The following is a 105,850-nucleotide window of genomic DNA, read 5'->3' as shown; positions in this document are numbered from 1 at the left end:
TATGGATAACTTTTTTACGCTTCGCTTAAAGTTACCCACATTTCTAAACCAAATCAACAACAACGACAACATTTTTTTTACACACTTTTTAAGACCCAACCGCTGTATTGGGTAAGTGTTTCGTGACCCGGTTCTTTCCAGGACATCACATACCAATAAGTTCCAGTGTTTACTGCTCTTCCGGCAAACTTTCCGTTCCAGGAAAAACGGTTGTTTTTGTCACCACTAAATATGGTTTGTCCAGAACGGTTGTAAATCTGTAGCGAAGGTTCATTTTTTTTCAGTAAACCGGAATAATTTAAAACATCATTAATTCCGTCATCGTTTGGAGTAATAGCGTTGTAGAGTTGTATAACATTGATATCTACTGAAACCGGAGTGCAATTGTCGGCTGATATGACAGAAATCGTATGATCGCCGCCACGAACATTCAAAAAAACATTGGAAGACTGATAATTAAGGTGGTCTATGGCGTATTGATAGGGAGGATTTCCGCCGGTAACATTCACCGTTACGGTAGAGCCCTGAATGTCGATGCGTGTAATTTGTGGAAGAGCGATTGCAGTTATAGAAACATTTTGTCTGTAAATACAACCATTGGAATACAGATCTACCCAATAATCATTAATGGGAACATTTTGTATTACTTGAGTTTTTTCGCCAGTGCTCCAAAGATATCCGTCAAATCCTGAACCGGCATCAAGACTTGTTTTGGCATCAGGACAGATTTTTTTATCCTTTAACACCGTGGATTTTTGCGGTTGTCTTAAATTTAGATTTAAAGTTCCGATGGCATCACAAAATCCTTGTTTTTTTAAGCGGTAATAGAAAATTTTGTTGCCTTTAATAATTTGGTTTACATTAATGTTTTCCCCAGCGAAATTGTTTTGTGCTTTGGTAAGGTCATCAAAATATGTTGCCGCAACAGTAGAATCGGTACTGAACAGCGCAATATAGGAGGCCAGATTAATATTGGCTTCATTATCTAAATCATTATCACAGGCAAAATCTGAGACTGCATTATTAATATTTAGTTTGGTTCCAATATTTAAAACAATCTTCTTGACTGTAGGAGGGCAATCACCTGATGTATCGACTCTGATCCATACTTCATGATACGCTGTAGAAAAAACATAAACTCCTGTAATATTATCACTGCCGCCAGTTATTGCTTTCATTTCATTTTCATAATAGCGAATGGTAAGACCTGTATTGTTCTGGATGACTACAGGTGTTATTGAATTTACATTAACACTGTATTTTCCGTCGATGATCCCATCTAAATCTTCATCACAGTGATTTTTGGTGTAAAGGTTTTCATTAATAACAGGAGGGGAATCTATTGCCAGTGTTATCGTGGCAACAGCATCACAACCGAAACTGTTTTTGATATAAACATAAATAAAATCACCCTCTGTACCGGGATAATTTGCAAGTTGATTATTAGGGATTAAATTGTGCAAACCGGCATCGCTGTAATAGGTTTTCTGAGCCGTTGCATCCGGTGTTACAACGGCATCGTTCAAATTAAAAACCGCACTGTTGAAACTGCTGCATTTTTTTAAAATCACATTGCTGGTAGCGACTTGATTGAGATTAATGGTTGCCTGCAAGATTTCACAATCGGGAATGTCGCCATTTCCGCAGAATGAGAATTTAAAAGTGTCTGTTCCTGTCGCATTTGGGTTTGCGGTGTAAGTAATGGTTCCATCTGCATTGATGACAGCGGTTCCTTTCGTAGGTGGCGTATTTATGGTAAGAGTAGGCGTATTTATGGTTTGGGAACTTAAAGCAAAAATCGGCGTGATATCCTGTGACGTACAGGTGGTGAAATCATAATTCGTAAAGGTGGTACAGTTGTAAAATTTAAAATCGCGCGTTTGTATTTCATCGCAGGAACCTTGTTTCACTTTCACGGCGTATATACCCGCTTGTGTAGGAATATATACAAAGGTGTTGTTTACCCCCGGAGCAGGAACATAAATGGTTCCAACTTTTTGGAGCCATTCATATCGGTCAAACCCCTCTGTTACTTCTAATTTTACATCAGGAAGACAGTCGCCCTCCGTTTTTGTAATCAGTGGAATGGATGAGAATCCCGCGAAATAACCGCCGTAACCCACGGCATCATTTCCGGCAGAGATACCTGCCGTAACGGCTTTGGAAGAATATATGGCAATGTTCCCTGTGATATTAGGAATGGAATAGGTAACCCAGGTGTTGTTCCCGGAAACATCGAACGGGCCATTGCTTGCATTCAGAATTAAAGAAACTCCGTTGCTCTTTACATCCAAAGAAGCTCCTGTTTCGGTGATGATGTTGAGTTTTGTAGGGACTGTTAAGCTATAATTTACATTATTTGAGGAGTATTCATTTTCATTGATTTTACCAATCTCATCAATCTTTTTGGGAAGATAACAGTTCAAAGGTGGGATGTAATTAAACCCACCGGTTGCTTCGGAAGCTGTTCTTGCACCAGCCAATAACTGATAAATGTAAACATTTTTAGTGGCTTTAATGTACATGTTGAAATGACCATAAGCTTGCTCAATGTACGCATTGTTATCGGTTGTATAATATTGTCCAGCATTTAATGTTACAACAGGTGCCGCTCCATTATTAATATAAATTTCGGTATTGTTTTCAGTGGCTAATATGATCGCTTTCTCCATATTGGAACTGGTCTCTCCATTTCCTTTCATTAGTACAAATTCCTGACCCAGTTTATCTACAGGAACACCTTGGTCCATCAATATATCCGAAGAGTTGGAGAGGTCGCCGGCATATTGCCCATTGAAATTTCCATTAGCAATAACAATTGGTTTGTCAGACACTATTTTTGCGCCGATATAACCAGTATAGTTGTCTTCATAAGCCCCTGTCCCATCGATGATATATGATTGGCCTTTGTTTAAGGTAAATGTAATTTGAGAACGATTGATACCATCTGAAAACTTAACGCTCGATTCAAAATCAGTGATTGTTACTTTGGTATTATCCTCCGTCGCCATGATGCTGTTCATGAAATTCAGAATGGCATTTTTTACAGTGATTGGGGCCATGACGGCGCGGAATTCGGTCCCTAAACCAGCGGTTCCTTTTGAGGTTTGTATTTCACCATGATTTGTGACCGAGAATCGTAAAGTGGCAAAAAAGGGCTTGTCGCCTTTCAAATAAAGACCCATTGCTACAGGTGTAAACAAATCGGATTGGTTTGTGGTGATAATCCTGTTTCTTTGTGCATTAGGAATGCTATATTTTACAGGATTATTTTTGCTAATGTTGACTGAAGCTACTACAATATTGTTGTGGTAAATATCAACTTTGAAAGGAGTTGTTTCATTTGTTGAGAGATATATCGACTGATATTGTGATGTATTTCTAACCCGGTCGACCATCGGGGCAAACCAATGTTCCCGGTCGAGTTGTGCAAAAGAAATAAAGAAAATAAAGGAAAATAAAAAGAGTAATAATTTTTTCATTTTAAATAAATAGTTCCCTGCAAATGTAATATTTTAAAACAAAATTAATAGGCATTAGCAGATTCGTAATTCATTATGTGGGGTTTCATAATACCTAATAAATTTTTTCTGAAATGATTTTAAATTTTACTTTTTGAATAATTCATGTATTTGTTTTTAAAGGCTAACTTTGTGTTTATTCTGATTATTATGAAAAAATTCCTCTTTTCCTTCCTTTTGATTTTAAGTTTTATTGGTGGTTTTTCGCAAACCGATACCGCTCAGGTGGTCAGTTTAAACCGGAAAAATTCGGTCGAAGCGCTCACACAACCCTATGTAATATTGATATCAAGTGATGGTTTCCGATATGATTATGCTGAAAAATATAAAGCGGACCATCTTTTAAAGTTGGCAAAAACCGGTGTTTCGGCAGCGATGTTGCCCAGTTTTCCGTCGATAACTTTTCCTAATCACTGGAGTTTGATTACCGGTTTGTATCCTGCTCATCATGGTTTGATCGATAATTTTTTCTACGATTATCAAAAGAAAGAGTTCTACAAAATGAGCAGCAAAGAAAATGCAGAAGACGGAAGCTGGTACGGAGGAACGCCGCTTTGGAGTTTGGCGGAAAAACAGGGAATGTTATCTGCATCGATGATGTGGGTCGGTTCGGCAAGCGATGCCGGTGGTGCGCGGCCAACTTATTATTATCATTATCACGAGAAATTCAGTCCCATTGAAAAAGTAGATAAAGTCATCGATTGGTTAAAATTGCCGGCTGACCGGCGTCCTCACTTTATTACGTTGTATTTTCCTGAAGTTGACGGTGCCGGTCATCATTTTGGGCCAGACAGTAAAGAGGCGGTAAACGCAGTTCATCTGATTGATTCAGCCGTCGGAACATTGGTCGAAAAAGTAAATCAGTTGGGACTTAAAAATGTAAATTTCATTTTTGTCGCCGATCATGGAATGATAAAAGTTGATCTTGAAAAACCAATTGCCATTCCTGAAATCCTTTTCGACAAAAGCCGTTTTGACTTTTACAATGCAAATACTTTATTAAGAGTAGTGGTGAAAAATCCGGCAGAAGTAAATGCGGTTTATCGGGAATTAAAGAAAAGCAAAACCGCCGACTATGACGTTTTTCTCGACAAAAAATTTCCGAAAAAATTGAACTTCTCACCGAAAGATGATCGGTATAACCGAATTGGTCAAATTCTACTGGTGCCAAAAGCGCCCAAAGTATTTTTAGAAAAAGGCAAAAAAACATCGTTAGGAAAACACGGCTACAGTCCGTATGAAGTTCCTGAAATGAAGGCTGCTTTTATTGCTTTTGGCCCAGCTTTTAAACAAAATAAAAAAATAAGAGAATTTCAAAACGTAAATATTTACCCGATTGTTACTGATATTTTAAATTTAAAAATTACGGAGCCGATTGATGGAACGCAAAAAACAGCGAAAGAAATCCTCAAAAAATAACAAAAAAATCCGGCTGAGTTCTCAACCGGATTTTTAATTATATAAGGATTCTTAATTTTTCAAAGACTGCATATCAATGACAAAACGGTACCTCACGTCGCTCTTTAACATTCTTTCGTAAGCCTTGTTGATGTATTGTATATTGATCATTTCAATTTCCGGTAAAATATTGTGTTCGCCGCAGAAATCAAGCATTTCCTGAGTTTCTTTAATTCCACCAATGACAGAACCGGCAACGGATCTTCTGCCTAAAATCATCGGTGGCGTCGATAGCGCATCTTCCAGTTTTCCGATAAATCCTACTAAAACCAAAGTTCCATTGATGTTCAATGTTGCCAGATAGGGATTGATATCGTGATCGTAAGGAACAGTGTCGATGATCAAATCGAATTTTCCGGCTGCCGCTTTCATTTCATTTTCGTAGGTCGAAATGACCACGGCGTGTGCTCCTAAATCCAACGCATCCTGAATTTTATCAGGGCTTCTGGAGATTAAAGTTACTTCGGCGTCCAGTGCTCTTGCCAGTTTGATCGCCATGTGGCCCAATCCTCCCAAACCAACGACCGCGACTTTGCTGCCTTCTTTTACGTTCCAGTGTTTCAATGGTGACCAGGTGGTGATTCCCGCACAAAGTAACGGTGCAACCGCTTTTAAGTCTAAGTTTTCTGGAATGTGTAAAACAAAATCTTCGTCAACTATTATCTTTTCGGAATATCCTCCAAAGGTTTGTTGGTTTAAGTATTTATCTTTTCCGTTGTAGGTTCCGGTGGATCCGTTGAGGCAATATTGTTCCAGATCGTGTCTGCAGCTTTCGCATTCTCTGCAGGAATCCACCAGACAGCCAATACCAGCTAAATCGCCGACTTTAAATTTGGTCACTTCATCGCCCACTTTGGTTATTCTTCCGATAATTTCGTGTCCGGGAACGGCGGGATATTTTGTGCCGCCCCAATCGTTTCTGGCCGTATGCAAATCACTGTGGCAAACGCCGCAATATAGAATATCAATTTCGATATCTTTCGGCTGCACCTCTCGCCGGTCGATGGTCATTTCTTTTAAATCATCATCTTTCGAGGGGGTTCCAAATGCTTTTATATGAAGGTTGTTGCTCATGCTTTAAAATTTTAATTCAACAAAGATAGTGGGTTAAGGAAAGATAGACTGTTAATAAAGTCCTAAATAAGTGTTGACGGAATCTTAAATTTTAAATTAAAATCAGTTTGGAAGTCCTTATTTAAACTGTTTTTTAAAAGACCAGCCGCATCAGTTTAAAATCTGAAAATTTAAATAGTGAAATTTTGGTCGGAAAATTTTGCATTCGTTCCTTTGTGTTTAAACGAAATATTTAATACTGTAATTTGTGAATCTATTAATCTACTTTGTGTTTAATTCTCCGGAACCCAAACCGAAACATTTCCCGCCGGAACAGGAAAGTTTGCCCAGCCGTTTTCATCGATGGTAATTTTATCCGCAAACCAACCCAGAAAATCATAGAAAGTCTGTCCGGCATATCGCGTCCCTATTTCCATAGGTTTGCTGTAGGCGTCTTTATTGCTGAGAACTACTGCGCAACCATTATGTTCGGCATCGCCTTCACGAACCCAGCCGAGACAGTTGGCGTCTTCGAAATAATCACGCTGATCTCCGTAAGCAAATAATTTTCTGGCTTTTAACAGTTCCTCAATCTTCTCGACTTTATCAAGAACTATATCCTGATCATTTCCTTCTTTGTCTTTATCCGTATATTGTGCCGCGAATAAATCGGGATAAAAAACGCAGGGATAACCGTCTTTTCTCAATAAAATTAAAGCATACGCCAACGGCTTAAACCATTTTTCAACCGGCGCTTCCAATTCCTGCAAAGGCTGCGTGTCGTGATTATCTACCAGCGTTACCGATAAAAGCGGATTGACCAGCGTTAAAGTTTCATCGAAGATTTTTCTTAAATCATATTCCGCACCGGCCAGAGAAGCATCATGAAAGTTCTGCTGCAATGAAGCATCGAATAAACTCATCGAACCTTCCGTAGCTTCAATATATTCTTCCAAAAGGTTTACTTCTCCAGGCGCCCAATATTCGCCGACCGCGAAAATGTTCTTTCCTGTATTGGCTCTCAAAGTGTACAGCCATTCTTTGTAAAAGTCGGGGGATTGATGTTTTACGGCATCCAAACGGACACCGTCAAAATGAACCTGGTCGTGATACCATTTTCCCCAATTATTTAATTCTTCGCGTACAAAAGGGTTTCTTTGGTCGATGTCGTTGAACATTAAATAATCGTAATTTCCTTTTTCATCAGAAATCATTTCTTCCCAACCTTCGCCGTGGTCATTGATGATTTGGTAAATTCCTTCTTCCTGACCTTCGGCAAAATCAACGCCGGAAAAGCATTGGAAATCCCACTTAAAATTCGAATATTTCTCGCCTCTTCCTGGAAAAGTAAATTGAGTGTAGGATTCTATTTCGAAAGGTTCAGACAGGTTTTCCTGGCGGTTTTCGGGATTCACTTTTACCGCATGGAATTTTTCTTTTTCATCGCCACCCGCTTTGTGGTCGAGGACGACATCCACAATTACTGAAATCCCGTTTTTCTGTAAAGTTTTGCAGCTATTAAGGTATTGCGCTTTGGTTCCATATTTTGTGGGAACCGTTCCTTTCTGGTCAAATTCTCCCAAATCGTACAAGTCATAAGGATCATAACCTACCGAATAACCACCACCAGCACCTTTGTAAGCAGGTGGGAACCAAACTGCAGATATACCTAATTCCTTTAAATAAGAAGCTGAATTTTTTATCTCATCATACAGTTGCGCATCTCCATTTGAGTACCAATGGAAAAACTGAATCATAGTTGGGTTCATGTGTAAAGATTTTGAAATGGAGGAGCAAAAACCGTCCCGAAATTAATGGAGAAGTCGTTTTTTTGTTTTTAAAGGATTAAAATTTGTTTTAAAAGCTGATTTTTGAATTTCCATGAATGTAAAAATAGAATTAGATAAGCGCTTAATATTGCCATTATTAAAAAAATGAAACCGGGAAAATACAAAAGCATTATAAAGTAAGGTTTAAATGATTTAAAAGCCTTTTGCTCAATATGTTGAAAATTAATGATGAATCATCAGAAAGATTTTATTCCCTGTTTATACCGCAAAAAAAAAGCCGCAAGAATTGCGGCTTTAATGGATGTGTTGAAAAAATTATTTATCTGCAACAATATTCAGTTCAAGGTCAACTTCCTGGGAAATCATCCAGTCTTTTGGATCGCCTTCAGCGCCATAAGCTAGGCCCCAATCCTGTCTGTTGATAGTGAATTTAGACACGAAATTTACTTTCCCGTCAGTCACTTCCACTTTTGCCGGGAAAGTTACGTTTACTGTTTTGTCTTTGATGGTAAGATTTCCGCTTATTTTTTTGTTGGCTCCTTCCACTTTACTTTCTGTACCTGCAGGAAGATCTTCCACTTTGGTGATGTCGAACTTCACACTTGGGTATTTTGCAACATCAAAGAAATCTGCACTTTTCAAATGCGTGTCGAGGTCAGCGGCAGTTTTTCCTTCACTTAGTTTAGGATCTACGGCGGTGGGATCTGTAGTTAAAGTATTGATGTCTGAAATCAGGCTTCCTGAGGTGATGTTTCCGTTTTCTACAGAAAAGGTCCCGGTTGTTTTGGTCGTTCCAAATCTTGGATTCAATCCGCCTTTGTGGTAGGCAGTCCAGTTCACCGTGCTGCTGTCTGTATTTATGGTAAAGATTTCTCCGGCATGTTCAGCAACGGCTTGTTCTGTAGTAGCGGTAACGTTGTCGGTTTTTGATTCCTTACATGATACGGCAACCAAAGCGACTGAAAGTGCCAAAATTGATATTTTTTTCATTGTTAAATATTTAATTGTTATCTGGGTGCAAAAATAAAGCGGATAATCGAAGCAGGTATTGATCTATGATAAGAAGTTCAGGATGATTTAACAAAATTCAGATGAGAAATGAAAATCATTAAAATCCACCAAAAAAGTCACAGGCCGCGAAACGGTGAAATAAAAAAAACTGAATGGCTGATCCGCCATCCCAAACTGATTAATCTGTGATGCCGAATTTTTTAACTTGTACTTTCTTTTCTTTTACTTTGAGGACGAAATTTTCTAAAGTTTTTACGACACCTTCTTCTGCCGTGGCGTTCTGTATATTGTCGTCGATATAAACATTTTGGGGAAGTATGGTGTTGCTGATCGAGATTTGATAGCTTCCCAAAGGCAAATATGCCGTATAATCGCCGGTTGAGGTCGTGTAAAAAGTAAAGGTCTTATTCAACTTATTTTTAAAAATAACAGGGATTCCGGTTAGGATTTGCGGAACTTCATATTGGGTTTTTGTCGTTTGCTGATATTCGATTTTTCCTTTGATCATGCTCGTTTTTTCAAGAGGTATTGTGACCAGAACCTCCTTCTGATCTACGTTTACTGTTTGATCGTCCGCGTGCCACTGGTTTTCCAGTGATTTGATAAGGTATTCATTATAAGGAACTTTTCGGTATCTGATGTTCCCGTTCTCATCGGACACGAAAATAGTGTTGTTGATCTTTACTTTTACACTTGAGGCCGGGCGGTCTATGGCCGGTTCGTAACTATTGTTGTTATTCAGATCATAGAAGGTAAAAATTTTGATACTGCCACTCTTGAATTTTGTGGCTTCTTCTCCAAAAGCTGGCAGTTCCTGACTGATCCCGACCTGAAAATAGATGTTTTGATTGTTAAGCTGGTTGTTGATATATTTATTATAATTAAAATTAGCAAAGATTTTCGTCGCACGGAAAGCCCTGTAGTCCAAACTGGTAGTGAAAGAAATGTTTTTTCCGTATCGGCTGTCGTAATTGCCGATAGCACTTAAATTAAGATTCAGGTTTTTGTTCACCAGAGCCAGTCTGTAATTGGCCATGGTGGATATTTTTTCGGTATCACTGGTCAGCGTGCCGTTCGAATTGCCTTCATAAAGCATAAAATTACCGTGCTGATAGTTGGTACTCAGCATAAAGTTTCCATGATACCAGTTGGCCTGCATCTGATAAATAAATTGCGGCTTTGTAAAATCAAGATAATAGGAAATCCCTTGGGACTGTGTGAGATTAAACCTGTTTCTGTTATCAGGTGTATTATAATTTACTGAAGTATAAATGAAGGCTGACTGGAAATCAATCGGCTTTATCTCTGCAAAATTTACAGTAAAAAGGCCAGAATGCTCGCTCACCCACTGCGAACTTAGATTGGCTGTTAAACCTTTTGCAATCGTGAAATTGGCACCCAGTTCTATTTTGTTGCGGCTCGAGAAGGAACTGTACTGATATAGCGGGTTGATGTTTTTTGGGTTGTAAATATTCAGGCTGTATCCGCCATAAAGCGAAAATTTCTCAAAAGATCTGGCGAGGCGCTCTTCGAAAACTGTATTGCCTTTTTTGATGCCGGGATAAAATCCGGTGCTGTAGTAATTGTTGGAGCTCAAGGTGTATTGCTTCCAGTTTTTACGGTAATTAAAACCTAAAGCGGCGGACGGCTCTGCAACTTGCTGATCTGTTTCAGATGCGGTATAGCCATAACCGAAATCAAAATTGTAAAAAGTGTCTTTTTTGTTATTATACGTGTATCCATTTTTAATGATAAAACTTCTTTGGAAAGAATCAGTATCCAAAATAAGCTGATGGTCGGTTGTTCCGTTTTCGTTAAATCTGATCGATGATTTTGCAAAAACCGAATAGCCCCGGGGGAAATAATTCAGCCGGAAAGGGTCGAAAAGATTATAGTTTTTTTCCACCGCGCCTGCCGTTATCTGCACTTTTTTTTCAGCGCTTCCGAGGTAAGAAAATTCAGCGCCTCTTCCGTTGACATTCATATCCATATCGCTGATGTAGAGGTTTCCGAGTTGGGCGCCAAAGAGACGGTTTTCCAGTTTTACCCAAGTGTTTTGAAACTGAAGAGGGGTGTCTGATCTTTGCCAATAGGTTCCGTTCAGGTTGAGGCTTGCTTTCGTATTCCCAATATTGATTTCCGAATGAAGATCAACGTTCTGCGATGCCGAAAATTCAGAAAAAGGATTATTGGTAGTCCATGAAATATGGTTGGCAGTATTGCGCTGCAGATACTGATAGCTGTTGAAAGGATCCACGTACCTGCGGTTGCCAAGTGCATTCTGTACCATCACCATGGTATTTCCGAAGTATTCTTTATTGCTGTTGGTTCCTGCAATATTTACGGTGAATAGTTCCAGCTTCAGTAATTCTTTATCGATAATTTTTGAAAAAACAACTTCCTGGTTGCTGAAGGGTTTCAGCTCTATTTTCTTTTTAAGATTCACCTCTCCATCAAAATTTTGAGGGAAAGTAGCAAATATTTCGACTGTTTCTGTTTGATTTCCTCCATTGTACACCTGCGTGGAAATCTGTAAAGAATCACCAATTTTTTCAATCAGAACTTGCGGTTGATTGGCAATGATTCTCAACTGTCTTTTCGGTTCAATGACCAATTGGGTTTTGGCAGTAGCTAATTCTTTACTATCAGCATTGCGCAAAGTAAAATGGATTAAAGAAGTCCCCGCGGGCTGAGTTTTTCCGACAAATGCTTTGAACGGGAGAAACACTTTTTCCTTTGGAGCAAGTTTCATGGCGGTAGCACTGCTTAAGATCCGGATCCCTTTATCAGCAGTGTAGGTAAGTTCTAAATTTTGGGCAGAGTTGGTATTGTTTTGAAGCTTTACCAGTAAAGAAAGCATTGTTTCATTGAAGCCAACGACCGATTGATCGGTTTCAATTGCAATGGAATCTGACTGAGCGAAACTGAAAACTGTACCGAGAAAGAATAAAAAAGTAAATATTTTTTTAAATGTTTCCAAAATTTATTGAGGAATGATGCTGTATATTAAGGTGCCGGAATACTGTTCATAAGCTTTATTGAAAAAATTAGGGTCACCAGCTTGTGTGGAATAGGTGGTGTCAAAAAACTTTGAACTGCTATGCGCTGCGCTGGAAATGATATTCTGCTGAGCAGTTGATAAACTGATGGTATTCGTTATTGCCTGCGTCTGATTGTCTTTTACGCTAAGTTTAATGCTGTTAATGGGAAGAAGGTTACTGCTGCTGCTTGATAAGTTATTGTTCAGTGCATTGACCTGAACCACATACGGCGTATTGGAAAAAGTCGAAAAAGCTTTGGTGAAGGTTTTTGAAACCCCGTTTGCATAATCTCCGGCAGTCTTAAATTCCAGAAGAACATTATTGGCATTCGGGTCAAACTGAATCCCATAGGTAGGGTTGCCCGGAGATGTGTCATCCGGATGAACCTGCATGTCAAAACTGACAGGCTTGGAATCCATCAGTTCTCCTTTTCGGTTTCTTATTTCCAAAATAAGGTTAACCTTGTAGTTCGTCCACGATGAATACTGGGTGAGATAAGATCCTCCTTCTGCCTGTACATCGTATTTTAAGGTTAGGGCAAAATAGCCATTGATTTCCAAATTATAAGAAGAGTTTTGAACAAAATAGGAATTGCTGATCGAAAAAGGGAGCAGTGCCGTATTCACTCCAATATTCTGCGTGGTTGGCGTATTGTTTTTGGGATATGGAGTGCTGGCATCAAAACTGTTAAATCTGAATTTTAACTTATCGGGCGGAAAATTTTGGGTGCCGTTGGTGATAACCCCATTAACTCTGTAGGTTAACGACCAGTAGTCCATCTGATTTCCATTAGAATAATTGAGCTGTACCGGAATGTAGATCAGGTTACTTGACGTTGCCCCAGCATAACTTCTTACGGGTAAAAATCCTGTGTTATACGGCACAAGTTTTACTGCCTGAGCAAAATGCCCGGCAGAACAAAATAAACTTATAAAAACAAGGAGTTTATTCATGAATGAAGGTTAATTCTGCCATTTTAATCATATCATCATCGCCATAGGAAAAGGTGGAGGTCGCGATGTATTTTCCGGGTTTTAAATCTTTCGGAAGCGGTATTGGTACGCTTCGCTGATCTCCAGGCAAGGTGTAGATGATCTGATCTTCTAACTGGTATTTTTTACCGTCACTCTGGTTGATCAGTTCTGTTGCTATTGGTCCGTCAGTCCAGATGTTACCTTTGTTGTCAAGCGAAAGTTCTAATTTATTTGATTTTTTATCAAACTTAAAATCAGTAAATTCAACATTTGAATGGCTTGGATTGTTGTAGCGGTGGTAAATTTTCACCCCATTTCTCAAACTCACTTTAATCAGTGCTCCATGTTCATTATAGGAATCGATAGGATTGGTTTGGGTGATGTACAGCATCGCAGTGTGCACATTCAGCGTGTCTGTTCTGGGCGAAGGCGGCGTTACCGTCACTTCAATTTCTTTGGATTCCCCCGGTCCTAAACTGAAGTACGATTGGGGCTGAACTGAAATCCAGTTTGAACATGAATTAGGCAGCGTTCCCGGATTTGCCATGATGTTATTGCCATTGTCATCATATTGCCAGTCGCTGAAAGAAACCGTCAAAGTTAACGGAGAAGTTTTACTGGAATTGGTGACGATTATTTTTTTTGTACTGCTTTCACCTGCAGCTGACCCGAAATAGTTCCGGGGTGGGGTGACCTCAAGTCCAGTTTGAGCTTTTAAAAAAGCACTGCACAGAAGGAGCACCGAAAATATAAGGTGTTTAAAAGGAGCGTTCATAGTATAAAATGAAAAGACAATTTAAGAGCACGCTCTTAAATTGTCTTAATATTAAGGCCAGTTGTGTCTTATTTAGCAGCAATCGTGTAGGTAACTACTGTTGTGTAAACCGTTGGGTTTTGTACATTGTGATACTTGTTGATGTATGAATCGTTATCACCTTTAGCGCTATAATTAATGTTAAAAGTAGCGTTGTTTGCCCCTATGCTACTGGAAATTACCTCCTTGGCAGTGCTGCTTAGTGCCGCAGGTGTTACTGTCGCTCCTGCTAATGGTTTGCTGGTGCCTGCTGAAGGAGTAATGGTGATGTCACTGCTGTTAATGTTGTCACCAGCAAATGCGCTGTTTGTCAATTGATCAGTTAAAGAATTTACTGTTACAGCAAAAGCTCCAGTGCTGTAAATTACTAAATGATTTTCTTGGTCTGAACTTACGCCTTTAGCATAATCAGCCGCGGTTACGTAATCTAAGTTAACCTCATTTTGCGCTGGATTTACTACAATAGTCTGAATTGGATGAAGTCTGACATTAAGTGTTGTTGAAGTTTGTGCAGTTGCGGTTTGTGCATTTGCGGCAAACAATCCTCCTAAGAACATTGCGAATAAAATTCCTTTTTTCATAATTTTTTTTTGTTGTTGTTGTATCAAGTGTTGTTGGTAAGCTTGTAGCTTTTTTGATGGTGCAAATATAAGTGGCTTGTAGTCAATATCATTTATGAAAAAAAACAAAAAAGTTATGTAAATGGAATCAAAAATTAGTATTTCGGTTTTTTGAGGGTATTTCGGTAAAGGTTGTCAATTGTTGAGAATATTGTAAAATAGAGCCTGATTTTGAATAGACTTTTGGCGCAACAATGAGATAGAATGATGGCGGAAAACGATTTTTATCAAGTTTAATTCTTTGAATTCCTAAAATAAATTCCACAAAAAGCGTGCTCCCAAAAAAAATTGGGAGCACGAAAACAAAAAGTTGTAAAACAGGACTGATTAATGAATCATTTTTTCAAAGGAGATTATTCAATTTGTTTTAAATAGGTTCAATACTATAGAGAACCTGAGTGGTGTAAACTGTTGGGCTTTGGTTTTTGAAAAATTTATTCACGTATTCGTCTCCTCCTTTTGCGCTGTAATTAATGTTAAAGGTCTTGTTATTGGCGCCTGTTTCACTGGAGATCAATTCCATGTCTGACGTAGAAAGTGCTACCGCGGTCGCATTGAAATACTCCATCCCGTTGATGGATCCTTGGGTGGCAGTCACGGTAATGTCGGCCGCGTCAATACTTGTACCGCTGCCCGAAGAAGTGGTGAGGTCTGGCGAAATGGATTTCACTTTGATAGCGAATCCACCGGTGCTGTAGACTTTCAGATGATTGTCTTCGGTGATTTGAACGCCGTTTTTATAATCTTCCTTGGTCTTGTAATTTAAATTAACACTGTTTTGTGCTGAATTGAGTTCAATCGTCTGCACAGGGTAAAGGTTTACATTTAAAGTGACCGATTCCGAATTTTGAGCTTTTGCGCTGAGAGACAGCAGCAGAGCAACCATGTTTATAAATAGTAAATTATTCGCCTTCATAATGGTTGTTTTTGTATGGGATTTAATAAGTCAGAGGCCTTTACATCTTGGGCCTTTAAATCTGTAGCTTGGTTAAGTGCCTGTTCTCTATATTGCCGTGGAGAGCTGCCTGTATTTTTTTTGAAAAAATTACTGAAGTTACTTTCTTCAGAAAAACCGATGTTCATACTGATGATTTTAATGGGAATGTCGGTTCCCCGTAATAGTTTTTTTGCTCTCTGCACTGCTTTTGCATTTACAAAACGTTTCGTGGTACATCCGTAAACGCTCTTAATGGCATTGTCCAGTGTTCTTTTTGTAATATTAAGCTTATTTGCGTAATATTCCATCTTAAAACTGAAATTTGTTTCCTGGTGAAGCACTAGTATGAGTTTATTGGCAATTTCCTTTTCGTAAGTGTCATTTCGGAAACCTTCCATTTTGGGATCTATTTCCAACAAAGTTCTGATGAGCAGGAATTCCAGAAAATTACTGAGCAGATTTCTGGCAAATAACTTATTAATCTGTCCTTTCTGAGTCGGTAAATAGTAGTATTTTAATATGCTGTTATGCGGCATAAATGTATTTTTCATTCCAAAACCTAAAGTATTTCGGAAAAATATTCCCGATTTAATATGCGTTAAAAACTCGAGACGGTCCACAAAAAGATCTACCGTAAACCATAGCAGCATCGCACTCTCTGGCTTTCCAATAACCTGCAGAGAGCTGTTGGGAGGGATAAAGTAAAACGTTTCAGGTTCGATATGGATTTCGTTATCAAAAATGAGCAAGTGGGTATGGTCGTCCGCAGAGTAAACGATGGAGTATCCTGAAAAATTGATCATGTAGTTACCGATCTCCAGGTCCTTGAGGTGTTTAATGCCCCAATCTCTTAATTTCTTCATGAATTTCAATTTTACAAAGTTATTAGTACTACTTTAAAAGTACTATTATAAAGATAGTGAAAATTTACTAATAAAACTAAGCTAGAGTGATTTATCTCATGAATTCCTCAAAAGGAATTTTCAACTGCACAGAAATCTGCTTCTTTTCCTGGGTATTCAGATTAGAAAGTGATAATCCCAGCAGACGCACGGGTTTGTCAAAAGGTCGGAGTCCCCAAAGTTTCTGCGCAGTTTCGTAGAAGTCCTGAGCATTGTCAAAATATACTTCCTGTGTTTTGCTACGGGTATAAACGGTGAAATCTTTATATTTAATCTTGAGTGTTAAAGACTTTCCTTTGATTTCTTTTTTAGAAAGCCGCGCTTCCAGTTCATCGCTGATGATTTGCAACTGCTTAAAAACAGCATCTTCATCCAAAAGATTTTCCCAGAAAGTTTCTTCCACTGCTACACTTTTCTGGATTCGGTGAGGTTTTACTTCACTTTTGTGAATTCCGCGAACCACGTTGTAATAATAGTTCCCCGCCTTTCCGAAAAGCCGGATGAGTTCATCCAGTGATTTCTCCTTTAATTCCTTACCAGTGAAAATATGAAGTTCGTGCATTTTGTTGGCCGTCACTTTTCCGATTCCGTAGAATTTCTCGATCGGAAGCTTTTCCATGAACTCAAGAATCTGGGTCGGATGAATGGTTTTTTGTCCGTTGGGTTTGCGGTAATCGGAAGCGACTTTTGCCAGAAATTTATTCACCGAAATCCCCGCAGAAGCGGTAAGACCGGTTTCTTCGAAAATACGGGTTCTTATTTGTCGCGCGATTTCCTGTGCAGATCCGATGCCTTTTTTATTTTCTGTAACGTCCAGATAAGCTTCATCCAAAGAAAGCGGTTCTACCAAATCGGTGAATTCATAAAATATCTTTCTGATCTGTTGTGAAATTTCTTTGTAGCGATGAAAACGGGGTTTTACCACAATCAGATGCGGGCATTTTTCTAAAGCAATTTTCCCTGGCATCGCAGAACGGATTCCGTATTTTCGGGCTTCATAACTTGCTGCAGCCACCACGCCATATTGTCCACCACCGACCACCAAAGGTTTTCCTTTCAGTTCAGGAAAATCATGCTGTTCTACAGAAGCGTAAAACGCATCCATATCTACATGAATAATTTTTCGGTCGGTTTGCATGGTGTAAAATTATAAAATGAGATTGGCATCCCCATTAATTATTATGGCTTTAAGAAAAAATGGTGTAAATTTGGATATAGGCAGCAACAAATTATAGACTTAAAAAAAAATAAAACTAATATGACAGACGATAAATTAGCAGTACTCATCGATGCGGACAATGTCCCGTACAAGAATGTAAAGGAAATGCTGGAGGAAATTTCCAAAAATGGAACGCCAACCATCAAAAGAATTTATGCCGACTGGACCAAGCCCACTGTTTCGGGATGGAAAAATGTTTTGCTTGAAAATGCAATTACTCCAATCCAGCAATACAGTTATACGACCGGAAAAAATTCCAGCGACAGTGCCTTGATTATCGATGCGATGGATATTTTATATTCCGAAAAGGTAAACGGTTTCTGCATCGTTTCCAGCGACAGCGATTTTACGAGACTGGCGACAAGACTTCGGGAAGCCGGAATGAATGTGATCGGATTTGGCGAAAAAAAGACACCGAAACCATTTATATCAGCCTGCGATAAATTTATTTATCTCGAGATTTTAAACGATACAGAGGAGTCCGAAAAAGAGTCTGAAAATACAGTCACTAAAAAAACGGAAAAACCAAAACGAAAAAAAGAACCGCTCAGTAAAGTTGACGGCAGAACCATTAAATTAATTACGGAAAGTATTAACGATCTGGGAGACGAAGACGGCTGGACTTTCCTCGGGAATCTCGGCAGTTTCATCATCAAAAAGAAACCGGACTTTGATCCGCGGAATTTCGGTTTTCCAAAACTTTTACCTTTGATTAAAAGTATCGGCAAGATTGAAATTGATGAACGCGAAACCGGCGTGAATAATATTCGGCATATTTATGTGAAGGTGAAATAGATTTAGGTGATTTTTTTAATCGCAAAAGGAACAGAAGTTTTATTCTTTTTTTAAGTTTTTCAAAAGACTAAAAAAGTTGCATGTTTTCTATTATCGAAGAGAATCTTAATGTTCTTCATTTCTTAATCCAAAACTTAATGGTTTGATATTCTTAATTATAGAACTCAAATCATTAAAAAAGTCAATCATTTAGGATTAATTGGTCATACAGAAATCATCCTGCCTTAAGAGTCAGCATACAGTCAGCATACAGTCAGTATACAGTCAGCATACGGTGCAGGTTGCTATCGGGGAGAGTGCAGTAGAAGTAGAATGTGCACCGATTTATTTTGATGTATCTTTCCGCATTTTGTGCTTGATTCTAATGATTTGATACAAAAAACGCATCCCGAAAAGATGCGTTTCTCTATTTGTATGCTGAAAAATTAAGCGTTGTAATTTTTCACCAAACCTTTTACAATTTTAATGACATTTGGCATTGCTTTATCGGCGGCCTGCAGAACTTCTTCGTGCGAAACCGTGAAAGCGATATCCGGTCCGCCCACATCAGTGATAATGGAAATTCCGAAACAATCCATACCTTGATGCTTAGCGACGATTACTTCCGGAACGGTGCTCATTCCGACAGCGTCGCCACCGATGGCTTTTATCATTCCGTATTCTGCGGGCGTTTCAAAAGTTGGTCCCTGTAAAGCGACGTAACAGCCTTGATGTGCTTTGATGTTTAAATCTTTGGCAACATTGGCAGCGACTTCAATCATTTTTTTATTGTACGGCTCGCTCATGTCCACAAACCGTGGTCCGAGTTCGTCTATGTTTTTTCCACGCAGCGGATGTTCGGGCATCATGTTGATATGATCGTTGATAATCATCACATCGGCAACATTGAATGCAGGATTTACGCCACCGGCAGCATTCGATAAAATCAGATTTTTAATTCCCAATAAATGAAAAACCCGGAAAGGGAAAACTATTGTTTGAATATCGTGACCTTCATAATAATGAAATCTGCCGCTCATCATCAGCACTTTTTTACCCTCAAGTTTTCCGTAAATTAATTGTCCGCCATGTCCGGCGACGGTCGTTTGGGGGAAATTCGGGATTTCGGGATACTCTAAAATATGAATCGGTTCTACTTCGTCTTTCAGTTTTCCTAAACCGGAACCTAAAACGATTGCAAAATCGGGGGTGTCCTGAATGATGTTTTTAATGAAACCAGCCGTCTCTTTAATTTTTTCTAACATAATCTAAAATGATTTGATTAAAATCTTCCTTTCGGTCAATATTCACATTGATGGGCCAATAGTAAACAAGATCTCTAAGATAATCAAAAGTTTTCAGTCTTACGTAGTCTTTTTCGGTGGTGAGAATGAGTTTATATTCGCCGAGTTTTTTATATTCTGCAATAATATTTTTAATGTCCTGATCGGTAAAATTATGATGATCCCGGAATTTTAAATGTTTTACCTTTTTTGAAAAACGAGATAAATGTTTCAGCAAAGGTTTTGGATTGGCGATTCCGGTAATTAATAAAATGTCATAGTAATCCAAATTATTATCAGGAAGCATTTTGTCCCTGGAATACACATTTTCATCATAACCAATACTCGAAAAGAAAACTTTCTGGTCATGTTGAGGTTTGATTCTCGAAATGTAATATTGTTTTTTTTCGTCAGTCAAATCTTCCGGGCATTTGGAAACCATAATGATCTGGGCACGTTTTGCGCCGCTTCTGCTTTCCCGCAAATCGCCTGCAGGTAAAAGAAAGTCTTTAAAATAAGGATCATTATAATCCGTCATCAAAATATTAAAGCCAGGTTTTATGGCGCGGTGTTGATAAGCGTCGTCCAGTAATAAGACATTTAAATCCATGTCGGCGATCATCTTTTTTGCACCGGGAACTCTTTCTTCAGAAACGCCGATAACAAAACGGTTTTTAAATCTTTCAAAAAGCTGCATTGCTTCATCACCAACAGTTTTGTAATTGCTGTCGTAATTCGTGATGCCGTAACCTTTAGTTACTCGTCCGTAACCACGGGATAATACGCCTGTTCGGTAATGCCTGGATAAAAGATCCGCAATATACATCACCATTGGCGATTTTCCGCTGCCGCCCACCGAAAGATTGCCGACATTGATGATCGGAGTTTTAAATGTGGTCGATTTATAGATTCCCCAGTTATACATTGTATTTCTAATGGCAGTTGCCAAATGATAACCCAGGGAAAAAGGGTAGAGGTACCATCTTTTCATAGGGTTCAAAATTACGACTTTTTAACAGTACAGGAAACAGTTAAAACCTCATTTTTGTCAGTTCCTTAATTTTAATGAATGATATAAATTTTGTAATTATGGCCGTGGTGTTTAAACAATTTGCTTAATTTTGCTTCCTTAGTTTTACCTCATGAGCAAAAAAAATGTGGCCGTCGTGATGGGCGGATATTCTGATGAATATAAAGTATCCCTGAAAAGTGGTCAGTTGATTTTCGATTCTCTGGACCGCGATCTTTATAATGTATATAAAGTAGTCATTTTAAAAGATGAATGGTACTTCCTGGACGACCGTGGGGAAAAAGCCTCCATTAATAAAGAAGATTTTTCGGTAAGTTTAAGCAGTGGATTTCAGGTGAAGTTTGATGTCTGTTTTAATATTATTCACGGAAGACCTGGCGAGAACGGCGAACTTCAGGCGTATTGGAATACCATCGGACAAAAATATACGGGTTGTGATTTTTATCAGAGTGCCTTAACCTTTAATAAAAAAGATACCTTAGCCGTTCTTTCAAAATACGGAATTCCATCGGCAAAAAGTATTTATTTGAGACAAGGTGAAGAAATTAATGAAGATGAAATCATCACAGAATTAGGCTTGCCGCTTTTTGTAAAACCGAATCAGTCGGGTTCCTCTCTGGGAATTTCGAAAGTGAAAGAACAGTCAGAATTAAAGAAAGCACTGGAATTTGCTTTTGCTGAAGACGAAGAAATTTTAATTGAAAGTTTCCTCGATGGAATGGAGGTTTCGGTAGGCGTTGTTGATTTCAATAATGAAACCATTGTTTTAGGAATTACCGAAATTGTTCCCCACAAAGAGTTTTTCGATTATGAAGCGAAATATGAAGGCGCTTCCGAAGAAATTACTCCTGCCAGAATCGATGATGAAACCCGTTTAAAAGTAGAAGAAATTTCGAAACGTGCGTATGAAGCTTTAGGAATGAGCGGTTTTTCGAGAAGTGAATTTATTATTATGAAGGGCATTCCGTACATGCTCGAAATGAATACCAATCCGGGATTTTCACCGGCATCCATTTTGCCGCAGCAGGCAGCTATTTATGGGATTTCCATAAAAGATTTATGCGGAAATGAAGTCGAAAAAGCATTAGCGAAAAATTAAATAAAACCTTTTTATTTTAGATTTAAAATTATTTTTCATCTAAAATTTTATCATTCAAAATCTAAATTCATCTATGAGAGTCGCTGTTTTCCCAGGTTCATTCGATCCTATCACCCTTGGTCATTATGATATTGTCGAAAGGGCTTATCCTTTATTTGATAAAATAATTATCGCGATCGGACAAAATTCACAGAAAAAATACATGTTCTCTCTGGAGCAGAGAATGGAGTTTATCCGCAAATCATTTGAGAAATTTCCCAATATCGAAGTTGATCATTTTGAGGGTTTAACCATCAATTACTGTCGGAGCAAAAATGTAAATTTCATCTTGCGCGGACTAAGAAACCCAGCAGATTTCGAGTTCGAGAAAGCCATTGCACAAACCAACCGGGAATTGACCAAAGACAATATGATTGAAACGATATTCTTATTAACTTCTTCCGGCAAATCATTCATCAGCAGCAGCATCGTCCGTGAAATCATCACCTTTGAAGGCAATTATGAAATCCTGGTTCCGGAAGCGGTGCGTGTTCATAAAATGAGCAATAAATAATGGGTAATGAGCAATCCTGATTATAATCAAATTTTTTAGAGATAGAACAAAAAAGCTGTGCATTTCGATCCTCAGAGCTCTTTCTGGGTTGGCTTATTCTGAGGATTTATAAGTGATTAGAAAACAAATTTATGGTTCCTCAAGTTCCTCAGAAAAATTAAATTATTTAAAAATAGAATGTGATGAAATTGTAAAGGTGATGACCAGTTACAAGAAAAACTTTCGGATAGCCTGCCGCAATAGATAATGAACGTTAACAACAGGTAATGAGCCGCAAAAATTAGCCAATACCAATTACTTATTTATAAATTAGCAGTTCAGATTACTCATTACCTATTATTCATTACTTATTAAAAACATGGTTCAGGAAAACTTTACATTAGCCATTGAAATATTGGGCACTATTGCATTTGCGATGTCGGGCAGTTTTGCTGCGATGCAGAAGCGGCTGGATCCTTTCGGTGTACTCATCATTGCCTTTGTCACTTCTGTCGGCGGCGGAACGATCCGTGATTTGTTGCTCGGCGTTCCCATTTTTTGGATGCACGATATGGTGATATGCTCGGTAATTTTCGTTACCTGTATTGTTTCTATGATTTTCAAGTCACTGGAAAAAAAGTTCAAGGTCACCCTTTTTATTTTCGACAGTTTTGGGCTGGGGCTTTTCACCATTGTTGGAATTCAGAAAGGGATGAATGCCGATCTGCATCCTTTGATCTGTATTACTTTAGGGACGATTACAGGATGTTTTGGGGGAATTACCCGTGATATTTTACTAAACAGAATTCCACTGATTTTCCGGAAAGAAATTTACGCAACAGCCTGTATTGTCGGCGGCGGTATATTTTTGATGTTGGTGAAGTACACGGCACTTTCTTACGCTTTTGTACAGATTTCCACCATATTTCTGATTGTTGCCATCCGAACATTATCGATCAAATACCAGTGGCAGATACCGAAATTTTACGGGGTAGATAATAATTCGGAAATGTAAGTGTTATTGTGTTTTTTAGGAGCAACAAGAGCAGGTTTTCTCAGAAATACCGGTCCCGTTCTCCGTTCTATCTTTTCCTTTTTTTTCCAAAAAAGAAAAAGGATGCCACTGCGATCGGGGCTAAAATACCATTCAGTTGTTTTTCAAAAAGCAGCAACTGTTCTTTTCGTCATAAAGAGTTTCATAAAATTCAGTCAAACGGATTATAAACAGCCCTTTCCTGCGCTCACAATTCCCCATAAAAAAAGTCTGAAATAACTCAGACTTTCTTACTTTACCTTAAATAATTATTTTCTATTAAGAGAATTTCCCTCTGTTCCGCATATTTGGATTATGCATGTGTTTCTGCATTGACGGCATTTTCAACTGATCTTTCATCATTTTAATCTGGTCGGTCATCATTCCGGCAGTGTCTAATTTTTTAGCTTCTTCCAGTAAGTTTTTCGCTTCCTGGCGTCTTCCTTTCTGCATCGCTCCTGCTGCAATATTCAAGGTGGCCATGGCGCGGTCATGTTTCATATTCAAACCATATTCCAGGGCTTTTCTCATAAATGGTTCTACTTTCGACGGATTGTCCTGTGCCAAAGTAAGTCCCTGTAAATAATGAAAATAACCATACTGAGTCCTGTGCAACTGCGACTTATAATTGGTGATTTTATCAAGCCAACTTGAGGCTTTTACCATATTCTGTTTTCTTAAAAACCAAAATGCCAATAAAATATATTCGTTTTTAAAGAAAAGCAAAACAGGAATGGCAGATAAAATAACCACTACGATTCCCCAGCCGATATTTCTGTTCATCATCAGATAAACTCCGCAGGCAATCATTATGGCTGTGATGACGAATTTTATGTATTTATTCATTGTTAAAATTTAGTGGTGCAAAGATAATAATTTGTGTCGAGAATTGAAGTTTATGTAGAATTCCTGAATTTTAAGTTAATTTTACTTTTCGCTCATAGGTCTGAAAACAGAAATCAAACTCATTTTGGTCGTCTTTTCCATGACAAACCTCTTCTGTTTTATTCCAGATTTTAGGACTTATTTTGGGGAAAAAAGTATCCGCTTTGATATTGGTTTTTACCAGAGTTACCTCGATTTTATCTGTTAATTCAAGGGTTTGTTCATAAATATTTCCGCCGCCGATAATGAAAATCTCCTCATCAATTTTCTTGGCAAATTTCACGGCTTCTTTGATACTGCCGACAATCAAAATCCCTTCTTCGAACCAGTCTTTTTTTCTGCTGACTACAATATTCGTGCGGTTGGGAAGCGGTTTGCCAATACTTTCATAAGTTTTGCGGCCCATGATAATGGGATGCCCGGAAGTAATTTCTTTAAAATGGTTCAAGTCTTTTGGAAGATGCCAAAGCAATTGATTGTCAGCACCAATTTCATTGTCTAAGCCCATTGCCACAACAATTGTAATCATTTTATTTTAATTTTTACAAATTTAGCACATAATTTGTATATTTGGGTATCACTTTAAATTAAAAAAAATAATAAACTATGAGAAATAAAGGATGCATGAGCGCCGGAACAATCGGTATTGCTCTTCTTGTAATTGCCGTACTGGTTTTTTTCTGGGGCAAAAATGGCTACAATAATTTTGTTGCCAAAGAACAGACAGTCAATACAAAATGGTCAAATGTTGAAACCGTTTATCAGAAACGTGCAAACTTGATTCCCAATTTGGAACGTACGGTAAAATCCTATTCGCAATTCGAACAGGGTACTTTGACCAAAGTAATAGAAGCGCGCTCAAAAGCGACCTCAATAACCATAGATCCTACCAATATGACCGAAGGAGATATGGCGAAATTTCAGGCTGCACAAGGAGAATTGAGTGGTTCTTTAAGCCGATTGATGGCCGTGGTAGAAAGCTATCCCAATCTGAAGGCAGATCAGCAGTATATTAATTTCCAAAGAGAATATACGGCGATTGAAAACAGCATCAGAAGCGAAACAGTCTATTATAACGAAGCTGCGCAGGATTATAATACGGCGATTAAAACGTTTCCAAATAATATTTTGGCCAATTTTACGAACTTTAAAGAGAAACCTTATTTTAAAGCTGAAGTTGGCGCAGAAAAAGCACCAGAAGTTTTTACAAATTAGATGAATACTTTCCTCACAGATTATCAAATGGCTTCTCTGGTAGAAGCCATTCAGACAGCAGAAAACCAATCCACCGGAGAAATCAGGATTCATATCGATTCCACCACCGAAGGAAATAATGCAGAGATTGCTTTTGAAGTTTTCAAAAGACTTTGTAAGGATCAGACTGCTGAAAAAAATGCTGTACTTTTTCATGTGAATTTTGAACAGCAATATCTTACCATCATCGGTGACGAAGGGATTCATAAAAAAGTTCACCAAAAATTCTGGGATCAGATGCATGATGAATTAACAACTGCATTTTCCAAAGGCCGGTATTTCGAAGGTTTGAAAAAAGCCATTGTAGAAACCGGTACCGAACTGAAAAAATATTTCCCGATTGTGGGAGAAAATCCAAATGAACTTCCCAATGAGATTACGTTCTCGTAACTATTTTTTAGCTTTTCTTTTATTAGGTTTAAACATTTTTGTTTTTGCCCAAAAAGTTCCGGAAAAACCAGCGATACTTTATCCGGTTTATGATCAGGTTGGCCTTTTGACTCAGGCACAAAAAGACGAGATCAACCAGAAATTGATCAAATTTTCAGATTCAACTTCTACTGAAATTGAAGTCATTATCATCCCCACAACCGGTGGCGAAGATGTGAATTATTTGGCGACCATGTATGGTGAAAAATGGGGAATCGGCCAAAAAGGAATTGATAATGGAATTGTTTTCCTTATCGCGACCGAGGATCATACCATGTCGATCCAGCAGGGACGCGCCGTTGAACAGTATTTAACTGCGTCGGTTGCCGGCCAGATTATGGATTATATCGTTACCCCAAATTTTAAGAAAGGTTTGTGGTACGAAGGAATCAACCGCGGAACAACCGCGTTGATGGAAGCTGTTCAGGGAAAATTTAAACCTATTGTTAAAGATACTTCCAGTGAAAAAGGTTTGAGCCCGGGCCAACTCGTAATGATTGCTTTTTTTGTATTCATCATCCTTAGCTTTTTATTTAAAAATGGCGGCCGCGGTGGTGGCGGTAATAGCGATGACGAGGATGTGATTCTCTCCCGAAGAGGACGAAGTATTTATCCCGGTGGATTTTTCCCATTCCCAGGCAGTTTTGGTGGCGGCGGATTTGGCGGCGGTTCCCGCGGTGGTGGCGGATTTGGCGGCTTCGGCGGTGGCGGAAGTTTCGGCGGTGGCGGCGCTTCTGGCGGTTGGTAAGTAGAATGTTCTGTTTGTGGAAGGCAACTTTTGTCCAAGAAAAATAAAGTTTTATAAGTAGTATGCTCAATTTTGCGCAATAAATTAAACAACAAAGCCAACTTTTCCAGTTGGCTTTTTATTTTTTTTAGCGTTTTTAAAACGCTGCTTTTTGTAACTCATCAAGATTTTAAAAACAAAGTAACTTTTAATTAATTTTATAATAAGGCTCATAAAAATATTTACCCGGTTTAATATAAACTGTATTTCTATCGGCCTCAAAAATCCAGTTAAACCTCTTTAATAAATCTGCTCCGAAATAATTTCGCTTTTGCGTTTTAATATCTCCGACAAAAAATCCTGCAGTCACATCTTTTAATACAAAATTCCCAACTCTCATAAATGGTAAAATTCCCTGTTTTGTTGTTACACTCTGTCCGGTAGAATTTTTCATGATTTTTTCAGCCGTTATTTTCAGTTTTGTATCTAATGTTTTTCCGTCTGCAAATTCATTGCTATAAACCACTCCGCCGGAATATCCTGATTGTAAAAGGAAATAAACCTCTTTTTGCTCACCGTCAATCATGTTATCAGCAACGATATAAAACTGTCCGTTTTCTGAAAATAGCGGAATTGATTGATAATCTTTCATATCCGGCATTTTGTCGTAGATCACAAATTGATTGTTATCATAATCAATCTTAAAAGCTTTTCCTTTAAAAATTCCCGTTCCGATTTTCCCGTCGGCTTCATGACCGGTCAATTCGTTGTCGAAAAAACGTATATTTTCGTACTTTTTATTTCCGATTTTTATAATGTTGCCATCACTTATTTCATCTTTAAATAAAATATGATCTGCTTTCCTTGTTCTTTCGGGAGAGATTGAGGCGTCTTCCATCGCAATTTGGAACATGAGATCCAGAGAATCTTTGTGATTCACCAAAGTTTTTACAATAATATTATTGTGTTTTGTGATTCTGAAAGGAATGGTTTCCTGTGCTTTTACAGTGAAAAAAGTTGCACATAAAAGAAACAGGAAGCGTGTTTTTTTAAGCATTATTGATGGAGGGTTTAATGATATTTTAATTTGAGGAAATTGCTTTTTATTTTTGAAACTTAAAAATTCAGCTCCGGTATTTCAGGGCTGAATTTTTATTTGGAGTAAACCGAAATTTTTATCGGATCGAAACACTTCCGCCGCTGCTTTCTTTCTGGCTGACAATATTCAGATTTCCTTTTCTGTAAATATTGACATCGCCCGACGAACTTGCCGAAGCGTTCAGTTGATTGGAAACAGAAAGGCTTACGTCGCCACTGCTCGATGCGCTGATTTCAGCATTTTCAGCGATGACGTTTTTGGCGTTTAAGGTGCCGGATGAGGAGGCTTTCAAAGTAGCGTTCTTTGTTTTGCCGGCAATAATGATATCACCGGAAGAAGTCGCTTCAGATTCCAGATTTACTGCCCAAACCGTTCCGGAATAGGTTCCCGAACTCGATACGTCAATCGATAAATCATTGGCTTCCAGATTTCCTTTAATCGTCCCTGAGCTGGAAACTCCAATGTCGGTTTTATCCTGGGTGAATTTATCTTTAATGATTATCGTTGCGGATGAGCTGGCTTTAATGGTATTAAAATCTTTAGCAAAAATTTTCACCGTGATATTCCGTGCTGAAATATTAAGATTTGGTTTAAAGTGGATGTACAGTTTACCGCCGTTATTTTCCACTAAAATATCATCTAAAATATCAGATGGAGCTGTAATCACGACTTTTTCTTCGTTCGCTTTTAGTACTTCTGCATAAATGGACTGCGCAACTTTAATTTCGTCAAAAGACATTTTATATTCCTGCGTTTTGAGGATGCCGGTTCCTTCTTTTGGGGCCAGATTAAAAGGAAATCCATTCTCAGATTTGATGTTGCAGGAACACAGGGTTAGCAATGCGGCGAGTGCAGAAATAGAAATTGTTTTCATAGTTTGGGGGTATTAGTGATTTGTTATGTTAAAGATATATCTAAAAATTAATACCTTTATCCTTTAATAACAATTTACGAATGAAAAATATTACATCTGTTTTTTTAATTTCATCTTTGGCGATGACAACCGCCTGTACAACTATGAAAACCACCAATGCTTCCCCTACCGAAATTCCAGTTCCGGATGCCACTCTGGCAGCAAATCCTTTTATGAAAAAAAGTCCGTTGCAATATCAGGCTCCCGAATTTGATAAAATTAAGGACGAACATTTCAAACCCGCATTTGATTATGGGATGAAAGTGCAAATCGTGGAAGTCGAAAATATCGCCAATAATCCTGCAGCTCCAACTTTTGAAAATACCATCGTCGCTTTAGAAAACAGCGGTGAAGTGTTGAAAAGAGCACAGCTTGTATTTTATAATTTGACGGGATCCAATACCAACCCCACCTTACAGAAACTGGAAGAAGTGTATGCTCCCGTTTTTTCGGCATTGAGCGATAAAATTATGCTGAATGAGAAATTGTATAACAGAATCAAAGGCATTAAAAAAGAAAATTTAGGTTCCGAAGAAAAAAGACTTTTGGAATTGTATACCACCAATTTCGAAATCGCCGGAGCCAATCTTTCTCCTGAAAACAAAGCGAAGGTTAAGAAAGTTAATGAAGAATTAGCCACGCTTTCTACGCAGTATACCAGCAAACTGTTAAATGCAAGAAAAGATGGTGCCCTGTTGATTACCGATGTGAAAGAACTGGATGGACTTTCTGCTGATGAAATCGCCGCCGCTGCTGCCGATGCGAAAAGTGCCGGAAAAACTGGGTATTTACTCGCCTTACAAAATACCACGCAACAGCCATTGCTTCAGAATTTGAAAAACAGAGCAACCAGAGAAAAACTCTTCAAGGCTTCCTGGTACAGAGCTGAAAAAGGAGATGCGGACGACACCAGAAGCATCCTGGAAAGAGAAGCAAAACTGAGAATGGAAAAAGGACATCTGATGGGTAAAAAATCTTTTGCAGAATGGAAACTTCAGGATCAGATGGCGAAAACTCCCGAAAATGCAATGAACCTTTTGGCACGTTTGGCAACTCCTGCCGTAGAAACTGCGAAAAAAGAAAGCGACGAAATTCAGAAACTGATCGACCAGCAAAAAGGAGGTTTCACCGTAGAACCGTGGGATTGGAATTTCTATGCAGAACAGGTAAGAAAAGCAAAATATGATTTGGATGAAAATCAAATCAAGCCTTATTTTGAAGTGAAAACCGTTTTAGAAAAAGGAGTGTTCTACGCTGCAGAAAAATTCTACGGAATTACTTTTAAGAAAAGAAATGACCTTCCTGTTTATCACCCCGATGTTGTGGCTTATGAAGTTTTCGACCGTGACGGGAAATCTCTCGCGATTTACTATCTGGATTTCTACACCAGAAATAACAAAAACGGCGGAGCCTGGATGAGCAACTTCGTCGAGCAATCACATTTATTAGGTCAAAAACCAGTGATCGTAAATGTCTTTAATTATCAGAAACCGGCGGAAGGAAAACCTTCGTTGATTTCGTATGATGATGTTACCACGATGTTCCACGAGTTCGGACATACGCTGCACGGATTGTTTGCAGACCAAAAATACATTTCAATTTCGGGAACCAACGTGCCGCGTGATTTCGTGGAATTTCCTTCTCAAATTAATGAGTTTTTTGCGTTGGAACCATCTGTACTGAAAAATTACGCTTTGCATTATCAAACCAAACAGCCGATGCCACAGGCTTTAGTTGATAAAATTAAAAAAGCAGGAACTTTCAATCAGGGATATTCTACAACAGAACTGGTTTCTGCGGCAACCATCGATATGAACTGGCATTCTGTAACCGACGCTTCCCAGTTTAAACCGACTTTGGAATTTGAAAAAGCCGTTCTGGCAAAATATGGTTTTAATTTGAAAGAAGTTCCGCCAAGATACCATTCTCCTTATTTTGCACACATTTGGGGCGGTGGTTATTCTGCGGGATATTACGCTTATATGTGGAGCGACATGCTGAATGCTGATGCGTGGGACTGGATCACAGCGCATGGTGGAATGACGCGTGAAAACGGCGACCGTTTCCGTAAATACATTTTATCTGTTGGGAATTCAATGGATCTAAATGAAGCGTTTAAAAACTTTACCGGCAGAACTCCTGATTTGAAACCACTGTTGAAAAGCAAAGGATTTATTAAATAGACTTTTATAAAATTTATCAATATGAACCGCAGATTTTTTCTGCGGTTTTTTTGTTTTGAAAATTGTTGGTGTGTCATTCGTGTTTAAAAAAAAATGTGAAAAACAAACCGCCTGAACTTCTAGCCCGGATCGCAGAGGAAATCCTTTTTTTTTAACATTGGCCGGGGCATGGGGAAAAAAGATTGTAACGGAGAGCCGGACCGAAACCTCAAAGAAGTAAAAATCGTCCTGCTCCAAAAAAATTCTTAATTTTGTGAAAAATATATCATAATGCCAAAAATATCTCACAGAGCGCAGCATATGCCTGCATCGCCGGTAAGAAAACTGGTTCCGTACGCGTTGCAAGCAAAACAGAAAGGAATAAAAGTGTATCATTTGAATATTGGCCAGCCCGATATCGAAACGCCGCAATCTGCTTTGGATGCTGTGAAAAACAATAATTTAAAGATTTTTGAATATGCACTTTCCGAAGGCAATCTGGATTACAGAACAGCGCTGAAAGATTATTATCATTCTCTGGGATTTACCGATTTGACGACCGATAATTTTATCGTGACCAACGGTGGTTCTGAAGCATTGAATTTTGCGATTTCTACTTTGTGCGATGATGGTGATGAAATTATTATTCCTGAACCTTATTATGCGAATTATAATGGGTTTACCAATACCTTCAATGTAAATGTTGTCGCGGTTTCTTCTACCATCGACAGTGGATTTGCCTTGCCGCCGATTGAAGATTTTGAGAAAAAAATCACACCGAAAACAAGAGCGATTTTAATTTGTAATCCCGGGAATCCAACGGGGTATCTTTATACCAGAGAAGAATTGCAGAAGTTGGCCGATATTGCTTTGAAACATGATATCGTGATTATTTCCGATGAGGTTTACAGAGAATATGTGTACGATGGAAAACAGCAGGTTTCAATGTTTGATTTCCCCGAAATTGCAGAAAACTGTGTGATCATCGATTCTGAGTCTAAAAGATATTCGATGTGTGGCGCAAGAATCGGTTTTATGGTGACCCGTTCGAAAGAAATTCATGATGCTGCGATGCTTTTTGCGCAGGCGAGATTAAGTCCGGTTCTTTTGGGACAAATTGCAGCGGCTGCGGCTCACGTCAATGATACAGAATATATTTTGAAAGTCCGTGCAGAATATACGCACCGCAGAAATGTTTTGGTTGATTTACTCAACGGAATTCCGGGCGTGATTTGTCCGAAGCCGAAAGGAGCATTTTATTGTGCGGTGGAACTTCCTGTAGATGATACCGATAAATTTGCGCAATGGTTGCTGGAAAGCTATTCTCATAATAACGAAACTATTATGGTCGCGCCGATGAGCGGTTTTTACAGCAATCCGGAATTGGGTAAAAAACAGGTGAGAATTGCATATGTTTTGAAAGAAGCTGACTTGCGCAGAAGTGTGGAATTGTTGAATGACGCGCTTCAAAAATATAAGATTGAATTCGGTCTGTAATGTTTTTAAAATAAATAAAAGCCACGAATATTTATTGTATTCGTGGCTTTTTTGATTAATCTTAAAATCAAGATAATTGCTTTATAAGTAAATTGCGTCAATATGTTGACTGAATTAATATAAATTGTGTCGATTAAAATTAACATTGAAAAATAAAGCGTTTTAAATTTTAGTAAATTTGCAAAACGTTTTTATTTAATAATGATATGAACTTAAATAATGAATTCAAAATATAAATGTTCAGTTTGTGGTGAGATTCATCACGATTATCCGGCGCTCACTTTTGCTTATCCCAATTCTTATTATTGGCTTACGGAGGAACGAAAAATCAGTTTTCCTGTTCATATCGATTCAGATTTCTGTACGATTGAATATCCGGACCGAACTGACCGGTTTATTCGGGTGTTATTAAAACAGAAGATTGCAAAATCGGCTCTTTATTTGGAATATGGTCTTTGGGTTTCTTTAAGCGAAGAAAGTTATGAAGATTATGCCGCCAATTTCAATAATGAAAATCATGAAACCCTCTATTTTGGTTGGTTGAGCAATGCGCTTCCGGATTACAAATTTGAAAAAAGCATTCCAATGGATGTAAAAACAAAAAGCGGAAATCAGAGGCCGGAAATTTATCCTCATTTAGATTTTGATCATCCTTTTGTGCACGATTTTTACCATGGAATTACCAAAGAAGAGGCCGAGAAAAGAATTCATAATATGCTCTCCAACAGTCCGAAATAAAATATGAAGATTCAACAAAATTTTTCTTTAAAAAATCACAACACTTTCGGCGTTGATGTGTCCGCCAAATTTTTCGCAGAAGTTACTTCTTCAGACGAGCTTTTTGAGGCAATCAATCACTCAAAAACCCAATCATTCCCCATGCTTTTCCTCGGTGGTGGAAGTAATGTTTTGTTTACAAAAGATTTTGAGGGCGCTGTCATTCAATTAGATTTGAAAGGTGTTTCAGAAGAAATTATCAATGAAAATGAGGTTCTCGTAACTTCAAAAGCGGGGGAGAACTGGCATGAGTTTGTTCATTACAGTTTGGGCAAAAATTACGGAGGTTTAGAAAATTTATCATTAATTCCCGGCAATGTTGGGACGTCACCAATGCAGAATATCGGAGCTTACGGAACGGAGATTAAAGATACTTTTGTGAGTTGTAAAGTATTGAATTTGGGGACTTTGGAAGTAGAAGAATTCAATCATGAAAAATGCCGTTTCGGTTACAGGGAATCTATTTTTAAAAGAGAAGGAAAAGGGAAATATGTCATTCTGGAAGTGACTTTTAAACTGACCCGAAAAGACCATTTCATTAAAACAGAATACGGCGCAATACAATCTGAGTTAAAAAAATCGGGAATTGAAAATCCAACGATTCAGGATGTTTCTAAAGCTGTTATCAGTATCAGACAAAGTAAATTGCCGGATCCGAAAATGATTGGGAATGCGGGTAGTTTTTTTAAAAACCCTTCGGTTCCGATGGTGCAGTTTTTAGAAGTTCAGAAAAGATATCCGGAAATACCGAATTATCCAAATGGGGATTTGGTGAAGATTCCGGCGGGCTGGCTGATCGAACAGTGTGGCTGGAAAGGGAAGCAAATAGGGAATGTGGCTTCGCATGAATTGCAGGCGCTGGTGATTGTGAATGCCACAGGAAACGCGACAGGGAAAGAGATTTTCGATTTTTCTACGAAGATCATCGATTCGGTAAAAGAAAAATTCGGGATTGAACTGGAAAGAGAAGTGAATATTGTATAATAAAAAAAAGGGATTTGGCTTTTCAAATAACAGCAGTGCTGGAGATTGAATTTTCTTTGAAATAATATTGTAAATTATTTGTCTAACTAAAATATTCTTCGTTATTTTGCACTCTCAAATATTTATTCAGAAATAAGAACGTCGAGATATGTCAAGAATTTGCCAAATAACAGGAAAGCGTGCCATGGTAGGAAACAATGTTTCTCACGCTAATAACAAAACGAAGCGTCGTTTTGAAATTAACTTATTGGAAAAGAAATTTTACCTTCCGGAGCAAGAGAAATCTGTAACTTTAAAAGTTTCAGCTCACGGATTGAGAATTATCAATAGAATAGGGATTGAAGAAGCAATTGTAAGAGGGACCAGAAGTGGTTTCATTAAAAAATAAGAAATCATGGCAAAAAAAGGTAACAGAGTACAGGTGATTTTGGAGTGCACAGAGCACAAGGAAACCGGAGTAGCAGGAATGTCAAGATACATCACTACTAAAAACAAAAAGAACACTACCGAGAGATTAGAGTTGAGAAAATTCAACCCTGTTCTTAAGAAATATACTGTTCACAAAGAAATTAAGTAATTTTTTAAAGGAATAAAAAATGGCAAAAAAAGTAGTAGCAACGCTTCAGGGTGGTGCAGGTTCAAAAAAAATGACCAAAGTTGTGAAAATGGTAAAATCTGCTAAAAGTGGAGCATACGTTTTCGATGAGAAAGTAATGAACGCTGATGAAGTTGATGCTTATTTGAAAAAATAATTTTCACTCACACGAGAATATATAAAACTATCCTAAATGGATAGTTTTTTTATTTTATCTTTGTTTGCCAGTGGCAAATGTTTATAATTCAAATTTGTAATTTTTATAATGAGTTGGTATAAAAAAATATTCAAAAAGGAGGAGAAGGAATCTTTAGATAAAGGTTTAGAAAAATCCAGTCAAGGTTTTTTCGAGAAAATTTCTAAAGCAGTTGTCGGGAAAAGTACCGTTGATGAAGATGTTTTGGATCATCTCGAAGAAATTCTTATCGCCTCGGATGTTGGTGCATCTACCACCATTAAAATCATTGAAAGAATTGAGCAGCGTGTTGCAAGAGATAAATTTGTAGGAACCGATGAACTCGATCAGATTCTTCGTGAAGAAATTACCGGTTTGCTGCTGGAAAACCCGCACACCGGAACCGGAAATATTGATGAAACTAAAAAGCCTTATGTCATAATGGTTGTCGGCGTTAATGGAGTGGGGAAAACCACTACAATCGGGAAATTGGCGCACCAGTTTAAATCGGAAGGAAAAAAAGTAGTACTGGGTGCTGCAGATACTTTCCGGGCAGCGGCAACAGAACAATTAACGATTTGGAGCGAAAGAGTTGGTGTGCCGATTGTGAAACAGAATATGGGCAGCGATCCTGCATCTGTGGCTTTTGATACGGTGCAAAGTGCGGTGGCCAATCAGGCAGATGTCGTTATTATAGATACTGCCGGTCGTTTGCATAACAAAGTGAATCTGATGAACGAACTGACGAAGATCAAAAGAGTGATGCAGAAAGTAATTCCTGATGCTCCTCACGAGATTCTTTTGGTTTTGGACGGTTCTACCGGACAAAATGCTTTTGAGCAGGCAAAGCAGTTTACAGCCGCAACGGAAGTTAATGCCTTAGCCGTAACAAAACTCGATGGTACTGCGAAAGGAGGAGTGGTGATCGGGATTTCTGATCAGTTTCAAATTCCTGTAAAATATATCGGCGTTGGTGAAAAGATGACTGATTTACAGTTCTTTAACGGAGCTGAATTTGTAGATTCTTTCTTTAAAAAAAGGTAAAGTATAGGTAATGTAGTTTGAATCCAATGTGTTTTAATTAGTAAATTTTTATTTTTAGAGCCAATTTATATGATTTATATCATTTTGGTCTTATGTTTGATATTTAGTCAACAATAATAATTACTTAATATTAACATTAAAAATTTTAAAACTATGGGAATTTTAACTTGGATCATTTTTGGTCTTATCGCAGGAGCTATTGCAAAATTCATTATGCCGGGGAATCAGGGAATGGGTTGGTTACTCACCATTGTACTAGGAATCATAGGTGCTTATGTCGGTGCATTTGTCGGCCAGCTCTTAGGTTTGGGTGATGTAACAGGATTCAACATCGGAAGTATGTTTTTGGCTGTTGCAGGTGCCTTAATTGTTTTGTGGATTTACGGAATGGCCACCAAACGAGGTTAACCAAATAACTAAAAATTTAAAATCCCGCTCTGATTTTCAGAGCGGGATTTTTTGTTAGATTTCCCTAAAGGATTTAATCAATTTTAATTTCAAAAGGCATTTTCATCATTACGCCCTGCTGTAATTTCGGATTGGTTATTTGTTCAAATAGTCTGTAATTTTCTGTGCCGATTTTATTTTTAATCACTCTTGCAGAAATTTCATCTTCATCCAGATTTTTAAATAGTTGCTCGAACTGGCTCATTTTCTTTGGGTAAGCAGTTACGCTATAATCTTTCAGCTTTGCTTTTTGTGCTGCGAAATTGATCGCATCCTGTAATGTGCCCAATTCATCAACCAGACCGATTTCCTTCGCACGGCTTCCGCTCCAGACTCTTCCGCCACCGATTTCATCAATTTGGGCAAATGACTTTTTGCGGTTTTCTGTTACAAAATGTACAAATCGTTTATACGTTTTTTCTACGCTTTTGGTTAAAATGGTTACGCCACCTGGAGTAACCCCGTTTACGAAGGAGTACATATTAGAATTCGCATTGGTAGTGACCGGGTGAGATGTTAGGCCGTTTTTGTTTGCAGCTTCTTTAAAGTAAGGAATCATCCCGAATACTCCGATAGACCCAGTCAAGGTATTTGGTTCGGAGTAGATTTTATCTGCGGCCATCGCAATGTAGTATCCACCTGAGGCAGCGTAATCACCGAAAGAGACTGTAATGGGTTTTTTCTTTTTCAGCTGTTCCAGTTCGAACAGGATTTCATCAGACGCGTTTGCGCTTCCGCCGGGAGAGTTTATTCTGAGGACGACTGCTTTTACTTTGTCATTATCTGCTATTTTTTTTATTTCTTTTACGAAATTATCTGCATAGATATTTTGGTATCCTTCGCCGTTATAGATTGCTCCGGATGCATAAAGTACTGCAATCTGGTCCTCTTTTTTAGAAGAGTCGTCACTGAAAGAGTGGATGTATTTTTTAAATGATACTTTGGTGAGTTTGTCTTTTTTTGCCAGATTCAGTTTTGTTTTAATCATTTGATCGTACTCGCTTTTCTGCATTAACTTATCTGCTAATTTATAAGTTAAACTAAGATCAGGAATTGCTCCATAAAGACTGTCAACAACTGTTTTGAACTGTGCAGGATCAATTTTCCGTGAACTGGCGATTTTCTGTGAATTGACGGACCAGATATCATTTAATAAAGTTGAAAGCTGTTCTTTGTTTTCCGGCGACATATCATCTCTCATAAACGGTTCTACAGCGGATTTGTATTTTCCGTGTCTGATGATTTCTATTCCGATTCCGTATTTATCGGCGAAGCTTTTCATGTATAAAACTTCGGTTGATAATCCTTTTAAATCGATTCCGCCAGCCGGATTCAGAATGTATTGGTCAGCAACGGAACCAAGATAATAAGCGGCCTGGGAAACCACATTGCCGTAAGCATAGACGAATTTTCCACTTTTCTTAAAATCTTGCAGAGCGCCGCGAATGTCATCCAACTGAGTAAGGCCAGCGTGGATTCCATCAGTCTCGATACTTATCCCTTTGATTTTATCATCAGATTTTGCTTTTTTAATGGCCTCAAGCATATCGAATATTAAAATATTTTTCGGCTTATCACCAAAGGCAAACATCTCATTCTGATCTTCCGTAGGGCTATCGATGATGTTGGTTTTAAAATCAAGGGTGAGTATAGTATTGTCTTTAATGTTAGGTTTTTGTTCACCGCTTAATGCGCTTGCTGCAATCATCATTATTAAAAACAGTGAAAACACGGCGGCTATAATAATAATAGCCACTATATTTGCCATAACATTTTTAAAAAAACTCTTCATAATTTAAATATTTCTACGATATGTCGCAACATGAGGTCACTTTGTTACTCGGAAGCAATTTAGGAAATCCTGAACATAATATTGGGGTAGCCCTCCTTAGAATAGAGGAAGAGATTGGTGAGATTTTAAGGAAAAGTGAGGTCTTGATTACCGACCCTGTAGAGTTTGTTAGTAATAATATTTTTTGTAATATTGCATTAGTAATAAAAACACAATTTTCTCCTATAAAACTCTTAAATTATGTGAAATTAATTGAGAGACAGATGGGAAGGTGCGATGATACATTGATTTCAGGAGAGTACCAAGACAGAGTAATCGATATAGATGTAGTGTTTTTCGGTAATCTCAATTTCTGTTGTAAGGAATTAAAAATTCCGCATCACAAGCATTTATATCAACGTGAATTTTCTAGGAAATTGTTAGGTGAGCTATCGAAACACTAAAAACAACAATATGAAATTAAATTTATTATTAGCACTAGCAATACCCATTGCTTTTTGCGCGCAAAAGAATTCTGTTGCCGACACTCTTGGGAATTATCCCAACGCTTATTCCTCCGGATCCGCAAACATCAAACCTTTTGATAATTCATCAAGGATGTTTCGTGACTGGTCTGTTTCAGTAGGGGGTGGAGGTGCATTTATGCATAGTGCAGACGTTAATTCCTTTTACGATGGCAAAGTTGATTTTGGTTGGAATGCTTACGGAAGTTTAGATAAACAGATTTCTCATACCTTCGGATTGAGTTTGCTTTATCAAACGGGTAAGACCAATCAAAAAGCCCTGTTGCCAGGAGCTGCAGGAGTAGCCGCAGGCGTGGCCACTGCTTACACAAAATATCATCAGGTTTCTGTCTTAGGTGATATTAATTTTTCTAATTTAATGCGTCGTACCGATAATCATTCGCCTTATAGATGGGCTTTGCATGGTTACGGCGGAGTTGGTCTTCAAGCGTATAACACCTTGTTATTAGATAATGATATGTCGAGATGGAGTACGACCCCAAACAGAATCCCTATCGAAATCGATCAAAAATTAGGCTTCGACAGTTTTTTTTTCCAAGTTGGAACGGGCGTGAAATACAATGCTTCTAAACTGATTGATATTGAAGCCAGAGCAATGTATATTTTTTCCGGTGACGACTCTTTCGATGGCGGTGGTTACGCAAGAAATTCCCGCCCGCCCTATAATGCGATAAAATCTGGTTCCTCTGATAATATGTTCAGCGTTAACCTGGGATTATCTTTTAAATTAGGAAAATATGATACTCATCTCGCATGGTTTGATCCTTTGCAGAATATTAATAACAGAATATATGTTTTAGATCATGCTGCAACGGATTTTGTAGTATGTGAAAAAGGTGATTTAGACAATGATGGGGTTTGTGACGATTGGGACAGACAGCTTGGTACTCCTGCAGGAGCGAGAGTGGATGGAGCTGGTGTTGCATTGGATATGGATCTGGACGGCGTCATCGATCTGTATGATAAATGTGTCACTGTGCCGGGGCCGGTTGAGAATAACGGCTGCCCAATTAATGTGAATCCAAAATAAAAAGAATTAAATGTTGTATCTGACAACAATGAAGCTACCTTATTAATTGAGTATCCAATATTAATATGTAAAAAGGCCTGGAGAGCTTAAAAATAATGTGAAAAAATTGTGTTTACAAATAACATTTTTGTAAAATCTCCGCATTAAATTTTTGCATCATTACTAAAAACGGATATTTATAAACTTAAAAAAAAACAAACGATATGAAACTAAATTTAACAAGTATTGCATTAGCGCTCGTATTGCCTACAGCGGTTTTTGCGCAGGATTCCATTACCAGTTCCACTGGTAATTATCCTAATCCTTATACTTCAGGATCGGCAACTGTATCACCTTTTACGCAAGAGGCAAAAAGATTTAATGACTGGGCTGTGTCGGCTGGTGCTGGGGTTCCACTGATGCAATCGTCTGACCTTACTTCCATCAAAAGTTACGGAGCGGGAAAAAATCTTTTTGGTTGGTCTGCTTACTTAAGTGTTGACAAAGCAATTACCCATGCTTTTGGTCTTAAACTTCAGTATGATAAAGGGGAATCAAGACAGGGATTTGTAAATACAAAAGATCATGTTGCTTCACCAAGTGGTGATGGAGCAAGAACACAATATGATGCGCTTTCTATTATCGGGGATGTTAACTTTTCAAATCTTTTGAGAAGAATAGATAATAAATCTCCTTTTAGATGGGCGCTTCACGGATATGCAGGCGCGGGTACGCTGGCTTATAGAGCGTACAGACAAGATGCCGGGCCTGTTTATAATCAGAGTTTAGTTACAGAAGTTAAACCATTTAAGTTTGGAAGTTTGTTTGGTCAAGCCGGTGCCGGTTTAAAATACCGGGCTACAAAATCCCTAGATATTGAAGCAAGAGGGATGTATATGGTGACCGGAGATGATGCTTTTGATGGCGCACGTACCAATACGATAAATGATAATGTTTCCGATAACTTAATTAATATTACCTTAGGAGCAACATTAAACTTAGGAAGACACGAATCTCACCTTTTCTGGCATGATCCATTGCAGGAAATTTATTATAAATTAGATGTATTGGCTGATAAAAACCAGGATGTTGAAGTTTGTAAAAAAGGAGATGCTGATAATGATGGAGTTTGTGATGACTGGGACAGACAGCTTAATACACCTTTAGGGGCAAGAGTTGATGGTGCAGGTGTTGCTCTCGATGCAGATTTAGACGGCGTAATCGACTTGTATGATAAGTGCGTAACTGTTCCGGGACCTGTTGAAAATAACGGTTGTCCATGGGATTTAAAATCTACTGTTTCTGATGAGACCAGAACATTGGAAGGGATTGAGTTTGATTTTGATTCAGACCGGATTCTTCCATCTAATACTCCAATCTTGAACAATGCAGTTAATTATATTAATTCATCTGAAGGTTCTTACTATGTAATCGGAGGTGCAGATGCCAGAGGCACCAATGCTTACAACCAGAAATTGTCTGAGCGAAGAGCGAATAATGTTAAAAATTATTTGATCAAAAACGGCGTGAATTCAGGTAAATTAGATGCGATAGGCAGAGGTGAAACCAACCTTAAATATCCAGAATGTGATCCTGCAACCAAATGTCCGGAATGGAAAAATAGAGCGAACAGAAGAGTTTACTTTGAAGCAAAGTAATTCTCTAAGCGCTTCTGAATACTAAAGAAAAAGCCACGTTAGCCGTGGCTTTTCTTGTTTTATGCCATCTATTTCAGTAATTTTACTCAATGATTTCTAGCCAGGATTTTGAAAAATTAAAACAGCAGACCTTAAAGCATTTTTGGGGTTACGATACCTTTCGGGATTCGCAGGAAACAATCATTAATTCAATTATTTCCGGCAAAGATACCTTGGCCCTGCTCCCAACAGGTGGCGGGAAATCACTTTGTTATCAACTTCCGGCTTTGGTTTTAGAAGGAACCTGTCTGGTGATATCTCCACTTTTGGCTTTGATGAAGGACCAGGTTTATCAAATGAAAAATATCGGCATTGAAGCTGAATATCTCTCGTCGGAACTGGATGAATACGATGCCGAAATTATTTTTAACCGTTGCAAAGACGGCTTGACCAAATTACTGTACATTTCTCCCGAACGACTAACCAACAGGTTATTTCTTCAAAATTTAGAAGAAATTCAGATTTCATTTATTGCCGTAGACGAAGCGCACTGTATTTCGGAATGGGGGCAGGATTTCCGGCCGAGTTATCAGCATATCAAAGGGTTTAGAGAGCAGTTGAAAAATATTCCCTGCATTGCATTAACAGCAACCGCGACTCCAAAAGTTTTACAGGAAATACAGTTGAAACTCAATCTGAAAAACCCGGCAATCTTTCAGAAAAGTTTTAGAAGAAGTAATCTTAAAATTGTCTCCGATGAAATTGCTGACAAATATGAAAGAATTCGAAATCTCCTGAAATATAATAATTCGTCAGGAATTATCTATGTCAGAACCCGGAAAGAAGCCGAAGAACTTACCGATTTTCTTCACCGAAATCAGATCACGAATGTCGATTTCTTTCACGCCGGGATTCCGGTAAAAGAAAAAAATGCGAAACAAAACCGTTGGCTTCAAAGTCAAAACCAGGTTTTGATCTCTACCAATGCATTCGGGATGGGAATCGATAAAGATAATGTGCGGTTCATTATCCATTTTTCTCCCGCGGCATCCATAGAAAATTATTACCAGGAAATCGGCCGAGCTGGTCGGGATGGCTCAGTTTCCTATGCTTTTCTACTTTGGAATGAACAGGAATTAAAGAATTTTGATCAAATTTTAATCAATCAAATTCCGTCGAAAGCAGAATTTCAGAATATTGTATCTTACTTGTATTCAACTTTTCAAATTGCTGAGAATGATTTGCCGGAAAATGTATTTCAGCTTCATATTCAAAGGATTCAGAAATTTACAAAAGTGTCTTTAGCAAAGATTAGAAATGTTCTTCAGTTTTTGCACCATCAGGAAATTATTTTTTATAATTATCAAAATTCTCTTTCATCACTTGAGCTAAAAATTGCGCCTGATGAAATCGATTTATTGCCAAAAAAAGACGCCTATTTTATCGAACTCTTATTGAGGGCTCTTTCGGGACTCACCACGCACAAAATAATGTTCAGCGAAAAATCACTGAGTACCAAAATCGAGTCGGATCCTCATTTGATTAAAGAGCGACTTCGGGAACTGCAGCATCAGGGACATCTGGATTATATCGATGGCGCTTTGTCGAGTGTTAAGTTTTTGAAACACCGAGATCAGCGGGCAATAGAAGGAAAGTACTGGAATCTTTTTGCCCAGATCCAGAAAAACAAAATTCAGAAGTGGGAGGAAATGAAATTTTTTGTCCAGAATAGTGAGTTTTGTAAAATGAAATTGATTTTATCTTATTTCGGTGAGAAAAATGTGAAAAACTGCGGACATTGCTCGGTTTGTGAACAACAGAAAGAAACGGTTTTCGGACGGGATGTTTCGCGGGAAATTTTAGAAATTTTGAAAAATGGTCCTGCAAATGTAGAAGAGATTTCCATTAAACTGAATTATTTTGTCAAAGAAAATATTTTAGAAAATCTGATTCACCTGCTCGATTCAGGTAAAGTAAAAATGCTCAATTTTAGAACATACTGTTACAATCACGATTAAAAGTGAATTGTTATTTATTAAATATCCTCAATTATATATTCAATGAAATCATTAAAAGTTATATTTTTCGGAACTCCGGAATTTGCAAAAACTTCCTTAGAAGCGGTTCATCAATCCTATCACGAAGTTGTGGGTGTGGTAACCGTTGCAGATAAAGCGAGCGGACGCGGACAGAAAATTCATCAGTCTGCGGTAAAAGAATTCGCCGTTGAAAATAACTTACCGGTTTTTCAACCCGAGAAATTAAGAGATCCTGAATTTTTAGAAGCACTAGAGAAACTCAATGCCGACGTTTTTGTCGTGGTAGCATTTCGGATGATGCCCAAGATTTTATTTGAAATGCCGGAAATGGGAACATTTAATCTGCACGCCTCATTGCTTCCGGATTATCGTGGTGCGGCTCCGATTAATTATGCCGTTATTAATGGTGAGAAAAAAACGGGAGCGACTACTTTCTTTATTAATGAAAAAATTGATGAGGGAAATATTCTTCTGCAACAGGAACTCGAAATTTCACCTGAAGAAAATGCCGGCGAACTGCACGACCGTTTAATGGAAATGGGTGCGGAACTCGTCGTAAAAACCCTCGATGGACTGTCTGAAAACTCAATTCAGGAGAAGCCGCAACCGATTGTGGAACATCCAAAAAATGCTTTTAAAATTTTCAAAGAAGACACCCGAATTCAATGGAACCAAAACGCAGAAACCGTTCATAATTTCATCCGTGGAATGTCGCCTTATCCTGCTTCTTTTACGACCATTAAAATTGGAGAAGACGAAAAATTTTTAAAAATATTTAAAGGAAAATTTGAAAAGACGGAACATGATAAAGTTCCGGGAACTTTAGAAATAGATAAACATCAATTCAAAATTTTCACAAAAGACGGTTTTTATTTCCCGCAAGAAGTCCAGCTGGAAGGGAAAAAAAGAATGTCGGTGAAGGATTTCTTAAATGGATTCCAGAACTTTGACCATATTTCGATGGCTTAATTTAATTTCTGTTTTTTAATAAAATCCAGCCTTTATAGGAAACCGGTAAATTGGTGTCAGGCTCGGTCCAGTTTAGGATGTACCAATATGTTCCGGTCGGAAGAACGCTGCCGTTCATTTTTCCGTCCCAGATATAAGGAGTTTTCTGCGAGATAAAAACTTGATTTCCGTAGCGGTCGAAGATTTCAATTTTTACGTCTTTTTTAATGCTTAAATCAGAGTAGTCCAAAACGTCATTTTTGCCGTCTGCGTTGGGCGTAATGACATTAATTAAATTGAGAATTAAAAATTCTTTTTGAACAGTTTCGCAATTTTGCGCGTCTTTCACATAAACTTTACGGAGCCCGCGTGGAATATTTGTCAAAGTATTGGAACTCTGGAAAGTAATATTATCCAAAGAATATTGATAAGGTGGATTTCCGCCGCTTACGAAAACAGTTGCGGTATTTCCGGTGACTTCTACATTGGTAATTTGCGGAAGTTCAGAATGTAATACATTAACTTCTTGTTGTAAGAAACAGCCATTTAAAGATTTTAATTGCACAAAATATTTACCAATACCAACATTATTAATGGAATTAACAGAATCACCTTCAGCAATAATTTCACCATTTTCGCGCATCCATTTGTAATAAGCAAAGATGTCTTCTACTTCTAATCTTGTTGTCGAATTTGGACAAATTATTTGATCTATAAGAAACGCAGATTTCTTTGGAGTTTTAAAATTAATGGTTTCAACTGGTGTGTCGCATTCGCTACTTTCAGTACGAACATAAATGGTTGTATCTTCGCTATATTGAATGGTGTCGATTGTATTATCGTTTCCTTCAATTGCATCTGTTTCATATCGATAGTATTTTACCTTAAAGTAGGATTTGTAATTTGAAATGATTTGGCTATTTAATTGTTGAAGGTAAATTGCGATAGGTTTTCCTTCATTATAGTTGCAAAAAGAATTGTTCGGATTGTAGATCGGTTTTTCCGCATATTCAATTTTGATAGACCCCTTTAATTTACAACCTCGGTCATCGATCAACACCTCGTAAGTGCCTGCGTCACGAACAGTGTACAATGGATTGGTAGCACCAGTAATGATGCCTTGGGCATTATACCACTGATATGTTGCCCCGGGAGCGGTGATCGAAGCATCTAATTGTGTTGTAGATCCTTCACAAAGTGCCGTTTGGGAAGAGATAACAAGGTCTGCTCCTAGATCTTTTATTCCCACAAAACTGCCGGCTTTTAGAAAAACTGCCGAGTCATAGAGTCCATTTCCTTCATCGGCAATAACGAGTTTAAGATGGTACTTAACCCCTGGAATAATATCGGTAATTGCATTTAAAATTTTGGTCTGGCCATTAAAATTTGTTGGACTTTCATATGGGTTGTATTGTGCGAAATATTGTTCATTAATTGCGGCGCATAACCCTCCAGGACCTCTTACAGTGCTAGATTTTATAGGAATGTTAGTGCCCGGAATTACGGCTAGATTTCTGTACGAATCTGAACTCCCAGCCTCTTTAATTAAAAAAGCAAATCCATCGGTAAAATTACATTGAGATCCTTTACCATCTACCAAATATTGCTCTGAGGCAAAGAGATATTCAAAGCTAATTCTATTGGTATTAGTCGCCGTAAAATCAAATTCTAGTATCGTTGCATTATAGGTACTGCTAACATTCAAGGCATCTTCTAAATCTCTGTCTCCGATCCAACGAGAGTCATTTCCGCTTTGGATGTAATCGTTCGGTCCTGGTGCGGTTAATGCATCACCTGTAGAAAGAAGAATTCCTTTCTCCATCTCAAAGGCACTGCCCGTTCGATCAAAATATCCGTAGCTCTTTTTTCCATTGCCAAAATCCCATCCCGAAATACTTACATTTTCAACGGAGATACAACTGGAACTTTGATTTCCAAAAAACACCTCTTTAACCAATTGTTCCGGAGTGTAAGTTTGGGTGTCAACCGAAATATATTGAGCGTTTAATGAAATGATCGATATTGTAAGGACAAACGTTAAAAAATATTTTAAAAGATAATTATTTTTCATACATAAAAATGGTTACAAAATTACTGCTTATAACCCGAAAAAAAAATCTCTTTCTAAAAATAGAAAGAGATTTTAATTATAATAAAGTTCGGGAAATTAAGTAAGGCTCGCTCTGATATATCCTACAACTTTCAAATCGCTGTTGATTGATTTTACATAATCAGCAACTGATACGCTTGAATCTTTGATGAAAGACTGGTGTACCAAAGTGTTGTCTTTGTAGAACCTCTGCATTTTTCCTTTAAGGATATTGTCGATAATGTTAGCAGGTTTTCCTTCTTTAGTCAATAATTCTCTTTCGATTTCTAATTCTTTATCAATCGTTTCCTGGGAAACCATCGTTTCATCCAAAGCGATTGGGTTCATTGCAGCAACCTGCATAGAAACAGATTTTGCAACTTCTGCAGCTCCATCTACATTTGCAGATAAAGAAGTAATAGCAGCAATTTTATTTCCAGCATGAATATAAGCTCCTAAGAAAGGTCCTTCGATTCTTTCGAAAGCACCGATTTCGATTTTTTCACCGATAATTCCTGTTTGCTCGATTAATTTTTCAGCAACAGTCATTCCGTGGAAATCAGAAGCTAAAAATTCTTCTTTGTTTGCATAGAAAATAGCCTGTTCAGCCAGTTCGTGAGCTAACTCTACGAAGCTGTCATTTTTTCCAACGAAATCTGTTTCACAATTCAAAGCGATAATTGCTCCCATGGTGTTGTCCTGGTTTACTTTCGCAATTACTGCACCTTCATGAGAATCTCTGTCTGCTCTGTTTGCTGCAACTTTCTGTCCCTTTTTTCTAAGGTTTTCGATGGCTTTATCGAAATCTCCATCAGCTTCAACCAACGCTTTTTTGCAGTCCATCATTCCTGCGCCTGTAATGTTTCTTAATTTAGCTACATCTGCAGCAACTGGTGTATACATATTCTTGTTTTTTTTATTAAAAATTGATTAAGTTAGCTAATGTTTTTAAGCGTTGCAAAGATAATAAATTTCGCACAAACTAAAAAGTACAATTTTCCGTTATTCCTAAAATGTAGAATTCTAAAAATTAATTCATTGATGAGAAAATCTATCTGTTTCTTATTGCTATTTATTTCATTTTTCTCTTACGCCCAGTCGAAATATACTGTCGGTCAGGTCGAGAAAAGTACCGATGTACAGGTCATTGCCAATTTTATTAAATTCAATCCTGATCATCCCAGAACTCCAGAGTTTAAAAGGAAGCTTTTCGCGGTGATGAACAACGACAAAACACCGGTTCAGCAGGCTAAAGTTGCGAAACCTACAATTACACCGGTCAATAAAACGACCCTTAAAAATGAAGTAGAAAAAGAGGTTGCGAAAAATGGTTCGAATGCCAACCATAAGGGAACTGAAGATTTATTGAATCATCTTTTCAATAATGATCCCAGCAGCAAAACCGCTTATGTGCTGATCAAAAATAAGTCGAAATGTAATTTGATTGTGAAACTCAGCGGAAAGAAATTTTATAACCTCAATATTCCGGCAAATAACGAAAACTTCATTATGGTAGAAAAAGGCAGTTATTCTATTACCACCATGGTTTGCGATGCAAAATATTCTTCGGCTAAAAATATTGCAAAAGATATTGTGATCACGCTGAATGCTCCGAAATAAAAATTTATTTTGAGAATTGATGGAATTCTTCTGTAAGTTTCAGATACTCGTCGGTATATTTTCTCGGAGATTTCTCAATGACGAAATCTGAATGATTGGCTTCTTTTTTCTGCAGTCCAAATTCTAAAATCAGTCGTTTAGGTTTAGCATCTCTGATGCCGTAAATCTTTATTCTTTTGTTTAAATACAGCGATTTTTGGGAACAATATTCTTCAAACAATACTCCGGAGTCAAAAGGGATAATGACCGAAAGCAACCCTTTTTCAGACAATAAATCCGATGATTTTTCAACTAAAAACCCGAAGGAAAGTTCAGTTTGCTGTCTCGCGGTAATGTCTTTTTGGGACGCGTTTTCTTCAAAATAAGGAGGATTTGATACAATTAAATCGTATTTTTCTTTTGAATTAAACTTTTTATAATCCTGCAGAAAAACCTTTACTCTGTTTTGGAATGGTGAATTTTCGAAGTTTTGTGCGGCGAGCGCTACTGCATTTTCATTAATGTCGATGGCATGGATTTCTGCCTGAAAATTTCTTTGGGCCAGCATCAGTGAGATCAAGCCTGTTCCTGTACCCACTTCCAGAATGTTTTTCGCGTTGTTTACCGTAGAAGCAGCACCGAGCAAAACACCGTCTGTTCCAACACGAAATACCTTTTTCGATTGCTGAATGCTGAATTGTTTAAAATGAAAAGGTTTCACTGAAAGTAGTAGATTTTGATATTTTTCACAAAAATAGCGGCTCGGAATTGTACTGCGTCCCGCGCTGATGATTTAGTTATTTTGAACGGATTTCATGTTGTTTGGAAGTGAAATGGTAAAAGTCGATCCTTTTCCAAGTTCAGATTTCACTGAGATTTCACCTTTATAATCTTCCACCATTTTACGGACCATCGTTAATCCCAATCCCATTCCGCTCGACTTTGAAGTGAAATTAGGTTCGAAAATCCGGTTGTAGTGATCTTCGGAAATACCGACACCATTGTCTTCTACGGTGATGATAATCCTTTTTTGCCGTTGTTCTACATCTACATTAATAATATTTTCACGTTCATCATCGGTTGCCTGTCTCGCATTAGAAACCAGATTGGTGATGATTCTGGACAAATATATTTTATCCATTTCGATCATTATTTTTTCTTTATTGGTGTGGAAATATATTTTTTCGTCGCTGAAAATATTAATAATGTTTTTTATTTCCTTATTAAGGTTAAAAACCTCGTTATTCTTTTCGGGCAACTGGGCAAACTGAGAAAAAGCATTTGCAACTGTGGCAACCAAATCAATTTGATCTACCATTGTTTTGCTCAGATGTTTTACTTTATCATATATTTTCGGGTCATTCGGGTCAAATTTTCTTTCAAAATTCTGAATGGTCAGTTTCATCGGTGTTAAAGGATTCTTTACTTCATGAGCAACCTGTTTCGCCATTTCGCGCCAGGCTTCCTCTTTATCTTTAAAACTAAGCCGTTCTTTCTGTTCCTTAATCTGCAGAATCATTTTATTATAGGCTTTTACCAGTTGATTCAATTCATCATTCTGGTAATAGCGGATGGGTTGCGGATCATTTTCGAAAAGAGTGATTCTATTAATAAGGTCAGAAAATTTGGTGACCGCTCTGGTTAAGTGGTTCGAGATAATCCAGCTCAGCCAGACTCCAAATCCAATCACAAAAAGATTAACAATGAAAATGTAATTGAGGTATTTGTTGAAGACGCTTACATACGAGGCATCGTTGTGATGATAAGGGAAATATACAATAGCAATCGGCTCCAGCATATTGTTTTTCAGAATCATATAGGAAGAGGTTACGTTGGAACCCGTTTTCGGATCATAGTTTTGAAAATCAACTCTTTTGTCACTTTTCAAAACCTGATTGATCACTTCTAAGGAAAGTTTTTTGTTGGGAATAAGATTAATGTCTTTATTAGAAATTACAAAATTCCCGTTCAAATCATAGATGATAATGTCCTGATTGTTGATATCTGCGATTTCGAAAATTGCGTTGGACAAGATTTTCGGTAAATCGTTGGTTTGCACCTGAGTGTGACTTACCGCGTAATCGAGGGCAGACATTAGCGATTCGGCTCTTTTCTGCAAATCGGTTCTGCTTTGTTCGGTCGCATTGTTCTTTAAAATAAAATAGGATAAAGTCGAAGAGCCTGTGATGCTGAGAAAGCAAATCAGCAGAAAACCCCAGAAAACTCTATTTCTTAAACTAAAACCTTTGTATTTAGAGAACGGCATTTTTTTTCATCAATTTATTAACATATTTTCCGATGATATCGAATTCCAGATTTACGGTGTCGCCCACTTTCAGCGTTTTCATATTGGTAAATTCCCAGGTGTAGGGAATGATCGCAACTGAAAAATCATCGGAGCCACTCTCGGCAACAGTTAAACTAATGCCGTTTACCGTAATGGAACCTTGCGGAACAGTTGTGTATTCATCGGTGTTTTCGTAGGAGATAGTGATGAGAAAACTTCCGTCTTTGTCTTGTATTTTCTCTACAATACCCGTTTTGTCAACATGACCCTGAACCAGGTGACCATCTAGCCGTCCATCGAACTTCAAACACCGTTCCAAATTCACTTCAGTGCCGATCTTCCACTTGCCGAGATTCGTTTTTTCTAAAGTTTCATCAATGGCGGTGACCCGATAGTGGGTTTCTGTAATTTCGACAACAGTTAAACAGCAGCCGTTGTGCGCGAGACTTTGGTCAATTTTTAATTCCTGGGTGAAAGGACAGTTTAAAATAAAATCGATATTGCTTTCGTTATGATTGATCGCTTCTACAATCCCGGTTGCTTCTACAATTCCTGTGAACATGTTTTTGATATTTTTTAAGAGAAAAGATGAACTGAAAATCAATTAATTCCTTAGAATTAAAATAAAGTAATAGTAGTTAATCCTAATTTGTTAAATTTGTAAAATTCTATTAATTTTCAAAGATAATAAAAATGAGTCCGAAACAATATAAAATAAAAGTGGGAATTTCTATCGGTGATTACAATGGAATCGGTCCGGAAATTATCATGAAATCTCTGAAAGATAAATCTATTACCGATTTTTTTACGCCCATTATATTTGGTTCGGGAAAACTGTTTACCTATCAGAAAAACATTTTCAAACTTCAGCATAATTTTAATTATATCACAGAAGTTGCACAGGCGCAGGACGATAAAATAAACATGGTGAATCTCTGGAAAGACAATGTGAATGTAAATCTAGGCACTCCAACTGAAGAGTCTACCCGAATGGCAATCGATTCTTTGGAAGCCGCGACCAATGCTTTGATGAATGGTGAAATTGATGTTTTGGTTACCGCTCCCATTAACAAAGAGGAGATGATGAAACACGGTTTTCAGCATGCTGGACACACCGGTTATCTGGAAGAGAAATTTGGCAAAAAAGGCCTGATGTTTTTAGTGACAAATGATTTAAAAGTTGCGGTCTCTACACATCATATTCCGCTTGCCAGCGTTGCGGAAAATATTTCTAAGGAGAAGATCAAAAAACAAATCAAACTTTTGAATCAGTGTTTAATTGAGGATTTCTGCATCGAAAGACCAAAAATCGCAGTGTTGGGTTTGAATCCGCATGCGGGCGATGGCGGAACGATCGGCAGAGAAGAAATCGAAATCATAGAGCCGGCAATCCGAGAATTGTTTGATAATGGCGTTTTGGCCTTTGGACCTTATCCTGCAGACAGCTATTTTCAACCCGGTAAATATAAAAACTTCGATGCAGTTTTGGCTATGTATCATGATCAGGGTTTAGCGCCGTTTAAAACACTGGCTTACGAAGAAGGGGTAAATTACACCGCCGGCTTGCCTTATGTCAGAACTTCTCCCGATCATGGCGTTGCTTATGATATTGCCGGTAAAAATATTGCGGATGAACAGAGTTTTACCGAGGCAATTTTCATGGCCATCAAAATCTTCAATAACAGAAAAGAATATAATGACTTAATAACCAATCGGATGCAGCCGCGTAGAAGCTCTTCTGCTAACAGCCCTGATGAGGATCTGCCGGTTGATCGAGCCTAGTAAATACGCCCGGAAAATATTTACTACAGATTTGTTTAAGATTAATTTGTAATATTAAAAAAAATGCATATTTTTGCACACTCATTTTATGGACAAGTTTAGAAACTACGATATTGAGTTTTCGGGACTAAAAAACGGAAAACACCAGTTCAGGTTTGAGATAGATAAGAAGTTCTTTCAACTTTTCGATACTGAACAAGAATTTACAGAGCCTAGAATAGTTGCTGATGTCCTTATGGATAAGCATACTACTTTTTTAGAACTTTGGATTAAAACTTCAGGGACGGTTAATTTAGTTTGTGATATTTCAAACGAACATTTTGACTATCCGATAGCACATGAAATTGAAGTTTTGGTAAATTTTGGGGAAGAATATGATGACAGCGATATTGATGTGATTACCATTCCAAGAACGGATCACGCTTTCAATGTTTCGCAGCTGATTTATGAAGATGTGATGCTGTCGATCCCAATGAAGAAAGTTTCGCCTAATCTTTCAGAGGAAGATTTAGAAATTCTGGAAAAGTTCAGTCCAAAAGATATTATTGAAGAAGAACTGGAAATTGACCCACGGTGGGAAGCATTGAAAAAATTAAAAGATTAAAAATTAAATAGTTTAAAATGATGAGAATTGAGAAATCAAATACTCATCGCTCATCAAATTAAAAAATTATAAGAAATGGCACATCCAAAGAGAAGACAATCGTCAACAAGAAGAGATAAAAGAAGAACACACTACAAAGCAGTAGTTCCTCAATTGGCAAAAGATGCAACATCAGGTGAAATGCACTTGTATCACAGAGCACACTGGCATGAAGGTAAATTATACTACAGAGGGAAAGTAGTAATAGAAAAAGAAGTAGAAACTGCAGAAGAGAATTAGGCTTAAAATCTAATGAAAACTCTGTTTTTATACAAAAACCACTCAATTTTTTCAATTTTGAGTGGTTTTTTATTGTTTTTTAGTATCTTTGACATAATAAACAAATACCAATTATATGGACATTAAAGACATCCAAAATCTTATAAAATTTGTTTCTAAAGCTGAGGTTTCAGAAGTAAAATACAAAACTAAAGATTTCGAAATCACCATTAAAACTCCGCTTGCAGGAAGCGAAATGAATTATATGGGTTCACCTGCAGTTTATCACACTGCGCCGCAGCAAGCGCCTGCTTCAGCACCAGTTGCTGCAGTTGTTGCTGCACCATCAGCACCGTTGGAAGACGACAGCAAATTTATTACCATCAAATCGCCAATGATTGGCACGTTCTACAGAAAGCCAGCTCCAGACAAGGATCTATTTGTAAATGTGGGGGACGAAGTTACTGAAGGAAAAGTAGTTTGTGTCATTGAAGCAATGAAATTATTCAACCAAATCGAATCTGAAGTTTCCGGGAAAATAGTGAAAGTTCTGGTAGACGATGCAACTCCTGTAGAATACGATCAACCGCTATTTTTAGTTGATCCTTCTTAAGTAATTTTAAATGATAAATTATATATTTTAGATGAGAATTCATTTGAAATAATTTAAAATTTAAGATTCAAAATTTAAAATTCTTAACAAGATGTTCAAAAAAATACTAATCGCCAACCGCGGCGAAATTGCAATGCGAATTCTTCGTACCTGCAAAGAAATGGGAATTAAAACCGTTGCCGTGTATTCTACTGCAGATAAGGACAGTCTCCATGTGAGGTTTGCTGATGAAGCAGTTTGTATCGGACCGCCGATGAGCAAAGATTCTTATCTTAAAATCCCCAATATTATTTCAGCAGCGGAAATTACCAATGCTGATGCAATTCATCCCGGTTACGGATTTTTGTCAGAAAATGCAAATTTCTCCAGAATCTGTCAGAAAAACGGGATCAAATTTATTGGTGCATCTCCTGAACAGATCGACAGAATGGGTGACAAAGCGAATGCTAAAGCAACGATGAAAGAAGCTGGGGTGCCATGCGTTCCCGGTTCAGAGGGTCTTATTGATTCTTACGAACATGCTGTCGAACTCGCTAAAGAAGTCGGATACCCCGTAATGATTAAAGCGACTGCCGGTGGTGGTGGAAAAGGAATGCGCGCCGTTTGGAAAGAAGCGGATATGAAGCAGCTCTGGGAATCTGCAGTCCAGGAAGCGGTCGGCGCTTTCGGAAATGGCGGAATGTACATGGAAAAACTCATTGAAGAACCACGTCATATTGAGATCCAGATTGCTGGTGACCAGTATGGAAGGGCATGTCATTTATCAGAAAGAGATTGTTCCGTACAAAGAAGAAATCAGAAGTTAACTGAAGAAACTCCGTCGCCGTTCATGACCGATGAACTTCGTCAGAAAATGGGTGATGCTGCTGTAAAAGCTGCAGAATATATCGGATATGAAGGAGTAGGAACCATCGAGTTTTTGGTTGATAAAAACCGTGATTTCTATTTTATGGAAATGAATACCAGAATTCAGGTAGAGCATCCAATTACAGAACAGGTTGTAGATTTTGATTTAATTAGGGAACAAATTCTTTTAGCGTCCGGAACTGCTATTTCAGGGATTAATTATTTCCCGAAGCTGCATTCCATTGAATGTAGAATCAATGCTGAAGATCCTTTTAATGACTTCCGGCCATCACCGGGAAAAATCACAGGACTGAATATTCCGGGAGGACACGGTATCCGTGTAGATACCCATGTTTATTCAGGGTATTCGATTCCGTCCAATTACGATTCGATGATTGCAAAGTTAATTACCACCGCACAGACACGGGAAGAAGCGATTGCGAAAATGAAACGTGCCTTAGAGGAATTTTATATTGAGGGCGTGAAAACGACTATTCCTTTCCATAGACAGTTAATGGAAAACGAAGATTATCTCGCAGGAAATTATACCACGAAATTCATGGAAGATTTCAAAATGGATAAAAAATTTGATAACTAATATCATTTATATTTAACAAAAGCTGCCTCTTTTCGAGGCAGTTTTTGTTTCAGTACTTTTCAATTATTATCGTTAAATTTGTAAAAAGAAAAAATGTCAGAAGCTACTCAACAAAAGAATTCTCAGTATTATATTGATTTAGAAAACGAATATGGCGCCCACAACTATCATCCGCTTCCTGTGGTTTTAGACAGGGGAGAAGGGGTTTTTGTCTGGGATGTTGAAGGTAAAAAATACTATGATTTTCTTTCTGCATATTCCGCGGTTAATCAGGGGCATTCTCATCCGAAAATTGTCGGTGCTTTGGTAAATCAGGCGAAGAAGTTGGCTTTGACATCGCGCGCTTTCCATAACTCAAGTTTGGGAGAATATGAGAAGAAAATAACTTTACTTTTCGGATTTGATAAAGTTTTACCGATGAACTCAGGTGCAGAAGCAGTGGAAACCGCAGTAAAATTAGCCCGGAAATGGAGTTATGAAGTGAAAGGTATTTCTGAAAATGCGGCCAAAATTATCGTATGTGAAAATAATTTTCATGGAAGAACTACGACTATTGTTTCTTTTTCAAACGATCCCGATGCCAGCAAAAACTACGGTCCTTTTACACCGGGATTTATAAAAATTCCATATAATGATATCGGTGCTTTAGAAGAAACTCTGAAAAATGATGCGGAAAATATCGCGGCATTTTTAGTGGAACCTATCCAGGGTGAAGCCGGCGTTTACGTTCCGGATGAAGGTTATTTAAAAGCTGCTTCGGAATTATGTAAAAAATACAATGTTCTTTTCATTGCAGATGAAGTACAAACCGGAATCGCAAGAACCGGAAAACTGATCGCCTGTTATCACGAAGAGGTACAACCCGATATTTTGGTTTTAGGAAAAGCCATTTCCGGCGGAATGTATCCCGTTTCTGCAGTTTTGGCAAACAACGAAATTATGAAGGTGATAAAACCGGGTCAACATGGTTCAACTTTCGGTGGAAACCCGATTGCCTGTGCGGTTGCGATGGCTGCACTGGATGTGGTAGAGGACGAGAAACTTTCTGAAAGAGCCGAATCTTTAGGGAATCTTTTCCGTTCAGAAATTGAAAAAGTGATTGCGAAAACTTCACTCATTACCAAAGTCCGTGGGAAGGGCTTATTAAATGCAATTCTCATTAATGATACTCCGGAAAGTTCTACGGCCTGGAATCTTTGTTTGAAATTAAAAGAAAACGGCTTACTGGCAAAACCGACTCATGGCAATATTATCAGATTGGCGCCGCCTTTGGTGATTACCGAAGAGCAACTTTTGGACTGCGTTTCGATTATCGAAAAAACCGTTTTGGAGTATATAAAATAATGGGAGTCTCGGTCGCTGTTATCACCTATAACGAGGAAGAAAATATCAAAAGATTTCTGGATTCAGTAAATGATATTGCCGATGAAATTATTGTTGTTGACAGTTATTCTAAAGATAAAACCAAAGAGCGCTGTTCGGAATATTCCCAAGTGAAATTTTACGAAAAAAAATTCAATGGTTACGGGGAACAGAAAAATTATGCCTTAGATTTATGTACCAATGAATGGGTGCTTTTTCTCGATGCCGATGAAATTCCAGATGAGGAGTTGAAAAAGTCCATCAGAAAAATTGTGGATTCCGGCAATTCTAAATTTGAGGTGTACGATATTAAATTTAACAATTATCTCGGCACGCATCTCATTGAACATGGAGGCTGGGGAAGAGTTTTCCGTGAAAGATTTTTTAAAAGAAATGCGGCAAAGTATTCTCCCGACAGAATTCACGAGTATCTGATGACCGATAACGACAAAGGATCTATAAAAGGAAGTATTAATCACTACACCTACCGAAACATCCATCATTATCTGTCGAAAATGAATAATTATTCTGATATGATGGCCGAAAAAATGTTTGAAAGTGGTAGAAAAGTGAACCAGTTGAAAATAATCGTAAATCCTCCTTTTCAATTTTTCAAAACTTACTTCCTTAAGCTTGGATTTCTGGATGGTTTTGCGGGTTTCTATATTGCAAGAACAATGGCTTTTTATAATTTTATGAAATACATTAAACTATACAGCATAATAAAACGCAGCAAACTGGAAAAAAAATCAGCACGATGATATTTTTTGCTATTCTTTTGGGCTTGTTTTTCAGCTATTTTCGAATTTATCTTTATTTTTTTCCGCGAAAAAGACTAACTATCCTGATGTACCATAAAGTGGAAAAGGAAGGAGATACAGAACTTACGGTGAGTGCAGAAAATCTAGAAAAACAGTTTAAATATATAAAGGAAAAAGCTTACCGGTCGGTTTTTTTTAAAGAAATCCATTCCGAATTCAGGAAAAAAATTATCATTACCTTTGACGACGGTTACTATAACAATTACGAATTTTTACCGTCGCTGCTTCAAAAATATGATCTTAAAGCGACCATTTTTATTTCCACTGCCTTTATTGAAAACGGATATGATGAAAATAAAATGATGGGTTTTGAAGATCTTAAAAAGCTCAGTTCAAATTTTTTCGAAATTGCACTTCACAGTCATTCGCATCAAAATTTCAGAACTTTAAGCAACAGTGAAATTGAAAACGATTTAAAATTGAATATGCAGATTCTGGAATCTCATCAAATTCAGTATTCAAAAGTTTTGGCTTACCCGTATGGAAAATATCCTAAAAATGGTGCAGAGCAGGAAAAGCTTTTTCATACTTTAAAGAAATTAGGCATTGACTTTGCCGTAAGGATTGGCAATAAAATAAATTATTTCCCAAATGCGAAACCTTACGAACTTTGCAGAATCGACATCAAAGGTGAGGACTCGCTGCAACGCTTTAAACTTAAATTAATATTGGGAAAACTGAAGCTTTTTTGATTTTTTATACGTAAATTACTCAAATACGAATAAAGAAATGATGCTTAAGGAGAGAATAAGTGGTTTAATAATCACTTTTAATGAAGAGAAAAATATTCAGGAAATACTGGATTGTTTTACATTTTGTGACGAAATTATTGTGGTGGATTCATTCAGCACGGATAAAACGGTAGAAATTGCCTCGCGGAATCCGAAGGTAAAAATGATCCAGAATCAATTCGAAGATTTTACAAAACAACGCAATCTCGCCCTGGAATCTGCAAAAAATGATTGGGTTATTTTTCTGGATGGCGACGAAAGAATAACCCCGCAACTTCGCGCAGAAATCTTCAAAGAACTCAATAAGTCCGATAAAAAAGACGCCTACTATTTTTACCGCCAATTCTTTTTCGCAGGAAAACCCTTACACTATTCCGGGACGCAGACCGATAAAAACTTTCGTCTTTTCAGGAAAAGTAAATGCAGATATACCGCGGGGAAAAAAGTGCATGAAACGCTGGAGGTCAATGGCAGTATTGGTGAACTCAGAAACAAACTTTTGCATTATTCCGTGGCCGATTATGAGTCGTATCGAGAAAAAATGATCCATTATGGCGAACTGAAAGGGGAAGAGCTTTTCGCTAAAGGTAAGAAGTTCAGTAGCTTAATTATGTATATTAAAATGGCAGCAAAGTTTATTAAAACTTATTTTTTACGGCTGGGATTTCTTGATGGTAAAGAAGGATATCAACTTTCGGTGTTGCAGACCCTGAGTGTCTATAAAACGTACGAATCCCTTAAGAATAGTGAAAAAAATGACTAAATTCGTAGCTGGAAATTATACTCAAAAATAACAAGCCTCAAACGTAATTTTTTTAATGATTCAACGTTAATTTTGGTCAAACTGAACTGTAAATAATCTATGAAAATCTGTGTAATCAGTTTTGATTTTTGGAATTACGACGCTCATATTGTTGAAGAGCTTCGAAGAAAAGGTGTGGATGCCCATCATATTAATATTGGCGCCTATCGTCACGGAAGTTTTTCGGCGAGAATAAAAAATACCATTTCTAAAATCCTGTTGAAGCGCAATTTGAAAAATAAACTGCGGCAGGAAATGATTCTGGAAAAGCTCAATAAACTGGGGCCGCAAGATCAGATTTTGGTCATCAATCCGGAATTGATAGACCGCGAATTTCATGTTCAGATAAAGAAGTTTACTAAAAGATATATCGCCTATTTATATGACAGTTTAGCGCGTTGTCCCGCACAGCATTTGTTCGATTTGTTTGATAATGTTTTCAGTTTTGACAAAGCAGATGCAGCAAAAAACAGTTTTCAGTTGATTACCAACTATAATTATCTGCCAGAACTCAAACAAACTCAACCTGCGGAATATGATTTGATTTATTTGGGTTCATTTGATAACCGAATCGGCCCGCTGGCAAAGATCATCGCTAAGATTGAAGAACTGAACTTAAGTTACAGCTGTGTGGTGGTCGGTAAAAAAACATGGACGAAAAAACTGGTACAGAATGCCGGTGAAATCACTTTTACGCGGAAAAGGATCAAGCATAACGATATACCGCGCTATTACAGTGAAGGGAAAGTTTTGGTGGATTTAATGCGGGACAACCAAACCGGATTGAGTTTTAGATTTTTCGAAGCAATGGCTTTAAAGAAGAAAATTATCACCAATAATCCGACTGTAAAAGAGTACGATTTCTACCGGCCTGAAAACATTTTGGTTTTAAATGATGATCTTTCTAATCTGGACCGGTCATTTTTTGAAAGTGACTATCAGGAGCTTCCGGTCGATGTGTACGAAAAATACCGGATTAAGCATTGGGTGGAAACGGTTTTTGAATTAAAATAAATGAGCAGTTTACAACATGTTTTGATATTGACCCGGGAATATTATCATCCTAAATTACAAAGGGTGGGCGGAACCGGTGTTTTTAACAGTGTGTTGGCCAAAGAGCTCGTGAAAAATGGAATTAAAGTAAGTGTTTTTGCGGTCAATAAAAACACTGTTTCTTTTGATGACCAAGGAGTTGAAGTTTATTCCATAAAAGGTATTTTTGAAAGGAACTTTCTTTTAGAATTTCTAAGATCGGTTACTGGAAAAATCGGTTTTTTGAAACCGTTGCATTTTAAAATTTATGAACACGAAAAAAAAGCAATTCAGAGGCAACTGAATAATTGGATCAGAACGAATAATTATAAAATTAATTTAATTGAGACCCATGATTTCGAAGGAATGGCACTCTGCATTGATGAGAGAATTCCCTATGTAATAAGATGCCATGGTTCCTGGACTGTTTTGGAAAAGTATTTTAATTATAAAGATGTTTCTCAGGGGAGAACACATTGCGAGAAATTAGCCTTTGAAAAGTCCAGAAATAATATTGTGATCTCGAATTTTTCTAAAAGAATTAATGAACGTTTTTTCAATATAAAAAATGCAAGACTTATTTATAACGGTATTGATACGGATTTTTTTAAACCCAACGCAACAAATTCTATTCTTGCAAAATCAATTTTTTATCTAGGTAATGTATCGTCTGAAAAAGGAGCAGAGTTGGCGATCGGGTCATTTTTGAAAGTGAAAAAAAGTTTCCCGGAAAGCACTTTGCATTTCATTGGTAAGGTTAATCTCAGTGATCTGTATATTCAGGAAAATATTATGAAAAATAATATTCAGGAATCTGTTTTTTTTTATGGTGAGAAAAAGAAAGAAGAGATTGTTGAGTTGATCAGCAGAGCAGAAATCGTGTACTTTCCTTCAAAAGGAGAAAATTTCAGTTTATCTTTGCTGGAAGTGATGGCGATGGGAAAACCTGTAATCTGTTCCGATATAGATTCTTTCAGAGAAATAATTGTAAATAACGAGAATGGATTAATTGCAAGTGGCGTTTCTGAATTTTATATGCATACCAAAAAATTGTTTAATGATTCTGAATTAAGAACCAGACTTTCTGAAAATGCAAGAGAAACGGTTGTGAAACAATTTGATTTAAAAAAAATGATTCAGGCAACCATCAGTTATTATAAAGAAATAATATGAAAGATTATAGCAGACCCTTTTTACTTGAATTTCCCAAAGTTGGGAATCCTTCTTTAGGTTTCATTTCTATAGCAGAAAAAGAAGATTTACCGTTTGTGCCCAAAAGAATATACTGGACTTATTATACGCCAGAAGATGTGGAAAGAGGAGGGCATTCTCATTTTGATCTTCAGCAGATACTTTTAGCCGTTGCCGGGAAAATAGAAGTAACCACCGAACTGTTAAATGGTGAAAAACTTCATTTCGTACTGGATCGTCCAAATATGGGACTTTTCATTCCGAAAATGTGTTGGCGGACAATGAAATACACGCACAATGCAGTGCAAATTTGTATTGCAAGCAATGAATATGATGAAAAGGATTATATCAGAGATTACCAAATTTTTTTAGGTGAAAAGTGAAATTAGATAAACTGTTATCCTTACAAAGGAAGAAATATTTTCTGAAATCTTTTTTTAAGAAAGCGAATAGATTGATTGTGGATTTCGTGCCTCTGGATGAAATTACCCCGACCTATTGCAGCGAAAGTATTTTGGCTGAGGATACTAAAACCACAACCACTTTTACTCCAAAAGAATTTGATAAAGACGAAAAAAAAGTTGAAACGGGTATTTTTCCTGTAAAAATATACGCCTTAAAAAATGGGTATGTTACCCCAAACTCTGCCTGTTTTCTGACAAAAAATTTAAAAACAATTTATTTCGAAAAATGGCATGAAGATCAAAGGGATATTTATGTATATAACAGTCCAAATCTCTTATCCCATGGTCAAAGTTTAGCTAAGGTAAATAATTTACCAAAGGCTCTTTATGACATTGATGCTGTCTTTTTTGGGGGAGCTTTCACCGGGAATTATTATCATTTTCTGTTAGAAATCATTTCCAAAGCGGAGTTCCTTTCCAATATTCCGGGAAGTGCAGATTTACCGGTTATTTTAGATATTTCTGTGCAGCAAAATGATAATTTAAAAACCATTGCGGAGTTTTTTTTGAAAGGTTATCGATTGCAGTATTTGAATCATGATCAGTATCACGGTTTCAAAACCTTATGGTTTATAACATCTCCAAATACAACAATTCCAAATATTTCTGAAGGATCAAAGTATGAAGCACAATTCACTAAGATTTCCGAAAAATCAGTTCGCTTTATAAGAGAAAAGGTTCTTGAGAATTATGATGTAAATAAAGTTAGAATCGAAAACGCAGAAAAAGTATTTATTGCGAGAAAATCTGAATTCAGAAAGTATAACGAAACTGAACTGCTTGCTGTTGCTGAGAAATATGGTTTTAAAGCGGTCTGTTTTGAGGAGTTAAATATTCATGAGCAAATTTTCCTCCTTCAAAATGCGGATTATATTATAGGGCCTAGCGGCGCTGCATTTACCAATCTTATATTTGCGAAAGAAAACAGTAAAGGTTTAATTTGGTTAGGTTCAGTTTGGAGTGATTTTTCTGTATTTTCTACCCTTGCCAAGTTTGTGAATTTTGATTTGTATTATTACAGATACAAGAGTGAAAGTTCAGATTTTCATGAAAATTATAAGATAGATATTAATATATTTGAACGGCAGATTATTCAATTACTTTCCAGATGAAAACAATACACCCTACCTCAGATGTGCAGTCTCAAAATATCGGTGATGGTACCGTAATATGGCAATTTTGTGTTATTCTGAAAAATGCTGTTATTGGAAAAAATTGTAATATCAACTTTAATGTTTTCATTGAGAATAATGTGAATATTGGTAACAATGTAACCATAAAGCCTGGCGTTCAGATTTGGGATGGTATTACCATTGAAGACAATGTTTTTATAGGACCCAATGTTACCTTTACCAATGACAAGCATCCTGTTTCCCAGAATAAAAATTTCCAGCTTTTGGAAACAATAGTGAAATCGGGAGCGTCAATTGGTGCCAATTCTACAATTCTTCCGGGGCTCATCATTAATGAAAATGCAATTATTGGCGCGGGGAGTGTAGTGACAAAGGATGTCCCGGCTAATGAAACCTGGTTTGGAAATCCCGCAAGGAAAAAATAAATCCGTCTTGTCACTATCAAGATGGTAATATAAAATTAAAATTAAGTCAAAGTACTTTACAGTTTATGGACATTAAATTCTTAGATCTACAAAAAATAAATCTTCAATATCAGGAAGAAATCGAAGCCAAACTTTTAGAGACTTTCCGCAGTGGATGGTATCTTTTAGGAAATGAAGTGAAAAATTTTGAAAAGAATTTAGCGCACTATATTGGTTCACCAAATGCAATAGGCGTTGCCAATGGTTTAGATGCTTTGCGCTTAATATTCAAAGCTTATTTAGAACTTGGTCAAATGAAAGCCGGTGACGAAATTATTGTTCCGGCCAATACTTATATCGCTTCTGTTCTGGCTATTACAGACAACCGGTTAAAGCCCGTTTTTGCAGAACCTAATATCGAAAATTATAATATAGACATTGCCGAAATAGAAGCGCTGATCACTCCCAAAACGAAAGCTATAATGGTCGTCCATCTTTATGGGCAGGTTTGTTGGTCTGAAGAATTGGATGATTTGGCAAAAAAATACAATTTAAAAATAATCGAAGATAATGCGCAGGCAATCGGTGCAGCGTGGAACGGTATAAAATCCGGAAATCTTGGTGACGCGGCCGGCTTTAGTTTCTATCCGGGTAAAAATTTAGGTGCATTAGGAGATGGTGGTGCAGTTACGTGTAAAGATTCGCTTTTAGCAAAAACCATAAGAACTTTAGCTAACTATGGTTCCGAAGAAAAATACATCAATAAATACCAGGGTTTAAACAGTCGGTTAGACGAAATTCAGGCAGCGGTTTTAGACGTGAAATTAAAATACATTGATCAGGATAATGAGAAGCGGAGGAGCATTGCTGAAAAATTCTGTTCCGAAATAAAAAATCCAAAAATAATTCTACCCATTTTTCCAGAGGAAAAGAAAGAACATGTCTGGCATCTTTTTGTGGTCAGAACTGATCATAGAGAGAAACTGCAAAATTTTCTCCAGGAAAACGGCATCCAAACTTTGATTCATTATCCTGTTCCGCCCCATAAACAGAGAGCGTATAGATATTACAATCATCTTTCTTTTCCGGTTACAGAGAAAATTCATCATGAGGTTTTAAGTTTGCCTGTCAGCCCGGTAATGACAGAAGAGGAAGTAGAGAAAATAATAGAGATTTTGAACAAATATTAAGATGGAGCAACCTTTGGTAAGTATCGTCATTATAACAATGAATCATGAGAAATTCATTGAACAGGCGTGTCGGTCTGCAATTTCCCAAACCTACGATAATTTTGAAATTGTTTTTTTAGATAATTGTTCTGATGATAATACCTATGAAAAAGGGAAGAAAATTTTAGAAGATTCGGGTATTTCATGCACATTCATAAAAAATACGGAGAAATTTAAAGTATCGAAGAACTTAAATATTCTAGTTTCTAAAGCCTCCGGAGATTATATTTCCATTTTATCTGGAGACGATTGGTGGGCAGAAAATATCATTGAAGAGAAAGTTAATTATATAAAAAATCATCCCTCTGATTTCGTGCTTTCCGATGGTTATAAATATATCCAGGAGACTGGCGAAACAATTGAAGCTTATCAAAATACAGATAAAACAAAGGTCATAAAGTCGCTGAATTCTTTTTTCCACGAAAATGTAGTTCAGAATAAAACAATTAATGTTGGGACTTTCGTTAAAAAGGAACTTTTGGATCAATATCCGTTTGATGAAAATCTACATACTGAAGACTGGGATATGAATTTGCAGCTGAGTTCCCGTGGTTATAAAATCGGTTTTATTGATAAAAAGTTGTTCTACTATAGAATCCTGTCTACGAGTTTGTCCAGAAATTGGACGCTCATGAGTGATTCCTATAATAAAGTCACCTCAAAGTATTTGGATTATATAAATGCTGACCAAAAGTTGAGAACCAAATATCTTTTAACTTTATTGCAGTTCAAGTATGAAATTATGCTTTCAGAGGCAATATCTGAAGAGGAAAAAAAAGAATTTCAAAAAAGATGGACCAGAGAAAAATATGAACTTAAATACAAGAATCCTGTTTTATTTTTCAAACTTTTATTTTTAAAGTAGCCGGGTATTTCATTTATTCCCCGCGGGCATAATCATCCTGCAATCTCACGATATCATCTTCCCCGAAATAAGTTCCGGTCTGTACTTCTACAAAAACAACCAGTTCTGATGTCCTGTTTTCAATTCTATGTTTTGCTCCCAAAGGAATATGAATACTCTCGCCATATTTCACCGTGATTTCTTCACCGTCTAAGATAACAACTGCTTCGCCTTCAACAACCGTCCAGAATTCCTGCCGGTGATGATGAAACTGGTAAGATAATCGCTGACCCGGATTTACTTCAATTCTCTTTAATTTATAATGAGGCTCATCTGCCAAAACATAATATTTCCCCCACGGTCTGTCACCAATTTCTAACATATACAGTATATTTTATAGTGCAAAAATAAGTAATTTTATGAAACACGCCTGTCAGAATATGATCTGCAGGAAAATAATTGAGCAAGTGTCCCGTCTGACCAATCAAAGCCATAAAAATAAAGAGATGAAACACCGTTTTTTTCTTTAAATTTGCAACTTAAAATTTCAAGGAAAATGAGCAAAGTAAGAGTGCGTTTTGCACCAAGTCCAACCGGACCTTTACATTTAGGAGGAGTAAGAACCGCATTGTACGATTATCTTTTTGCCAAAAACAAAGGTGGTGATTTCGTATTGAGAATAGAAGATACCGATACTGCGCGATATGTGGAAGGTGCAGAAGAATATATTATGGAAGCCCTAGAATGGTGCGGAATCATTCCTGATGAAAGTCCTAAACATGGTGGCCCATTTGCACCTTACAGACAATCGGAAAGACGGGATATTTACGATAAACATTTAGCAGAACTTCTAAAAACAGATTACGCCTACTTGGCCTTCGATACGCCGGAAGAGCTGGATGAAGTGAGAAACGAGTTCGAAAAAAACGGAGAAGTTTTCGCTTATAATAATATGACCAGAAACCGACTGAAAAATTCTTTGACGCTTTCTAAAGAAGAAGTTCAGAAATTAACAGATGAAAAGGTTCCATACGTTGTGCGTTTCAAAATGCCGGTAGACAGAGTCCTGAATCTGGAAGATATCATCCGCGGTAAATCATCTGTGAATACCAATACTTTAGATGATAAAGTTTTGGTGAAGAACGACGGAATGCCCACTTACCATTTTGCCAACATTGTCGATGACCATGAAATGGAAATCTCACACGTCATTCGTGGCGAAGAATGGTTACCTTCCCTGGGACTGCATTATTTATTATATGAAGCGATGGGTTGGGAAAAACCGGAATTTGCGCACTTGTCATTAATTCTAAAACCGGAAGGGAAAGGAAAATTAAGCAAAAGAGATGGTGATAAATTCGGTTTCCCGGTATTTCCATTAAATTTTAAAGATCCCGAAACCGGAAATATTTCAAAAGGGTACCGCGAAGAAGGGTATTTGCCGCAGGCATTTATCAATATGGTCGCCCTTCTTGGCTGGAGTCCTGCCAATGACAGAGAGGTGCTGACTTTAGAAGAAATGATTACCGAGTTCGATTTGCATAAAGTACATAAAGCGGGTGCAAGATTCAATAAAGAAAAGGCAGAATGGTTTAACAGCGAATATTTAAGATCAAAATCCGACGAAGAGGTTTTAGAATTGCTAAAAAATGTGGAGGGAATAAATCTTACAAATTCAAGTGATGTCCAGTTATTGAAAATTATTTCATTAATGAAAGAAAGAGCCGTTTTTGCAAAAGATATTTATAATGACGGCAAATTTTTCTTTGAAGCACCAACTCAGTATGATGAGAAAGCAGTAAAGAAAGCCTGGAACGAAACGGCAGCAGAAGTGATGACTGAATTTTCACTAAAGTTACAGGATTCCATCTTTGAACCTGAAGCTCTAAAACAGGATATTCATGATTTTGCGGAAAGCAAAGGCCTTGGAATGGGAAAAGTAATGATGCCGCTTCGGTTAACTTTAGTGGGAGAATTGAAAGGACCCGATGTTCCCGATATTATGCAAATCCTTGGAAAAGAAGAAACTATCGCCAGAATAAAAAATGCAGTGAATAATATTCAATAACTTTCTTTAATTTTTACTAAATTTGAAGGATATTTTTAATAATTAAAATGGAATACTTAAGCTTTGAACTTCCGATTAAAGAACTGATGGATCAGTATCAAACCTGTTCATTGGTGGGCGAAGAAAGTGGGGTAGATGTAAAACTCGCCTGCTCGCAAATCGAAGATAAAATTATAGAAAAGAAAAAAGAAATCTATCATCATCTTACGCCGTGGCAGAGAGTGCAGCTTTCCCGCCATCCAGATCGTCCATATACTTTGGACTTTATTAAAGGTATCACAGATAAGGACAGTTTTCTTGAACTTCACGGTGACAGGAATTTCGCAGATGATCCTGCAATGATCGGTGGTTTGGCTACGATCGACGGACAGAGAGTAATGATCATCGGAACCCAAAAGGGCCGTACTACCAAAGAAAGACAGTACCGAAGATTCGGGATGAGCAATCCCGAAGGATACCGAAAAGCTTTGAGATTAATGAAACTTGCAGAAAAATTTCATATTCCTGTAATTTCTTTAATTGATACACCAGGTGCATATCCCGGTTTAGAAGCTGAAGAACGTGGGCAGGGGGAAGCGATTGCCAGAAATATTTTTGAAATGACCATGCTCAAAACTCCTATTTTCGTGTATATCATTGGTGAAGGAGCGAGTGGAGGAGCCTTGGGAATCGGCGTTGGAAATAAAGTATATATGCTCGAAAATACTTGGTACACAGTGATCGCACCGGAAAGTTGTTCCTCAATCCTCTGGAGAAACTGGGATCATAAAGAAGATGCTGCCAATGCTTTGAAACTGACACCGCAAGATGCCTTAAAGGAAAAATTCATTGATGGAATTGTAGAAGAACCACTTGGTGGAGCGCATTATGAACCACAGGTTGCTTATGATCATTTGAAGGCTTCTATTCTTCAGAACATCAAAGCGTTTTCTAAATTTACCGGTAAAGAATTAGAAATCCAAAGACAGGAGAAATTCATCGCAATGGGTCAGTTCAAAGGGTAAGTTTACAGATTTTTTATTTAAGGAAACTAGATATATCAATAGGAACGGGCTTTAGCCCGTTTTTTTATGAGAAAAATTATAGGCTTTAGCCTAAACTTAATTTTAGTGTACTGTTTTAGCCTTTACAAAAAAACTCTGCAATTGCTTACAGAGTTTTTTATATTTTAAATGGAATTTGAAAATTATTCAAAAAGTTCAGCAGTATCTAAAACCGAAACTTTTCCGTCTTCACATCGGATCGCTTCTCCCGGGAAGTTTTGGATCATGTGGTAATCGTGAGTTGCCATTACGACTGCAGAATTGTTTTCAAAAGCTACCTGCTTCAGAAGGGTCATGATTTCGTTCGAAGTCTCTGGATCAAGATTTCCGGTCGGTTCATCAGCCAGAATCAATTCTGGGTGGTTCAGGAGTGCTCTGGCGATAGCGATACGCTGTTGCTCGCCTCCTGAAAGTTCGTGCGGCATTTTGTGTTTCTTGGATTTCATTCCCACGCTTGCCAAAACTTCATTGATTCGGTCATCTATTTTGGTTTTATCATTCCAGCCTGTTGCTTCGAGAACGAATTTTAAATTCTTTTCCACAGTTCTGTCCGGTAACAACTGAAAGTCCTGAAAAACAATGCCCAGCTTTCTTCTTAAATTCGGTATGTCTGAGGGTTTCAACTTAGCCAAATCAAATCCGGCAATATGTCCTTGTCCTGCACTCAGTGGGATATGTCCGTAGAGCGTTTTGAGCAGTGAGCTTTTTCCGGAACCTGTTTTCCCGATAAGGTAGCAGAATCTTCCTTTTTTTATGTTGAGGTTGACTTCATTGAGTACAGTAAAATTCTTCTGCGCAATTTTCGCATTTTTTAGATGAATTACATCCTGGCCTTCCTGATAAGTATGTGGCATATCGTGTTTGATTGTTGTTGATGAAATGGGTGCGCTGCAATAGCTGCTCAAAAGTAAAAAAAATCTTTCTTTTGAGCGTACACTTTAGCAAATTTTAACAACGAAAAATGCTTGAAAAGTTACTTTTCAAGCATAATCTGTTATGATAATTCCTGAGATTATCTCTTAGCGCGCTGTGCACTTACAGTTAAACTCTTTCTGCCTTTTGCTCTTCTAGCAGCCAAAATTCTTCTACCGTTAGGTGTTGACATTCTTAAACGGAAACCGTGTTTGTTTCTCTTCTTTCTTTCAGATGGCTGGAATGTTCTCTTGCTCATTGCTTATATTTTTAAGTAAAAAACTATATCTTATTTTTCAGATTGCAAATATAGGAAACTTTTTATTTACTGCAAGCAATATTTTAAATAAATTAAAAAGAAAATAGGAGCGGGCGAACAGAAGCGTTGCAGGTTCTTCTCCTGTTTTATTTTAATACTTTTCACAAGAAACATTTTCGGTTTTGGTCTTCATAAAATCCTTGGCGGGTTTACGGGAATATTTCTGGTGATGTGTTTCTGGTCTAATCATCAGCTGGTGGGCGATATTCTTCGCAAACAAAAAATAAGTTGCAAATGATTTTATAAATAAATTTTTGATGGAGATTAGAGAGCGTTTTCATCATTTAATCAGTGTTATATGTGATTTGTTTTATAAGGCTATAATCAAGATTGCTGTTTTCTGAAGAAGTTTTTATGGAAATAAAATAAAAACAAACCCTATCTTTGCTCTTCTTAAAAAATATCCAAATACATGTTTACTTCATCCGAAATTTCAGAGATTCAAAAGCTTTTAACACCCAATCATAAAATCGTTATTATTACCCATTATAATCCTGATGGTGATGCAGTTGGATCCAGTTTGGGATTGAAACATTTTTTAAAACAAAAGGGTTTAGAGGCCGATGTAATTGTTCCCAATGATTTTCCTAAATTTCTGAAATGGATGCCGGAAGCGAAACAGATCATTATTGCTGATTACAAAAGGAAGCAAGCCGGAGAAGCGATTTACAATGCAGATGTCATTTTTGTCTTGGATTTTAATGCATCTCACCGAAGTGGAAATTTGGTTGGGCCCTGGCTCGAAAAAGCCAGAGCTAAAAAAATATTGATCGATCATCATCAGCAGCCTGATCCTTTCGATTATGTATATTCGGATGTTACGGTTCCGGCAACGTCGCAAATGATTTATCATTTTATACAGGAACTGAATGAAGAAAATTTGGTCAACAAAGATATTGCAGAATGTCTTTATACAGGAATTATGACCGATACCGGTGGATTCCGGTTCCGCTCGACCAGTGCCACAACACACAGAATCGTCGCCAATTTAATTGAAAAAGGAGCCGATCCTGCGATGATTACGTCAAATACCTGGGATACGAATACCGTTTCCCGACTGCACCTTCTGGCTTTGATTTTAAGCAGAATAGAAGTCGTGAAAGATGGAAAAGTAGCGATACTCTGGCTAAAACGTGAAGAATTAAAAGAATTCGGTTTTCAAAAAGGAGATACCGAAGGTTTCGTCAATTATGGCTTGAGTATTATGGGAACTCAGGTTGCAGCGTTTTTTATGGAAGATTTATACGATGATTTTATCAAAATATCTTTCCGTTCCAAAGAAGATGTTGATGTCAATCAGTTTTCTAGAAAATATTTCAATGGAGGTGGCCACATCAACGCTGCCGGTGGAAAGTACATGAAAACCATCGAAGAAACGATCGTAGATTTCAAAGAGAAAATCGAGCAGGAAGATTTCTAAAACAGTAGATTTTTTGGAAGATGGTGTAGCAATTCTGTATTGATTATTTCTGCACAGATACTTGGTTTTTCCCAATGGCCGTTATGACCGCAATCCAGCAGGTAGGATTTAATGTTAGTTTGATCCGGCAGATGCTTGAGAATCAAATCTGTTTGTACCGCGCCGTCGTGTTTTCCGGCGATGACCAAAATTTTACCGTCGAAATTTTCGAGAACAGTCATTTTATTTGTTCTTTCAATCATTCCTTTCACCGCGGCCAAAACGCCATCATTTTTAGTAGAAAGTGCGATTTTTTTGGCGTGGTCTATTTTAGCTTCCAGAAAATCTTTTTCATTGGGATTAAATAAATTCGGAACGCCGGCATTTACGTAAGCGGGAAATGCTTCTTTGATAATTCTTAAGCTTTTCTGTCTTTGTTCTTTTTTCTCGGCATCATCAGCGAAATAGGAAGAGAAAAATAAAGTGAGGCTTTTCAGAAGCCCGGGGAATTTCTCGGCAAAAGCCAGCGACACATAGCCACCCATCGAATGACCAAGCAAATGAAAATTGCCGATGTTTAAATAATCTGTCACTTTTTTTACTTCTTTCGCCATAAGTTCCATGGTGTGCACGTGGTCATAGACTTTAGACAAGCCATGTCCCGGCAGATCAATTTTAATTAAAATGAATTTCTCCGAAAGGTAAGTGTCCATATCATCCCAAATAGACAGGTTTTCCATAAAACCATGAAGTAAAACGAGAGGTTCTTTTCCGCTGCCGGATATTTCGTAATTTAACATAATAGCTTATTTTTAAAAATAGATATCAATATAATCAACAAATCCCGAACCATTTATTTTATTCTGTAAACGCCAGAATTTCCCTTTTCCTTCGTCCAGAAAAGTGGTCTTTGAAGTTCTTTTAAAAACAGTTCCATTGATTTTTTGAGTAATCACCCCTTCAAAATTAAGGTGTTTTTCTGAAACTCTTTTTACCGTTCCTTTTATTTCTAATGTGTTTTTTCCTGATTGGGCATTTCCGGATACGGTATATAAATCCCTGCCCGTTTTTTTGAAATCTGCCGTTCCGAAAAGAGCTGAGGTTTCATCTGAAGTAAATTTCAGCTTATGCGTGCCGCTCAAATCCCTGAAAATATTTTGTTGATTTCGAATCGCAATACGGTCATTCAGTTTTTGACGTTCAATATTAATGGATTCTATTTTTTTGGCTTCCGGAGAAATGACAGCCGTGTTTTCATTCCCTTTTTTTGAGCAGGAAAAAAGGGTTGCCGCGGAAATAATCAGGATGGTTTTCTTCATTTTTAATAATAAGATGCTCAAATTTAATTAAAAATAAGAGTTGTTTTTAAAGTTGAAGAAATTTTATTTTAAAGTTTGGTTTTAGAATCCATCACAATCGTTACGGGGCCGTCGTTTAATAAAGAGACTTTCATGTCTGCACCGAAAATTCCGCTTTCGATTTTTAAATTTGATTTTGCAATCTCCGTTTTAAAATAGTCAAATAAAGGAATCGCTTTTTCGGGTTTTGCTGCTTTGATGAAAGACGGCCGGTTTCCTTTTTTATAATCTGCGATTAACGTAAACTGGCTGATGCAAAGGATTTCACCGGAAATATTCAAAATAGATAAATTGAGTTTTCCTTCTTCGTCACCGAAAATTCTTAAATTTAATATTTTCTGAATGAGCCAGTCTGCATCGGTTTGTTCATCTTCTTCGTCAACTCCTATTAATAAAAGTAAGCCAGCAGAAATTTCGCCGACTATTTTACCATCAACTTTTACATTCGCTTCAGAAACTCTTTGGATTACTGCTTTCATATTTAAAAGATAAACTTGAAATTTTGATTAATAATAAACAGATAAAGTTTTGGTGTAGGTATCGAAACTGTAAGGATAAGTTTTGGGTGGAACCTGTGATATTTTCGTTGGTTCACCGGTAATCGTAATCCATTCTGCACCATCTTTTGGACAAACAATTTTGATTTCATTCTCCACACTCAAAGTGGTGTTGGAATCGGGGCAGATATGCGGAGCATTCCGGTCGAATACTTTGAATCCGTTGGTTGTTCTTACGACAATCAGACCACGGGTTCCGGATTGCTGTTCATTGATGTACATCCATCCGCCAACATTTTGCAGCGTAAAATAGGTGGGAAGGTTCAGGTTGAGTACTACATTGATCGGGGTCTTCGGGAAACAGCTTACCGTTTCTTCGCGGTTGCTGCAGGAGGTGAAATTTAAAATGACAAAAATTAAAATTACAGAAAAAAAGACGTTGAAGATATTTCTTTTCATTTAAAATATATTTATATCTTTGTGAAACAAACACACAAAAACTTGTCCGACAAATGTCGGATTATTTTTTTATACTAACGTTAAATATTAGATATTATGGCAAGTTACGTCACCAAAGTAGGATTGGATAAAATGAAAGCTGAACTGGAGCAACTGGAAACCATTGAAAGACCAAAAATCACCGCACAAATTGCTGAGGCCAGAGATAAGGGCGATCTTTCTGAAAATGCAGAATACGATGCTGCGAAAGAAGCGCAGGGAATGTTGGAGATGAAAATTTCTAAACTCAAGAACCTTATTGTAAACGGAAAGGTAATCGATGAAACGCAACTGGATACTTCAAAAGTTTCGATTCTGACGACCGTACGTCTTAAAAATAATACCACCAAAGGAGAGCAGAAATTCACTTTGGTTCCCGATAATGAAAGCGATTTGAAATTGGGGAAAATTTCAGTGAATACTCCTATTGCGAAAGGTTTATTAGGGAAAGTAGTAGGCGATAATGCTGAAATTCTTTTGCCAAACGGTAATAAACTATCTTTTGAAGTATTAGAAATCTATTTGGGATAATTAATAACAAGGAGTTGTAAAATATGATGTTACCGGGATGTTTTAAAAAATTACCAAATTTTTAACATCTTCTTTATTAACATTTTGTAATTTTGTACCCTCGCATATGCGTGGGTTTTTAATTAAATACAATCATCATGGCTTCTATTTTTACAAAAATTGTACAGGGCGAAATTCCGTCTTACACGATTGCAGAAGATGAAAAGCATCTGGCTTTTCTTGATTCGATGCCTTTGGTTAAAGGCCATTGTCTGGTCATTCCCAAGCAGGAGATAGATCTTATTTTTGATATGGAAAATGACGATTTCAAAAACCTGTGGAGTTTTGCACAGCATGTTGCGAAAAAAATGGCGAAAGCATACCCCGAGCGCCGAGTCGCCGTTGCGGTGGTCGGATTAGAAGTTCCCCACGCCCACATTCATCTGATTCCGATTACTAAAATGGAAGATATGAACTTCAAAAATGTAAGATTGAAATTTTCTGATGAAGAGTATCGGGAAGCCCAACAGCATATCATTAATTCTTAAACACCAACTTTTGTCAGAGTATTGAACTTTGACAAAGTTTTTTTTAAACTTATTCTTAATTATAAAATTTATATGAATTCAAACCAATGTTCTTTTTGTGGAAAAAAACGAAATGAAGTGCAAATGCTAATTTCTGGAAATAACGGTTTTATTTGTGAAGAATGCATCGAACAGGCACACGGCATCGTAAAGGAAACCAGCACAGCAGCTGGTTCTGTTTCTACAGAAAAGATAGAGGATTTAAAAAAGCCGAAAGAAATAAAAGAATTTCTTGATCAATATGTGATTGGACAGGATCAGGCAAAAAAGCAGTTGTCGGTCGCAGTCTATAATCATTATAAAAGGTTATTGCATGCAAAAGATGAAAACCGCGAGGTGGAAATCGAAAAATCAAATGTCATCATGATCGGTGAAACAGGTACGGGAAAAACGCTTTTGGCAAAGTCGATTGCAAGAGAATTGAATGTGCCTTTCTGTATTGTAGATGCAACTATTCTTACAGAGGCCGGTTATGTAGGAGAAGATGTTGAAAGTATTTTATCACGACTTTTAATGGTAGCTGATTATGACGTAGAAAAAGCAGAGAAAGGAATCGTTTTTATTGATGAGATCGATAAAATTGCTCGTAAATCTGATAATCCAAGTATTACCAGAGATGTTTCCGGTGAAGGAGTGCAACAGGGTTTACTAAAATTATTAGAAGGAAGCATCGTCAATGTTCCCCCGCAGGGAGGTAGAAAACATCCTGATCAAAAATACATCCAGGTTAATACCCAGAATATTCTGTTTATTGCCGGGGGTGCTTTTGATGGGATCAAAGAAATTATCGAGCGCAGGTTGAATAAGCAGGCTATCGGTTTCAGTGCAGAAAAGCTAAATAAAATAGAGGAGGAAGAATATATCTTAAGCCAACTGAATGCCATTGATCTACGGAAGTTCGGTCTGATTCCTGAACTTTTAGGAAGATTTCCGATCATTACCTATTTGGATAAATTAACCAAAGAAACGATGATTCGGATTATGAAAGAGCCTAAGAACTCAATTGTGAATCAGTTTGTAGAACTGTTTAAAATGGATGGAGTCCAGTTGGAATTCACAGATGAGGGCCTTGAAAGTATTGTAGAAGAAACAATGGAAAAAGGTCTGGGAGCACGAGGACTTCGTGGGACTACTGAAAAAGTGCTGGAAGATTACATGTTCAATATTGCTGCTCAGAAAAAAGTGGTAATAGACCGTGAAAACACCCTTTTTTAGCTTTTTGAGAACATTCTGATGATGCCTTACAAAAATTAATTATCTTTGTAAGGCATTCTTTTTTAAGAAAGTACAAAACACAAACACAAACACAAAACACAAATTGAAATGAAAAAAAATCTATTTATGATAGGCTTTTTGGCGTTGAGCGTAACTCTCGGAGCCCAAATTGTTTGCCATGTAGACACTGACGGGGTTCTCTACGTCGGTAAAGGTTCGTTGTTTTATAATGGCGGTGGTCTTCAGATGAAAGGAAATGCTGTTTTCGAAAACCACGGAAACGTTATGGTAGTTGGAAACGGTACGACAGATGTTTTTAAAACAATCGATGCTGCTGGGGCGGATAAAGTTGAAACGAATGGAGGAGGTAACTTTATTAATAAATTGAATGAGCCAACTGCCTATGCATCAACTAATTCTATTAATCCCACTACGCCGCCCGTTTACACCTATGGGCAGTTATTTATTTCTGGTATCATTCAAAGTAATATTAAAGGTATTGTTGATCAGGAATATCGGCAGGTAAGTCATGGTGCTTACCAGCAGATAGGTATGCCATTTTACAGTAAATCAGCGTCAACTTTAAATTCCGAATTAGGAAAATTTTTTAATACGGTAAGAAGATCAGAAAATGAAATTTTACGTTGGAACAACAGTAGAGTTGTATTTGATAACCTACCCAATTTGAGTTTTAAACTTGGTGAAGATACAAAAGCGTTTACCTATTTTAGTTTAGGAGGAAAAGCATTGGATGTTTCTTCACTCACAAGAACTTTAAAAGGTAGACCGGTTGCAGATGTTCTTGATGCCGATAAAAAAATAACACTCGAAAACGCAGGAGATGGTATGTTCTTCGGTGTTGGTGGAAGCGGAATCAACGAATACGGTGGAAGATATAATACCTATTTACAGGATGGGTTCCATATTGCCAGTGGCGGTACAGCATGGAATGGTGATTTTGGTAAAAACATTTATCAGTTTGGCAATCCTTATCTGACTAATTTAGATTTGTCTCAGATCGCTATCGCCGAAGCGAATGGTGACGGTAACAATCTCAGCAATATTTACGGAGTGCGATTAGAGGTTTCAGGAGTGCAATTTAAGCCCAATGAAGTTGGTGGATCAACTTCATATAAAGCAATAACCTTTAATACAGGAGTTGCAACTGGTGATGTAGATTACCAGGTTATTCGCCCAATGGGTACTTTTGTTATAAAATTAAATGACAATACAGCTAAGCCCATTCTCGATTTTTCTACCTTGAGAAGGTTTAAATATCATCCAAGATCAGTAACTACACCATACACTGTTACGGCGGCAAAAGGAGCAGGTAATACCTCTACGGTTAAGCAGCTTGGTATTATTGGTCTAGATGCAAATGGTAATGAAGTTGAAAGAACTTATTATGTTGTAGGAGAGACGACTGTATCAGGTAATTCCACCCAGGTAAAAGCTCAGATTGGAGCGCAGGGCGATCAACTTTTTGGCACTTTTGAAGAGGATCCAATCAATGGTGGATATGATAACAATAATGTTTCCTACTGGCTGTATCTTAACGAAGCAAACGAAAATGATTTCAAAGGGAAAAATATTAAACTGGTGAATTACAATTCAAATATTGTAAGTTTCAAATTTGAAATTAGAGAAAATGCTGAGTTGGTTAATGACGCAACTCATTTATTATCGCAGGGAGAGGGCTTTTATTATAGAAAAGAAACCGAATCCACAGCGCACCCCATCATACAGAATGCAATCGTAAACAGCGTTCCGGGAAATTATCAAAATGGGGTAGAATATAATATTTATTATGGTAAGCCCCAAAGCATTGCGTTGGGTACGGATACCAGTTTGAAAAAAAGCAGCACCATTGTAGTCTTCAGTCCAGAGAATGACAACTATTTTGTAATCTTTGATAAAACATGGAAAAATGCAGATATTCAAGTGTATGATATGAGTGGAAAACTTGTACATGATGCTTCTAAGGTTTCAGCGGCAGGTCGTTATGAATTGCCTCTTCAAAGAACTTCTGCGGGTTATATAGTACAGATCACTTCAGAGAAAGGTGAGAAAGTAGTAACCAAAATCCTAAGATAATACAACACAAATTACACAAGATGATGAAAAATATAGTTAAGACATTCGTAACCGCTTTTATTTTGCTTGGCAGTTTTTTATTAAATGCCCAGACACCACCTCCACCAGGTGGCGGTACTGGAGGAACAACCCCCGAAACAGCGGCAGCACCAATCGATATGTACATTTTTATTTTAGCAGCAGCAGCGATTTTATTTATTGTTCTTTATGCTAAAAGAGTACACAGAAAACAAATAGTATAACCTTTTAACAATACAAAGAACTCATTGAATTTACAATGAGTTTTTTTTTATATTTACATTATGAAAAAAGTAATATTTATCTTGAGTTTGTTGGCTGTAAATTCTTATGAAGCGCAGTTTAAAATCAATGTAGAAGTCCCATCTTCCTTTACTCCCAAAGAAGTGTATCTCTATACGCTGAATGGTTCCAAAGATGTCCTGAACAGCAAGGAGATAAAGAAAGGCAATTCATGGCAGATCAATGTCAGTAAACCCTATTCCGGGATGATGAAGCTGTATTTCCCGGAGACGAACGCATCCATTAATTTTATCTCAGAAAATAAGGATGTTAAAATGAAATTTGAAACTGAGAAAGATAAAATCGTGAATATTGATTATATAGACGAAGCAAATTATGTGATGGATCAAATGCAGGATATTCAGAAAAAGAAAGAATATATTTTGCCGGCCTTATATCAAATTAAAGAGTATTACAAAACTAAGAGTGATTTTGCCACGGCCCTCAACAATGAAGTTCTCCGTCTCTCCAATGCTGCGCCAGATCTTAGCAAGTTCCCGTTTGTAGCATATTACGGAAGCAACTATAATAAGTTTTTGGAAAAAAATGCCAATAAGAGCGCTGTTACTCATGACCAAATTATCGATTTTTTGACAAAATCAAATGAATTGCTGGAGAGTTCATCTTTATTGAGGCCTATTCTGGTTGCTTATTTAAATGCCGGTTCCAGTGCCAGCCTATCTGCAGATGTAGATAAGATGTTAAAGGCCGTAAATGTAGAAACGCCCCGCGGACAAACAGTTCTTTCTGAACTTATTGAGATTTTTGATACTTATGCAATGCAGGATTTAAAAGACAAATACCTTACCGAAGCGAAGAATTTGAAATGTACAATTAACGAAAGATTAAAGAATACTATTGAAACAAATATTAATACAGAAATTGGAGCAACATTTCCCAATTATGTTTTCAATAGAGCATCGAATACCAAAGCCAAATCCATTTATGATGTAAAGGCGGATAAGAAAATTATTGTTTTCTGGGCTTCAACATGCTCCCATTGCGAAGCAGAATTACCCAAGATTATCGAGAAATATAGCGCAATTAAAGGGTTGAAGGGAGAAGTTATCGCTTTTTCTTTGGACAGTGATGCCCTGGCGTACGAAAATAAAGCTAAAATGCTTCCCTGGATTAATGATTCTGAATTGAAAGGTTGGAATAGTTCATTCTCAGACACTTATAATGTCCACGCAACTCCTAGCTATTATATATTGGATGGTCACAATAAAATTATTGCCAAGCCGGATCATGCTGCAGATGTAATTTCTTATTTAAAGTTAAATTAATTTTTGCTACCTCGTAAAATATTTTTATATTTGCACCACTCAAAAACGGCGAGGTAGCTCAGTTGGTTAGAGCGCAGGATTCATAACCCTGAGGTCACGGGTTCAATTCCCGTCTTCGCTACAAAAAAGGTCCAGTATTTTTACTGGACTTTTATTTTTGTGTAAATTCTGCTGAGTTCCGTGTTAAAAATGAAATTTAAAATACGGAATCTCCGTTACCACCTTCATTTTTTTTATTGCCGTTAGGCTTTCCGGATACTTCAATAAAAGTTCATTTTAACTGTCATAATCAGGACGGTCAAAAAGGAGTGGTACCGAAAGAATAACTTCAGGTTTTGTAAGTTAATTTTAACTAATTATCCTCAGAAATAACTTTGTTATTACAAAATTTATTTCTACATTTACATCGCTTTAAAGATGGCGTCAGCCAGATTGAAAGCATAAATTTTTTTTCATCATTTGTGTTTTTAGAATCGCATCGTAAGGTGCGATTCTTTTTTTTTGTCACTTACTGATACCGGATAAGCAGATCGATGAAATAGGAATAGGTTATGCTGCCTTCCTGTTGGTTGCTTTTCAGAAATAGATCATTGGTGAATCCGAAAAATACATTAAAAAGTCCTTCGTGCTTTTTAACGAAAAGTTTTTCTGCAATCCGGTCACGTTTCATTCCAATAGAATAGTTTTCTAATATGGTTTCAGCAAATTTCCGGTCATGTTCTGCCAGATAATTAAGCAAAGATTTCAAAACAAAATATTCGGTACTGTATTTTAGATCTGCATTTTTCGAATCCCTGCCAATTAAAAAACCGATGAAATTGGCCTCCTGTTCTCTTGCGTAGCCCAATTGATGGGCGCTCTCATGTGACAGCGTGAAAGGAATATAAGTAGAGGGCAGGGCAGCGTTATACTGCGCTTCAGCTGTAAACGGATTGTAGTATCCTAAGATCCCGGTATAGCTCATGACCGGTTTAAATAAACTCGATTTGAAAGCCCGGGTCCGTGTCCCTTTCTTGTTATTTAAATAAGCGGGGAGTTGAGTCTGATTCTTCAGTATTTCCTCTTTAACAGGCAAATTGTTTGAAACAATGAAAACTCCATTCTGATCTTCTTGTACCAGCGTTCTTGTTTTTTTGCAGCGTTCAAGATATTCTAAGCTGAGGGTTTTTACGTCCTCGATATTGATCTCTTTTTCCGGTAATTTTTCTAAGAGCGGTTTCTGGAAGTAAAGCATTCCCCAAAAAATCTGATAGGTGAAATACAGAATGTTAAGAAGAATTAATAAATTTAAAGAATATCTTTTCCGGCTTCTTTTTTTTATAATTTTAAAAATGAAAAAAAGAAAAATCGCCAATAAGAAAATATAGAAAATATCACCGACAGAAAAAGGGATTATAGAAAAGATGTGTTGATGAATTCTTTTCTGAAATTCAAAAATTCTTTCAAAAATACCGACGGCAAAATCGATTTTTGAAAGAATTAAAAACAAAACAAATTGGGCAAGTAATACACCTGCCCAAAATCTTTTTTTATTGTAGATATGACCCTCTTTAATGAGCATTTTCTTTTTGAACTTGATCCAGACTGATTCCCTGCTCTTTCAGTATTTTCGTTACCCGCAAAGCATAGAATACAAGATAGGCAAAGCAAATAACACCTACGATATAACTGAAGTGAATATTCGTGTAATCAGCAAGCATTCCTTGCAGCCAGGAAACGATACCGCCACCCATAATCATCATAATTAAAAAACCAGAACCTTGGTTGGTGTGTTTTCCCAATCCATTAATTGCCAAAGCAAAGATGCATGGCCAAAGGGTGGAGCAAAATAATCCAACACTGGTGAAGGCATATACAGAGATCATTCCCGTGGTCATCATTCCGGTGATTAAGGACAGTATTCCCATTGATGAAAAGATCAGCAGCATTCTTGCAGGATTTCCTTTGCTTAAGATATCGCACGCAATCATTACCAGAATAATCACACCATAAATATAGAAATGGGATAAATCATGCTGTGCAATTGCATTGACCAAAAGGAAAACACCAAATGCTAAATAGGGAGCTAAAAATCTTAAGATCTTTTTTGAACCTGATGTGATGTCAAACGCTTCAACTGCACCGGTCCATCGGCCAATCATTAAAGATGCCCAGTATAAGGAAACGTACGGAGCAATATCTTTGGTTGAAAAACCTAGTGAGTTTTCCATGTAGGCCGGCAAATTACTTGCGGTAGATACTTCTACGCCGACATAGACGAAAATGGCAATCATTCCTAATACCAGTTGCGGATATTTCAAAGCAGAATCTCTGTGCTCACCAGGAACAACATCGTCTGTATCTTCTGTAATCGTTGGTGTAATTTGTGGAAGTGATGAGAATTTCAATAAAATTGCGACCAGAATGAACGCGCCTCCCAGAACCATATAAGGGATTTTTACAGATTCTATACTCGCTTCCGTATTAGAAGCGGTCGCCGAACCGAAAATAGCAAATGCGACGATTAATGGTCCAATCGTTGTTCCCAAATTATTAATTCCTCCCGCCATGGTAAGGCGTTGTGATCCCGTTTCAGTCGGTCCAATTTCAATTGCCAGCGGGTTGGCCACAATCTGTTGTAGCGAAAAGCCCAGTCCCAAAATAAATAACCCTGTAATCATTAAAGGAAAAGAACCCAGATTTGCTGCCGGATAAAACAGTAAGGTTCCCGATGCTGAGATGAGAAGTCCTAAGATCAAACCGTTTTTATATCCGATTTTATTAACTACATCCTGTTTTATGGCTTTAGAAATAAACATATAAATCAGTGATCCCACTGTATATGCGACATAAAATGCCACCGAAACCAGCTGACTTTGACCTTGGGAAAGATTAAATGCTTTTTTAAATACGGGGATCAAAATATCGTTGCTCGCCGCAACGAATCCCCAAAAGAAAAATACAGTTACCAAAGGTACAAATTGCCCCCAATTGGTTTGTTTAGAATAATTAGAATTTGTCGACATATTTATTTATTTCTTAAAAACAAATATAGCTATTTTAATTTCTCAAACTGAGCTTTTCAAAATGTTTTTGATCTTTTGGTGTGCTTCTGCTTTTAGCAATTCCGCAGACTGATTGGGTTCCAATACATCATTGAAATAAACTTTCACTTTTCCCGGATGCCCTTTTCCATAATTGAAAGGAAACATCTCCTTTAAACCAACAAATGTGAATACGGCAATCGGGGACTGATGTTTCGATGAAAGTGTAAAAGCACCATCTTTAAAAGAATCCAGCAGTACCGAAGTGTCATCGGGTACCCCGCCCTCCGGAAAGATGACAATGCTTTGTCCTTCTTCCATTCTTTCTGCGCAACGGCGGTACACATCTGCACGGCTGCGGGCAGAAGACCGGTCGACCATCACACAAATCCTTTTATAAATCGTTCCAAAAATCGGAATCTTCACCAATTCCTTTTTCCCGACATAACACAGCGGATGGTGCGGCATCAGAATACACGGCAGCATCACATCCATAATAGAGGTGTGGTTGGAGACAAAAACATACGGTCGATTTTTATCCATCTTTTTATCGGTGAGGTTGATCAGCTCATAGCGGAATCCCATTCCGTAAAACATCCCGAAACACCATAAACGGATAAAAAAATAGGCATACGGATAATGTTCTTTTTTAATGGAGAACAGCAACACAGGGATGCCCAGAATCGGGGTCAGGACGGCTCCTAAAATCACCATCCAGCCTCGCCAGATATAATTCAAAACTTTTGTCATGTACTTTGAAAATTACTTTTTAGGTAAATTACAGAAGGGCTATTCATTACTCTAATGATTAACCATTGAAAATCACTTTTTTCTTCACCGAGTAATTCAAGACAGAAACCAACAGAATCGCTGCTGTTTTACTTATAACCGCCTGGCTGATAACGAAGAATCCTACATCGATATTCTCTTTGAACGCAAATCTAAAGAAAAGCTGGAAGAAAGTTAAACTCAGCAAAGTTGAGAAAAAAGAAACAAACATAAAGTAAGCAAATTCCTTGCGTTTTGAATGTTTGCCGCGCTCAAAAACAAACCAGATGCTCAGGAAATAATTAGTGATAATTCCGCAACTCGTTGAAAATATATTGCTTAGTGGGAAATGGATCCCGTAATAATTATTTTCTCCGGAAAAAATCAACGGCAGATATACGCTGAATATTTTAAATGAACCGATTTCTATGACAGCACTGAGCCCTCCCGCGATCACGAAAAGTAATACTTGTTTTTGTTTGAGTAAAAGTTCCTTCATATTAATTGTTGCAAATTTAAAACTATATGTTAAACAATCAGAAAAACTTGTTAAAATATTTTTTCGCTTTGATATATTGTTTACTTTTATTTTGTGAAAGAGAGATGTGTGAATGTAACTTTTTCATTTTTAATGAGTTAATGGAGTCTGAGACCAGAAGTAAGTTTTATAAACCAGTCAAAAATTTAATCACGAAAAAACATGACCACACAAAGACCTTACCGAAAATTTACGCCTCAACAAAAGAAAATTGAGGAATTAGAGAAAAACAGCCCCCGATTCAAAAGAATATATTCCGAGTACGAACTGATGTCTGACGAATTATGGAATCTGGAAAATACCGACACAGCCAACATACCCGATGATTTTATGGAAGCGATAAAATTACAGACCGAATATTTAGAAGAAGAAATTGATGACTGGCTTTTAAATAATTCCCCAACGGTAGATTAACCCCTCAATACTGCGGTTTTTTACCGGTGATCACTTTTTTTGAATCTGCCGTAGTTCTTCAATACCGGCTGATTAAATCAGAAGCTTTATCTTTGCAGAAATTGTCGAAGAATAGCTATGAACATCAATCTCAATCAAAATAAAAATCTGAAACTCTTTAAAATTATTTCAGAAGTTGCCGGGAAAAACAACCAAACGGTTTTTATTGTTGGCGGTTATGTGCGGGATTTATTGATGAAAAGAAAAACACCCACTGACATTGATTTTGTTACAGAAAGCAACGGAATCGATTTAGCAAAAGCTGTTGCACACGAAATTAATCCCAAACTGAAAGTTTCTGTATTCAAAAATTACGGCACTGCAATGTTCAAACATGAAGGACTGGATTTGGAATTCGTAGGTGCCCGCAAAGAAAGTTATGCTGAGCATTCCCGAAAGCCTTCTGTAGAAACCGGGACTTTGGAAGACGACCAGAAACGCAGGGATTTTACCATTAATGCCTTGGCGATTTCTTTAAATAAAGAAAACTTCGGTGACCTGATCGATCCTTTTGACGGAATTAATGATATTAAGAAAAAAATCCTCCGTACTCCCCTTGAACCCAGCCAAACGTACTCAGACGATCCTTTGCGGATGATGCGCGCGATTCGGTTTGCATCCACCTTAAATTTCAAAATTGAAGAAAATTCTCTGAAAGCCATTCAGCAGGAAGCAGAAAGAATAAGAATTGTTTCGCTGGAACGCATCATGGTGGAATTCAATAAAATTATGCTTTCCGAAAAACCTTCTCTGGGGTTGAAATTAATGGAACAAACCGGTCTAATGCAACTCATCATTCCTGAACTTACCGCATTGAAAGGAATTGAAGAAGTAGAAGGACAAACGCACAAAGACAATTTCTGGCATACGCTGGAAGTCGTTGACAACATTTGCCAGAATACAGGAAATCTTTGGCTTCGCTGGGCAGCATTGCTCCACGATATCGGAAAAGCGCCAACCAAAAAATTTGTTGACGGAACGGGCTGGACTTTTCACGGCCACGAATTCTTAGGATCAAAAATGGTGAAAAATATTTTTTACCGGTTAAAACTTCCGCTCGGAGCCGACATGAAATATGTTCAGAAATTAGTGAAGTTATCCTCCAGACCCATTGCGCTGGTGGATGATGGAACTTCTGATTCGGCGCTGCGTAGACTTTTGTTTGATGCCGGCGAAGATCTGGAAGATTTATTTATTCTGAACAAAGCCGATATTACGACCAAGAATTCTTCAAAACAGGCAAAGTTTAAAAAGAATTTCGAATATGTTGCTTTGAAAATTAAAGAAGTTGAAGAAAAAGATCAGGTTCGGAATTTTCAGCCACCCATTTCAGGCGAGGAAATTATGGAAATGTTCAACATACAGCCCGGCAGAGAAATTGGGATTTTAAAAGAGAAAGTGAAAGAAGCCATTCTGGAAGGCGAAATCGGAAACGATAAAGAAGAAGCGAAAAGTTTCGTGATTCGCGAAGGGGAATTATTAGGATTAATTCTGCAATAAATTCTCTTTGTAAAAACAAAAAAAACTTTGCCAAAGTTTAAAATCTGTGGTAAAGTTTGTAGAACTGTTTTTTAGTCCGATAATTTTCTTCCCCCAGCCCTACAGGGTGGAAAATTCTCTCATGAAGTTATCAACAAAAAGACTTGGGCTCTAAATAAAAACATTGACCTCTTTGAAAATTGAAAATCCAACTCCCTTTAGAGATGGGAAATTTGGATTTTCAATTTTTTAGGATGGTATTAAACTTTGCCAAAGTTCGAAACTTTGGCAAAGTTGATTGAGGTCTTTTATCTGTTTAAAATTGATATTGAGCACCAACGGTATAATTTCTTCCCGTGGTATTAAAACCAATAACATCAACATAAGAAGTATTAAAAAGATTGCCGATATTTACAAAAGCATCAACGTTTTTAATGATATTCTGATTGATATTGAGGTTAAATAAATTGAAACTTTCTAACTCTACATTTTTGTTGGAAAAAGTAGTAGCGTCGTAATAAGCATCAGCTCTTTTCGATACAAATTGATGAGCGAAATTAATTTTTGTGGTCGAAAAAGGTGATACTTCAAGATAAGAATTTACCCTTTGTTTCGGTTGACGGAGCATGGTTTCTTCTTTTTCTTTTTCCACGAAACTGAAATTTCCGCCCAGTTTAAACATTTCGCTGAAACGATAATCTGCGGCGATTTCAAAACCTTTTACTTTATTGTCTCCTACATTTTTAAATTGCCCTGCATAGGTAACAAAATCAACTGTTTGATAAGCAAAAGCTTCTTTTTCCTGTCTTTGGAAAAGGCTTGCGGTAACATTCAGACTTCTGTCTTTTTTTCCGAAACTCAGATCGATTTCGTGTGAAGAGTTGAGTTCAGGTTTCAGGTCAGAATTCGGTAAAGTGTAAGGAAGCGAACCGTAGTTCTGGTAAAGAGTTGGGGCAATAAAAGCGGTCGCAAAGGAATATCCTACTTTGAAATAGGTGCTTTCCATTTCATGCAGATAAAACGGATTGATGTTGTACACGAAATGATTTCCAAATTTGGAATGATCGGTCATTCTGCTTCCAAGATCAAGATTTAAACCTTCATAATTGATGTTTGCCGTTGCGAAAACATCAAAATTATTGAGTTTGGTATCGTTCATAATCAAATCATCCTGCATCGAATTTCCACCCCATGGAAGAGATTTTGCGCCCAATTTTTGTGTCTCATATTGTAGTCCTACAATAAAACTGAAGTGATCAGAAAAGGTATAATGATTAAAAAGTTCTGAGAAAAAAGTTCTTCCAGAATAACTGAATTGGTCCTGGTAACCGTTTGAAACAAAGTTCTGTCCTAATCTTTCATTTCCGGAAAACCTTGTATTGAAGGTGATTTCACCTTTGTTGTATTTAAAGTTTGCATTTGCTCCGGCATAACTCTGCTCATCATTTCCCCGGTATTTTCCATCGGTGAAAGCGCCTTCATCATAATCGAACAAATGATGATTCCATCCTCCATTCAAATTAATCGTGAAATTATCAGTTTTAAAGCCAAAATTGGCATTAATATTTTGTTTTTCGAAACCGTCTTTATCGAAATTTTCGCCGGTAGCAGAAGAAAAACCTTCGGATTTTTCATTGAATCCGGAAATCTGATAATTGAACTGACTGAGTTTTCCGCGCAGTCCCAAGTTTTGCGCAAACGTATCATAAGAACCGGCTCTTGCGCCTAAAGTTCCCTGAATTTTGTCCACCGAAGAAAATTTAGTTTTAATATTGATGACCGAAACCGTAGCATTTGAACCGTACAACACAGAAGATGCTCCATTTAAAACCTCGATGCTTTCTACATTTTCTAAAGACAAAAGCCGAAGGTCAGCCGCGTTGTAATCATTTCCTGTAACGTCTTTCAAAGGGATTCCATCAATTAAAATTAAAACATTGGCGCTTTTCCCACCGCGGATTTTCATTGATTTTGGCTCCTGAGCGTTGTTGAAATTTCCTGTAATTTGAATTCCGGCTACTTGGTCGAGGACATCGTTTACATTTTGACCTTTGTATTTCTGAAGATCCTCCTGGGAAATCAGTTTTACATTTTTTCCGGTTTTGTAAAGTTGTTGTGGTGTTTTTGAAGCGATTGTTACTTCATCGATCGTGGTTTCCTGTTGGGCAATAATGTTTGAACTTACGACAAGCATTGCTCCAACCAGGATTAATTTTTTGTTCATAAAAAATAATTAGGTTAAAGATGACTTATCGGAAAAAATGCAGGTAAAAAAACAGAACTGAAAGTTCAGTAATTCACGACTCTTCCTCCGAAAGCGTTTAATAATAATACTTTCAGTAAGGTCTCCTGACTTTCACAAAACTGCACCTTCCCGATTGCTCAGTGGTTGTATCGCAGTTTCACTAATGGTGATTTACAGTTGCGGGGACAGTTTGTGATTCGCACACAATTCCCTTTTCTAAAAGCAGGGCAAAGGTATTGTTTATTTTTTATACCACGAAAACTTCTGAACATTCAGATTCTTATCCTTACTTTTCCTGCGATGTTTTATCTCTCAGATAATGGTAAGTTTCAATCTGCGACCGTATTTCTTTAGTGTCGGCTTTTACATATTCGTTCGCCATTTTCTTGTCGAGGATTCTGGCTTTTACATTGTCGCTCAGCTGAATTTCCAGTTGGTCTTTGATTTCTTTTTTTAGGTTTTTTTGAGTGATTTTTGCGGCGGCTTCAATCCGGTAATCCAGATTACGGGTCATCCAGTCGGCAGAGGAAATATAGACATCTTCATGACCTTTATTGTAAAAATACATGATGCGGGAATGTTCCAGATATTCATCAACGATGCTGATGGCCTGGATTTTCTGTTTGAAATCCTTCTGATTAATCGCGCAGTAAATCCCACGTACAATCATTTTGATCACGACTCCTACTTTTGCAGCCTCATAAAGTTTGGTAATTAAATCCCGGTCGCTCAGGGAATTGACTTTAATGATAATTAAAGTTTTTCTGCCGGATTTGGCTTCTTCAATTTCTTTCTCAATATGGTCAATGATTTTCTCGCGCATGAATTCCGGACAAACCACCAGATTTTTGCAGGATTTCAAAGCGGGAATCACGTCCTGTTTTGGTTTTTTCAGAACGGTAAATATTTTGTTGATGTCGGCCATAATTCCCCGGTCAGAAGTCATTATCAAATGGTCACCATAAATTTTTGCCGTTTTTTCATTGAAGTTTCCAGTACTTACAAAACCATACTGAAGGGTTTTATTGTTGGCTCTTTTTTTAATGACGCAAAGTTTCGCATGAACCTTTTTATTCGGAATCCCCGTTAAAACCTTCACGCCTTCCTGCTCCAGAATCTCTTTCCATTTCAGATTGTTTTCTTCATCGAATCTTGCGCGAAGTTCCAGCATCACCGTCACTTCCTTACCGTTTCTCACCGCATTAATTAAGGCATTGATGATTTTGGAATTGCTCGCTAACCGGTACGCCGTAATCTGAATTGACTTCACGTCGGGATCCATCGCAGATTCCCGCAACAGATCGATGACTGGAGTGTATTTGTGGTAGGGAAAAGTGAGCAGAATATCGGTTTTCTGAATCACATCGGTAATTCTTTTTCCTACCAGTTCAGGATGGTCAAAAGAGGTTCTTTCGACCGGTTTTTTATAGGTTTCAAAAACATCGGGGAACTCCATGAAATGCCGGAAATTATGAATTTTCCCGCCCGGAATAATGCTGTCTTTTTTTGTTAAATGAAGTTTTCTGATCAGGAATTCCAGCAGCGCTTTGTCCATTAATTTATCAAAAGTGAAACGCGTTGGTTTTCCTTTGCGCCGGGATTTTATTCCTTTTTCTATTTTCTCGGCGAGCGTGGTTTTGATGTCATTATCCAAATCGAATTCGGCATCTTTCGTTACTTTAAAACAGTGCGCTTCAAACTCTTCATAGCCGAAGTAAGAGAAAATGTGCGGCAGATTGTAAATGATAACGTCTTCTAACAACATGACATTTTTTTCGTTGGGGACGGCCGAAGGCAGTAAAACAAACCGTCCGACGATTCGCGACGGAATTTCGATAATCGCAAATTTGCTTTCGTACTGAAATTCTTTTTTCCGCATCGCCACTCCTAAGTAAAGAGATTTGTCCCTTAAATAGGGCATGGGTGAATTGTCATGCAATAAAATCGGGATGACATTGCTTTCTACCACTTCATCAAAATAGGAAGTGACAAACTGTTTCTGAGCGGAGGTTAAATTCCTGGCGGTTTTAATGAAGACTTTCTGGTCGGCCATTTCAACCTGAATTTTCTTCCAGGTTTTCGCGAAATTCTGCTGTTGCCGGATTACAATTTCATTTATTTTCTGCAGAATCTTGGTCGGCGGCTGATAAAAGGATTCCGTGATGAATTTATCTTTGAAATCCATCGCCCGTTTTAAACCGGCCACGCGAACCCGGAAAAACTCATCCAGATTATTGGAAAAAATTCCCAAAAAACGAATCCGCAAATGCAACGGAACATACTCATCCATAGCTTCTTGTAAAACTCTCTCGTTAAAAGAAAGCCAGGTAATATCTCTTGGATTGAACTGATTCGACATTTTTTTAATTATGAATTCAAAAATAGAGATTCCTAATGGGTTTTCAGCGGTTTTTTGATTAAATTGTAGTAATATTATCCTAAAAGTTTGTTAAAACTTTGGTATATTTGAAGGAATTACAAAGATATAACATGAAGTTTTTATTGGACGATGATTTAATAAGCACCACAAAAGCAGAATCTAAAAGATATTACAAAGGGGATATTATTTTACACGAGGGCGACCGTTCCCAATGCTTTTTTTATTTAAAACATGGCGAACTTTCTGTTTTTAATTTAACGGAAAAAGGAAAAGAACTTTTGCAGCACAAAGTGAAAGAAGGTCATTTTTTTGCAGAACCTGCCATTTTGTTAAATGAGCCTGTGCCGGGAAACATAGAAGTGTGTTCTGATAAAGTGGAAATCATCAAAATTGAACGCGAGCGCCTGATTGCTTATTTAAAAGAACACCCGGAAAAACTCTTTGAATTTACGGTTTCTATCGCTAAAAAATCCATTAAAAAAAGTCACTTACTCAAGCAGATTGTTTTGTTTAATCCGGAAGACCGCATTCTGCTGCAGCTGCGTGATTTTAAAAGTGAGAATGGCTGCGACGGCGAAAAAATAATGATTAATTACACCAGGAAAGAACTTTCCCACATGACCGGCTTGAGAATTGAAACTGTTATCCGGACCATTAAAAAGATGGAAAAAGAGGGAAAACTTGAGATTGTTAACGGTAAAATTTTCATTTAAATCATGACGGGAGTCATATCCGTAATCTGTTTTTTCAGCATAATTTTGTAGGATGAAGAATATTATTTTTTGGCTTCGGTTTTCAGTTCTTAACTTTTTAATCGTTGCGGTACTGGGTGTTTTGATGAGATATAAAATCGCCTATTCACTGCCGATAGTTGATCAGAAACATGTGCAGGAAGCGCATTCTCATTTCGCTTTCTACGGTTGGATTACACAGATTATTTATGTGCTGATGATCCGGTATTTGCACGGGATTCTTTCTGAACAACAGTTGAAAAAATACCATGCTTTACTGATTGTCAATGCGGTGTCGGCGTACGCGATGATTCCGAGTTTTATTTATAATGGCTATTATTGGGCATCCATTGCCGCCTCAACTGCCGCTTTGCTGACTGGTTTTGTCTTCTTCTTTTTCTTAGTGAGAGATTTGCGGAATAATCACGATTTGGCAAAACCGTGGTTTTTGGGAGGATTGTTTTTCTCTGTTATTTCTTCGGTCGGCGTTTTTGGACTCAGTTATATGATGGCTTCAGGAAATATGCCCCAAAATTTATATCTGGCTTCCACTTATTATTACCTGCATTTTCAGTATAACGGATTTTTTATTTTCAGCTGTATAGGATTACTCATTCATTCACTAAATGAAATCGGAGCTGAAATTTCTGATCAGGAAAACAAAATGATTTTTTGGCTGATGTTTACAGGCTGTTTAATTGGTTTTGGACTTTCGGTACTTTGGATGAAAATCCCCCTTTGGATTTTTATCGCGATTGTCCTGGCGACGGTTGCACAAACATTCGGAGCGGGCAAACTGTATCTATTGGTCAAAAGAAACTGGGCGAAACTGGTTCTTCATTTTTCTGCGTTACAAAGGTTGGTCTTAATGTATGTCGGTTTTGCATTCTTCGCGAAAACGCTTTTGCAGTTGGGATCTACCATACCGGCATTGAGTCAGTTTGCCTTTGGATTCCGGAATGTAGTGATTGCCTATCTGCACTTAATTCTATTAATGTGTGTTTCGGTATTTCTGATCAACCAGATTTTGGCAACCAACGTTTTCAAAATGACCAAACCTGTGATTACCGGACTTAAACTGCTGCTTCTCGGGATTTTCTTAAATGAAGCTGTCCTTGGATTGATGGGGATTTTATCGATTAAATATATTTCAATTCCTTTTACCCCGGAAATACTGTTGGCGGTTTCTCTATTAATGTTGATTTCGCTGGGAATCATCCTATTCAATTTAAAAAGGAAGGCCTAAAAAAGCTTCCTGAAACTGAATTCCGGGAAGCTGAACAAAACATTAATTAAATTTAAACAACTTATTCGATCCTTAATTGGGTAAGATGACGCTGTCAACAACGTGAACAATTCCATTGGACGCGGGAACAGATGCGATAATATTTACGGTACCGTTCACCACCGGTTTTCCATTGACCATTTTTATGCTGATGGGGGTTCCGTCAACCATTCCCAGACTTTGACCATCTGTAAGCTGATCGGTTTTTATCACTCCTACGTAAGTGTGGTGACCCAGAATGTCATTTAATTTTTCAACGTTTTCAGGTTTCATTAAATCATCTAGAGTTCCTGCCGGAAGTTTGGCAAACGCTTCATTGGTAGGTGCGAAAACGGTGAAAGGTCCGGCGTTGCTTAAAGAGGTCGCTAAACCTGCCGCCTGTACTGCTTTTACCAAAGTCGATAAATCCGGATTGCTCACCGCCAGTTTCACAATGTCGGGAGCGCTGTCATTATCCACAACTGCTTCCTGGCCGCCGCCGACCGCTTCTGTGCCTGTGGTTTCAGTCGCTGCTGCTATTGTCTCATTCTTCGAGCAGGAAGAAAAAGTGAGGCCAATCAGTGCGAGCATCATCATTGATTTTTTCATAGCTTTTATTTTATGGGTTAATTTTTAAAAATTGAAATTGAATCAGTTTTTTTAATCTGAGATAAAATTAAGCTGAAAAATCCGTAAGCTGCTATGACTGTAATCACATATCAAACAATTAATTAGGTGAGTTTTATCAGTTTTTATAAAGCGTTCTAAAATACTTACAGATCTTTTTTATTGAACATAATCAATGACCATAAGAACGGAACCAAAGTCCAGATTCCTAAGATGATGATGGATATTACCATGCCGCCGCCTGAACCAAAAACCTGTCTGAAAATCGCACCGGCCTGTCCCAGCATCGCGGCCACATCTAACTGAAGCAGCACAAAAATTCTGGAAAGTCCAATCGGATTAACTGCCGCCAATGTGGCCATGATGCCTTCAATCGGATAATCGGCGAACTGAAACATTAAGACCAATAAAATCCCGTCGTAGATAATGGCGAAAAACATCCAGATGAAAATTGAAATCCCGATTCCTTTGGCGCGGTCTCTGCTGAAAATGGCGGCTAACATCGCTAATGAAGTAAAAATCACCGACAGAAAAACACCCGTTATCAACAAAGAAATCCCGGTCGCAATCGAAGAATATAAGAGGATCGGAATCCCGCATCCGATTAAAAATGCTAAAATAAGAGCCGTAGCAAGTCCCAGAAAAAGATTGAACCAAACCTTGCCGCGCGGAACGGGTTGGCTCAAAAGCAATTCGATAAACTGACTGCTGTTATAAACGTAAATCGTCGAGAAAATAATACTGACTAACGGAACCACCAGCAAGACCACATTCAGTAAACTCAGCGTGGCTTTGGTGTAATTATTATCCAGTCCTAAAACGGACCAGGAAATAATGAAAAGTAAAACCGTATAAAGAATCACGATTTTATTTTTTAGAATGTCAAATAAAATAAAGCGGGCTATTTTGTTCATTTTTTCATTGCTTTTAAGATCGAAATAATCCCGTCGGAAATTTTTTCGGTATTGGTTTCCTTTTTCAAATCTTCTACGGATTGGTGCACGACCACTTTGCCTTCGTTCATGAAAACGATTTCGGTGATGATATCGTCCAGTTCGCTCAGCAGGTGAGAAGTGATGATGATGAGTTTTCCTTTGTTTTTCTCCTTGATGATTTTGTTTTTCAGGATTTCTGTCGCCAGTGGATCCAGGCCGGCGGTAGGTTCATCCAGAATAATTACTTTAGGATTAAAAAGAAAAGCGAGTACGGCGCTTACTTTCTGCGTGGTTCCGCCGGAAAGCGTCCGCATTTTTTTACCGTAGATATTTTCAAGTTCGAATGCTTCCAGAAGTTCAGTGTCAAGATAATCGCTGCTGTTTTTGCGCGTATCTTTGATCATCTTAATGGTTTCCTCGATGGTCATGTTTTCGGGATATCGTCCTATCTGTGGCATATAGCCGATGTTTTCCCGGTATTTGTAATCGTCTTTTACACTTTTGCCATCGACCAAAATATCGCCCTCTTCAACTACATTTAAACCTAAAATGCATTTAATCATGGTGGTTTTTCCGCAGCCGTTTGGGCCTATTAGTGCGATGGAATGGCCATTTTCAAAGGATAAATCAATCCCGTTCAGGGCGGTGAACTTTTGGAATTTCTTCGTTAAATTTTTAATTTCAATCATATCATTGAGATGTTAATTTTCAACATCAACTTTCATTAAATTTTTCTTTTGCCAAAGTTTTAAATAAAAATCCTACAGATTATTTTTAAAGCGGAGAGGTTTCATCAGCGGTTGATCATCAACAAAACTTTCAGGCGTCAAGCTCGGAATTATTTTTTCCGTCCGGTCCAGCATGTCTACCATAAAACTTCTGAAGAGCAGCATCACCGATGGATTCTGTTCCACCAAAACCGAGTATAAACTCAACGGATGAAAGGGCACATCGCCGATTTTATCTTTATTCAGATCGTAGCCTTCATATTTGTCCCAGTAATTAAACCGGAAATCGTTCATCACGGTAGAACCGTTGGTGCTGACATCAAAAGTATTATTGATGAAATTATTTCTGATGACTTTATTTTCCATACAGTTTGAGTTGATTTTTATCGCCCACCCGTTGTTTTCGAACTGGTTATTGTAAAAATCGATTTTAGTGGCGCCGTCCGCAAATATGGCGGTGGTGTTGTTGGTGAAGGTATTTCCTTTGATCTTGCTGAATGAAATTTCTTTTAATAAAAGTCCGAAAACACTGTCGCCCCAGTTGTTGATGAATTTGTTGTGGTACATACTCACATTCATGGCGTACATTACGGCCACACCGGCTTCATTATTATCAAAGACATTTCCTGTGTAAACACTGTCGTTGGAAAACATAAAGTGCAGCCCGTACCGGAGATTGTGTCGGGAAAGGTTGCGATAGACGAAGCATTTTGCATTTTTTTCGAGGTAAATTCCGTCTTTGTGCCCGCTGATGTAATTGTTTTTCACCCAAATTTCGCGGCTTCCCAAAAGATGGATTCCGTCGCCGATGCTTTCCTCAGAAGTGCCGCGGTTGCTGGTGATTTTGTTATTGCTGATCAAACAGCGCAATCCTCTCTGAACATAAATTCCGAAATGGTTATTTTCAAAAATATTATTATCGATGACCGAATCGGCGCTGGTGTAAATATGCACGGCGGCCACACTTTTGATTTCGTCTCTGCCGCTGTTGATCAGTTTAAATCCTTTCAAAGTAATACGGTCAGCCTTAAAGGTGATGATTTCTCCGTCGAGGTTTCCGTCAATTACCGGTCGGTCTATTCCGATCAGGGTTAATGATTTTTCGATATCGATGGTTCCTTCCCGATAATGGCCCTTCTGCACGAAAATAGTGTCGCCGTTTTTTGCGGCGGCAATGGCTTGTCTGATGGTTTTGTACTGCCCGTTTTTACCGACTTTTAAAAGTGCGGAAAACGCAAAAACCGGTAAAAGTATAAACAGTAAACAGGATATTTTATTTTTCATATTTCATACCAACTGCGATCCTTGGGGGATTACAAGTTTGCAGATTGTTATTGGAGTAGGGTTGCGTGTAATTCGGTCGCTGCTTTTTCTGCAGAGGCTTTGTCTTTGTAAGCCTGTGTGTTTCCGCCCATTGGACTTTTAATGTCGCCTCCTTTAATAAAAGTGGCCGTATTGCTTTCTATAAACGCTCCACTTGGGAAATCGGCCACATATGCTTTTGCATTACCGGTGGTTTCGGGATTAGAAGTTTGGTAATCCTCCATGCAGTGAATGTCATCAAATTTATAAAGTCTGCCTTTTTCGGTAATTAATTCGGTAGCGTATTTAGGCTCGGTAATGGTCATTTTGCAGTTGTCGCACTGGTCTTTGCCCACCGCAATTTCCTGGGGTCCGGTTTTCGTACATGCGGTCAAAGCAATCATGCTGCCTGCTAAAAATAATCTTCCTAATAATTTCATAATTTTTAATTTTTTTAAATAGATAATAAGTTGAAATAATGGAAGGTCTCAAACTGCTTTTTTAGCAATTCTGTTTTCCATCAATGCTAAGATAATCAAAATAACACCAGCGCCAATCATGATGCCGCCTCCAATATTGGGATAAGACCATACTTCAAAATTAAGCAATTGTTTATAGCCGAAAAGTGGAGGTTGGTAAGACATTCCGGGAACGATAATCGCTGCATGAGGATTCAGGTTGTGGCCGTAATCGTAGAGCCACCGCCAGAAATCAAATACGAATCCTACACCGAAGAGTAAATAGATGCCGGTTAGGGTATAAAGAAGTTTCCGGCTGTTCAAGAAAGCGGCCAAAAAACAGAGAAGTGCAAAAATTCCTAATGCGTAAGGCAGGATTTTGAATTCCCAAAATTCGTCGGCGTGTATTTCTTTCATCCCGATATAATGATTCAGACCGTTAATGATTGCGTATTCTCCGGATATTTTATCGGCGTGGATGAACATCGCTAGGCCTTCCGGATATTGTGGCGCGTTGAGATAGATGGACCAGATGGGCACAAAAATCGCAACAATTAATCCGATGCCCAAAAGGATAAGAAGTATTTTACTCCATTTTTGGATTGCGTTTGTTTTCATTTTGTTTTTTTTAAGGTATTTAAGTTTTTGCTGATGGATTCAGTAAAGTGACGGTATACTGTTTTTCAGTAAATGACCTCAATTATTTAAATTAAAAAGGGCAGTAAAAACTGCCCTTTATTCCTGATTTTTACTTGGTTTCACCTTGTTTTACAGGGCTTTGAGCATTGTCCTTTTTATTATTCAGTGAATAGATAAGCGGGGTATTGCTGCCAGCCGGTGATACTCTTACGTATCCCTGCATTTCCTGGTGTAGGGCAGAACAGAAGTCGGTACAGTACATCGGATACATTCCCGGTTTTAGGGGAACCCATTTCAGGGTACAGGTTTCTCCCGGCATGATGAGGAGTTCGGCATTTTGTGCACCTTTGATTGCGAATCCGTGCGGCACATCCCAATCCTGTTCCAGATTCGTCACGTGGAAGTAAACTTCGTCACCTACTTTTACGCCCTCGATATTATCCGGTGCAAAGTGAGAGCGGATAGAAGTCATATAAACATGAACTTTATTTCCTTCTCTGACTACTTTACTTTCAGCTTCACCTTTGGTCGCATACGGGTGTTTGTTGTCTTCCAGTTTATAGAATTTTATCTGGTTTTTCGTAAACAAAGCTGCCGGACCTGCCTGCGCGTAATGCGGCTCGCCAATGGTTGGGAAGTCCAGGAGCAGTTTCATTTTGTCTCCACTGATGTCAAACAGCTGGGCAGACTGCGTTAATTCCGGACCCGTTGGTAAATACCGGTCTTTCGTAATTTTGTTATAAGCAACCAGATATTTTCCGTAAGGATTTTTAGTATCTCCACCTGGAATCATTAAGTGACCTACAGAGTAGAACGTTGGAGTTCTGTCTAAAACCTTACAGGTTGCGATATCCCATTTCACGACTTCAGAAGAAACGAACATCGAGGTATAGGCATTTCCCTTTCCGTCAAATTCGGTGTGGAGTGGCCCTAAACCCGGTTTTTGAACTTCACCGTGTAAAACGGCATCATATTTAACGATTGGAATACCGTCAAATTCACCTGAGAAATTTTTGTCTGCAATTGCTTTCATTAATTTATCAAAACTGAAAACAGGGATCAAAGCAGCCAGTTTTCCGGAACCAATAATGTACTCCCCCGTTGGATCAATGTCGCAACCGTGCGGAGATTTTGGACAGGGAATTAAATAGCAGATGTCTTTTAATTCTTTAGCAGAAAGAACAGATACTTCTTTTAAGATTTCAGATTTCGCCATTTGGGTAGATTCGTCAAAGGTGTTGTGCGCGTATTCTACCGCCATTTTTTTGGCTTTTCCTGCTTTCAGATATTCTTCAGCTTTTTTCCAGTTGACGGCCATGATGAAATCTTTCTCGTTTTGAGAAGCATTTACTTCCAGAAGCGTGTTGGCCTGTTCGGAGTTATAGCAGGAGAAAAAGAACCAGCCGTGGGATTTCCCTTTACCGGCGTGCGACAGGTCAAAGTTGAATCCCGGAGCTTCAATTTGGAACGTAATGTCCATTTTTCCATCTTCTTTTCCAATTCCGATAAAAGAAAGGTAGCCTTTAAAATTTTCTTTGAAAGACTCAATTGGGACATCGCCCTGTCCGTCCACAGGTACGGCAAAACGGGTTCCGGCAACGACATATTCTGTGTTTTCCGTTAAGAAAGGAGAGGAGTGGTTCCCTGCAGAGTTAGGGATTTCAATAATCTCTGTTGTTTTAAAAGTGGTCAGGTCAATCTTAGCAACACGCGGAGTGTTATTGGCGTTGGCAAATAAATACCTGCCGTCAATTTCTCCGTTGGTCTGTGACAGGGCAAGGTGGTGCTGGTCATCCCAAGGCACGAACCCGTGGGAAGTTTCGAGCATCGGTTTTGTTTCTTCACTGAATCCATAACCATTTTCCGGATGTACAGAGAATACGGGAACGATTTTCAAAGTTCTGCCACTTGGTAGCCCGACAACGCTGATTTGCCCATTAAAACCACCGCTGACGAAGTTGTAAACCTCATCATGTTTTCCCGGAGCAACATACACTTTCTCCGCAGCATCGCCTGATACAGCAGTCTGCGTACCCTTAGGTTTACATGCGACAATACTCACCGCAGCAAAAGCTGCGAGTCCAATTTTCTTGTAAGTTTTCATATATTATTGATTAATTCTTTCGGAATAGAAAGGAAAAGAAGATGAATGGTAAATAAGAATCTGTTTACCATTCATCATCAGGAGGTATTATTTGGCGCCGTCGATCTGTCTCATGTATTCGAGAACTTCTCTGGCGTCGGTATCTGTAAGGGCTTGATTTGGCATTCTCACCAAACAGAGTTCCAGTTGTTTCTGTAATTCAGGATCTACGTCGATCATCGGGTCTGGATTAGAGATAAAGTTCATAATCCATTCCGGAGTCTGTCTTTTTGTAACGCCCAGCCAGCCCGGACCCACTAATTTTTCGTCGGTTGGTTTGTGGCAGGAAGTACATTTTACTTCAGCTATTTTTTTACCTGCAGCAGCCATTGCCGGATCAAACTTACTTACATCAACGTTTTCATGTTTACCAAGACCTCTGTTCGGGTCATATTTGGCGGCACTTGCTTCCATTTCAGCTGAACTTTCGTTCTCGGTGGCGGCAGCTCCGGTCTCAGCAGAACCTGAAGGGATTGAATCGGTTTTTTTGTCTCCTCCGCAAGAGAATAAGGCGAAGGTAAGCGTTGCCAGGGCAATTGTTTTTACTAATTTCATTGTTTTGATTTTTTTGTATGTTCAAAAGTACTACCGTTTGCTTGATTCTCGTTATGACTGTAATCATATATACCGTATGATAATTATCGTCAAATTTGTGATACAAAATTTTAACTGATATTTAAAATAAGAAAAGAATGAAAAAGTATCTCGTAATCTGCGGCGTTTTAGCACTGGTAGCATGTAACAAGAAAGAAAGCAATCCCAATATGGACAGCAATGTAATGAAGGAGGAACCTGTAGTGAAAGTTGTAGATTCTGCGGCAGCAGGTAAAAATGAAGGGCTGGCTCTGATCGAAGGAGCAGATTGTTTAACCTGTCATAAAGTTGATGCCAGACTTGTTGGGCCCTCTTACCAGGAAGTAGCAGATAAATATACAGAAGGCGATCTTGATATGCTTGCCAACAAGATTATTGAAGGCGGAAAAGGGAACTGGGGAGAAATCCCGATGACACCACACACGGGCATGAGTAAAGAAAATGCTAAGAAAATGGTGGAATATATCATGACGCTTAAAAAATAACAGACCGCTTCATTAAAAATTAAAGACATCTTACCGGGTAAGGTGTCTTTTTTGTTTCTGGGTCAGAATCAAATCTAATAAATGAAGCGCTGTGACATTTTGTATGGTGATAAAGTTTTGAAAAGTATTTTGGTCTTGAAAAAATAAGTATTACAGAACGTTATTTTTTTTTGTGAAAAAATCAGTGTCATTTATGTTTTGCTGAAACGCAATATGCATATCCGGAATGAGGATTAAGAACCTGTTTAAAAATGATTAAAATAGTTAAACCGCAAAATGAGCAAAAAAAATCTAAAAAGAAAACACTCCAGAGAGCAAAAAACACAACTTTTTAGGACAGTTTCCTTATTTGCTCTTTGAAAAGCTTAAAAGAATATCCCTTTTGTGCCTTTTGTGGTTTTTACACAAATTTAAACAGGCTCTAAAAATATATTTCTTCTCATCAACGATCTGTGCAATTCTGATGAGAAGTGAGAAATATAAATGTTCCGTTTCGTTTCTGGGACGGCACCCAATCTGTCAATTTGTCATAAATTTTCCCTTGGTATAAAATTGGAGAAGTACAGATTGTAAAAATTAACATTAATAACAACTAAAAATATAAATAAAATGAGCAAAATAATTGGAATCGACTTAGGAACAACCAATTCTTGTGTCGCTGTAATGGAAGGTAAAGATCCCGTAGTAATTCCTAATGCAGAAGGCAAAAGAACAACTCCTTCCATCGTTGCATTTACAGAAGACGGTGAAAGAAAAGTAGGAGATCCTGCAAAAAGACAGGCGGTAACCAATCCGACCAAGACCGTATATTCTATTAAAAGATTTATCGGAACCCACTTTAAAGATGATGCATCTGAAGTTTCCAGAGTACCTTATACAGTAGTACCTGGTCCTAACGATACCGCAAAAGTAAAGATCGACGACAGAGAATATACCCCTCAGGAAATCTCTGCAATGATTCTTCAGAAAATGAAGAAAACTGCCGAAGATTATTTGGGACAGGAAGTAACAAGAGCCGTAATTACCGTTCCTGCTTATTTTAATGACGCACAGAGACAGGCTACCAAAGAAGCAGGTGAAATTGCCGGTTTAAAAGTAGAAAGAATTATCAATGAGCCTACCGCAGCAGCATTGGCTTATGGTTTAGATAAAAATCACAAAGACCAGAAAATCGCAGTTTATGATTTGGGTGGAGGAACTTTTGACGTTTCTATCCTTGATTTGGGCGACGGTGTTTTCGAAGTATTATCCACCAACGGTGATACCCACTTAGGGGGTGATGATTTTGATGATGTGATCATCAACTGGTTAGCAGACGAATTTAAAACCGAAGAAGGCGTTGATTTGAAAGCTGATCCAATCGCGCTTCAAAGATTAAAAGAAGCCGCAGAGAAAGCAAAAATCGAATTGTCTTCTTCTTCACAAACTGAAATTAACCTTCCTTATATTACCGCAACTGCAACAGGTCCGAAACACTTGGTTAAGACTTTGACCAAATCAAAATTCGAACAGTTGGCGGCTGATTTGGTAAGACGTTCTATGGAGCCTTGTAAAAAAGCCCTTTCAGATGCTGGTCTTTCCGTTTCAGATATCGATGAGGTAATTTTAGTGGGTGGTTCTACAAGAATCCCAATCATTCAGGAGCAGGTAGAGAAATTCTTCGGTAAGACCCCTTCAAAAGGAGTGAATCCGGATGAGGTTGTAGCGTTAGGAGCTGCGATTCAGGGTGGAGTTTTAACTGGTGATGTGAAAGACGTTCTTTTATTAGATGTTACGCCACTTTCATTAGGTATTGAAACCATGGGTTCTGTCTTTACAAAACTGATTGACGCAAATACCACAATCCCGACTAAAAAATCAGAGGTTTTCTCAACAGCAAGTGACAACCAGCCTGCAGTTTCTATCAGAGTAGGACAGGGAGAAAGACCAATGTTTAATGACAATAAAGAAATCGGGCGTTTTGATTTATCAGACATTCCACCGGCTCAGAGAGGAGTTCCTCAGATCGAAGTAACTTTCGATATCGATGCCAACGGAATCCTGAGTGTTTCTGCCAAAGATAAAGGAACCGGAAAAGAACAGTCAATTAAAATTCAGGCAAGTTCAGGACTTTCAGATGATGAAATCCAAAGAATGAAGCGTGAAGCTGAAGAAAATGCTTCTGCGGATGCGAAGAAAAAAGAAGAAGTTGAAGTATTCAACAAAGCAGACGGATTGATCTTCCAGACTGAAAAACAACTGAAAGAATTTGGTGACAAATTATCTGCTGATAAAAAAGCGGCCGTTGAAGCTGCGCATACAGAATTGAAAGCCGCTTTCGAAGCGAAAGACATGGAGAGCGTAAAAGCGAAAACTGAAGCTTTGGATGCTGCTTGGATGGCTGCTTCTGAAGAAATGTACGCTGCAGGCAACCAGGGACAGCCAGGTGCTGACCAGGCACAGGGAAATCCTGCTGGAAATGCAGGAGGCGAAGATGTTCAGGATGCTGACTTCGAAGAAGTGAAATAATCCCCACAAAAAAAGTCCCTCTCCTCTGGAGAAGGATTTAGGGTGAGGAAAAATAATTGGAATTCCCCAGGTGAAAACTTGGGGAATTTTTTATATCTTTATAAAAATGAATTGGCATGTTCCTCTGTTGCCGGGGCAATCATCCGGTATTTTGAACTGCTTTTCAGTCATCGTATGTTAATTCTCCATTACCGGATCTACAACAACTCCATAGCAACTCCATAACAACTCCATAACCAGTCCATTAATTTTATAGTTAAGCGGTTGACTTACAGTATATTTCTTTACCTCTTGGGTGCCGCCTGGCTAAAAGCTTCCTTAGCACTGCTATACTTAGGCGCTGTGAGCAGATCACCTCTTCCGCCTTTCACCCTCCAACTGACGATAATGTCATAATGCCTAGATGCTTCATAGATGCTTCATGGATACTTCATGGATAGTTCATGAGGAGTTCATGACCGTACTTTTGCAAAAAAGAACAAAATACCCGGTTCGATGGCCAAAAAAAATTCCGCGATAACAACATTGAATTTTAGAGCCCTGTTTACATTTGCTTACAAAAAATATTTTCTTTTTCCCCAACCTAAAAGGTGGAAAATTCTCTGAAAATTTCATCAAAATTATTCCCTTTTTTATGCTGAGCGAAGCCGAAGTAAGGGTTGGGGAAATTAATTTTGATGAAATTTAAACAGACTTTTAAACAGTATTTTAAAAAAAAATCCCGGCTGAAAAAGGGAGAACGAACTGCTCTGTTTCCTACACCGGTTTCTTTCCGCCGGAAACGGCCGGATTTACCGAAAACGACTCCATGTGGCGATCTCCTATTTAATGCTTTCTCATGCTTTCTCGTGAATTTGTCTTACTCCAATAAGCTTTATCGTCCTGGTTGATCTTAAAAGTATAAAGAAATCTTTGTTTGTCGTTGCATTACTAAAGGCAATAAATAAACTTTTATTTTGTATGCAAAGACAAGACATGCAGTATGTTAACGTCTACTTAAAATATCATAAAGTTTTGCTTCGGCGGTAAAATTTATGGTTTTCAGACATTTCTTTAAAAAGATTTTACAGTAATTTTGTACGATGGAGCGCAGCGCTTAATTTCCGCCATTCAAGCTAAATTAAAGCGTAACTCACATTATTTATTAACCGACTAAATTGATAAAGATGAGTTCAAAAGTAAATTCCTTATTGGCAAGAAATACGGAAAATGCTGCAAAAGCAATCGGTCCCTACTCGCAAACGGTAGCCTTCTCCCATTACAATAACCTGTCGGCCCAATTGCCGGTCGATCCGAAATCAGGTGCGTTGGTATCCGGCGGTATCAGGGAGCAGGCAGAACAGTGCTTCAAAAACATCAAGGCCGTTGTAGACAGTATCGGCCATGTGATGAGCGATCTTATAAGAATCACTGTATTCGTAACCAACATCAAAGATGCTGATGCTGTAGACGAAGTTTATAAAACATTCTTCCCAACCTATGTTCCGACAAGGACGACAGTGGCCGTGGCAGCCTTACCGATGAATGCGCTGGTTCAGATTGAAGCTCTTATTTCGAACGGCGAAGGCACCATTCCAGACGCACCACAATCCGGAGATCTTATAAAACTGACCAATAATACGCCCAATGCGCCCGTAAGTACTTTATCTGCGCAGGCGGTCGCTTTCTCTCACTACAATAACCTTTCAGCTCAGTTACCAGTCGATCCGAAATCGGGCAGATTGGTGGCTGGCGGTGTAAAAGAGCAGACGACCCAGTGCCTGAAAAATATCAAGGCGATTTTAGAAAGTATCGATGTTCCTTTTGACGATATTGTCAAAATTAATATCTTCCTTAAAAACCTCGCAGATATTGATGCCGTAAACGAAGTGTACTCCACATTTTTCCCAGACTCTGCGATTGCCAGAACTGTAGGGTATGTTCCTGCACGCACAACAGTTGCCGCTTCAGCCTTACCGATGGATGCCCTAATCCAGATTGAAGCAGTGGTGTCACACGGAGACGGTACTCCTCCCCAAGCCGTAGAGCACAGACATGGAATCGTTATCTGGGCAAATAACACTCAAAATGCACCTGAATGTTCTCTGAGTACACAAACCGTAGCTTTTTCTCATTACAATCATCTTTCAGCGCAACTGCCTTTGGATGCGAAAACGGGTGAACTGGTTGCCGGTGGTATAAAAGAACAGACGGAACAGTGTTTAAAAAACATCAAGGCCATCGTCGAAAGCATCAACCACGTTATGGAAGATGTCGTTAAAGTCAATATCTTTGTTAAAAATATTGCAGATATGGATGCCGTAGACGAAGTTTACAAAAAATTCTTCCCTGGCGGTATTCCTGCTAGAAGAACAGTGGGCGTCTCCGCTTTACAGAAAGATGCTTTGATCCAGATTGATGCAGTTGTTGCCAACGCAGAAGGAACTCCTCCAAAAGCATAACTGGAATTTTCCGTCAAATACAGCACGGAGCGAAGTTATTTGTGAGTGCCGGCCGCAGAGGCGAAATCATTATTCTGAAAGACTGCTTCTCCTCGGTGATTGAACGGAACCGAAATCACCTGCACGAAAGGATCCGTAGGATCTTCACTGAATATGGTAATGGTAAAATAAACTTATTGAATTTTAAAAAAAATGGAATATTCCATGTTAAAAGCAATTGCAGAAATTGCACAGGAATTGGACTGCGGAAATGACTGCTATTATCATCCCACAAGTCATGAAATAATTTCAATTCCGAACTTTTCAAACTTTTTTGATGAAGAGGAATTTCAGGAATGCTTTAAAGATGAGCTACAGGCGGTTGAGAAAAACAGGCCGGATTTCATTAAAATAGAGGTTGTAGAAAGCAAGGAATCCTTTAAAATAATGAAACTATTCGTTGACCAGCTAAATGACACCCGGTATCAAGCAGAACTGGAAAGTATTTTAGAAAACAAAAAGCCCTTTCAGAATTTTAAGAATTCAATCGACAACTCTGATTTTAGAGAAGAATGGTTTGCTTTTAAAAAATTGCAACTGGAAAAAATAGTGGCAATGCAATTAAATGAAGCAAAAGGCATTGTGAAATAGATGAACGGGCCTTGAAGTGTACCTTGAGTTCGGGGTTTTCACCTAAAGACCAGGCACTATCTAAGATTTCACGGTGCAAAGGTTTTTTAACAAAAAGTCCATGGCCACCGCAGATTTTCATCGTACCCGTGACGGGATTCAGCCGTTTCCTGAGTGTCCTGTACTGTTCTGTTTCTATTGAAATCCAGGCCGCGCAATTGCCGTGGTTCCTCCCACTACTGTACGATTGCACCTTCAACGTTTTTAAATTGTTAATCTGATGGCTGTTTGATAATAGTATCCATGCGCAAGGTTGCTGACGGTTTAGCGCACGACTCCATCGTGGGATCAAATCCGAACCTGGTAAGGGAGCTCAGTTATAGATTGTTCGCTTGACGCGCACTTTTTATCACAAAACAGTATTTTAAAAAATTCCCGGCTGAAAAGCGAATAACGGACTGTTCTATTTCCTACACCGGTTTCTTTCCGCCGGAAACGGCCGGATTTGCCGAAAACGACCAAATCTGCCGGTCTCTTATTTAATGCTTTCTTATGCTTTATCGTGGGGGATTCCTGGGGGATTCCCAGGGGATGACGGTAGTGTCTTAAAAAGTGTGTAAAAAAAATGTTGTCGTTGTTGTTGATTTGGTTTAGAAATGTGGGTAACTTTAAGCGAAGCGTAAAAAAGTTATCCATA

General features: G+C 37.9%; 100 protein-coding genes, 1 tRNA gene and 1 riboswitch. Of the genes, 57 read left to right on the top strand and 44 right to left on the bottom strand.

Annotated features, from left to right (window positions below):
* Positions 1-77: 77 nt before the first annotated feature.
* Positions 78-3,482, bottom strand: coding sequence for a gliding motility-associated C-terminal domain-containing protein (locus QF004_RS12265; RefSeq protein ID WP_307426734.1), 3,405 nt, complete (start codon positions 3,480-3,482; stop codon positions 78-80).
* 189 nt (positions 3,483-3,671) lie between these two features.
* Here QF004_RS12265 and QF004_RS12260 point away from each other — a divergent pair, with 189 nt between their 5' ends.
* Complete coding sequence (locus QF004_RS12260; RefSeq protein ID WP_307426730.1) at positions 3,672-4,940, top strand: ectonucleotide pyrophosphatase/phosphodiesterase; 1,269 nt, start codon at positions 3,672-3,674, stop codon at positions 4,938-4,940.
* 51 nt (positions 4,941-4,991) lie between these two features.
* On the opposite strand, the gene QF004_RS12255 is transcribed toward QF004_RS12260, so the two are convergent.
* From QF004_RS12255 to dinB, 10 genes are all read right to left on the bottom strand, one after another.
* A complete protein-coding gene (locus QF004_RS12255; RefSeq protein WP_307426727.1) occupies positions 4,992-6,053 on the bottom strand; it encodes an NAD(P)-dependent alcohol dehydrogenase in 1,062 nt (353 codons plus the stop codon).
* A gap of 272 nt (positions 6,054-6,325) precedes the next feature.
* Positions 6,326-7,801 carry an alpha-amylase gene (locus QF004_RS12250; RefSeq protein ID WP_307426725.1) on the bottom strand — a complete coding sequence of 492 codons (1,476 nt, stop codon included), beginning with the start codon at positions 7,799-7,801 and terminating at the stop codon, positions 6,326-6,328.
* Between the two features lie 336 nt (positions 7,802-8,137).
* Positions 8,138-8,812, bottom strand: a complete 675-nt coding sequence (locus tag QF004_RS12245) for a YceI family protein (protein WP_307426723.1) — start codon at positions 8,810-8,812, stop codon at positions 8,138-8,140.
* Between the two features lie 199 nt (positions 8,813-9,011).
* A complete protein-coding gene (locus QF004_RS12240) occupies positions 9,012-11,813 on the bottom strand; it encodes a hypothetical protein (protein ID WP_307426720.1) in 2,802 nt (933 codons plus the stop codon).
* A gap of 3 nt (positions 11,814-11,816) precedes the next feature.
* Positions 11,817-12,827 carry a hypothetical protein gene (locus tag QF004_RS12235; protein ID WP_307426718.1) on the bottom strand — a complete coding sequence of 337 codons (1,011 nt, stop codon included), beginning with the start codon at positions 12,825-12,827 and terminating at the stop codon, positions 11,817-11,819.
* On the bottom strand, positions 12,820-13,623 hold the full coding sequence (locus tag QF004_RS12230) for a molecular chaperone (protein ID WP_307426715.1): 804 nt from the start codon (positions 13,621-13,623) through the stop codon (positions 12,820-12,822). The genes QF004_RS12235 and QF004_RS12230 overlap by 8 nt, the downstream gene beginning before the upstream one ends.
* A gap of 68 nt (positions 13,624-13,691) precedes the next feature.
* Positions 13,692-14,243 (bottom strand): hypothetical protein, encoded by a 552-nt coding sequence (locus QF004_RS12225; protein ID WP_307426712.1) that lies wholly within the window; start codon positions 14,241-14,243, stop codon positions 13,692-13,694.
* Between the two features lie 406 nt (positions 14,244-14,649).
* Positions 14,650-15,198, bottom strand: a complete 549-nt coding sequence (locus QF004_RS12220; RefSeq protein ID WP_307426709.1) for a hypothetical protein — start codon at positions 15,196-15,198, stop codon at positions 14,650-14,652.
* A complete protein-coding gene (locus QF004_RS12215; protein WP_307426706.1) occupies positions 15,195-16,082 on the bottom strand; it encodes an AraC family transcriptional regulator in 888 nt (295 codons plus the stop codon). Before QF004_RS12215 ends, QF004_RS12220 begins: the two co-directional genes overlap by 4 nt.
* A 91-nt stretch (positions 16,083-16,173) precedes the next feature.
* Positions 16,174-17,259, bottom strand: coding sequence for a DNA polymerase IV (gene dinB, locus QF004_RS12210; protein ID WP_307426703.1), 1,086 nt, complete (start codon positions 17,257-17,259; stop codon positions 16,174-16,176).
* A 120-nt stretch (positions 17,260-17,379) separates the two neighbouring features.
* On the opposite strand from dinB, the gene QF004_RS12205 reads away from it, so the two are divergent.
* Positions 17,380-18,135, top strand: coding sequence for an NYN domain-containing protein (locus QF004_RS12205; RefSeq protein ID WP_133439592.1), 756 nt, complete (start codon positions 17,380-17,382; stop codon positions 18,133-18,135).
* 425 nt (positions 18,136-18,560) lie between these two features.
* Here QF004_RS12205 and QF004_RS12200 read toward each other — a convergent pair whose 3' ends face one another.
* Entirely contained in the window at positions 18,561-19,379 is an 819-nt protein-coding gene (locus QF004_RS12200) for a purine-nucleoside phosphorylase (RefSeq protein WP_307426698.1), read from the bottom strand.
* Positions 19,363-20,388 (bottom strand): tetraacyldisaccharide 4'-kinase, encoded by a 1,026-nt coding sequence (gene lpxK, locus QF004_RS12195; protein ID WP_307426695.1) that lies wholly within the window; start codon positions 20,386-20,388, stop codon positions 19,363-19,365. Before lpxK ends, QF004_RS12200 begins: the two co-directional genes overlap by 17 nt.
* A gap of 151 nt (positions 20,389-20,539) precedes the next feature.
* On the opposite strand from lpxK, the gene QF004_RS12190 reads away from it, so the two are divergent.
* The 3 genes from QF004_RS12190 to QF004_RS12180 all read left to right on the top strand — a co-directional run bounded on the left by QF004_RS12190 (position 20,540) and on the right by QF004_RS12180 (position 23,073).
* Positions 20,540-21,526, top strand: a complete 987-nt coding sequence (locus QF004_RS12190; protein ID WP_307426692.1) for a D-alanine--D-alanine ligase — start codon at positions 20,540-20,542, stop codon at positions 21,524-21,526.
* A gap of 73 nt (positions 21,527-21,599) precedes the next feature.
* Complete coding sequence (gene coaD, locus QF004_RS12185) at positions 21,600-22,079, top strand: pantetheine-phosphate adenylyltransferase (protein WP_282904562.1); 480 nt, start codon at positions 21,600-21,602, stop codon at positions 22,077-22,079.
* A gap of 358 nt (positions 22,080-22,437) precedes the next feature.
* Positions 22,438-23,073, top strand: coding sequence for a trimeric intracellular cation channel family protein (locus tag QF004_RS12180; protein ID WP_133439597.1), 636 nt, complete (start codon positions 22,438-22,440; stop codon positions 23,071-23,073).
* A gap of 297 nt (positions 23,074-23,370) precedes the next feature.
* Here QF004_RS12180 and QF004_RS12175 read toward each other — a convergent pair whose 3' ends face one another.
* Both QF004_RS12175 and QF004_RS12170 read right to left on the bottom strand, forming a co-directional pair.
* Complete coding sequence (locus QF004_RS12175) at positions 23,371-23,937, bottom strand: DUF2892 domain-containing protein (protein ID WP_133439598.1); 567 nt, start codon at positions 23,935-23,937, stop codon at positions 23,371-23,373.
* Positions 23,938-24,007: 70 nt separating this feature from the next.
* Complete coding sequence (locus QF004_RS12170; protein WP_307426689.1) at positions 24,008-24,505, bottom strand: dihydrofolate reductase; 498 nt, start codon at positions 24,503-24,505, stop codon at positions 24,008-24,010.
* Positions 24,506-24,582: 77 nt separating this feature from the next.
* Between QF004_RS12170 and QF004_RS12165 the strand changes: the two genes are divergently transcribed.
* From QF004_RS12165 to QF004_RS12155, 3 genes are read left to right on the top strand one after another with little or no spacing between them, the layout of a single operon-like run.
* Positions 24,583-25,191, top strand: coding sequence for a LemA family protein (locus tag QF004_RS12165; RefSeq protein WP_307426686.1), 609 nt, complete (start codon positions 24,583-24,585; stop codon positions 25,189-25,191).
* Positions 25,192-25,620 carry a TPM domain-containing protein gene (locus QF004_RS12160; protein WP_307426683.1) on the top strand — a complete coding sequence of 143 codons (429 nt, stop codon included), beginning with the start codon at positions 25,192-25,194 and terminating at the stop codon, positions 25,618-25,620.
* Positions 25,601-26,407, top strand: coding sequence for a YgcG family protein (locus QF004_RS12155; protein WP_133439602.1), 807 nt, complete (start codon positions 25,601-25,603; stop codon positions 26,405-26,407). Before QF004_RS12160 ends, QF004_RS12155 begins: the two co-directional genes overlap by 20 nt.
* Positions 26,408-26,594: 187 nt before the next feature.
* Here the strand turns inward: QF004_RS12155 and QF004_RS12150 are convergent, their stop codons facing one another.
* On the bottom strand, positions 26,595-27,443 hold the full coding sequence (locus QF004_RS12150; RefSeq protein WP_307426678.1) for a hypothetical protein: 849 nt from the start codon (positions 27,441-27,443) through the stop codon (positions 26,595-26,597).
* Positions 27,444-27,561: 118 nt separating this feature from the next.
* Positions 27,562-28,359: a head GIN domain-containing protein gene (locus QF004_RS12145; RefSeq protein WP_307426675.1), complete on the bottom strand. Its 798-nt coding sequence runs from the start codon at positions 28,357-28,359 to the stop codon at positions 27,562-27,564.
* A gap of 80 nt (positions 28,360-28,439) precedes the next feature.
* Between QF004_RS12145 and QF004_RS12140 the strand changes: the two genes are divergently transcribed.
* The 9 genes from QF004_RS12140 (at position 28,440) to QF004_RS12100 (ending at position 36,040) form a co-directional block, all read left to right on the top strand.
* Positions 28,440-30,581 (top strand): M3 family metallopeptidase, encoded by a 2,142-nt coding sequence (locus tag QF004_RS12140; protein ID WP_307426672.1) that lies wholly within the window; start codon positions 28,440-28,442, stop codon positions 30,579-30,581.
* 270 nt (positions 30,582-30,851) lie between these two features.
* Positions 30,852-32,057, top strand: a complete 1,206-nt coding sequence (locus QF004_RS12135) for a pyridoxal phosphate-dependent aminotransferase (RefSeq protein ID WP_307426669.1) — start codon at positions 30,852-30,854, stop codon at positions 32,055-32,057.
* Positions 32,058-32,276: 219 nt separating this feature from the next.
* Positions 32,277-32,795, top strand: coding sequence for a DUF2199 domain-containing protein (locus QF004_RS12130; protein WP_307426666.1), 519 nt, complete (start codon positions 32,277-32,279; stop codon positions 32,793-32,795).
* 3 nt (positions 32,796-32,798) lie between these two features.
* Positions 32,799-33,818 carry a UDP-N-acetylmuramate dehydrogenase gene (murB, locus tag QF004_RS12125; RefSeq protein WP_307426663.1) on the top strand — a complete coding sequence of 340 codons (1,020 nt, stop codon included), beginning with the start codon at positions 32,799-32,801 and terminating at the stop codon, positions 33,816-33,818.
* Between the two features lie 148 nt (positions 33,819-33,966).
* Positions 33,967-34,206: a 50S ribosomal protein L28 gene (rpmB, locus tag QF004_RS12120; RefSeq protein ID WP_133439609.1), complete on the top strand. Its 240-nt coding sequence runs from the start codon at positions 33,967-33,969 to the stop codon at positions 34,204-34,206.
* 6 nt (positions 34,207-34,212) lie between these two features.
* Positions 34,213-34,395, top strand: coding sequence for a 50S ribosomal protein L33 (gene rpmG, locus QF004_RS12115; RefSeq protein ID WP_133439610.1), 183 nt, complete (start codon positions 34,213-34,215; stop codon positions 34,393-34,395).
* Positions 34,396-34,414: 19 nt separating this feature from the next.
* Positions 34,415-34,570: a DUF4295 family protein gene (locus QF004_RS12110; RefSeq protein ID WP_133439611.1), complete on the top strand. Its 156-nt coding sequence runs from the start codon at positions 34,415-34,417 to the stop codon at positions 34,568-34,570.
* Between the two features lie 108 nt (positions 34,571-34,678).
* Complete coding sequence (gene ftsY / locus QF004_RS12105; protein WP_307426659.1) at positions 34,679-35,632, top strand: signal recognition particle-docking protein FtsY; 954 nt, start codon at positions 34,679-34,681, stop codon at positions 35,630-35,632.
* A 153-nt stretch (positions 35,633-35,785) separates the two neighbouring features.
* Positions 35,786-36,040: a GlsB/YeaQ/YmgE family stress response membrane protein gene (locus QF004_RS12100; protein WP_133439613.1), complete on the top strand. Its 255-nt coding sequence runs from the start codon at positions 35,786-35,788 to the stop codon at positions 36,038-36,040.
* Positions 36,041-36,113: 73 nt separating this feature from the next.
* Here QF004_RS12100 and sppA read toward each other — a convergent pair whose 3' ends face one another.
* Positions 36,114-37,871 carry a signal peptide peptidase SppA gene (sppA, locus tag QF004_RS12095; protein ID WP_307426657.1) on the bottom strand — a complete coding sequence of 586 codons (1,758 nt, stop codon included), beginning with the start codon at positions 37,869-37,871 and terminating at the stop codon, positions 36,114-36,116.
* 20 nt (positions 37,872-37,891) lie between these two features.
* Between sppA and folK the strand changes: the two genes are divergently transcribed.
* From folK to fmt, 5 genes are all read left to right on the top strand, one after another.
* Complete coding sequence (gene folK / locus QF004_RS12090; protein ID WP_307426654.1) at positions 37,892-38,314, top strand: 2-amino-4-hydroxy-6-hydroxymethyldihydropteridine diphosphokinase; 423 nt, start codon at positions 37,892-37,894, stop codon at positions 38,312-38,314.
* 10 nt (positions 38,315-38,324) lie between these two features.
* Positions 38,325-39,425: an OmpA family protein gene (locus QF004_RS12085; RefSeq protein ID WP_133439616.1), complete on the top strand. Its 1,101-nt coding sequence runs from the start codon at positions 38,325-38,327 to the stop codon at positions 39,423-39,425.
* Between the two features lie 203 nt (positions 39,426-39,628).
* Positions 39,629-41,062, top strand: a complete 1,434-nt coding sequence (locus tag QF004_RS12080; RefSeq protein WP_307426651.1) for an OmpA family protein — start codon at positions 39,629-39,631, stop codon at positions 41,060-41,062.
* Positions 41,063-41,151: 89 nt separating this feature from the next.
* The gene (locus QF004_RS12075; protein WP_307426648.1) at positions 41,152-43,059 is read left to right on the top strand and encodes an ATP-dependent DNA helicase RecQ; all 1,908 of its coding nucleotides are present in this window, start codon (positions 41,152-41,154) and stop codon (positions 43,057-43,059) included.
* Between the two features lie 42 nt (positions 43,060-43,101).
* A complete protein-coding gene (fmt, locus tag QF004_RS12070; protein ID WP_307426645.1) occupies positions 43,102-44,049 on the top strand; it encodes a methionyl-tRNA formyltransferase in 948 nt (315 codons plus the stop codon).
* Between the two features lies 1 nt (position 44,050).
* On the opposite strand, the gene QF004_RS12065 is transcribed toward fmt, so the two are convergent.
* Both QF004_RS12065 and tsf read right to left on the bottom strand, forming a co-directional pair.
* Positions 44,051-46,099, bottom strand: a complete 2,049-nt coding sequence (locus tag QF004_RS12065) for a choice-of-anchor L domain-containing protein (protein WP_307426642.1) — start codon at positions 46,097-46,099, stop codon at positions 44,051-44,053.
* 96 nt (positions 46,100-46,195) lie between these two features.
* Entirely contained in the window at positions 46,196-47,020 is an 825-nt protein-coding gene (tsf, locus tag QF004_RS12060) for a translation elongation factor Ts (RefSeq protein WP_133439621.1), read from the bottom strand.
* A gap of 138 nt (positions 47,021-47,158) precedes the next feature.
* On the opposite strand from tsf, the gene QF004_RS12055 reads away from it, so the two are divergent.
* Entirely contained in the window at positions 47,159-47,737 is a 579-nt protein-coding gene (locus QF004_RS12055; RefSeq protein WP_307426639.1) for a DUF6759 domain-containing protein, read from the top strand.
* Between the two features lie 4 nt (positions 47,738-47,741).
* On the opposite strand, the gene QF004_RS12050 is transcribed toward QF004_RS12055, so the two are convergent.
* The 3 genes from QF004_RS12050 to QF004_RS12040 form a co-directional block, all read right to left on the bottom strand.
* On the bottom strand, positions 47,742-48,437 hold the full coding sequence (locus tag QF004_RS12050) for a tRNA1(Val) (adenine(37)-N6)-methyltransferase (RefSeq protein ID WP_307426636.1): 696 nt from the start codon (positions 48,435-48,437) through the stop codon (positions 47,742-47,744).
* A gap of 72 nt (positions 48,438-48,509) precedes the next feature.
* Entirely contained in the window at positions 48,510-49,982 is a 1,473-nt protein-coding gene (locus tag QF004_RS12045; RefSeq protein WP_133439624.1) for a PAS domain-containing sensor histidine kinase, read from the bottom strand.
* Positions 49,969-50,565 (bottom strand): riboflavin synthase, encoded by a 597-nt coding sequence (locus tag QF004_RS12040; RefSeq protein WP_133439625.1) that lies wholly within the window; start codon positions 50,563-50,565, stop codon positions 49,969-49,971. Before QF004_RS12040 ends, QF004_RS12045 begins: the two co-directional genes overlap by 14 nt.
* 131 nt (positions 50,566-50,696) lie before the next feature.
* Here QF004_RS12040 and pdxA point away from each other — a divergent pair, with 131 nt between their 5' ends.
* The 16 genes from pdxA (at position 50,697) to QF004_RS11960 (ending at position 64,738) form a co-directional block, all read left to right on the top strand.
* On the top strand, positions 50,697-51,785 hold the full coding sequence (gene pdxA / locus QF004_RS12035; protein WP_307426633.1) for a 4-hydroxythreonine-4-phosphate dehydrogenase PdxA: 1,089 nt from the start codon (positions 50,697-50,699) through the stop codon (positions 51,783-51,785).
* 88 nt (positions 51,786-51,873) lie between these two features.
* Positions 51,874-52,389 (top strand): DUF177 domain-containing protein, encoded by a 516-nt coding sequence (locus QF004_RS12030; RefSeq protein WP_307426629.1) that lies wholly within the window; start codon positions 51,874-51,876, stop codon positions 52,387-52,389.
* A 75-nt stretch (positions 52,390-52,464) separates the two neighbouring features.
* Positions 52,465-52,668: a 50S ribosomal protein L32 gene (gene rpmF, locus QF004_RS12025; protein WP_133439628.1), complete on the top strand. Its 204-nt coding sequence runs from the start codon at positions 52,465-52,467 to the stop codon at positions 52,666-52,668.
* 115 nt (positions 52,669-52,783) lie between these two features.
* On the top strand, positions 52,784-53,260 hold the full coding sequence (accB, locus tag QF004_RS12020; RefSeq protein ID WP_133439629.1) for an acetyl-CoA carboxylase biotin carboxyl carrier protein: 477 nt from the start codon (positions 52,784-52,786) through the stop codon (positions 53,258-53,260).
* A gap of 91 nt (positions 53,261-53,351) precedes the next feature.
* Positions 53,352-54,704, top strand: coding sequence for an acetyl-CoA carboxylase biotin carboxylase subunit (gene accC, locus QF004_RS12015; protein ID WP_133439630.1), 1,353 nt, complete (start codon positions 53,352-53,354; stop codon positions 54,702-54,704).
* A 93-nt stretch (positions 54,705-54,797) separates the two neighbouring features.
* Complete coding sequence (gene rocD / locus QF004_RS12010; protein ID WP_307426623.1) at positions 54,798-56,048, top strand: ornithine--oxo-acid transaminase; 1,251 nt, start codon at positions 54,798-54,800, stop codon at positions 56,046-56,048.
* Positions 56,048-56,827, top strand: a complete 780-nt coding sequence (locus tag QF004_RS12005) for a glycosyltransferase family 2 protein (protein ID WP_133439632.1) — start codon at positions 56,048-56,050, stop codon at positions 56,825-56,827. The genes rocD and QF004_RS12005 overlap by 1 nt, the downstream gene beginning before the upstream one ends.
* Before the next feature lie 86 nt (positions 56,828-56,913).
* A complete protein-coding gene (locus QF004_RS12000) occupies positions 56,914-57,579 on the top strand; it encodes a polysaccharide deacetylase family protein (RefSeq protein ID WP_307426619.1) in 666 nt (221 codons plus the stop codon).
* Positions 57,580-57,616: 37 nt separating this feature from the next.
* A complete protein-coding gene (locus QF004_RS11995; RefSeq protein WP_307426615.1) occupies positions 57,617-58,381 on the top strand; it encodes a glycosyltransferase family 2 protein in 765 nt (254 codons plus the stop codon).
* A gap of 99 nt (positions 58,382-58,480) precedes the next feature.
* Complete coding sequence (locus QF004_RS11990; protein WP_307426613.1) at positions 58,481-59,434, top strand: glycosyltransferase; 954 nt, start codon at positions 58,481-58,483, stop codon at positions 59,432-59,434.
* On the top strand, positions 59,435-60,625 hold the full coding sequence (locus QF004_RS11985) for a glycosyltransferase family 4 protein (RefSeq protein WP_307426607.1): 1,191 nt from the start codon (positions 59,435-59,437) through the stop codon (positions 60,623-60,625).
* Positions 60,622-61,026 carry an FdtA/QdtA family cupin domain-containing protein gene (locus QF004_RS11980; RefSeq protein WP_133439637.1) on the top strand — a complete coding sequence of 135 codons (405 nt, stop codon included), beginning with the start codon at positions 60,622-60,624 and terminating at the stop codon, positions 61,024-61,026. Before QF004_RS11985 ends, QF004_RS11980 begins: the two co-directional genes overlap by 4 nt.
* Complete coding sequence (locus QF004_RS11975) at positions 61,023-62,219, top strand: DUF563 domain-containing protein (protein WP_307426604.1); 1,197 nt, start codon at positions 61,023-61,025, stop codon at positions 62,217-62,219. Before QF004_RS11980 ends, QF004_RS11975 begins: the two co-directional genes overlap by 4 nt.
* Positions 62,216-62,665 carry an acyltransferase gene (locus QF004_RS11970; protein ID WP_307426601.1) on the top strand — a complete coding sequence of 150 codons (450 nt, stop codon included), beginning with the start codon at positions 62,216-62,218 and terminating at the stop codon, positions 62,663-62,665. The genes QF004_RS11975 and QF004_RS11970 overlap by 4 nt, the downstream gene beginning before the upstream one ends.
* A 65-nt stretch (positions 62,666-62,730) precedes the next feature.
* The gene (locus tag QF004_RS11965; protein WP_133439640.1) at positions 62,731-63,834 is read left to right on the top strand and encodes a DegT/DnrJ/EryC1/StrS aminotransferase family protein; all 1,104 of its coding nucleotides are present in this window, start codon (positions 62,731-62,733) and stop codon (positions 63,832-63,834) included.
* A gap of 1 nt (position 63,835) precedes the next feature.
* A complete protein-coding gene (locus QF004_RS11960) occupies positions 63,836-64,738 on the top strand; it encodes a glycosyltransferase (RefSeq protein ID WP_133439641.1) in 903 nt (300 codons plus the stop codon).
* Positions 64,739-64,751: 13 nt separating this feature from the next.
* Here QF004_RS11960 and QF004_RS11955 read toward each other — a convergent pair whose 3' ends face one another.
* Entirely contained in the window at positions 64,752-65,099 is a 348-nt protein-coding gene (locus QF004_RS11955) for a phosphomannose isomerase type II C-terminal cupin domain (RefSeq protein ID WP_133439642.1), read from the bottom strand.
* A gap of 174 nt (positions 65,100-65,273) precedes the next feature.
* Between QF004_RS11955 and gltX the strand changes: the two genes are divergently transcribed.
* Together gltX and QF004_RS11945 are read left to right on the top strand one after the other, a co-directional pair.
* On the top strand, positions 65,274-66,785 hold the full coding sequence (gene gltX / locus QF004_RS11950; protein WP_307426596.1) for a glutamate--tRNA ligase: 1,512 nt from the start codon (positions 65,274-65,276) through the stop codon (positions 66,783-66,785).
* Between the two features lie 47 nt (positions 66,786-66,832).
* Positions 66,833-67,789 (top strand): acetyl-CoA carboxylase carboxyltransferase subunit alpha, encoded by a 957-nt coding sequence (locus tag QF004_RS11945; protein WP_133439644.1) that lies wholly within the window; start codon positions 66,833-66,835, stop codon positions 67,787-67,789.
* 182 nt (positions 67,790-67,971) lie between these two features.
* On the opposite strand, the gene QF004_RS11940 is transcribed toward QF004_RS11945, so the two are convergent.
* Together QF004_RS11940 and rpmH are read right to left on the bottom strand one after the other, a co-directional pair.
* Entirely contained in the window at positions 67,972-68,682 is a 711-nt protein-coding gene (locus QF004_RS11940; RefSeq protein WP_133439645.1) for a cell division ATP-binding protein FtsE, read from the bottom strand.
* Positions 68,683-68,840: 158 nt separating this feature from the next.
* A complete protein-coding gene (rpmH, locus tag QF004_RS11935; protein WP_074781389.1) occupies positions 68,841-68,999 on the bottom strand; it encodes a 50S ribosomal protein L34 in 159 nt (52 codons plus the stop codon).
* A gap of 472 nt (positions 69,000-69,471) precedes the next feature.
* Here rpmH and QF004_RS11930 point away from each other — a divergent pair, with 472 nt between their 5' ends.
* The gene (locus QF004_RS11930; protein WP_307426590.1) at positions 69,472-70,479 is read left to right on the top strand and encodes a bifunctional oligoribonuclease/PAP phosphatase NrnA; all 1,008 of its coding nucleotides are present in this window, start codon (positions 69,472-69,474) and stop codon (positions 70,477-70,479) included.
* Here QF004_RS11930 and QF004_RS11925 read toward each other — a convergent pair.
* From QF004_RS11925 to QF004_RS11910, 4 genes are all read right to left on the bottom strand, one after another.
* Positions 70,476-71,258, bottom strand: coding sequence for an alpha/beta fold hydrolase (locus tag QF004_RS11925; protein WP_133439647.1), 783 nt, complete (start codon positions 71,256-71,258; stop codon positions 70,476-70,478). The genes QF004_RS11930 and QF004_RS11925 overlap by 4 nt on opposite strands.
* Before the next feature lie 12 nt (positions 71,259-71,270).
* Complete coding sequence (locus QF004_RS11920; protein ID WP_307426587.1) at positions 71,271-71,777, bottom strand: hypothetical protein; 507 nt, start codon at positions 71,775-71,777, stop codon at positions 71,271-71,273.
* A gap of 68 nt (positions 71,778-71,845) precedes the next feature.
* Entirely contained in the window at positions 71,846-72,295 is a 450-nt protein-coding gene (gene dtd / locus QF004_RS11915) for a D-aminoacyl-tRNA deacylase (protein ID WP_133439649.1), read from the bottom strand.
* A gap of 27 nt (positions 72,296-72,322) precedes the next feature.
* Complete coding sequence (locus QF004_RS11910) at positions 72,323-72,772, bottom strand: hypothetical protein (RefSeq protein ID WP_133439650.1); 450 nt, start codon at positions 72,770-72,772, stop codon at positions 72,323-72,325.
* A gap of 96 nt (positions 72,773-72,868) precedes the next feature.
* Between QF004_RS11910 and greA the strand changes: the two genes are divergently transcribed.
* The 7 genes from greA to QF004_RS11875 all read left to right on the top strand — a co-directional run bounded on the left by greA (position 72,869) and on the right by QF004_RS11875 (position 78,924).
* On the top strand, positions 72,869-73,342 hold the full coding sequence (greA, locus tag QF004_RS11905; RefSeq protein ID WP_133439651.1) for a transcription elongation factor GreA: 474 nt from the start codon (positions 72,869-72,871) through the stop codon (positions 73,340-73,342).
* Between the two features lie 137 nt (positions 73,343-73,479).
* A complete protein-coding gene (locus QF004_RS11900) occupies positions 73,480-73,869 on the top strand; it encodes an HIT family protein (protein ID WP_133439652.1) in 390 nt (129 codons plus the stop codon).
* A 72-nt stretch (positions 73,870-73,941) separates the two neighbouring features.
* Positions 73,942-75,123, top strand: coding sequence for an ATP-dependent Clp protease ATP-binding subunit ClpX (clpX, locus tag QF004_RS11895; RefSeq protein WP_133439653.1), 1,182 nt, complete (start codon positions 73,942-73,944; stop codon positions 75,121-75,123).
* Positions 75,124-75,231: 108 nt separating this feature from the next.
* Positions 75,232-77,217, top strand: a complete 1,986-nt coding sequence (locus QF004_RS11890; RefSeq protein ID WP_307426580.1) for a T9SS type A sorting domain-containing protein — start codon at positions 75,232-75,234, stop codon at positions 77,215-77,217.
* Between the two features lie 20 nt (positions 77,218-77,237).
* A complete protein-coding gene (locus tag QF004_RS11885; RefSeq protein WP_246012472.1) occupies positions 77,238-77,459 on the top strand; it encodes a signal peptidase in 222 nt (73 codons plus the stop codon).
* 60 nt (positions 77,460-77,519) lie between these two features.
* The gene (locus QF004_RS11880; protein WP_133439655.1) at positions 77,520-78,803 is read left to right on the top strand and encodes a TlpA disulfide reductase family protein; all 1,284 of its coding nucleotides are present in this window, start codon (positions 77,520-77,522) and stop codon (positions 78,801-78,803) included.
* 47 nt (positions 78,804-78,850) lie between these two features.
* Positions 78,851-78,924 (top strand) — tRNA-Met (locus tag QF004_RS11875).
* A 387-nt stretch (positions 78,925-79,311) separates the two neighbouring features.
* Here the strand turns inward: QF004_RS11875 and QF004_RS11870 are convergent.
* Genes QF004_RS11870 through QF004_RS11855 form a run of 4 tightly spaced genes read right to left on the bottom strand, consistent with a single transcriptional unit; the run spans position 79,312 to position 83,093 of the window.
* Positions 79,312-80,364, bottom strand: coding sequence for a DUF3810 domain-containing protein (locus QF004_RS11870; protein ID WP_307426577.1), 1,053 nt, complete (start codon positions 80,362-80,364; stop codon positions 79,312-79,314).
* Entirely contained in the window at positions 80,354-81,808 is a 1,455-nt protein-coding gene (locus QF004_RS11865; RefSeq protein WP_133439657.1) for an MFS transporter, read from the bottom strand. The genes QF004_RS11870 and QF004_RS11865 overlap by 11 nt, the downstream gene beginning before the upstream one ends.
* Before the next feature lie 42 nt (positions 81,809-81,850).
* Complete coding sequence (locus QF004_RS11860) at positions 81,851-82,576, bottom strand: 1-acyl-sn-glycerol-3-phosphate acyltransferase (RefSeq protein ID WP_133439658.1); 726 nt, start codon at positions 82,574-82,576, stop codon at positions 81,851-81,853.
* Between the two features lie 58 nt (positions 82,577-82,634).
* Positions 82,635-83,093, bottom strand: coding sequence for a GtrA family protein (locus tag QF004_RS11855; protein WP_133439659.1), 459 nt, complete (start codon positions 83,091-83,093; stop codon positions 82,635-82,637).
* A 201-nt stretch (positions 83,094-83,294) separates the two neighbouring features.
* Here QF004_RS11855 and QF004_RS11850 point away from each other — a divergent pair, with 201 nt between their 5' ends.
* Positions 83,295-83,546, top strand: a complete 252-nt coding sequence (locus tag QF004_RS11850) for a hypothetical protein (protein ID WP_133439660.1) — start codon at positions 83,295-83,297, stop codon at positions 83,544-83,546.
* Between the two features lie 117 nt (positions 83,547-83,663).
* On the top strand, positions 83,664-85,085 hold the full coding sequence (locus QF004_RS11845; protein WP_133439661.1) for a CCA tRNA nucleotidyltransferase: 1,422 nt from the start codon (positions 83,664-83,666) through the stop codon (positions 85,083-85,085).
* A 295-nt stretch (positions 85,086-85,380) separates the two neighbouring features.
* Here QF004_RS11845 and QF004_RS11840 read toward each other — a convergent pair whose 3' ends face one another.
* Both QF004_RS11840 and ppk1 read right to left on the bottom strand, forming a co-directional pair.
* Positions 85,381-87,288: a TonB-dependent siderophore receptor gene (locus tag QF004_RS11840; RefSeq protein ID WP_307426572.1), complete on the bottom strand. Its 1,908-nt coding sequence runs from the start codon at positions 87,286-87,288 to the stop codon at positions 85,381-85,383.
* 97 nt (positions 87,289-87,385) lie between these two features.
* Positions 87,386-87,580, bottom strand: a riboswitch (cobalamin riboswitch).
* A 15-nt stretch (positions 87,581-87,595) separates the two neighbouring features.
* Positions 87,596-89,668: a polyphosphate kinase 1 gene (ppk1, locus tag QF004_RS11835; protein ID WP_307426568.1), complete on the bottom strand. Its 2,073-nt coding sequence runs from the start codon at positions 89,666-89,668 to the stop codon at positions 87,596-87,598.
* A 131-nt stretch (positions 89,669-89,799) separates the two neighbouring features.
* On the opposite strand from ppk1, the gene QF004_RS11830 reads away from it, so the two are divergent.
* Together QF004_RS11830 and QF004_RS11825 are read left to right on the top strand one after the other, a co-directional pair.
* A complete protein-coding gene (locus QF004_RS11830; RefSeq protein ID WP_133439664.1) occupies positions 89,800-90,402 on the top strand; it encodes a Crp/Fnr family transcriptional regulator in 603 nt (200 codons plus the stop codon).
* A gap of 52 nt (positions 90,403-90,454) precedes the next feature.
* Positions 90,455-91,666, top strand: a complete 1,212-nt coding sequence (locus QF004_RS11825; protein WP_307426564.1) for a hypothetical protein — start codon at positions 90,455-90,457, stop codon at positions 91,664-91,666.
* 72 nt (positions 91,667-91,738) lie between these two features.
* Here the strand turns inward: QF004_RS11825 and QF004_RS11820 are convergent, their stop codons facing one another.
* From QF004_RS11820 to QF004_RS11785, 8 genes are all read right to left on the bottom strand, one after another.
* Positions 91,739-92,293 (bottom strand): fasciclin domain-containing protein, encoded by a 555-nt coding sequence (locus QF004_RS11820; protein ID WP_307426561.1) that lies wholly within the window; start codon positions 92,291-92,293, stop codon positions 91,739-91,741.
* A 164-nt stretch (positions 92,294-92,457) separates the two neighbouring features.
* Positions 92,458-93,225 (bottom strand): ABC transporter permease subunit, encoded by a 768-nt coding sequence (locus QF004_RS11815; protein WP_282904640.1) that lies wholly within the window; start codon positions 93,223-93,225, stop codon positions 92,458-92,460.
* Positions 93,222-93,935 (bottom strand): ABC transporter ATP-binding protein, encoded by a 714-nt coding sequence (locus tag QF004_RS11810; RefSeq protein WP_133439667.1) that lies wholly within the window; start codon positions 93,933-93,935, stop codon positions 93,222-93,224. The genes QF004_RS11815 and QF004_RS11810 overlap by 4 nt, the downstream gene beginning before the upstream one ends.
* Before the next feature lie 72 nt (positions 93,936-94,007).
* Positions 94,008-95,258, bottom strand: coding sequence for a nitrous oxide reductase family maturation protein NosD (locus tag QF004_RS11805; protein WP_307426558.1), 1,251 nt, complete (start codon positions 95,256-95,258; stop codon positions 94,008-94,010).
* A gap of 47 nt (positions 95,259-95,305) precedes the next feature.
* Complete coding sequence (locus tag QF004_RS11800; RefSeq protein ID WP_133439669.1) at positions 95,306-95,716, bottom strand: nitrous oxide reductase accessory protein NosL; 411 nt, start codon at positions 95,714-95,716, stop codon at positions 95,306-95,308.
* Positions 95,717-95,764: 48 nt separating this feature from the next.
* On the bottom strand, positions 95,765-96,352 hold the full coding sequence (locus tag QF004_RS11795; RefSeq protein WP_133439670.1) for a hypothetical protein: 588 nt from the start codon (positions 96,350-96,352) through the stop codon (positions 95,765-95,767).
* 130 nt (positions 96,353-96,482) lie between these two features.
* On the bottom strand, positions 96,483-98,477 hold the full coding sequence (gene nosZ / locus QF004_RS11790; RefSeq protein WP_282904644.1) for a Sec-dependent nitrous-oxide reductase: 1,995 nt from the start codon (positions 98,475-98,477) through the stop codon (positions 96,483-96,485).
* An 87-nt stretch (positions 98,478-98,564) separates the two neighbouring features.
* Positions 98,565-99,071 (bottom strand): c-type cytochrome, encoded by a 507-nt coding sequence (locus tag QF004_RS11785; protein WP_307426553.1) that lies wholly within the window; start codon positions 99,069-99,071, stop codon positions 98,565-98,567.
* Positions 99,072-99,208: 137 nt separating this feature from the next.
* On the opposite strand from QF004_RS11785, the gene QF004_RS11780 reads away from it, so the two are divergent.
* The 4 genes from QF004_RS11780 to QF004_RS11765 all read left to right on the top strand — a co-directional run bounded on the left by QF004_RS11780 (position 99,209) and on the right by QF004_RS11765 (position 105,174).
* The gene (locus QF004_RS11780; protein ID WP_282904646.1) at positions 99,209-99,595 is read left to right on the top strand and encodes a c-type cytochrome; all 387 of its coding nucleotides are present in this window, start codon (positions 99,209-99,211) and stop codon (positions 99,593-99,595) included.
* A 609-nt stretch (positions 99,596-100,204) separates the two neighbouring features.
* Positions 100,205-102,103 (top strand): molecular chaperone DnaK, encoded by a 1,899-nt coding sequence (dnaK, locus tag QF004_RS11775; RefSeq protein ID WP_133439674.1) that lies wholly within the window; start codon positions 100,205-100,207, stop codon positions 102,101-102,103.
* 1,166 nt (positions 102,104-103,269) lie between these two features.
* Positions 103,270-104,544, top strand: a complete 1,275-nt coding sequence (locus QF004_RS11770; RefSeq protein ID WP_307426547.1) for a RidA family protein — start codon at positions 103,270-103,272, stop codon at positions 104,542-104,544.
* A 192-nt stretch (positions 104,545-104,736) separates the two neighbouring features.
* Positions 104,737-105,174 carry a UPF0158 family protein gene (locus QF004_RS11765; protein WP_307426544.1) on the top strand — a complete coding sequence of 146 codons (438 nt, stop codon included), beginning with the start codon at positions 104,737-104,739 and terminating at the stop codon, positions 105,172-105,174.
* Positions 105,175-105,850 lie beyond the last annotated feature (676 nt).

This window comes from Chryseobacterium sp. MDT2-18 (assembly GCF_030815285.1).
GTDB lineage: Bacteria > Bacteroidota > Bacteroidia > Flavobacteriales > Weeksellaceae > Kaistella > Kaistella salivictor.
This window is presented reverse-complemented; position numbering and strand designations above follow the sequence as displayed.

What these genes read in the sequence shown, in the direction of transcription:
- QF004_RS12265 (WP_307426734.1), bottom strand. Translation starts at nt 3,482, where the DNA reads ATGAAAAAATTATTACTCTTTTTATTTTCCTTTATTTTCTTTATTTCT.
- QF004_RS12260 (WP_307426730.1), top strand. Translation starts at nt 3,672, where the DNA reads ATGAAAAAATTCCTCTTTTCCTTCCTTTTGATTTTAAGTTTTATTGGT.
- QF004_RS12255 (WP_307426727.1), bottom strand. Translation starts at nt 6,053, where the DNA reads ATGAGCAACAACCTTCATATAAAAGCATTTGGAACCCCCTCGAAAGAT.
- QF004_RS12250 (WP_307426725.1), bottom strand. Translation starts at nt 7,801, where the DNA reads ATGAACCCAACTATGATTCAGTTTTTCCATTGGTACTCAAATGGAGAT.
- QF004_RS12245 (WP_307426723.1), bottom strand. Translation starts at nt 8,812, where the DNA reads ATGAAAAAAATATCAATTTTGGCACTTTCAGTCGCTTTGGTTGCCGTA.
- QF004_RS12235 (WP_307426718.1), bottom strand. Translation starts at nt 12,827, where the DNA reads ATGAATAAACTCCTTGTTTTTATAAGTTTATTTTGTTCTGCCGGGCAT.
- QF004_RS12230 (WP_307426715.1), bottom strand. Translation starts at nt 13,623, where the DNA reads ATGAACGCTCCTTTTAAACACCTTATATTTTCGGTGCTCCTTCTGTGC.
- QF004_RS12225 (WP_307426712.1), bottom strand. Translation starts at nt 14,243, where the DNA reads ATGAAAAAAGGAATTTTATTCGCAATGTTCTTAGGAGGATTGTTTGCC.
- QF004_RS12220 (WP_307426709.1), bottom strand. Translation starts at nt 15,198, where the DNA reads ATGAAGGCGAATAATTTACTATTTATAAACATGGTTGCTCTGCTGCTG.
- QF004_RS12215 (WP_307426706.1), bottom strand. Translation starts at nt 16,082, where the DNA reads ATGAAGAAATTAAGAGATTGGGGCATTAAACACCTCAAGGACCTGGAG.
- dinB (WP_307426703.1), bottom strand. Translation starts at nt 17,259, where the DNA reads ATGCAAACCGACCGAAAAATTATTCATGTAGATATGGATGCGTTTTAC.
- QF004_RS12205 (WP_133439592.1), top strand. Translation starts at nt 17,380, where the DNA reads ATGACAGACGATAAATTAGCAGTACTCATCGATGCGGACAATGTCCCG.
- QF004_RS12200 (WP_307426698.1), bottom strand. Translation starts at nt 19,379, where the DNA reads ATGTTAGAAAAAATTAAAGAGACGGCTGGTTTCATTAAAAACATCATT.
- lpxK (WP_307426695.1), bottom strand. Translation starts at nt 20,388, where the DNA reads ATGAAAAGATGGTACCTCTACCCTTTTTCCCTGGGTTATCATTTGGCA.
- QF004_RS12190 (WP_307426692.1), top strand. Translation starts at nt 20,540, where the DNA reads ATGAGCAAAAAAAATGTGGCCGTCGTGATGGGCGGATATTCTGATGAA.
- coaD (WP_282904562.1), top strand. Translation starts at nt 21,600, where the DNA reads ATGAGAGTCGCTGTTTTCCCAGGTTCATTCGATCCTATCACCCTTGGT.
- QF004_RS12180 (WP_133439597.1), top strand. Translation starts at nt 22,438, where the DNA reads ATGGTTCAGGAAAACTTTACATTAGCCATTGAAATATTGGGCACTATT.
- QF004_RS12175 (WP_133439598.1), bottom strand. Translation starts at nt 23,937, where the DNA reads ATGAATAAATACATAAAATTCGTCATCACAGCCATAATGATTGCCTGC.
- QF004_RS12170 (WP_307426689.1), bottom strand. Translation starts at nt 24,505, where the DNA reads ATGATTACAATTGTTGTGGCAATGGGCTTAGACAATGAAATTGGTGCT.
- QF004_RS12165 (WP_307426686.1), top strand. Translation starts at nt 24,583, where the DNA reads ATGAGAAATAAAGGATGCATGAGCGCCGGAACAATCGGTATTGCTCTT.
- QF004_RS12160 (WP_307426683.1), top strand. Translation starts at nt 25,192, where the DNA reads ATGAATACTTTCCTCACAGATTATCAAATGGCTTCTCTGGTAGAAGCC.
- QF004_RS12155 (WP_133439602.1), top strand. Translation starts at nt 25,601, where the DNA reads ATGAGATTACGTTCTCGTAACTATTTTTTAGCTTTTCTTTTATTAGGT.
- QF004_RS12150 (WP_307426678.1), bottom strand. Translation starts at nt 27,443, where the DNA reads ATGCTTAAAAAAACACGCTTCCTGTTTCTTTTATGTGCAACTTTTTTC.
- QF004_RS12145 (WP_307426675.1), bottom strand. Translation starts at nt 28,359, where the DNA reads ATGAAAACAATTTCTATTTCTGCACTCGCCGCATTGCTAACCCTGTGT.
- QF004_RS12140 (WP_307426672.1), top strand. Translation starts at nt 28,440, where the DNA reads ATGAAAAATATTACATCTGTTTTTTTAATTTCATCTTTGGCGATGACA.
- QF004_RS12135 (WP_307426669.1), top strand. Translation starts at nt 30,852, where the DNA reads ATGCCAAAAATATCTCACAGAGCGCAGCATATGCCTGCATCGCCGGTA.
- QF004_RS12130 (WP_307426666.1), top strand. Translation starts at nt 32,277, where the DNA reads ATGAATTCAAAATATAAATGTTCAGTTTGTGGTGAGATTCATCACGAT.
- murB (WP_307426663.1), top strand. Translation starts at nt 32,799, where the DNA reads ATGAAGATTCAACAAAATTTTTCTTTAAAAAATCACAACACTTTCGGC.
- rpmB (WP_133439609.1), top strand. Translation starts at nt 33,967, where the DNA reads ATGTCAAGAATTTGCCAAATAACAGGAAAGCGTGCCATGGTAGGAAAC.
- rpmG (WP_133439610.1), top strand. Translation starts at nt 34,213, where the DNA reads ATGGCAAAAAAAGGTAACAGAGTACAGGTGATTTTGGAGTGCACAGAG.
- QF004_RS12110 (WP_133439611.1), top strand. Translation starts at nt 34,415, where the DNA reads ATGGCAAAAAAAGTAGTAGCAACGCTTCAGGGTGGTGCAGGTTCAAAA.
- ftsY (WP_307426659.1), top strand. Translation starts at nt 34,679, where the DNA reads ATGAGTTGGTATAAAAAAATATTCAAAAAGGAGGAGAAGGAATCTTTA.
- QF004_RS12100 (WP_133439613.1), top strand. Translation starts at nt 35,786, where the DNA reads ATGGGAATTTTAACTTGGATCATTTTTGGTCTTATCGCAGGAGCTATT.
- sppA (WP_307426657.1), bottom strand. Translation starts at nt 37,871, where the DNA reads ATGAAGAGTTTTTTTAAAAATGTTATGGCAAATATAGTGGCTATTATT.
- folK (WP_307426654.1), top strand. Translation starts at nt 37,892, where the DNA reads ATGTCGCAACATGAGGTCACTTTGTTACTCGGAAGCAATTTAGGAAAT.
- QF004_RS12085 (WP_133439616.1), top strand. Translation starts at nt 38,325, where the DNA reads ATGAAATTAAATTTATTATTAGCACTAGCAATACCCATTGCTTTTTGC.
- QF004_RS12080 (WP_307426651.1), top strand. Translation starts at nt 39,629, where the DNA reads ATGAAACTAAATTTAACAAGTATTGCATTAGCGCTCGTATTGCCTACA.
- QF004_RS12075 (WP_307426648.1), top strand. Translation starts at nt 41,152, where the DNA reads ATGATTTCTAGCCAGGATTTTGAAAAATTAAAACAGCAGACCTTAAAG.
- fmt (WP_307426645.1), top strand. Translation starts at nt 43,102, where the DNA reads ATGAAATCATTAAAAGTTATATTTTTCGGAACTCCGGAATTTGCAAAA.
- QF004_RS12065 (WP_307426642.1), bottom strand. Translation starts at nt 46,099, where the DNA reads ATGAAAAATAATTATCTTTTAAAATATTTTTTAACGTTTGTCCTTACA.
- tsf (WP_133439621.1), bottom strand. Translation starts at nt 47,020, where the DNA reads ATGTATACACCAGTTGCTGCAGATGTAGCTAAATTAAGAAACATTACA.
- QF004_RS12055 (WP_307426639.1), top strand. Translation starts at nt 47,159, where the DNA reads ATGAGAAAATCTATCTGTTTCTTATTGCTATTTATTTCATTTTTCTCT.
- QF004_RS12045 (WP_133439624.1), bottom strand. Translation starts at nt 49,982, where the DNA reads ATGCCGTTCTCTAAATACAAAGGTTTTAGTTTAAGAAATAGAGTTTTC.
- QF004_RS12040 (WP_133439625.1), bottom strand. Translation starts at nt 50,565, where the DNA reads ATGTTCACAGGAATTGTAGAAGCAACCGGGATTGTAGAAGCGATCAAT.
- pdxA (WP_307426633.1), top strand. Translation starts at nt 50,697, where the DNA reads ATGAGTCCGAAACAATATAAAATAAAAGTGGGAATTTCTATCGGTGAT.
- QF004_RS12030 (WP_307426629.1), top strand. Translation starts at nt 51,874, where the DNA reads ATGGACAAGTTTAGAAACTACGATATTGAGTTTTCGGGACTAAAAAAC.
- rpmF (WP_133439628.1), top strand. Translation starts at nt 52,465, where the DNA reads ATGGCACATCCAAAGAGAAGACAATCGTCAACAAGAAGAGATAAAAGA.
- accB (WP_133439629.1), top strand. Translation starts at nt 52,784, where the DNA reads ATGGACATTAAAGACATCCAAAATCTTATAAAATTTGTTTCTAAAGCT.
- accC (WP_133439630.1), top strand. Translation starts at nt 53,352, where the DNA reads ATGTTCAAAAAAATACTAATCGCCAACCGCGGCGAAATTGCAATGCGA.
- rocD (WP_307426623.1), top strand. Translation starts at nt 54,798, where the DNA reads ATGTCAGAAGCTACTCAACAAAAGAATTCTCAGTATTATATTGATTTA.
- QF004_RS12005 (WP_133439632.1), top strand. Translation starts at nt 56,048, where the DNA reads ATGGGAGTCTCGGTCGCTGTTATCACCTATAACGAGGAAGAAAATATC.
- QF004_RS12000 (WP_307426619.1), top strand. Translation starts at nt 56,914, where the DNA reads ATGTACCATAAAGTGGAAAAGGAAGGAGATACAGAACTTACGGTGAGT.
- QF004_RS11995 (WP_307426615.1), top strand. Translation starts at nt 57,617, where the DNA reads ATGATGCTTAAGGAGAGAATAAGTGGTTTAATAATCACTTTTAATGAA.
- QF004_RS11990 (WP_307426613.1), top strand. Translation starts at nt 58,481, where the DNA reads ATGAAAATCTGTGTAATCAGTTTTGATTTTTGGAATTACGACGCTCAT.
- QF004_RS11985 (WP_307426607.1), top strand. Translation starts at nt 59,435, where the DNA reads ATGAGCAGTTTACAACATGTTTTGATATTGACCCGGGAATATTATCAT.
- QF004_RS11980 (WP_133439637.1), top strand. Translation starts at nt 60,622, where the DNA reads ATGAAAGATTATAGCAGACCCTTTTTACTTGAATTTCCCAAAGTTGGG.
- QF004_RS11970 (WP_307426601.1), top strand. Translation starts at nt 62,216, where the DNA reads ATGAAAACAATACACCCTACCTCAGATGTGCAGTCTCAAAATATCGGT.
- QF004_RS11965 (WP_133439640.1), top strand. Translation starts at nt 62,731, where the DNA reads ATGGACATTAAATTCTTAGATCTACAAAAAATAAATCTTCAATATCAG.
- QF004_RS11960 (WP_133439641.1), top strand. Translation starts at nt 63,836, where the DNA reads ATGGAGCAACCTTTGGTAAGTATCGTCATTATAACAATGAATCATGAG.
- QF004_RS11955 (WP_133439642.1), bottom strand. Translation starts at nt 65,099, where the DNA reads ATGTTAGAAATTGGTGACAGACCGTGGGGGAAATATTATGTTTTGGCA.
- gltX (WP_307426596.1), top strand. Translation starts at nt 65,274, where the DNA reads ATGAGCAAAGTAAGAGTGCGTTTTGCACCAAGTCCAACCGGACCTTTA.
- QF004_RS11945 (WP_133439644.1), top strand. Translation starts at nt 66,833, where the DNA reads ATGGAATACTTAAGCTTTGAACTTCCGATTAAAGAACTGATGGATCAG.
- QF004_RS11940 (WP_133439645.1), bottom strand. Translation starts at nt 68,682, where the DNA reads ATGCCACATACTTATCAGGAAGGCCAGGATGTAATTCATCTAAAAAAT.
- rpmH (WP_074781389.1), bottom strand. Translation starts at nt 68,999, where the DNA reads ATGAGCAAGAGAACATTCCAGCCATCTGAAAGAAAGAAGAGAAACAAA.
- QF004_RS11930 (WP_307426590.1), top strand. Translation starts at nt 69,472, where the DNA reads ATGTTTACTTCATCCGAAATTTCAGAGATTCAAAAGCTTTTAACACCC.
- QF004_RS11925 (WP_133439647.1), bottom strand. Translation starts at nt 71,258, where the DNA reads ATGTTAAATTACGAAATATCCGGCAGCGGAAAAGAACCTCTCGTTTTA.
- QF004_RS11920 (WP_307426587.1), bottom strand. Translation starts at nt 71,777, where the DNA reads ATGAAGAAAACCATCCTGATTATTTCCGCGGCAACCCTTTTTTCCTGC.
- dtd (WP_133439649.1), bottom strand. Translation starts at nt 72,295, where the DNA reads ATGAAAGCAGTAATCCAAAGAGTTTCTGAAGCGAATGTAAAAGTTGAT.
- QF004_RS11910 (WP_133439650.1), bottom strand. Translation starts at nt 72,772, where the DNA reads ATGAAAAGAAATATCTTCAACGTCTTTTTTTCTGTAATTTTAATTTTT.
- greA (WP_133439651.1), top strand. Translation starts at nt 72,869, where the DNA reads ATGGCAAGTTACGTCACCAAAGTAGGATTGGATAAAATGAAAGCTGAA.
- QF004_RS11900 (WP_133439652.1), top strand. Translation starts at nt 73,480, where the DNA reads ATGGCTTCTATTTTTACAAAAATTGTACAGGGCGAAATTCCGTCTTAC.
- clpX (WP_133439653.1), top strand. Translation starts at nt 73,942, where the DNA reads ATGAATTCAAACCAATGTTCTTTTTGTGGAAAAAAACGAAATGAAGTG.
- QF004_RS11890 (WP_307426580.1), top strand. Translation starts at nt 75,232, where the DNA reads ATGAAAAAAAATCTATTTATGATAGGCTTTTTGGCGTTGAGCGTAACT.
- QF004_RS11885 (WP_246012472.1), top strand. Translation starts at nt 77,238, where the DNA reads ATGATGAAAAATATAGTTAAGACATTCGTAACCGCTTTTATTTTGCTT.
- QF004_RS11880 (WP_133439655.1), top strand. Translation starts at nt 77,520, where the DNA reads ATGAAAAAAGTAATATTTATCTTGAGTTTGTTGGCTGTAAATTCTTAT.
- QF004_RS11870 (WP_307426577.1), bottom strand. Translation starts at nt 80,364, where the DNA reads ATGCTCATTAAAGAGGGTCATATCTACAATAAAAAAAGATTTTGGGCA.
- QF004_RS11865 (WP_133439657.1), bottom strand. Translation starts at nt 81,808, where the DNA reads ATGTCGACAAATTCTAATTATTCTAAACAAACCAATTGGGGGCAATTT.
- QF004_RS11860 (WP_133439658.1), bottom strand. Translation starts at nt 82,576, where the DNA reads ATGACAAAAGTTTTGAATTATATCTGGCGAGGCTGGATGGTGATTTTA.
- QF004_RS11855 (WP_133439659.1), bottom strand. Translation starts at nt 83,093, where the DNA reads ATGAAGGAACTTTTACTCAAACAAAAACAAGTATTACTTTTCGTGATC.
- QF004_RS11850 (WP_133439660.1), top strand. Translation starts at nt 83,295, where the DNA reads ATGACCACACAAAGACCTTACCGAAAATTTACGCCTCAACAAAAGAAA.
- QF004_RS11845 (WP_133439661.1), top strand. Translation starts at nt 83,664, where the DNA reads ATGAACATCAATCTCAATCAAAATAAAAATCTGAAACTCTTTAAAATT.
- QF004_RS11840 (WP_307426572.1), bottom strand. Translation starts at nt 87,288, where the DNA reads ATGAACAAAAAATTAATCCTGGTTGGAGCAATGCTTGTCGTAAGTTCA.
- ppk1 (WP_307426568.1), bottom strand. Translation starts at nt 89,668, where the DNA reads ATGTCGAATCAGTTCAATCCAAGAGATATTACCTGGCTTTCTTTTAAC.
- QF004_RS11830 (WP_133439664.1), top strand. Translation starts at nt 89,800, where the DNA reads ATGAAGTTTTTATTGGACGATGATTTAATAAGCACCACAAAAGCAGAA.
- QF004_RS11825 (WP_307426564.1), top strand. Translation starts at nt 90,455, where the DNA reads ATGAAGAATATTATTTTTTGGCTTCGGTTTTCAGTTCTTAACTTTTTA.
- QF004_RS11820 (WP_307426561.1), bottom strand. Translation starts at nt 92,293, where the DNA reads ATGAAAAAATCAATGATGATGCTCGCACTGATTGGCCTCACTTTTTCT.
- QF004_RS11815 (WP_282904640.1), bottom strand. Translation starts at nt 93,225, where the DNA reads ATGAACAAAATAGCCCGCTTTATTTTATTTGACATTCTAAAAAATAAA.
- QF004_RS11810 (WP_133439667.1), bottom strand. Translation starts at nt 93,935, where the DNA reads ATGATTGAAATTAAAAATTTAACGAAGAAATTCCAAAAGTTCACCGCC.
- QF004_RS11805 (WP_307426558.1), bottom strand. Translation starts at nt 95,258, where the DNA reads ATGAAAAATAAAATATCCTGTTTACTGTTTATACTTTTACCGGTTTTT.
- QF004_RS11800 (WP_133439669.1), bottom strand. Translation starts at nt 95,716, where the DNA reads ATGAAATTATTAGGAAGATTATTTTTAGCAGGCAGCATGATTGCTTTG.
- QF004_RS11795 (WP_133439670.1), bottom strand. Translation starts at nt 96,352, where the DNA reads ATGAAAACAAACGCAATCCAAAAATGGAGTAAAATACTTCTTATCCTT.
- nosZ (WP_282904644.1), bottom strand. Translation starts at nt 98,477, where the DNA reads ATGAAAACTTACAAGAAAATTGGACTCGCAGCTTTTGCTGCGGTGAGT.
- QF004_RS11785 (WP_307426553.1), bottom strand. Translation starts at nt 99,071, where the DNA reads ATGAAATTAGTAAAAACAATTGCCCTGGCAACGCTTACCTTCGCCTTA.
- QF004_RS11780 (WP_282904646.1), top strand. Translation starts at nt 99,209, where the DNA reads ATGAAAAAGTATCTCGTAATCTGCGGCGTTTTAGCACTGGTAGCATGT.
- dnaK (WP_133439674.1), top strand. Translation starts at nt 100,205, where the DNA reads ATGAGCAAAATAATTGGAATCGACTTAGGAACAACCAATTCTTGTGTC.
- QF004_RS11770 (WP_307426547.1), top strand. Translation starts at nt 103,270, where the DNA reads ATGAGTTCAAAAGTAAATTCCTTATTGGCAAGAAATACGGAAAATGCT.
- QF004_RS11765 (WP_307426544.1), top strand. Translation starts at nt 104,737, where the DNA reads ATGGAATATTCCATGTTAAAAGCAATTGCAGAAATTGCACAGGAATTG.